The organism is Aliiglaciecola aliphaticivorans, assembly GCF_054782055.1.
On sequence record NZ_BAAGTF010000045.1, the window covers coordinates 1 to 95,027 of the forward strand.

Here is a 95,027-nt window from a genome sequence, read left to right on the forward strand (position 1 = left end):
AAACTCTTGAATATTCAATAATGTCATCTTAGGTGCCTGTTTTGGTGTTTTTTTATTTTTTGGTAGAAACAAAATAACGCAATTACAGGCACTTATCTTCTTTATTTGTGGGGATCCCTCAGGCTTCAGCCCGTGGAAAAGGCGCACTGGCATAAATTCCAGCCTACATTCTTAATGGTGTAGCTCGGGCTTTAGCCCGTGTAAAAGGCGCACTGGCATAAATTCCAGCCTACATTCTTAACGGTGTAGTTCGGGCTTTAGTCCGTGGAATGGTTTATGACTTGATTAATTATCTCAAGGGGCATAGTGGCGGGTAGCGGCTTTCAAAGCGCAGTATAGAAAAGTTATGCTCAGGGGCTCTCAGATAATAAATCTTGCCTCGTGCCAACACCATTTACAAAGCTAAATCGCAATGTAACTACTGATAATGACTATCTTTGGTGTATAGCTCGAGAGTCTTAAGGATATATAATCGTTAGGCCGTCTGGTATCTCTGTATCAGGTGGAAGATATGTTATGGCACTCTCTGTTTTTAATAGGTATTCTAGCGCCTTTTGAGGTGTTTCTAATTCCATAGGCGGCTTACTTCTACCTGTAAACTTCATTTGCGCCCAATAAGCCTGAATACGAGATTCAGTAAGCCCTACAATTTTTGTATTAAATTCAATTCTCAATTGATTGCCTGAAGGTAAGTTGACGGCTTTAAACTTATTGCTTAGGGATCCTCCCATAAATATGTGTCTAATTTGTTGTTTACTTAAAGTTAATTCTTTGTCTTGGGTATTAATAACAATGATAAAATCAGGATCTTGGTCTTCAGCATGGGCTTTTACACCCAATAGACAAGAAAGTATTAAAAGTAGCAATGCTACATAGATGATGTGTGGTGTTGGTATAGGTCTCATTTAAAACACCCACTCTAAACCAACAAGGTACAAATTAGACTTACCGTCGAAGGTCGTATTTTCATCCGTGTCGAAAAAAGAATTAGAACCGTTATCTTCTTCGATGGTTGTAAATTCTGCCTTCAGAGCGAGGTTTGATAGTACGTCCCACCTTGCTCCAAGAGTCCAACTTTGCATATCTGTTGCTGCTGAGGTAAGAAAAATATTGTTGTACGCTTCCGCCAATTGGTCTAAGCCAGGATCGTATCCAATAGGTATCTCCTGTAATGGTGATTTAACCTCCCCTTTACTATCAGCAAAGGTTAAATGAAAGGTAAAATGTGCGTAATTAAACCCACCAGTAACGTAATAACTTTGAATTTTCGGTATGAAATCTAGGTCGGTTTCAATATTGACCCATTCAGATCTAATAAAATAATCTAAATTGTCGTAAACAATTCCAATTTGCTGAACTTTAGCTACTCCTTTAGTGTCAAGAGAGTCAGCACTTTGAACAAAGTTGAGGTTATAAAGTGTTTGTTGAAACTCAGTTACTTCACTAATATTTAACCCTAAATTCCCCTGATAATGTGCGATCCTAAATTCAAAGTTATTTTTGTTTAGCTTGCCGATTAGTCCTCGCAAATTACGGGCAGTAAAACCTGTTTGATTGTTATTGAATTCAACGTCACCATCTTCTTGACCTATGTAGGCTTCAATACTTAATTCAACATTACCGGTATTAAATTTGTAAATTAAATCTGCTCCCTCAAAGGTGCGGAACAAAAAGTTATCGTAAACTTGGTAAGGAAGATTTATCCAAGGATAAGCAAAGCCAACGTCAGTGTAATCGCTCATTGAGAAAAAGGGAGCGCGTAATTTACCGAATTTGATTTGTAGGTTATCTGTTGCTTGGTAGGTTAAATAAAGCCATTCGATGCCTGAGTCTTTATCCTTATCGGCTCTTGCTATAAGTTGCGTTGTAGCGGACCACTTATCACTAAATTGATATTCAGCTTGTAAAGCGATTAAACTGGATGGCTCGAAACTGATACTATCATCATAACCTTTGAAATCAGTATTCTCTTCATCTAAGTATCCGGCAATAACCCTAGCATAGCCAGAAAAATTAAGTTCATTCGCCATGAGTGGTAAATGACTAATTGAAAGAAATAATATAAAAAATTTTAAAATAATAGGTCGCATCAACAAGTTCTATCCCTAGTCATTTCCGTTTTTGTATGGTTAACGTATTGATTCAATAGTAAGTCTAAACTATCTAAAACAAAGAGCTCTTTCAATTTTCCTTCAAATCATTCTTCAATTATCTACTATTATCTTAAAAAATATGTAAATTTGTTTCATTTAAATGATCAAGTTCAAAGGTGTAAATCATTCCGTTTAATCGGAGGAGTTGGGTGATTTAATTTTTATTAACTATTCAATTCAAACCTATAAAACGAGTAATCATTTAATATTCAATAACGCAAATTTCCTGAAACAATCTTTGTGCGTTTTCAAAGGCATCAGGAAGTTTGGCTAATGGCATTGGTTTTGCGAAATAATACCCCTGCATTTCATCACTGCCATTCAAAATTAAGTAATTCGCTTGATCAGCGGTTTCTACCCCCTCACTACAAATTTGTAACCCGAGCCTATGACCCAAATCTAAAATGGTTTGTAAGACTACGGTGTCTTTGCCCGAGCTATCGTGCTGCATTACAAACATTCGATCAATTTTCAGCGTGTCTATTTCAATTTTTGTCAGGTAACTAAGGGAAGAATACCCTGTACCAAAATCATCTAAGGCGATGGAACCACCCATTTTTCTGATATTGCTGAAGAACTGATTAGCACTATCAAAATTTTCAAGGTAACTCGATTCTGTCATTTCAAATTGAATATTTTGAATATTCACATTATATATAGATAGATTCTTTTTAATAAAATGGATGAAATTGCGGTCTTGTAAATCGTGGCTTGATATATTCAAAGATACAACCAAATCATGGTCAACCAGGCTCTGTAACACACTCATATCCTGAAACACTTTTTCCACTAGCCAGCGGGTAATCGCTTTCACTTTACCGCCTTGTTCTGCGATAGGTATAAATTCGGCAGGTGATATGTTGCCCAACTCATCATTTTTCCAGCGCAACAGTGCCTCTAAACCCTTTATTGAACCTTGGGAGGAGATTTTCAGTTGGTAATGAATGTCAAATTCGTCTTTCGCAATGGCATTTGTAATAAGATTGGCTATTTGTACTTTTCTGCGGTTTTCCTCTAACATTCTTTTGTGGAAAACAGTGTAAGAGCCTTTGCCTTTTTCCTTTGATGCGTACATAGCAATATCAGCGTTACTGATAAATGTATTAATATCAAACTCTGCGTCAGTGGCTTTAGCGATACCAATACTCACACCCGTTTGAATATCCCAACTGTTAATCTCGATGGGGGTTAACATTCCCTCGATTATACGATTGGCAATATTTACAGCTATCAGCGAATTATTTAGATGTGGGATCATAATCAAAAACTCATCGCCACCTAAACGCGCTAAAATATCACCCGGTCGAAGAAAGCTTTTGACTTTAGTCGCTACCGCTTTAAGTAATAAATCGCCAGTTTCGTGACCTAAGGTGTCGTTAACTCCCTTAAAACCATCAACGTCGAAAAACATGATCGCTAAATCTTCATTTTCTCTCTGACTTCTGGCTAATTCTAGTTTTAATATTTCCATAAAAAAACATACGGTTAGGTAAGCCAGTTAAGGTGTCATAATTAGCCAAATGTTGCATAGAGTTTTGTTGCTCAATCAACTTCTCTGTGTTTTGTTGATTGGTTTTTATCTCTGCATTTATGGTTCCTAAGAGCTTGTTAATGTTGCGACCCAATTCTGATACTTCGTCATTACCTGTCACTTTATACTTCAAGTTATAATCAGTGGTTTTTTCCACTTTTTTCGTAAACTTAGTAAGGTTTAGTAGCGGCTTAAATAATTGCTGATACCTTAAAAAGGATATGATCATTGCCAAAGCGACCACTAATATAACGAACGGAATGGCACTATAAAAAAGGCTTTTTTTGCTTTCCCTTAAGGGCCGCTGATAATCTTGAACGATTAATAAAAAACCTACCGGTAGTTTTTCCTCGCCAATGGTTTTTATTACCGTTAAGCCTTCATCGGTAATGGTAACCTCTCGGGGTAAATTCTGTGGAGAGACGGAAGTTAATTCAGGTGTAAAGTTTTTTAAATTAAGGTAGTCGGGGTGCACATAATATTGAATGATATTCCAATTAGCATCAAATACATTCACAAACTTGATATGTTCGTAACGATCAAGTCCAAGCAATTCAGTGGTTAATGAAAAAAACACTTCGCCTTCATCGTCATCTTCGGTGAATATTGACAGAATATTGTCTGCCATAACCGACTACATGGCGTCTAAGTTTTGTTCTACGGATTTTCGATAAAGATTTTCGTGTTCATTTATGGCTAAAAAGAAAACTGAAACTGAGCTAATTAAAATTGAAATGACAATGATAATAACAAACTTGAATCTGATACTATAGAACATCTAGCGGGCTCCCTGCCTTTTCAAATTTAAAATAAGCGAATAGGATAGTCACTTTGGTTTATAGCTAAGTTCAGACTAGATAACATAATGCCATGCACTAAAAGTATCACTAATTCAAACTTCGAATTAATACAAATTTTGTTAAGTTAGGTGGAAAAGTAATTGTATTTTAGAACAAATTTTTACTAGATGCTACACGCTTTCATTACGCTTAGTTATATTAATCTTGAGAAAAATGCTTGATGGAGCGATTAGCATCAACATCTCTATGTGGGGGACCTGGTTTTTGACCCACTTTTTTTAGGGTTATTTTTATACTCTGTCTAATTTGGCTTGTCGATTCTGGTCAAAGTAGAGCAGAGCGTAAGATAAACTTCATTATCAAGATGATTGCTTTTGCCGAGATTTATCATCTTGAAAGTTAACTTACCAAACATTAAAGGTGTTTTGGATTTCAATATAAACGATTTTAAAGAGGATTTAATGGCTTCACCTAAATTTCATAATGCGGCTCGTAAATACCACAGATGGCTAGGCTTTTTTTTAGCAGGCATAATGGCAATTTATGCCGTAAGTGGCACCTTGCTGATATTCCGTAAAACAGATTTTTTAAAGTATCCGCAAGTAGAGCAGCGCCAGTTAGATAAAGGTTTGAGTGGCAAAGCTTTAGCTAAGCATATTGGTATTAAAGGATTTAGTGTAGAACGCGAAGCCGATGGTTTGGTGATTTTCAATCAGGGGCAATATAACAAGCAAACGGGACAAGCCACTATTCATAAAATGGATTATCCAGCCCCCCTAGCTAAACTGGTTAAATTGCATAAGGCGACAACAGGTAGCCCACTGTTTTTCCTGAATATTAGCTTTGGTGTGGGATTGTTGTTCTTTGTTATTTCGGCATTTTTAATGTTTATGCCGAAATTGCCTATGTTTAAAAGCGGCGTTAAAATTGCTGCTGCAGGAGCATTGTTTGCAATTTTAGTCGTTATATTTGGATCTTAGTCAATCCCTTCCTAGCGGGGTATTTAGTTTTTCCTTAAAATAATTATTCGAGCAAAAAGTGCATCACTATGGTCAATTAGGTCTAAGTGATGCATTTCATTATTTTCGATGGAAATATTTATCGGGCTAAAACTCTTCTGTGAATCTGCATCTAAGGATTTAAAAAAAGCTTCTTTTGCACACCAAATGCGATAAAAGTAGCTTTGCTTTTCCATTTCCTTGAGTCTTTGCAAATGAAGATATTCAGTCTTAGTCATAAATAACTTAGCCATTTGTAACAGGTTTTTTCTCGCTTTATATTGTTCCAGATCGATCCCTATTGGAAAGTGCGAAACTGCAAAATTAATGACGTTATTACTGTGGGATAAACTGTAATTTAATGATACTGGTAAATTAGTAACTACCGGAAGTGTGTTTGCGCTATCGACTATTGACCAATAATCAAGCGGGACATCAAAAACTTGGCTAAACGCGCTTCGAATAAGTGCTCTGCTATAGAGGTATTCTCGTTGTTTTTTTGTATGGCTAAGGTTATTTAGCCTTATGTATTCCGATGGAGATAAATATTGTAGAACGGTTGATTCGATATCTTGTTGCTGATTTTCAACTCTGGTTTCCCAAAGTTGAAAATCGACATCTTTTTTGAAATTAATTTGCAAGTTCTACCACTTCACCCATCAAGGCTACACCTGCAACAAATGCACCCGCATGGCATTCATATTCTGTTTCACTAACCACTGTATTCTTTTTATAATAGCTGGCTATATTGATCACGGCGTTACCACCTTCCTTTTTGGCTCGCTCTTGCAAGGTTAATAGCGCTGACAACAACACCCATTGGCAAGCTTCATCATCGCTTTTATTAAACGCATTGGTTTTTTTATTTGTCGGGTAACTGCCTAAGCTTTTTTTCACTTCACCATGTGCCTGCTCGCCAAAATAAAGAGCAATATTAGGATCTAACCTCTGTTTAAAATCAGCTGATTCCATCGCTTCTTGAATTGAATACATATGTTTGGTGTCTCGCGCCATCGTATTTGACGCCATTAGTATCAAAGATAAACCTACTACAATGTTAAAAATTTTCATGTTGTCCTAATCTCCATTTGGGTTATTTTCGGATGTTTAATTACACAGTCACAGTGAAATCCCTGACTTACCGCGAAAGGTTAATTAGAAAGGAATTCACCGTCAACTGTTTCACTCCAATAAACTTTCTGCACTTCGTTGCAATAATGAGTCAGTGAAGTAAAATGCTGGCGAAAAATGACTAATTTACTTGCGATAACTGCACACGGAGATTTATTTGGCGGGTTTTACGTTAGAAGCATGGACAGCGCTAGCTCCATCTCTGGAAACTAAAGAGGATTGGACTAAGTGGTTATCTGAAAATACTGATATTGCGGAACATCAATTGAAGGTTAACTTGAAACATGTACCTATGATGTTGCGACGACGCTTCAACACCTTGGGTAAATGTGCCATGGGTGCCATTCACCAGTTGGGGCTTGAAGATCCTAATATTCCTTGTGTTTTTGCCTCGCAACATGGTGACACTAAACTCACACTCTCATTGTTAGAGGGGATTGGTAAACATGATGATATGTCACCAACGGGGTTTAGTTTAGCGGTACACAATGCCGTCAGCGGCTTGTTTTCAATTATTCATCATAACAATCGTGAAATAACCGCGATAGCAGCTATGCAAGGTTTGATTGCCAGTGCTTTGTTTGAAGCTATCGGCCAATTGCAAATATCCGAAAAAGTCCTTTGTATTGTTTACGACATGCCTTTGCCTTCGTTGTATCAACCATTCAGTCAAAGCTCGGAATTTCCCTATGCTTTAGCATTGGTGTTGAGTCGAGACAACGAAAATTCATTATCATTTACCTATCAAAAAGAGGGGGAGGCTGGTCAACATTTGTATTCGAATCCGAAAAGTGAATTACAAGGATTTATGGCATTTTTACTTGACCAATCCGATGGTTATCAATGTCGAATGAATGGCTCCACATGGGCACTACAAAAGACCGTTAATCATGCTGGCTAAATTAAATTTTGCGTGGCGTTGGTTTGCCACTGCTTTTAGTTTTTTTGTGTTCGGCGTTGGGGGGATTATCATCCCGGTTATTGTGGTGCCTGTCTTATTTTTATTACCTGGTACTCGATTAAAAAGAGAAGCGAGAGGTCAGAAATTTATTCATATAGCCTTCTCATCCTTTATTAAGTTAATGAGATTCTTAGGGGTATTAACTTATGAAATTCACGGAGCGAAAGAACTCAGACAGGCTAAGTTAGTACTTGCTAATCATCCAACTTTATTGGATGTCGTGTTTTTAATTGCACTTATCCCCAACGCTAACTGTGTGGTAAAAGGTGCATTATTGCGTAATCCGTTTATGCGCGGGGCCATTCGAGCTGCGGGGTATACCATTAATAATGGTGAAGCAAATGATGTTCTCATTGATGCAAAAGAAGTGTTTAATAAACAACAAATTATGATTGTATTTCCAGAAGGGACTCGAAGTGTTCCGGGGAAGTCCCTTCAATTAAAGCGCGGAGCAGCTAATATTGCTATCAGAACCAATGTTGATATAACACCGGTCATAATTAGTTGTGAGCCTATATCACTTACTAAGCAAGATAAGTGGTATCATATCCCGTCAAGTCCCATGCATTTTAATATATCGGCAAATCCAATAATTAAAGTGAGTGACTTTCAGTTATCAAATAGCACAAAAAATGCGAGGTTGCTGACTGATTATTTAACTAAATATTTTAATGCTGAGGTTGGAGTTAATGACAGCGTTGCAAACTGAATTAAAAGAAATGATTATAGAATGTCTTGATCTTGAAGATGTAGAAGCAGAAGAAATTGATAATGACGATCCATTATTTGTTGATGGTCTCGGACTGGATTCTATTGATGCATTAGAAATAGGATTGGCGCTACAAAAACGCTATGGAATTAAACTTGATTCGAATTCGGAAGAAACCCGAGCTCACTTCGCCAATGTGAATGCCTTGGCTGACTTAGTAAAAAATCACAGAACAATATAAAGTAAGTCGATATTATGAAAAAACAGGAAGATACTTTTCAAAAAGTTGTTGCGCTTTTTGAGGAACTATTTGAATTGGAACCAGCTAAGGTCACCCCAGAATCAAATTTGTACGAAGACCTTGATATAGATAGTATTGATGCCGTCGATTTGGTCGTAGAGCTACGCAAAATGACAGGTATCAAAATAAAACCAGAGGATTTTAAATCTGTTAGAACCGTAAATGATATTGTTGAACAGGTAAATAAATTAACGGCCGAATAACTGATGAAAAAACTTTTAACCTTAGTGGTTATTATATTGAGTATCAGTTATCCATTTGTTGTTTATTTCGGGTTACAGAAAATTGAAGGGAAATGGTTGATTCCTTTTGTGTTTTCAATACTAGCTCTGCGTTGGTGTGCATCTGGAGAGTCCTCAGAACGTAACGTCATTCTAATCACGTTATTAGTAATGGGATGTGTCATCATGTTTGCAGGCCAACAACTTGGCCTGAAGTTTTATCCGGTTATGATGAATTTGAGTTTTTTTGTATTGTTTGCTGGCAGTCTTTTTACCGCCACTCCTATCGTCGAAAAGTTCGCACGTTTAAAAGAACCTGAATTACCCAATAAAGCTGTCGTTTATACTCGCAAGGTCACAGTCGCTTGGAGCATATTTTTTGTCTTTAATGGCTCAATAGCGTGTTTTACTGCGCTATTTTCAACGGATGAAGTTTGGATGTTATACAACGGGCTAGTCGCATATGTGCTAATGGGGATCTTGGGTATTTCTGAATGGCTTATTAGGCAACACGTTATTAAGGCCTAGTATGTCAAAAAAGTTTTCTTTATCAAATTGGACAGAATCACGTCCTTATCAAAACGTTGCAATCCGTTGTGGAAACGAATTAACCTGCGAAGATTTTAAAGCTAACGTTTATCGTTGGCATCAGACGTTGTCACAATATGTGGGGCAACGTTGGGTTGTATATCACAGCGATCCTTTCGAATTCTTATCCATTGTTTATGCACTTTGGTATCTCAAAAGAGTTGCTTGTGTTCCTGGCGATAACCGTCCAGCCACAATCTCTCGATTACTAAATGACGCAGATGGCGGCGTTGGTGAAATGGAGAATAGCATTACTCTGCTGCCCGCAGGCCAGAATGCAGAAACCCTTAACTTTCATTTTACCGGCATTGATAAAGAACAAGTGGCAGTAGAATTGTATACTTCGGGTTCCAGTGGTGAGCCCAAGGCAATAGCGAAAACCATCGGCCAACTCGAGAGCGAATTACAAAGCCTAGAACAGCAGTTTCCTGCTGTTCCCGGAGCTAGGATATTGTCTACCGTTAGCCATCAACATTTATACGGGTTGACCTTTCGGTTATTGCGTCCTTTTAGCTCAGGCCAACCATTTTTAACTGAATTATGTGAGTACACCGAAGATATATTCAATAACGCTCAACACTTAACTCAATATGTGCTTGTTGCCAGTCCCTCTCATATTTCCCGGGTAAACGAACTCTTAGCTTGGTCATCAATGAAGGCAGAATGTTTAAACATTTTTTCAGCCGCTGCGCCGTTGAAAAAAGCCGATGCATTGCGTATGAGTAAATTGCTAAATGCACCTTTGGTGGAAATTTATGGTAGTTCCGAGACTGGGGTGATTGCGTGGCGAAAGCAAACCGAGTCAAAAGGAGAAGCTCGTTGGCAGTGCGTACCTGATGTTTCTTTTGAAATTGAACAACAGGACTTGGTTAAGGTTTGCTCTGACTTCGTGGATAAGTCTTCTCCCTATCTCAACGATCAGCTAAAAATTCACCCTGATGGTAGTTTTGAATTAAAAGGCAGATCAGATCTCATTGTCAAAATCGAGGGAAAACGAGTTTCTTTGAATGCCATTGAAAGTGTATTGAGCCAACATGAATGGGTTTCAGAAGCGAAAGCTTTTTCCATTGCTCGCAAACGAACTGAAGTTGCAGTTGTATTAATACTCAGTGAAACCGGGCAAATACAATTAATGCACTGTGGCCGCCCCAAGGTCATTAAAACATTACGCACTTTATTGCTGCAAAGTTTTGAAACAATCGTAGTGCCCAGACGTTGGCGATTTGTTGATACAATGCCTTATAATTCGCAAGGTAAGATCACTTTGGCTTCCTTGCAAGCTTTAATGGAGCAGCCTGCCTTGCTTAAATGGCCAATTATTAAATCTATTGATAAAGACACAGCAGAAGTAAAGATTGCTTGTGTTATGCCTAAAGAACTCGTTTATTTTGACGGCCATTTTGAACAAGCCCCTATTTTACCGGGTGTTGTGCAGGTGCACTGGGCGCAAAAATATGCTGCAGAGTATTTTGTTATTTCAGGTCGTTTTAGTCATTTAGAGGTGATTAAGTTTTCGGGTGTTATTCAGCCTGAAGATAAGATAGATCTGGTGTTAGTGTTTAATTCCCAAAAGCAGAAAGTCAGTTTCTCTTATCGCTCAGATAAGGGGCTTCACTCAAGTGGACGAATTTGTTTTGCGTAACGCTGAATTTAAACCTGCTATTTTAATCCCAGTGTACAACCATGAAGTGGCTGTTGTCGGTACCTTGAGTGACGTGCTGAGGTTTGGTTATCCTGTGTTACTCGTTGATGATGGTAGTCATGAAGCTTGTGCTACAGTGCTTCGGCAATTAGCTGAACAATATAGTCAACAAGTGACATTATTATCGTTACCGCAAAATGGTGGAAAGGGGCATGCTGTGAAGTCTGGCCTGCGTCATTTAGCTAAAATGGGGTTTAGTCACGGCTTGCAGGTCGATGCTGATGGCCAGCATAATTTAGCCGATATTCCTGAGTTTATGGAGACCGGTGAACATCATCCTAAAGCTCTCATTGCTGGTTATCCTCAGTACGATGAAACAATTTCTAAAGGTCGGTACTATGGCCGCTATCTAACCCATGTATGGGTGTGGATTAACACACTTTCTTTTACAATCAAAGATAGTATGTGCGGATTCAGGTTATATCCAGTCAATCAATTTAATCAGCTGTTGGAAAAAAATCCTTGCGGTAATCGCATGGACTTTGACACTGAAATTATCGTCCGCTGGTTATGGCAAAATGGACAGATAATTAACTTACAAACCAAAGTCAACTATCCAACTGACGGCGTTTCTCACTTTAATTTAGTCCACGATAATGTGTTAATAAGCTGGATGCATACACGACTATTCTTTGGAATGCTTGTGCGTTTGCCTAAGCTATTATGGCAGAAATTTTAAATGCAAAAGAATATTACCCATTGGACCCAGGTTCAGGAAAACGGCACCGTATTAGGGATTAAGATTTTACTCTTTATCTATCGTTTATTTGGTAGAACAGTGTTTAGCGTAATACTTTTGCCAGTTATGGCGTATTACTATTTAACCAATAAAACAGCGAGGCACTCGTCGCAACAATACCTTAGTTACTTGAAACCATTTTTACCCCCTGATCAATTCTCACAGTTAAATAGTTTTAAGCATTTCATCTCGTTTGGGAACATGTTGTTAGACAAATTATTAGTTTGGATGGGACGAATAACCCCTGACGCAATTGTATTCGAGACTCCTTCAGTGGTTGATAGCATCAAAGCATCAGGTCAGGGGGCCTTAATAGTGGTGTCCCATTTAGGCAATATTGAAGTCTGTAATGCCCTGCGGCAAAAACTCGATGAAGTGAAATTAACCATTCTTGTGAATACCGAACACGCCGAAAAGATTAATTCACTTATGCAGCAATTAGACAGTAATTCCCATGCGGAATTGCTGCAAGTCAATGACTTATCACCAGCCACCGCCATGATGTTAGCTGAGCGAGTGGCACGGGGAGAGCTGATTGTCATTGCCGGTGATCGCACACCAGAGCATGCTGGACGAATATCTAAGGTGGACTTTTTAGGTAAACCTGCTCATTTACCCCAAGGAGCATTCATTTTAGCGAGTTTGTTAAAATGTCCTGTCTATCTGTTATTTTGTTTAAAGCAGCGAAAAAACTATCATATTTATGTGGAAAAATTTTCGGAGCAACTAAAGTTTGCTCGTAAAGAACGTCAACAACAATTAGATTTAGTGGTTCAAAATTATGCAAATAGATTACAACATTACTGCATAAAAGCGCCTTTGCAGTGGTTTAACTTTTTTCCTTTCTGGCTATCGGATAATAAAACACCTAAATAATAACTGCTAAGCAATAGTGCAGGTTTAACCGGCACGAGTGATTTAACAAGGAACACCCAAATGATAGAAGCCCAGGTCGAAATTAGCATACCTTTTCATGATATCGATGTGATGCGCATAGCTTGGCATGGGCACTATGTTAAGTATCTTGAAATTGCGCGCTGTGCGTTGTTTGATAAAATGGCTTACAACTTTCCTGAAATGGAGCAGTCGGGTTACGCTTGGCCTGTCATCGACCTGCACATTCGTTATGCATCGGCTCTGAGTTTTCAACAACAAATTATCGTTAAAGCAAAAATAGTGGAATGGGAAAATAGGTTAAAAATAAACTATCAAATTGTTGATAAGGAATCGGGTAAACGCCTTACTAAAGCATCTACGGTGCAAGTGGCAGTGGAAATTGAAAGCAAAGAAATGATGTTTGAGTCACCCCCAATATTATTTGAAAAATTGGGACTCTCAAAATGAAAAACACCCTATTAGTGTGCTTCTTTATTAGTAGCTTTACTTTTTGGCCGAACAACGTACTGGCTCAATTTGATATTAACGCCCTCAATGCTATTTCAAGTTCCCCTGAATTTTTGCAAGGACAGTTTGTACAGCAAAAGTATCTGAACGACTTTGATGTGAGCCTCGAATCGACAGGTGAATTTGACTACCTTCAGGGGCAAGTTGTTCACTGGCATACACTCTCTCCGATTCAAAACTTAGTGACAATGACACCATCTAGCATTGTAAGTCACCAAGATGACGTGGAAGTGATGAGCTTGCAAGCGGAATCTAATCCTGTTGTTACCTTGTTAAGTGAAGTGTTCTTTTCAGTCTTGACTTCAGAATGGCAAAAGTTAGAAAACTACTTTGAGTTAAGCGGTGAAATTGACCAGCAAACTTGGTCGGTGTCGTTAACGCCAAAAGACACAGCCCTTGCGCAAGCCATTAGTCATGTTGAATTGAAAGGTGATATCTATTTACGTTATTTAAAGTTCTATGAAAGTAACGGCGATTACACTGAAATTCAATTCGACCAATTGAGACAACATAAGTGAAATTTAATTGGCAAAAGGCGGCAGCCTTAATTTGGACTGTGGTGATTGTTAGCCTAATGGTTTGGACGTTCAGTCGTCCACTGGCATTCGATTCAAGTATTATGTCACTGTTGCCAAAATCAGAACAACAACCCCTTGCTCAGCAAGCAATTGAGCAAACGTCAGCCAGATTTTCCAAACGTCTATTATTGTTACTTAGCGGTGAAGATGAAACTAAGATCATCCAATCTGTGTCTGCTTTAGCCCAAAATTTAACGGCTTTATCACCGGTGTCTGAGGTGCGCTGGCAAGTTGAGAATAACCAGCTGGCAGATTTACGGAACGAACTTTTTTCTTATCGTTTTGTATTACTCGATTCTGCTAGTCATGCAGACTTACAGGCTGCGAATTATGAGAAATTTGAGCGGCGTACGTTGGCGAACCTTTTTAGCCCTGTTAATGCCAGCAAGGTCGAGCTAATTGAAGATCCTTTTGGCTTTTACGGACAGCTTAGTCAACAGCAAACCATTGATATCAACATTCAAATTAGTCATTCTTTTCTTAAGGTTAAAAACACAGTTCTGCCAACTTACTTACTCTTAGTCACGTTTAACCAAGAACCTTATTCGTTGCCCATACAAGAAACGGTGATGGGGTTTATATCAGAACAACGTCAGGCATTAGCAGAGAATAATATTTCATTGACCAGCTCAGGAATGATTTTACACGCTGCGGCTGGAGCAGATCAGGCAAGGACGGAAATCTCAAGTATCGGTATAGGCTCGCTGATTGGCATTATTCTCATACTGCTAATTGTATTTCGTCGTTTCAAACCGATTTTGCTGATGTTACTTCCTGTATCTATTGGCTGCTTAAGTGCTATTGCAATCACCCTATTGGTTTTTGAACATGTGCATTTAATCACTCTTGCCTTCGGTGCGGGGTTGGTGGGAGTATCTATCGATTACGCTTTGCATTTTGTCTGTGAAAGGCAATACTTTGATTCACATAAAGTGCTCGCTAAAATTTTACCAGGGTTGCTTCTTGGTCTATTGTCCAGTGTTTTAGCTTATGCAGTGCAAGCATTTGCACCTTTTCCAGGGTTGCAGCAAATGGCTGTGTTCTCCGTCGTTGGCTTAATTACTTCCTGGCTGACCGTGGTCTTGCTGTTCCCTGTTTTAACCATGCAAGATGCCAAAATGAGTTTACCCCTTGCAGACAAATTGTTCCTGCTACGTAATAAAATTCCTCGCTTTAGTACTCATCCAGTGAGTTTGGTGTTGTTATTGGCAATAACAGTGGTTGCCCTTGTCATTGTATTCAAAGGTGCTGCACAAGATGATATACGGCTTCTTCAGACTTCACCTGCATCATTACTTAAGCAAGAAAAGGCCATCCAGGCCATGCTTGGCACAAATAGCAGCACACAGTTTATACTTGTAAAAGGGCAAACTGTTGAGGCTTGTTTACTCAAAGAACAGCAGCTATTTACGCAATTAAGTGCGTTACGCCAAGACAAAGTTATACCGAGTTTTCAAGGTTTATCGACCCATCTACCGGCAAAATCCACGCAACTTCAAAACTATGAGTTAGTGGCAAATCTTTATGGTGAAAAACTACCTGAACTGTTTAAAAAGCTAAAGTTTGATGAGAGTAAGTTAGTCGCCGCTTACCAGGCTTTTCGTCAAGCTGATGGCCAAGTACTCACCCTTGAACGTTGGTTGGAAATGGAAAACAGTGCGCCATGGCAAGATTTATTAGTCAATGATGAGTTTAACAACAGTGCAACCATTATTCGCTTTTCTGGCTATCTTAACCAGCAAGCTAAATCAAACATAGAGCAACTGATTGGGGCAGACGAAGACCTTATATTAATTGACCAAGTCAGTAATATTTCAGATGTGATGCAACAGTACAGAGTACAAGTTACCCAGTTGGTTTTATTGGCTTATGTGATTGTTTTGTTCATTCTAGTATGGCGATACCGCTGGCAGGTATGGCGAGTAGTCTTACCTCCTTTTTTAGGATCGATTTTGGCCTTGGCAAGCATCACCTTAATTGAAGGTGGGATGAACATGTTTCATTTGTTAGCCCTTATTTTAGTGTTAGGCATTGGTTTGGATATGGGCATTTTTATGGCAGAGTCGGGGGAGAGTAAACATACTTGGTTAGCTGTCTCCTTGTCTAGCTTTACAAGCTTGTTAGCATTTGGTTTGCTGGCTTGGAGCAACACCCCAGTGTTACATCACTTTGGCTTGACTGTGCTCATCGGTTTAACCCTTGTTTGGTTAATCACGCCTGCTATGCGCGTGCAAAAACACAATATTTAGATTTTAAGATGATAAAAGTTCACTCAATATTAATTAAAACAATGGAGATATTCGGTAGTGCAAAATAAAATGGATACATTCGATATTGTAGTTATAGGTGCAGGACCTGCTGGAGCGGTTTCGTCAGCGCTACTGAATCAAAAAGGGTATCGAGTTTTAGTATTAGAAAGACAGCACTTTCCGCGCTTTTCCATTGGCGAAAGTTTGTTGCCGCAATGTATGACATACTTGGAACAGGCGGGCATGTTGGAGGCAGTGGAGAACGCCAATTTCCAGCATAAAAATGGTGCAGCCTTTTGTCGTGGGGACCAATATGAATATTTTGATTTCCGCGAAAAGTTCTCAGACGGTTGGGGGACGACCTTTCAAGTACAACGAGAATCATTTGATAAAATACTCGCCGATGAATCTGCCAAACAAGGGGTAACCTTTCGTTACGGGCACACACTCACTGCGTGTAACACCAAAGGCCAATTGAGTATACTTAGTGTTGAAACTGATAGCGGGGAAAACTATCAAGTTCAAGGGCGCTTTGTGTTGGATGCCAGTGGCTTCGGCCGTGTATTGCCTAAGCTATTGAATTTGGAAAAACCATCAACCTTAGGCACACGAAAGTCTATCTTTACCCACATCAAAGATAATATTGATGCCCCTGAGTTTGATCGTAATAAGATTCTTATTACCGTTCATCCGCAATACAGCGATGTTTGGTTTTGGTTAATCCCTTTTAGTAACGGCAGAGCTTCTGTTGGCGTGGTGATCCCGCCAGCACTTTTAGAGACGATGACGAGAAGCCCTGGAGAATGTTTACAACAGTTAATTTCAGAAGCGGGTAAATTAGCCGAGTTTCTCAAAAATGCCGAGTTTGATACCGAATTTCGCACTTTGGGCAGTTATTCTTGTGACGTCACTAGCTTATATGGTGAAAATTATGCATTGCTGGGTAATGCAGGAGAGTTCTTAGACCCTATTTTTTCATCAGGCGTTACTATAGCGTTGACCTCTGCCAGTTTGGCTGCAGAGGCTGTTGATAGGCAACTGCGTGGTTTGCAACCCGACTGGGAAGAGGAATACGCGCAAAAATTAAAGGTGGGAGTGAAAACCTTTAAGGAATTCGTTGAAGGATGGTATGACGAGCGTTTTCAAGATGTGGTTTTCTCAAATCAGAAAAGCGGCAATATCACACGCATGATCAGTTCTATTTTGGCTGGTTACGCCTGGGACACTAAAAACCCTTATGTGCATAATCCAAGCCGACTAACGACTTTGGCACAAATATGTCAAAACGACTGATTTTTGTTCTCTGTCTGAGCCTCATGTTGGGGGCATGCAGCCTGTTCAATAGTAGCGCGAAGCGGGCATTTCCTTTGCTGTTGTTACCGCCAGTAGATGGACCTGAATCGGCGGTTTATAAACAACGTTTAGCACTGAAATCTAAAACTAATAATAGCAAGTTGCTAGTGGTATTGAAGATTGAAAAATCGGAAATTAAATTACGCGGACTGTTGCCAACTGGTCAGTCTTTGTACGCGATGCAATATGATGGCGAGAAGTTAAGTCAGCAAAGTCTTGGTGACAACAAACTGCCTGCTCAAGAGGTGCTGAGCATGTTACAATTTGCCCTTTGGCCCGAACAGGCTTTACATAAATTCTACCAGCCCGATAAAGGATGGTTATTAGAAATTAAGCCCGAATATCGTACGTTGTCACTTGATGGAATGATTAAATTAAGAGTGGATTATTTGGCTAATCATCAGTTGATATTAGAAAACTATGCCCATCAATACACTGTGGAAATTGAAACCTTGGAGTACAAAAGGTTGTGATACAGGATAAATGTTACCTCAATGCTTTAGGAATATTATGTGCCGCTGGAAATAATGGTGACGAGGTAAAGCGTAATCTGCAGACAGGTAATGTCAATTTAACAAAGTCGGATCGTTATCATCGAGGTCCGGCGCTTCCTCTTGGTTTGATTGAAGGGAAACTACCTGAAATCCCATTAACACATAAAAAATGGCACAGTCGCAATAACCAATGTGCCTACGCAGCACTTCAGCAAATAAGAACACAAGTTGATCATGCTATCAGGCAATTTGGTGAACATCGTGTTGCCGTTATTATTGGTACAAGTACATCGGGGATTGCTGAAAGTGAGCAAGCAATTGAACAGTGGGTGACAACGGATACCCTTCCTGAATCTTATGATTATGGTTTGCAAGAAATGGGCGCTCCAGCACAATTTATTGCTGAAATAATAGGTGCTCGAGGACCTGTATACGGAATATCAACGGCCTGTTCTTCAGGAGCTAAGGCCTTAGCCACTGCTCGTAGGCTTTTATCTGCTGGGTTATGCGATGCGGTTATTGCAGGTGGTGTTGATACTATGTGTCAACTCACTGTTCAAGGATTCAGTTCTTTACAAGCAGTGAGTGAGGACATTTGCAATCCTTTCAGTGTCAATCGAAAAGGGATTAATATTGGTGAAGGAGCGGGGCTATTTCTAGTTAGCCGGCAGAAAATTGGCGTCGAATTGCTCGGTGCAGGTGAAAGTAGTGATGCTCATCATATTTCAGCCCCAGACCCGGCAGGCAAGGGGGCAATCCAATGTATGCAAAAAGCCCTTGAAGATGCTCAATTAGACCCAACTCAGGTTGACTATATTAATCTTCATGGCACTGCAACCGAGCTTAATGACCAGATGGAATCGGTAGCTGTTAATGCTATCTTTTCTACTAATGTGTTGTGCAGTTCTACCAAGCCATTTACCGGGCACACTCTCGGTGCCGCTGGTGCGGTTGAAGCGGGAATTTGTTGGTTGATGCTAGCAGATGAAAGTACACAACCCTTTATGCCAGCCCACTTATGGGACAAGCAAGCCGATCCAGAGTTGCCCCAGTTATATTTCGCTGACCGAAATTGCCAACAACCTACATCCATAAATTATGTGTTGAGTAATTCATTTGCCTTTGGCGGCAATAATATTTCCTTGATATTAGGGCGGGCTTGATATGGAAACTTATAATATTTCTGAGTTTGTGCCTCACTCGGGTAGAATGAGCTTGTTAGATGAAGTGCTTGAATTTGGTGATGGCTGGTTAAAAGCACGGTTACAAATTAAACCTGAATCCATGTTTGTTGAAAAACAAGGGGTTTCAGCAGTCGTCGGTATTGAGTATTTAGCGCAAGGTATAGCCGCTTATGCAGGCAGTAAGGAACGGCAATCTGGATTAAAACCTAAGTTAGGATTTTTATTAGGCTGTCGAAAATACCAATCCAGTGTTGACTATTTTCCTGTTGGTAGTGTGTTGACCATTGAAGTGCAATTGGAAATGGAAGCAGACAACGGCTTAAACGTATTTAATGCAGTATTGCGCGGCAATGGTTTTGAGGCATCGGCAAAGCTGAATGTGTTCCAGCCTGACGATGCCGAAGCATTTTTAAAAGGAGAGTCACAATGACGGATACGGTACTAGTAACGGGATCTAGTCGGGGTATTGGTAAAGCCATTGCTTTAAGGCTTGCTAAACAAGGTTTTGATATTGTGGTCCATTGCCGCGATAACGTAAAACTTGCTGAAGAAGTGGTTGAGCAAATAATTGACATGGGTCGTAGTGCTAGAATTATTTGTTTTGACATCGCAGATCGGCAGCAAGCTAAGCAAGTGTTGGAACAGGATGTTGAAGAATATGGGGCATACTACGGTGTTGTATGTAACGCCTCTATCGCCAGAGATAATGCCTTTCCTGCAATGCCAGCCGAAGAGTGGGACTTAGTTGTCCACACTAATCTAGATGGATTCTACAATGTCTTATACCCTGTAGTTATGCCTATGATTCGACGCCGTAAATCTGGCAGAATCGTTACGCTGTCGTCTGTTTCAGGAGAAATGGGAAATCGTGGTCAAGTTAATTACAGTGCATCGAAAGCTGGAATTATTGGTGCTACCAAGGCCTTAGCGGTAGAATTAGCAAAACGTAAAATAACCGTAAATTGTGTAGCTCCCGGTGTCATCGATACTGAAATGACCGAAGGTTTACATATGGATGAAGCAATGAAAATGATCCCAATGCAGCGCATGGGGAAAGTGGAAGAAGTGGCGGCCGCAGTCGGGTTTTTGATGTCTGAAGATGCAGGTTATGTCACTCGACAGGTAATCTCTGTCAATGGTGGAATGTATTAATGAATCGAGTTGTCGTAACAGGAATTGCAGGTTTTTCGCCGATTGGAAACGACTGGGAAACCATCTTTGGTCGGTTAAAGTCGGGTGAAACCGGGATTGTGCAAATGCCCGAATGGGATATTTATGAAGGGTTGAATACCCGACTGGGTGCTAAGGTCGATTTTAGCGTACCTGCCCATTATTCTAGAAAAGATTTACGTAGTATGGGGCGAGTCGCGCAACTTGCGGTGGTCAGTTCTGAAAATGCCTTAATTGATGCAGACTTGCTTAATGCGGATGTATTAACCAGTGGCCAAACGGGCGTTTCTTACGGTTCATCTGCTGGGGACACAGGAGCTATTGCCGATTTTGGAAACATGTTGCTGCACAATAACTGTGATGGTTTGAATGCCAATACCTACATCAAAATGATGTCCCACACCTCACCGGTAAATATCGGTATATATTTTGGGTTGAAAGGCCGAGTTTATACTACTTCTAGTGCCTGTACTTCAGCTAGTATGGGGATCGGGCAAGGTTATGAAGCAATTAAATTTGGTCAACAAAAAGTGATGTTGGCGGGTGGTTGTGAACATTTGTGTGCAACCGAAGCTGCGGTATTTGATACGCTTTATGCAACGAGCACAAAGAATGATACTCCACAGCAAACCCCCAGACCTTTTGATAAAGATCGAGATGGTTTGGTGATCGGAGAAGGCGCATGCACCTTGGTGCTAGAAGAATATGAGCATGCTATGCAGCGCGGTGCAAATATCTATGCCGAACTGGTGGGTTTTGGTACTAATTCAGATGGCCAGCATATTACTCAACCTTCAGCGAAAACCATGGAGCAAGTCATTCGCTTATCCCTTGAAGACGCGGGGCTTTCTCCACAGCAAATTGGTTATATAAGCGCTCACGGTACCGCGACAGATCGTGGTGATATTGCTGAAACTCAAGCCACATCAGCTGTATTTGGCAAACATACTCCCATCAGTTCACTGAAAAGCTATACCGGACATACCTTAGGTGCGTGCGGAGGATTGGAGGCTTGGGTCGCGATTGAAATGATGCGTAACAACTGGTTTCATCCTACAGCTAACCTTGAACATGTTGATGATAGTTGTGGTGAGTTAGATTATATTGTGCAGCAAGGAAGAGAGTTCGAAACCGATTACATTATGAGTAACAATTTTGCCTTTGGTGGAATTAATACTTCTCTTATTTTTAAGCGTTGGAACGCTTAATTAAATTAAGGTAAAGGCACTGCTGACTTACTATGTGTTAGTAACAGTAATTAGGAATTATGGGACTTAAATCATTCTTATCTATTTTTATTGGCTTAATCGTTGCGGCGGTGGCCTTGGTTTGGTTTAGTCAAGAAAACTATGACGATGTTTTTCATGCCGAGTACGTGGGAAGCGAAGTGTGTGGTGATTGCCATATTATTAATTATGACGCATGGTTGAAATCGCCCCATCACAATATTACGCATGCGCCCAGTGAAAGTACGGTGGTGGGAAATTTCAATAATGGTACGTTTTACTTAAATACCGACCCCAATAAAACCAGTCCAGCGGTGAAATCTTTCCGTCAAGGTGATGAATTCTATTTAGCTCTTAAGGATATTGATTCAGAAAACTACAAGCCGTTTAAAATCGATAAAGTGATCGGTTATCAGTATCGACAAACCTATCTGACTCAAGAGGATGGTGGGGTATTAAGGCGTTTACCTGTGCAATGGTCTGTGGCCAGAGGTGAGTTTTTTGCTTATTGGAACGAGCAGGAACAAAGCCCAGAAACAGTCCATGACTTATGGGAGCAAATGAAACCACTGAATTCAGCTTGGAATTTATATTGCGCCCGTTGTCATACCACCAACTTACAACAAATAAGTAAAGACAGGGCTCATACCGTTGCTAATGTTAAGTGGACCGAGGATGGGGTTGGATGTGAGGTCTGTCATGGACCTGGCAGTGAGCATGTTGATTATATGCAAGATAAACCGATTAACCGTATGATGTCTTTGGTTAATCTAAAATTATTCAATGAACCTGTTCCCTACATCATGAACGCCGCGGATCATTCGCAAGGCGTTGCATTGAGTGTTTGTGCTCGTTGTCACGGGGCTGACATTTTACGTAAACGCATGGATGCATACCGTACTTATTCTCCAGGTTATGATCATGCTGGTAATTTAAATGATTTATCCGAATACTTTACCGAAGCTGAGACAGTTCCTGGTCGTACTTTTCCAACACTACAAGTTTGGCCTGATGGTCGTCCCAAAGGGTTAGGAACATTGTTTCGTTCCTTTGCCGACTCTGCACATTACGAACAAACTGATATGCGATGCTATGACTGCCATGATCCCCATGACAATAAACAGCCTGCTAAATTTGGAATTTTAGAAGCTTCCGAAGTCAGTAATCAGTTCTGTTTAGACTGCCACCAACCCATACAACAAAATTTGGCAACTCACACCAGGCATGCGCCAAATACTAAAGGTTCTTTTTGTTATGATTGCCACATGCCCAAAAACTTGCTGAATCAGGTGTCTGGAATAGATTACTTCGTGCGCAGTCATAATGTTGGCACTATTCCCAATCCGCTATTATCAGCCAAAATGGGGTTAGCCAACTCTCCGAATGCATGTAACGAATGTCATACTCAACAAACTGCTGAATGGGCAGTGGAAAAAATGCGCGCATGGGGAATGGATGGGCATTTAGTCGATACTGATTTGCATTTAAATCGAAATGCTCATTCTGATATCACCCACTAACCCCGTTATTTGCATCTATGAATGGCCAAAAGAATGTCCTTGAGAAGAGTTCCATTCGCTCGCGGTGATTAACCTAGAAACATTCAATCTTGTGTTTTAGCGTTATTGCTTGCTGGATTTTTGCTGTCGTTGATACATAAATACCCAACCGCCAAAGAGTCCCGCCAGAGATTGCGCAACTATCCCCAATTGGGTTCTTGCTCCAGCGATTAAGGTTATGTCCATAACAGGTTGCATGGCGGATAAAATCGCAAACATAGCCACTGCACCACTTAGCGGGTATAACCATGGGAGTGGTTTAGTAAAGAGACGATTTATCCAATAAACACTTAAAAATGCCAGTAACAAACCTACAAAAATGATGACTCCATATGAGGGAAACAGACCAAGAATATCTTTACCTGAAGCAGACAACCTGGTTTGCCAGTTGATCATCACATCCAGTTTGATTAACTCGTGAAGAACAAATTGTGTGTGAAAAAGGCTCGCTAAAATAAAGCAACTGAGGGTCGCAGCAAGAAAATCCAATCCAAGTTTAATACTTTGTTTCATAGGTTAACCTTATTGTCGTCACGTTACCTAGTGTGGACCTTGAGATGAAATGTAACAACTTTCATCCCCACAATAAAAAATAAATAGGATCTGCTAAGTTCGCATTTTTTGTTTTTGTGAGTATATTTATAATTGATTTTAAGAAAAACACAGAATTTATTGCTGTGGTTTTAATCTAAGGAATGGTTTGTGAGCATTCGATTTTTCACCTTACTAGTCGTGTATTTGTTATGGGGTACCCCCCCCGTGAATGCTAAAAGCCAGGTAAATTTAGATGCATTTTTGGTTGAAGAGGTTGTGTCTGAGTTGAACTTCCCCTGGTCTGTTGCCTTTATTTCAGATAATCAATTCCTAGTCACAGAACGCTCTGGAAATTTGCGGCAAGTAGTGAATTTTACTTTGAGTAAACCCATAGAAGGGCTTCCCCAAGATATTTACGTGAAAAGCCAAGGCGGACTCTTGGATGTTGTGCTCCATCCGAACTATCAATCCAATGGTTGGATTTATCTTTCCTATTCGGCGGGTAATGATGAACGTAATACTCTCAAAGTTATTCGGGCTAAATTGCGAAACAATCAATTAGTCGATCGCCAAGTTATTTTCACTGTAAAACCTTTTCGAAATACACCGGTTCATTATGGCGGGAGATTGACTTTTTTAGGGGATAATTCCTTGTTAATTAGCTCGGGGGACGGTTTTGACTTTCGCGAAAATGCCCAGCGTGTGAATAATCAGATGGGCAAAATACTACGGGTTTTGGATAACGGCGATATCCCTAAAGATAACCCTTACATTGGTGAAACAGAAAAAAATCTCGCCCAATCTGTGTATTCCATAGGTCATCGTAATCCTCAGGGGCTAGTTTACGATCCTATCCGTAATCTTGTCTTTTCAAACGAACATGGTCCCGCTGGTGGGGATGAAATAAATATTATTCGAAAAGGTGATAACTATGGCTGGCCAGTGATTACGAATGGCAAAGATTATTCTGGGGCAATTATTAGCCCCTTTAAAAAATATCCAGGGATGCGCCAACCATTGGTTGATTGGACGCCTTCTATCGCGCCATCCAGTATCACCGTTTATGATGGCATGATGTTTCCGCAAATGCGCGGAGATCTGTTAGTCACAAGTTTGAAATCGAAAGAACTGATTTGGGTTCAAATGCAACAAAATAAAGTGGTGGGTCAGCAGTCTTTGTTCTCTGAGTTAGGTTATCGATTGCGTGATGTTAAAGTACATCCTGATGGTTCTTTGTATTTACTGGTTGATGCCGAAAAAGGTAAGATACTAAGGGTGACAGCGAATCATTAAGAGGTATTTTGCAAAGAATTTGAAATAATTAAATATGATTGATATATATTGATTTCATGTATGCTGGCTATAAATAAATAATCGTTGTGAATAATTCAATTTTTCGACGTTTACATTTATACTATCGCCACATTTCTCTGTATTCATAATTTAAAAGGACCAAAAAGTGTTAGAAGCTTATCGTAAACACGTAGAAGAGCGTGCCGCTGAGGGTATCCCCGCTAAACCATTAAATGCAGAACAAGTTGCTGGTTTGGTTGAATTACTAAAAAATCCTCCTGCTGGCGAAGAAGAGTTCTTGTTAGAGTTGTTATCTGAGCGAGTTCCTCCTGGTGTTGATGAAGCCGCTTATGTAAAAGCGGGTTTTCTAGCTGCTATCGTAAATGATGAAGCTACGTCTCCGTTGATATCAAAAGATGCAGCCATTCAATTACTGGGTAATATGCACGGTGGTTATAATATCGTAACCTTAGTGGCTGCTTTAGATAATGAAGATTTAGCTGAACTGGCCGCTGAAGAGTTGAAACATACTTTGTTGATGTTTGATGCTTTCCATGATGTTGAAGAAAAAGCAAAAGCAGGTAACAAGTATGCGAAAGAGGTTTTGCAATCTTGGGCTGATGCAGAATGGTTCACATCTCGTCCAGATCTACCTGAAAAAATTACTTATTCCGTATTTAAAGTTACCGGTGAAACTAACACTGATGACTTGTCACCTGCGCCTGATGCATGGTCGCGTCCTGATATTCCTTTGCATGCCCGCGCTGCTTATAAAATGACCCGTGATGGTCTAACGCCAGAAGTACACGGTGAAATTGGTCCACTTAAACAAATTGAAGAAGTGAAAGCGAAAGGTCACCCTGTTGCTTTTGTTGGTGATGTAGTCGGTACCGGTTCTTCACGTAAATCTGCAACTAACTCAGTACTTTGGTTCTTCGGTGAAGACTTGCCTGGTGTTCCGAATAAACGTGGCGGTGGTGTTTGTATTGGCGGTAAAGTTGCGCCAATTTTCTTCAACACAATGGAAGATGCAGGTGCCTTAGTATTTGAAGCCGATGTTGACAAAATGAACATGGGCGATGTGATTGATATCTACCCACTAGAAGGCCGTATTACAAATTCAGAAACCGGTGAAGAACTTGCCAAGTACGAATATAAGTCTGAGGTATTGTTAGACGAAGTTCGCGCTGGTGGCCGTATTAACTTGATCATCGGTCGTGGCTTAACTGAAAAAGCACGTGAATCCCTAGGTTTAGGTGCCACAGATTTATTCCGTAAGCCAGATCAACCAACTGATACGGGTAAAGGTTATACTCTTGCACAAAAAATGGTCGGTAAAGCATGTGGTGTTGATGGTATTCGTCCAGGCACGTATTGTGAACCTAAAATGACCACTGTTGGCTCGCAAGATACTACTGGCCCAATGACGCGCGATGAACTTAAAGATTTAGCTTGTTTAGGTTTCTCTGCAGATTTAACTATGCAGTCTTTCTGTCACACCGCGGCTTATCCTAAGCCGGTTGATATCGACACTCAGCATACCTTACCTGATTTCATTATGAATCGTGGTGGTGTATCGCTTCGTCCAGGTGACGGTATTATTCACTCTTGGTTAAACCGGATGTTATTACCAGATACTGTCGGTACTGGTGGTGATTCACATACTCGTTTCCCAATGGGGATTTCTTTCCCAGCAGGTTCTGGTTTGGTTGCCTTTGCTGCTGCAACTGGAGTCATGCCTCTTGATATGCCTGAGTCTGTATTGGTGCGTTTTAAAGGTAAAATGAAGCCAGGTATTACCTTACGTGACCTTGTTCATGCGATCCCTCTTTACGCTATCAAGCAAGGTCTATTGACCGTTGCGAAGAAAGGTAAAGTGAATGCGTTCTCTGGTCGTATTCTTGAAATTGAAGGCCTTGACGGACTGACAGTTGAACAAGCATTTGAATTGTCTGATGCCTCTGCAGAACGCTCTGCTGCAGGTTGTACTATTAAATTGTCAGAAGAGTCAATTGCTGAGTACCTAACGTCTAACATCACCATGCTACGCTGGATGATCAACGAAGGTTACGGCGATCCTCGTACCCTTGAGCGTCGTGCACGTAAGATGGAAGAATGGTTAGCGAATCCTGAGCTTATGGTAGCTGACAAAGACGCTGAATATGTTGAAACCATTGAAATCGATCTTGATGAAATCAATGAACCAATCTTATGTTGTCCAAACGATCCAGATGATGCTAAAACATTATCTGACGTTGCTGGCGAAAAAATTGATGAAGTGTTCATCGGTTCATGTATGACTAACATCGGTCACTTCCGTGCTGCTGGTAAACTACTTGAGCAATACAACAAAACCTTGCCAACACGTTTGTGGATTTCTCCACCAACGAAGATGGACAAAGCGGTATTGATGGATGAAGGTTATTACAACATCTATGGTCGAGTAGGTGTACGTACAGAAATGCCTGGTTGTTCATTATGTATGGGTAACCAAGCACGTGTGTTGGCTAATTCAACTGTACTATCCACCTCTACACGTAACTTCCCTAACCGTTTAGGTGATGGTGCTGATGTTTACTTGTGTTCTGCTGAACTTGCTGCTGTAGGGGCTATCGTTGGCCGTATTCCTACTACTGCTGAGTACATGGAATATGCGAATAAGATTGAGTCTATGTCGGGTGACGTGTTCCGCTACTTAAACTTCGACCGTATCGAAGAGTTTAAGAAAGCTGAAGATGCAGCCAAAGACAAGATCATTCCAGCACTTAATATTGCATAACTTGCGTTGCATGATTAATAGTGCATAGGTATTTATTACCTGAATAAACATTTTAAAACCGAACGTAATCTTTGATTCGTTCGGTTTTTTTATGCATTCTAGTTGGCCCAAAGAGGGTTGTTTTTGGACGGCGATAAAGGTATCTCAGTTGTTTTCCTTACACAATTCACAGATGGCTCTTTGTCTATTGCATACTCCCTATGGGTGGGAACTATTTAATCAACATGGGTTCCTACATTATTGATCTTGGTAAAAAATTGGGAAAAACAATGAAGATGATTTTATTGCTGCTAGCGGCATTCAGCTTAGGCGCTTGTAGCGCAAGTTCAACTAAAGAATTTTTAGGCCACGCAGCTGCAAATGCTGCCGATACTCAGGTAGGATATAACCAACAACAGTGTTTTACAGTGAAAAGCCAGTGTGTTCAGGGACATTATGAGACCTGGGAGACAAGTGATGGCGTTGAAGGATGTTCATGCAAAAAACTATAACTAAACATGTATATGCGGCGGCCTTGTTTCTTGGCTTGTCGCTACTATCATTTGCTAGTCATGCTGTTGAGTTTGACGAAGCAAAAGTGCAGATCCGTGAAATTGCGTTGGCGGTGGAATATGCTCACTCGTTTGAACAGCGCGCCACAGGATTAATGCACAGAAAGTCTTTGTGTGATAATTGTGGCATGCTATTCAAATATTCAAGACCTCGTATTGCGGGTATGTGGATGAAAAACACCTTTATCCCACTCGATGTTGCCTTTATTGATGACCAAGGAAAGATTACCGACATACGAGGGATGCAACCCCATGACTTAACGTCAATTAATTCATCCACTGAGGTGCTTTATGCGCTGGAAATGAATTTAGGTTGGTTTGCAAAACACAATATTAACGTAGGAGACATTGTAGAAGTCGCCATTCCTAAATAGCGTTAGTGTTGTTAGGTGTAATCAAGGTTTTATTCAATATTTTCATTGCGGAGGAATTCGATGAAATACAGGGGCAGTTGTCATTGTAAAGCGGTCCAGTTTGAAGTGGAGTCTGACGACCATGTTGAAGTCGAGGATTGCAATTGTTCAGTGTGTAGCAAATTTGGATTTTTGCACTTAATTGTCCCCAAACAGCACTTTAGATTAATTTGTGGTGAACAATTTTTAACTGAATATAGATTCAATACCGGCGTCGCTAAACATACCTTCTGTAAAGTCTGTGGTGCTAAACCATTTTATATCCCTCGTTCTAATCCTGATGGAGTCGACGTGAATGTGCGTTGTTTAGATAGCAAACCTGCAAACATCACCATTGTCCCTTTCGATGGTCAAAATTGGGAAGACAACGCCGCCAAACTCGCCCACAAAAGTAAGTTGAACTAGTTGTTCTGTATAAGCTCGTTTCCTGACTGACTTCCATTTGCAGACATTGAGATATTTATAAGTTGATTTTTGAATTATTATTTGAAATTAATAAATAACTATTCAGTTAAAAAATGCATATTCAATACAAAACTAATCGAAGGAAATTGCAATTTATTGCTTTTAAATATGTGTATATCTGGTAATTTACAGCGATTATTTTCAAAGAGGATCAAGCGTGACAATTCCTGACCTTAATATCGCCAAGTTTGGTGGCACAAGTGTGGCAAATTATGCCGCAATGCAAAACTGCGCAAAGATTATCGCAGCTAATCCATCTACCCGGGTGGTGGTAGTGAGTGCGTCTGCGGGGGTAACGAACCATTTAGTTAGTCTCGCTAATACGGCGTTAACTCACGCACAAATAGCCAATACTATAGAGCACATCAAAACCATTGAAAATGCAATTGTCGCTGAGCTTGCACAGCCCCAGCAAGTCACGGAGAAATTGAACTCGTTATTTGATGCAATGGAAAAAGTAGCTTATCACGAAGAACTGTTACATCGGGATGATTTGAAAGACAAATTACTGTCTTTTGGTGAACGTATGTCATCTTTATTGATTACAGAAGTGTTAAAAGAGCAGGGCGTACAAGCAGAGAATTTTGATGCCCGTAATGTGCTGCGTACAAATTCTGTGTTTGGTGAGGCGGTTCCGCAAATTGAGCAAATTAAATCCTTAGCAAGCCAAGTGATGAAGTCGGAATTATCACAAAAAGTGTATGTCACTCAGGGTTTTATTGGTGCCGACGAGCAAGGCAGAACAACCACATTAGGCCGCGGCGGAAGTGATTTTAGTGCTGCGCTTCTGGCTGAAGCTTTGGATGCGGTTAGTTGCGAAATTTGGACGGATGTGGTCGGCGTATTCACCACAGATCCTCGAATCACTGATGCTGCTCGACCGTTACCAGAATTGAGCTTCGATGAAGCGGCCGAAATGGCTAACTTTGGGGCAAAAGTACTGCATCCCGCGACGATGGAGCCAGCCTTACGTAAAAACATTAAAGTGTTTGTTGGTTCAAGTAAAGAGCCGGAAAAAGGTGGAACCTGGATTGTCAGAGACTGTGATAATGAACCTCCTTATCGGGCTATTACACGTCGTAAACAACAAGTAATGGTGACGGTAAAAACCCCAAAAATGATGCATGCTCAAGGTTTCTTGCAGCAAGTATTTACGATCATCGCTAAGCACAGTTTAAGTGTTGATTTGGTCACCACATCTGAAATCGCAGTGTCATTTACATTGGATAATCCGACTAATTCAGTTGCCGAAAAGCTGAATCGCGAAACCCTTGATGAGTTGCGAGATTTCTGTGAAGTGGTGGTTGAGAGCGATTATGATCTAGTCACCGTAGTGGGTAACAATATGCATAGTGCTGCCGGTGTTTCAGCCAAAATATTTTCATCGGTGAGGGATTATAACTTGCGCATGATTTGTTATGGCGCCAACCCCCACAATATGTCATTTTTAGTCCATCAAGATGACAGTACTGAGATTGTCAAAGAACTGCACCGTTCGCTGTTCGAATAAGCTCAATCTGTTTATCAATTTCCATAAAAAACGCTGCTTCTTAAAGCAGCGTTTTGGTTTCAATGAAGACGGTCTTTTCAGTATTCTTCCTAGTGTTATTTACACTCTAAATTGTTGAATAGATGCTTGCAATTCTTCTGCTAAGCGCGCGACTTCTTCACTTGATTCAGCCGTTTGTTGAGCCCCCGTTGACGTTTCCTCTGCAATGCCCACAATATTCTCTAATTTCTCACTGATCTCTTGTGACACGACATTTTGCTCTCTGGCTGATTGCTCTATCTGACTGCTCACATCATGGGCTCTATGCACTGCTTCTGTAATTAAGTCTAGTGCTTGAGTGGCTTTTTCTGTTTCATCAACACACACTGTGGCTTGTTCTTTGCCCTGGTTCATCACCATCACAGCTTTTTCCGCGCCAGCTTGTAGCACTTCTATCATGTCATTTATTTCTTGCGTTGATTTTTGCGTTCTGCTGGCCAGAGTTCGCACTTCATCTGCTACCACGGCAAACCCTCTACCATGTTCTCCGGCGCGAGCCGCTTCTATGGCAGCGTTTAGTGCTAAAAGGTTAGTTTGGTCAGCTACTCCGCGGATAACGTCCAAAATCCCGCCGATACTCGCGCTATCTTGGTGAAGTTTATTAATGACGTTTGCAGCGTCATCTACATCAATCGCCAGCTTTTCAATGGTCATCTTATTGTTTAAAGAAATACCTTTGACTTTTTCCGCTTCTTTATCAGCGTGACGAATTTGGTTCAAGGTATCTTCCGCGCTTTGGGTAACCATTTGAGACGTACTGTGCATTTCAGTAGTTGCCGTTGCCACTTGAGCAACTTGAGATTTCTGGTTCTGAATGGAATGAGTGGTTTGGGCGGTTACAGTCGAGGTTTGCTCAGATGCAGCGGCAAGTTGAGAGGCGCGTGTACTTATTCCACTTATTAAGGTTTTGAGGCTATCGATTAGGTTATTTACACTAGTTGCCAACTCCCCAAACTCATCATCGGAGCTATCGTCTAATTTGCGGGTTAAATCACCTGAAGAGACAACATGTAATACGTCATTGACCTTCCCTAAGGGCACGGTAATGGCTCTTACGCTAGCCCATGCTATCCAGGCTGCTAATACCGCTGAGACAATAGTTAAGACTATGATGATGGTTGTTGCTAAGGATACACGATTGGCCACTTGCTCTTTCATGGCGTTGGTTTTTTCGTCAGCAACTTTCAATAGCGCATTTAATTCTGCAATGGCTTCTTGAATATTTTGTTCAGAAGCATTCAACGCTTCTGCAGATTTTATTTGATTGTTTAAGCGCGTAATTTGCGTGTTTAACAAGCCATCAGAAGCGGTTACCGAACTAATGACAGAATTCACTAAATTAGTGATTTCTTGCATAGTGCCACTGTCATCACGGTTGCCCACCAATGATTGCATTTCTCCTAACTGTTTAGATATTTGTGCAACAACTAACTCTACTTCGTTACCAATAGTGTCGGCGCGAACCAAGTTTTCAGTCTTAATGTAGTCTGCACTGACAGTTAAGAGCGACAGTAATGAGGTTTCTAAGTTACTTCCTATTTCTGCAGCTTTACTCAATTGGTCATCATTTTGAACACTTTCTAAATCGGCAAAATCAAGCAATAAGGTGGATGAGTCATCTGAATTATCTTCAACTGTTTCAACTATTTCCTCTAACCGGGCTCCTTCGTCTAAATAGGCCTTACGGTTTTCAAACATGTTAGTTACGTTGCTATTGTATTGCTGATAAATACCATCAACATTTTGCACCGCTTGACTAAACCTAGGGTCCTTACTAACTTTACTTTTAACCATAGAGACTTCATTTTTGAAGTTAGATTCACTAACCAGCAAGTTCTCCAATTGACTATTTAAGGCATCAGAATCTGTTTCATAAAATCCCGCTACAGTAAGCCTACCCATATTCAAAAAAGAAATTTTAAGTTGATTACTGGCATTTAAGGTGGGAATGGCTAATGTATTTACTTCGTCAGTTGCCGAATCAATGGAATTAAAGTTTATTAGCGAAGAAATACCGATTACCAGAAGTAGAACAGAAATAACGGCAAACCCGCCTATTACCCTTAATGCGACTGATATTTTCATTTAGATATTCCTCTGGTTTCGTGATCTTATTATTATTGTGTTCGCACAGATCATACTTTTAACAATTGCGATTTTAGTGTGCCAAACTTTGATATAAAAGTCATAAACTACTTAACTATGCAAATCAGTTTATCACTGGTTTTGACTAAACATAATGACTTTATCAGTTGATACGTACATAAAACGATGACTAAGTATATTTCTCAAATCCGTTTTAATAAGCGCTGTTAACTATTTTTAAATTATCAAAAATAGTTAAATTCTAAGCATCTTGTAATAACTTACTGAATTGATTAGTAAATTAAACTCTATTTCAATTTATCGACATAATGTTCTGTTTCTTTAGAAAGGAATTATGAGGGGGATTAAGTGAATGGATTCGTCTCATTTTGAACGCTAAATTTCTGTTCGTTTTCAATGCAATATAAGGTCATGGTGTTGCCCCAAACATAACCTGTATCTAGGGCAATATATTGATTAGATTGGGTTTGCCCCATTAAGGTTGCCCAGTGACCGAAAATAATACGTTGATTCTTATTGATATTCTCATTTGGGACTTCAAACCAAGGTTTCAAAGAGCTGTTCTGTTTAGTCGGTGAACATTTTGTCTCAAATTCCAAAATAGCCGATTTTTTTAGGTATCGCATACGGGTAAAGGCATTGATGATAAACCGTAATCGCTGTGTATGCTTTAATTGTTCATCCCAACGATCTGGCTTAGCGCCATACATGGATGCTAACAAACTTAAGTAATCTGGGCCTGCGAGAATAGTGCTAACTTCATCGCTTAACTCTATTGCTTGTTTAAATGACCATTGGGGATATAAGCCAGCATGGCTCAATAAGGTATCTTTGTTGATGCGTAAAGCCAAAGGCTTTTTTCTCAGCCAGTTAGCCAATTCTTCAGCGTGTTCTGATTGTAATAGTGGACCTAAAAAATCGCTGCGTTTCGCCTTTTTCAATTGCCCTAATATGGCAAGAAAATGTAAGTCGTGGTTGCCCAAAACCGTTTCAAAAGCTCCACCAAGGGATTTTAAGAATAGCAGGGTGTTAAGTGAATCAGGCCCTCTGGCGACAAGATCACCTACGGCCCATAATTTATCATGGTTTGGGTCAAACTGTATTTTATCCAATAATTGCCGTAAACCCGAATAGCAACCTTGAATATCACCCACGACATAATTAGACATATAATTTGTATAAAGTTTGAATGATGATTAATTAAGAACGTTGCTATCAGCTAGCCTAAATACTTTTATGGGTACTTTGAGCAGCTCATCATTTTCAGCACATTTGAATTCATAGTGGCCTTGCATAGTCCCTACGGGAGTGTCTAAAATGGCACCGCTGGTATATTGGTAAGATTCTCCGGGTTTTATTAACGGCTGCTCACCCACCACGCCTTTACCAGCAACTTCTGATTTGTCACCATTTCCATCCGTAATGAGCCAGTAGCGGTTGCGCAGCGTCACTTCATCTTTACTATTGTTAGTGATGGTTATTTTATATGCAAAGGCATATTTTTCCTCGGTTTCTGGAAATCTATCTTCAAGATATTGAGTTTGCACATCGATGCTAATATCGTTAGCGTCCATTATTCTAAAGTTCCTTGTTGAGAGAGGAAGTTGGCTACAGTTGCAAAATCAGCAAGACTTAGGTTTTCTGCTCTTAGTTCCGGATTAATTCCCAGGTCTTCAAGTTGTTTTTCTTCTATCAATTTTTTCAAACTATTGCGAATGGTTTTTCTGCGCTGATTAAACGCTTGAGCGCAGACTTGATTCAACATTTTTTGTTCAATTACTTGTACTGGCTTTTCGCTATGCGGTAATAATCTTACCACCGCTGAATCAACCTTTGGTGGCGGGTTAAACGCTCCTGGCGGTACATGCAAAACAGGTATCACTTGGCAGTGATATTGTGCCATGACAGATAACCTACCGTAGTTCTTTTCACCCGCTTTAGCGGCTAATCTATTCACTACTTCTTTTTGCAGCATAAAGTGCATGTCTTTAATTTTATTTGCAAAAGAGAATAGGTGGAACATCAAAGGCGTGGAAATATTGTAGGGTAAATTGCCAAAAACCCGCAGAGGATTTTGCTCATCACCTAATTCAGAGAAATCAAATTTTAAAGCATCTGCTTCTATCACATTCAATTTTTTCGAAATGAATGGGTGAGATCTCAGTCTATCCGCCAAATCTCGGTCTAATTCGACAACGTTAAGTTTACTTATATGCTCACACACAGGTTCGGTTAAAGCGGCTAAACCCGGACCTATCTCAACTAAGTTTTCTCCATCGACGGGATGAATCGCAGAGACTATTTGATCAATTATATAGGCATCGTGAAGGAAGTTTTGACCAAAACGTTTACGCGGAGTATGGCCTAAATGTTGTTTACTCATATACGTTTTACTGCCAATTTTAGGGCGTCATTGATGGCACATTCGAAGCTTCCTGGATTGGCTTCGCCTTTTCCAGCCAAATCTAATGCCGTTCCATGGTCAACTGATGTACGAATAAAGGGTAGGCCTAAGGTGGTATTAACCGACTTACCAAAGCCTTTGTATTTTAACACTGGCAATCCTTGGTCATGGAACATGGTAAGAATAACGTCAGCTTGCTGCATATACTTTTCTTGAAACATAGTGTCTGCTGGTAAAGGACCCGTTATCTTCAGCCCTTGCTCACGTAACTCATCTAATGCAGGTATAATTATATCGATTTCTTCGCGCCCTAAATGTCCATCTTCACCTGCATGGGGGTTTAAACCACATACAAAAATATGCGGCGTGGGTATGCCAAATTTAAGCTTCATATCGGTATGCACAATGTGCAACACTTTATGTAACCTTTCACGGGTTATCGCCTTTGCCACATAAGCTAACGGGATATGAGTAGTGGCTAATACAACTCGCAAGCCTTCTGTGGATAACATCATAACCACGTCTTGGGTGTTTGATTGGCTGGCAAAATACTCGGTATGCCCACTGAAGGAAATACCAGCCTCGTTAATAATGCCTTTATTCACCGGACCTGTGACAACCGCGTCAAACTCTTGATTCATGTTTTTGGCGCAGGCCTGGCGTAAGGTCTCCACAACATATAAGCCGTTTTTAGCATCGAGTTGACCAGCAACGACTTTTACTTTTGTCGGAATATCAATGATGTATAGTTGCCCTGGCCCTTGCACCTGGGCAACACCATTTTCATAATCAAGCAACGTCAAAGGCAGATCAAGCATTGCTGCTCGTTCAGTTAACATGTTCCGGTCAGCAAATACGACTAATTGAGCGTCCCACTTTTTTTGTGCTAGCTGAATAATAAGGTCAGGACCAACTCCCGCGGGTTCTCCTGGCGTGATGGCTATTTTAAAGGGCAATTATTTAACTTCCTAATTCAGATGAGGTCTCTAACACTTCGATATAAGCAGCATCGCGCATCTCTCTCAACCAAGCATCGGTTTCTTCAGTAAATTTACGATTAAAAATAAGCTGATAAGCTTTGTCTTCTTTGCGCTTGTCGGTGGCATCATCAACTCGCTTATCGATCAGCTGCACTAAGTGCCAGCCATGTGAAGAGCGAAACGGTTGACCAATTTCATCCTTTTCTAATTTACTTAAGGCATCTTTAAACGCGGGTACATAGATATTAGGGTCATTCCAGCCTAATTCGCCCCCTTTAATTGCCGAACCCGGGTCGGCAGAGTGCTCTTTCGCAAGGTCTTCAAAAGTCGCTTCACCGTCAATAATTTGTTTACGGAATTCTTCTAGTTTTTCCTTGGCTTTTTCATCACTTAATATTACCGAAGGTTTAATCAGTATATGTCTGGCATTTACTTCTTGTACTTTTACAACTTCGATACCACGTAAATCTTTCACTTTTAAAATATGAAATCCAGCTCCACTTCGAATCGGCCCAACAATTTCATCTTTGCCTTTATCTTGCACGGCTTCTGCAAAAAGAGTGGGCATGGAGTTGATATTCATCCAACCTAAATCACCGCCCTCTAGCGCCTTAGAACCCGACGATGAAGCGATTGCAATTCGTGTGAAATCAGAACCACTGTTGAGTAATTCTAATACTTTATCTGCGGTTGATTTCGCTTTGGCAATATCTTCATCTGTAGGCTGGGGAGGAAAGCCAATTAATATATGTCCCAAGTTGTATTCCGCTTGCTCCGCACCTTGCTCATCAATTAACTTCACTAAGTTCTCAATTTCTTGCGGTGTGATATAAACTCTTCTACGTACGTTTGCACGTCGCACTTCTTGGGTGATCAACTCTTTACGAATGTCTTCACGGTAGACTTCAAAAGGAATCCCATCTTTGGCAATGGCGGCTCTGAATTGATCCATTGATAAATTATTATTCGCTGCAATCCCCGCGATGGTTTGATCGAGCTGAGGATCGCTTATTTGTATCCCCATTTTTTCAGCCATTTGGGTTTGCAAATTATCTGTGACTAATTTTTCAATGGCTTGGGTGCGCAGGGCGCGATCTGAAGGTAGAGTTTGATTGTTGGTTTCTGCATTGCGCTTCACCTGTCCAACCAAAGCATCTATTTCACTTTCTAATATGACTCCTTGATCAACAATAACGGCTACTTTATCTAGCGAAACCTGTTGTGCCACACTTTGAAAGCTAAGAAGTGTGGTTAAAGCTATAACGACGACTAATAATTTCATGTTTATTACTTTTACTCAAAACGTTGTGAAAATGTCCGCAATTTGGACATTATATCTGTTATTAATTTATCAGGTAAGATTGGCGATAACCAAAAAGACCATCTTCGAGCATATCTCGGCGACTCGAGCTAGCTTCGCCACCGGTAAATTTAAAGCTAAATTTCAAATTAACACTGGTCTCAAATTCCTGTGTATCTTGTATTCCACTGTCATCAAACCGGTTGCTTAAGTAACGCTGACCAACAATGCTGACTGCCCAACAACATGACTCGTACTGAATACCGGTATAGGTTTCAATGGTACGTTGGGTGTTCAAATCTTTATACCATCTACCTACCCAGTGCCAATTTTTAGCCAATGGCCAACTTGCCGTCACACCCATTTGATCGATTTTTTCGCCGGATAAATTACGCACAAATCTGTGATTCAACTGAAATATTTTATCTTCACTTAATTGATATTCCAATGAAATACTGCTGCGCTCTACTTTATCAGTTTTAGTGGCAATCTGTATTTCTGAATGGGCAAACCATTTACTGCCTATTTTCCAATCTAATTCAGAAGCTAGGGCAGATTGATCTTCATCTTTACTGGCTGCGACTACACGGTTCTCTTTGAGATAGAAAATTTGACCTAAACTAAGGGCAAATTGTTCCCGACTATTTTCATCTAATATTCTTGTTGTTAACCCCACGGTCACCTGATTGTTATCACTAATTCGGTCTAGGCCAGTAAATTCCTGTCCACGAAATAACCCATTAAAGTCATTTAAAAGGCGAGTTGTATCATAAAGCCCTATATCATTCTGGTCTTCATAACTGGTATATAAGTATTGAATTTTAGGTTCTAAGGTTTGTCTTAATTCGTTATCGAACCACTCAATATCCTTTTCGAAATGTAAAGCGCCATAAACCCGACCTTGGGTCAAAGAGCGATTAGTGCGCTTTGCCAGCTCAGTTCCTTCAATGTTATCTTGACGATAATAGGTATTCAATAAAGTGGCTTCTGCTAAAAACTCCCCCCAATGGGCCTGCAAAGGCAAGGCGACGCTTGGAGCTAAATGTAATCGCGTTGCTTTGGGTAAGTCTGACTGCTTATTTTCAAAATAAGCAAGTTCTGAGTTAATTCGAAATTCTAATCCAGCAAACATATCCGTTTGATAATTCAGTTTTAGCTCAGGTAGCGCGCGATAATTGGTTGGATGATCACCAATAATTTCAAAATCTCTCACGTGAAGGGAGAAATCTAACTTATCGCTGTAATAATTCAGAGCCATTGTTTGGTATAAGTGGGTGTCTGCTCGATTATAAAAATCTGAGCCAAAGTCCACAATATAGTTATCGTCACTCAACGCATTGTAATCAATGTTTAAGTGCCAATTGTTTCCGATGCTGGTGGAATTCAACAGTCGATAAAAGTATCTGGCATCACTATCACCGGTACTTTTATCATCATCCAAATATTCGATATTGACTTGTCCAGTACTTTGCTCAGTTAGATAGCGAAATTCGGTTTTTAACATTACCCCAAGGTCAGTCATGACCCGAGGTGAAAAGGTAGCGTCGTAATTTTCCGCAATATTCCAGTAGAACGGTTGTTCGTAATCTAATCCCGTTGTGCTAGAAGTGGTGATCTCTGGAAATAATAATCCGGTTTGTCGTTGGTCCGACACCGGAAAAACAAAATAGGGTAGATAAAAAACAGGAATGTCTTTCAAGTAAAAGACAGTGTTAATCGCTTCTCCCCACAAGGCATCTTCTTCAATTTTGATGCTGCTAGCATTTATTTTCCAATCTTCATCACCTTCCGGGCAGGTTGTGTAGCTGACATCAGTTAACTCAATTCCCACTTGTTCATCAATATCGATTACCCCGGCGGCACCTCTGCCTCCGAATTGGCGTAAGTGATATTCGGTGTTATTCATGGACAATTGACCAGAGGTTGTGTTTAACCGAACATCGCTGCTTTGCACGACCATTAAATTGTCGTTATAACTCACATCCCCAGAGGCCTTTAATTCTGTATTATCTTTGTCTATGGTTGCATTGTCGGCCAGAATACGGGCTTTTTCGTTATCAATGACGATATCGCCCTCGAATGTTGCATACCGGTTTTGTTTAATTTCAGCGCGGTTGGCTTTGACTCTAATTTGATCGGCTAAAATAGATTGGTCAGCAATAAACTCTTGTGTATTAACTTTACAAGAAGATATTGGCTGTACTTGAGCTGCAACACTCCCAACGGTGCATGTTAGGAGGATAGAAGTGATATGGTTAATTTGCATACAGGGTCTAAGTTAAATTGCCATGTAGAGGTCGATAATCGACATTAAAAGTGTAAATTTTAAGTACTTGAACACGATTTACTAATAAACTTCCCAAAAAATACACCACAATGGATTTCCTTTGATCTATTATGCTTTCGCATTGGCTATATTTATACCACAAATATGAGGTAAAACGTGACACAAATAGTGCAAATTAAGCAGGCATTGTTAGAATGGATAAATTCTTCCACCGCGTTTAAATGCCAGAACATAGAAATGATTTTTGGTGATGCAAGTTTTCGTCGCTATTTTCGATTTTGGGATGAAGTCAGTCATACCTCAATTATTGCGGTAGATGCTCCACCAGAATTCGAAGATAGCTCAAAATTTGTCAATCTTGCCAATGCCTATTTCCAACATCAAGTTATAGTGCCCAAAGTGCTAGCGCATGATCCCAAACGCGGTTTCTATTGCTTACAAGACTTTGGCGATATGCAATTCAGCCAAGGATTAAATTTGGATTCGATGCATCCACTATATACTCAAGCACTTAATCAAATTCCTGCAATTCAATCCTGTACGGTGACCAACGGCCAACCTTTACCTTTGTACGATGACGAGTTGCTAGGAAAAGAAAAGTACATTTTTACCCACTGGTTAATTGAGGTGCATTTAAACATCAAGCTAACAAAAAACCAACAGGATACAGTGGATAAATGCTATGAATTTTTGCATCAAACATTTAAATCTCAACCGCAAGTAGGGGTGCATAGAGATTTCCATAGTCGTAACTTGATGTTATTGGACAATGGCGATATTGGCGTGATTGACTTTCAAGATGCGGTGATTGGCCCTATTACTTATGATGCGGTATCGTTATTAAGAGATTGCTATCAAAAATGGCCCAGGGAATTAGTCGATTCTTTACTACGTGAGTTTCACCAGCGTTTTTATGGGCAATATCAATGGCAAGATTTCTCCCGTTGGTTTGATCTTACAGGCTTACAACGACACCTTAAAGCGAGTGGAATTTTTTGTCGACTTTTCCACCGCGATGGCAAAAATGACTATTTAACGCATATTCCACGAACCTTAGAATATATTCTCGAGGTGGGGAGCCAGTATGCAGAGTTAACGGATCTGGTTGCACTAATAGAAAACACAATTAAACCTAAATTATTGGAGTTATCTAAGTGAAAGTCGCGATGATTTTGGCTGCGGGCAGAGGTGAGCGAATGCGGCCGCTTACGGATACGACTCCTAAACCTTTGTTAAAGGTTAGAGGGAAAGCGTTAATCGAACTTCACTTGGAAAAGTTAGCCGCTGCTGGCTTTGAGCATGTGGTCATCAACCATGCCTGGTTGGGTGAGCAAATTGAACGCTATCTAGGCAGTGGCGAGCGTTACAATCTGCGTATTCATTACTCAGCAGAAACTGACGCACTGGAAACTGCCGGTGGAATAATCAACGCATTGCCAATCATTAAAGCCTGTTTGCGTGAACAGCGTTACTTTGCAGTGATAAATGGGGATGTTTACTCTGATTTTGAGTTTAGTTGTCTACCCGATGGGTTAAATGGCAGCAAAGGCCATTTGGTTTTAGTCGATAACCCCCCACATAACGTAAAGGGCGACTTTAGTTTAAATGAAAACACCGTTGTGCGTCAGTCACCAAAACAATTCACTTTTAGCGGAATAGCTGTTTATGATGTGAATTTATTCGCTAACCTTGAAGGGCGTAAATCATCATTGGCCCCGCTTCTTTTTGACTTAGCAGATAAAGGCCAACTTTCAGGTCAGCATCATTCTGGTATTTGGTTTGATATAGGTACACCACAACGTTTAGCACAAATTAATAATATGGAAGGGTAATAATGCCGATTTGGGGAAGAGTGTTAGGAACTGTCTTTGGGTTTATGTTCCGAGGCCCGATAGGAGCACTAATTGGATATATCATAGGCCACTTTTTTGATAAGGGATACAGTCGCGATTTCAATCAGATGGGAGGCTTCAGTCGGTTTTTTACCAGTCAAGATGAACTGAAATCCCAAGCGATATTTTTTCATGCGTTATTTTCCCTTATGGGGCACATCGCTAAAGCTGACGGCCAAGTGACGGATTCTGAAATTCGCATGGCCACGGCCCTGATGGATCAAATGAATCTACAAGGGGATACTCGCAAGGAAGCGCAACAAGCTTTTCGTGAAGGCAAAGCAAATGACTTTCCAGTGGAAGAGGTGTTGCGCGAGTTTAAAGCGTCTTGTCATGGTCGCCGAGATGTCTTACAAGTCTTCTTAGAGATTCTCATTCAAGCGGCCTTTGTGGATGGCAAATTAGATAAAAAAGAACAGCGTGTATTGGAAAGTGCAGCCCGTCATTTAGGTTTTAAAGAACATGAGTTTCTGTATTTACTTTCCATGTATGAAGCGGAAATACGTTTCCGTACGGGGCAAGCAGGCGGTAGCCGTGGTCGCACTCATTCTCAGCAACCTCATTATTCCCAACAACAATCGTTAGCGGATGCTTATAAAATATTAGGGGTGAATGAAAACGACGACGGACGGACGATCAAAAAGGCGTATCGCAAACTGATGACCGAATATCACCCTGATAAACTGGTGTCTAAAGGCCTACCGAAACAAGCCATTGAAATAGCGAAAAATAAGGCCCAGGATATACAATCGGCTTATGATTTGATTAAACAAGTCAAAGGGTTCAAATGATATGAAACAACCTTGGGTGTTTTTGTTGCAAGTTATATCTTCCATCTTACTCATTGGTGGAGGACTGGCAGGATGTGCAACAACGACTACTCAACCCACACAGGTTATGACTCCCAAGATCGTACTTGATTTCGATACCGCAAATATGAGTGAAGACAAAAAATACTGGTTAGAGCAAATAAATCAGTTTTTTATGGCGGACGTTAATACGGTTATTACACCATATAATACCCAATTGGAACGTTTAAATTCTTGGCCAGAAGAGGATTTTTGTAGCCCCCAACATCAGCACGCTATCAATGAGCTTTTGGCCCTAAATAATACCAGCTTAATGGCGTATCGAATGGCACTGCATTGTGCTGATGAGGCGTTAAACGAAGAGCAAGCTCTGCAGATTAGGCATAAGATTGATCTTATCTCCGCTTTATTGTTGCAATCAGGAAGTGGCAAAACGCCTCAAGAAGCAATCACGATTCGGGAGCTCTACGAAGCTCAAATCATCTTTAATTGGATGGGTATCAGTGTGTTTGATATGGAAATGATTCGTTTGGCGAATCAGGTTGTATTCAAAGTGCACGCAATGGATAGGATAACCTCAAAATATTCAGTCTATTATGTGGAAAACACTGAATTTTTTGCCCGTCAACAGAATCTACTTATCCCACAAAATGGAAAAAGTAAAAAGCTCGCTAAAATACAAATGGAGAATCGTTTCCAAACAGGAAGTATCGCGGCGTTTCTTTGGCAATTTAATACCTGGCTGAAGAATGACCATCCTGAGTTAGTGATTCAATCGTTGGAAAACGCTGAAAATTTAGGTGCTGTTGCTTCAGTTGCCTTGGCTAACGCGTATTTGCATGAGCAAAATTACAATGAATTCGAATTTAGAATGGACGATTTGCTAACCTTTTCAGAAAACGGCTTTTTGAATGCCAGTGCAGCACTTGGACAATATATGTTATCCATCCAAGATCCTTTCGAAATGGAAGAGGCTGCTCATCTATATCAATATAATGTTAAGACCCTAGGGGCTGAAGAAGCAACCAATGCATGGTTAGATGGGTTTTTAAATCAACCCAACCATACCCAAGCGTTTGATTATTTATTAGCTAATTTACCTGAAGAATACTATTCGTATTGGCGTAATGCTATCAATGGCTACAACACAACATTTGGACTGATCACGCCTTTAGTTAATCAAAAGCTGACCTATTTGCTGCAACGTTTAGGGGAGAAATATCCACGGGCAAAATTAGACTACGCCCACATTTTGTTGAACGGAAACTGGAACAATCAACAAGACAGTGAAACTGGTTTGGCAATTATTGAGCAGTTGGCTGAACAAGGTTATGCAAAAGCCCAATTGGACTATGGGATCTTGTACACGTTTTCGCATTTTGGTCTCAGCAAAGATCGAGAAAAAGCAGTCTATTGGTATCAGCAAGCGGCGCAACAAGGGGAGCCTAACGCCCTGTATAACCTTGGTCTTGCTTATCGGTTTGGTCGAGGCGTTGGCCAAGATTTATCTCAAGCCATTGATTATTTTGAAAAATCCCTCGACGCCGGGTTTCAGTTGGCGGGCTGCAGATTAGGCGACCTATACGCTGATGAGATAGAAAAGCGTAATTACGATTTGGCGGCATCATTTTATCAAGAGGTTATCGATGATCCCCAAAGCAACGCTCAAGAAATTGCCAGTTGTGCATATGGTTTAGCCTTCATTGAAATTGATCATCACAAAAATATTGCTCAGGGTGTGCAACGCTTTAAGCAGGCGGCTAGGTTGGGGGATAAAGATGCCTTGTTTGAGTTGGGTATCATATACCGAGAGGGTGAACTCGTTGAAAAAAACCTCCAGCAGTCCATTGCATATTACGTGCAAGCGGTCAATCGTGGCAGCTTTCGAGCCGCGGCGAATTTAGGCTATTTGTATGAGCACGGAGAAGGTGTAGACGTTGATTTAGAAAGAGCGGTTAATTTTTACCAATTCTCTGCGCGAGGAGGAAATTCAACGGGGCAAAACAACTATGCAACTTCTTTACGTTATGGCAAGGGAGTAGAAAAGGACCTCGATGAGGCAATCAATTGGTACCAAAAAGCGGCAAGCCAACGAAATGGTTTTGCGGCGGAAAATCTGGCTGATATTTATTATCTAGGAGAGCATGGCGAATCCGACTATCAACTCGCCTGTGATTACTATGAAAAAGCGGTTGAGTTCGGTTTAAGTAGTGCTCTATATGATCTTGGCTATTGCTATTTTTATGGTGAAGGTCGGGAGCAAAACATTGATAAGGGATTGCAATATTTAGAACAAAGTGCGGCAAACAACAATCAAAGTGCATTGGTTGAATTAGGTTATATATACGCAAGTGGTGAGGAGGTCGAGGTTAATCCGCAAAAGTCGGAGTCTTATTATATTATTGCCTATGGAATGCAAAATTCTGCTGCAGCGTTTGGGCTAGCGCAATTGCATGAACAGGAAAATGGACTTAAAAAAGATTTGGTGTTGTCTACAGTGTTTTATGAACAAAGCGCCAAATGGGGATCGGTAGAGGGGATGTTAGCCACAGCCAAAGCCTATATTAATGGAGTAGGCACAAAATCTGATCCTCAAAAGGCTAAGCGTTGGCTCAAAAAGGCTGTGGAAAAAGGCTCTGAAGAAGCCAAATTACTGCTTAAAAATTTACGTTAAATGGTGTTAAGGAACAGTAAGTGACAGTACAAGATCATCATTTGACACTTATTGAGACCTTTATCGACTCCATTTGGATTGAAAAAGGGTTAAGTGAGCACACGTTAAGTGCTTATCGCTCAGATCTGTTGAAGTTTTGTATTTTTGCTGAAAAGCAGGAGGCTAACTTTAACCTTCAGCAATTTAATAAATCTGACATTGATCAATACTTAGCCTATCAATACGACTTGAATATGTCAGAACGCAGTATCGCGCGTTTTTTAAGTAGCTTACGGATGTTCAATATTTATTTGTTGCAATCCAAGTTACGAGAAGATGATCCCATTGCCCAAATGCGTAACCCCAAACTCCCCCAATCCCTGCCTAAAACCTTGAGTGAAGAGCAGGTTGATGATTTGCTCAATGCGCCAAATATAGATAACCCCATTGAGTTTAGAGATAAGGCCATGTTGGAAGTTCTTTACGCCACGGGGTTACGAGTATCGGAATTGGTTTCCTTGCGAATGGAACAAATGGGCTTACAGCAAGGCGTAATTAGAGTAACAGGGAAAGGTAACAAAGAAAGATTAGTGCCCCTAGGTGAAGAAGCCATTGAATGGTTATTGAGGTTCATTAAACTAGCTCGGGGTAACTTATTGAAAGGGGAGTCTGATATTGTCTTTCCGAGTAATCGTGGCCTAATGATGACCAGGCAAACGTTTTGGCACAGGATTAAACATTACGCCCTGGTAGCAGGTATTCAAACTCATCTTTCGCCCCATACATTACGCCATGCGTTTGCGACTCATCTACTGAATCATGGTGCAGATTTGAGGGTTGTACAAATGTTACTAGGACACAGCGATTTATCGACCACACAAATATACACTCACGTGGCGACGCAAAGGTTACAAATGCTGGTGGAAGAGCATCATCCAAGAGGATAGATCAGTAAACTGTATTCATTGCTTTCCAAATACAGGATATGCGTTAAAAAGGTGAAAATATATGCCAAGGTGTACTTTGCTTGCATTGGATTATAGCCGCTTTCGTTATAAACTACGGGTTAATCTTGAACACTCAAAATTAACTGTTTAGATGCAATTTTTTATGCATATCGTAGGTCTATATCTTACAACGCAGTGAATAATGGTTAATTAATAGGAAGGTAAATGAAAAACTGGATAAAACCACCGCTAATTTTGGTGACGTTGAGTATTGCAGCAGCATCGACTTATGCAATGATGCAAGACAAACAGAATTCGTCGGATAGCCAAGATAGCGCTAACGTAATAGTTGAACAACCAGCCGAAATGATGCCTAAAGTTGACTCACAAGTTAATGCTGCCTCGGCCAGTACTGACTATGCTCAAACGAAACAAAAACTAGAAAACGTGTTAGGCCTTAAAGTATTAGCCATAGGTGACTCACCGATTCCTAATCTAGCTCAAGTTTCTACTAATCAAGGGCTATTTTACACCGGTGAAAATGGCAAATATTTAGTAAGTGGCCGCATATTTAATGTGGATGCTGGTATGCGTAATGAGACTGACATTAAATTATCCGAATTGCGTTTAGAAGGGGTTTCAGATTTTTCCGACGAAGATGTTATTGAGTTTAAAGCAAAGGATGAAAAGTACGTAATTAATGTTTTCACTGACATTACTTGTGGATATTGTCGTAAGTTACATCGAGAAATTGATGATTATAACGACAAAGGTATTACCGTTCGTTATTTAGCGTATCCTCGCGGTGGTCTTAATACTCAAACATATTACGATATGGTTGCAGTGTGGTGTGCTGATGATAAACAAAGTGCCCTTACAGCGGCAAAAACCGGTGCCGATGTAAATGGTTCCACCTGCAGCAATAAAGTTGCTGATGAATATGCATTTGGTACGCGTGTAGGCGTAAATGGGACACCAAACATCATTTTACCTGATGGTTCTTTGGTGGGTGGTTACATGCCAGCTGATGCCTTACTCCAAAAATTATCACAAATCTAATTTAATCTTGGGGCTCAAAGCATTCGCTGTTTTGAGCCTTGTTTCTGTGTTACTTCTGCCATATCAAACAACGGTAACTTATGCCTGCCAAAATCGTCCGTCGCCAACCTGTCTCTGATTCTCATCTAAACCACATTTCCCAACCTATTATTCGACAAATTTTTGCAAGTCGAGGAATAGAAGATGCAAGTCAGTTGGATAAAGGTGCAAGGGCTTTACTCCATTATCAAAATCTTTCAGGTATCAATGCCGCTGTTGAAGTACTTAGTGACGCTTTGGAGCAACAGCTTAAAATTATCATCGTGGGAGATTTTGATGCCGATGGTGCCACAAGCACAGCATTAACCATGCTGTGTTTGGCTAGAATGGGAGCCCGTGATCACGCTTACCTCGTTCCTAATCGATTTGATTTTGGCTACGGTTTGAGCCCTGAAATAGTCGAGGTTGCCCATCAGCAAGGTGCGCAATTGATTATCACAGTTGATAACGGTATCGCTTGTTTTGGCGGTGTAGATAGAGCGAAAGAGCTGGGCATTAAAGTGCTGGTTACCGATCATCATTTAGCTGCTGACCGTCTTCCCCAGGCTGATGCAATCGTCAATCCCAATCAACCTGGCTGTGAATTTTTATCTAAAAATTTAGCCGGAGTGGGGGTCGCATTTTATTTAATGTTAGCCCTAAGAAATCATTTAAAACAACGTCAATGGTTTGCGGAAAAAGCTATTCCTGAACCTAATTTAGCGGAGTTTTTGGATATTGTTGCATTGGGGACAGTGGCGGACGTGGTGCCTTTGGATAGTAATAATAGAGTGTTAGTTTACCAAGGCTTACAACGTATTCGCAGTGGTAAGTGCCGCCCAGGTATCACAGCTTTAGTGGAAGTGGCAGGGAAGAACGCAGCGACTATGGTATCTAGTGATCTGGGATTCGTACTCGGGCCGCGCTTGAATGCAGCAGGCAGATTAGATGACATGTCTTTGGGAATCGAATGCTTATTGGCTGCAGATCAGGCTAAAGCCAGGCAAATGGCCGTTGAGCTCGATTCACTAAATCGAGAACGCAGAGAAATTCAACAATCTATGCAAGACCAAGCGTTAGCCAGTTTAGAAAGCTTGGAAATTGATGGCGACCAATGGAAAAATGGGATCGTTGTATATCAAGCAGATTTTCACCAAGGCGTTATTGGCATTGTTGCGGGTAAAATCAAAGAAAAATACAATCGTCCTACCATTGCATTTGCACATCAAGACGATGACACCTTAAAAGGCTCAGCCAGATCAATCACTGGTCTACATATTCGCGACTTGCTAGAAGAAATCAACAGTCGCTATCCTGATATGATTGTTAAGTTTGGTGGTCATGCTATGGCCGCTGGCTTAACAATAGCCGCTAACAAGTTTGCCGCATTTAAACAGGTTTTCGAGCAAGTTAGTCACGAATTATTAAAAGATCGCGATTTAAGCGGGCAGGTTCTCAGTGATGGGGAACTTTCACAGCAAGAATTCTCCCTTGAGTTTGCGCAGCAGTTAAAAGATTGCGGACCTTGGGGGCAAGGATTTCCTGAGCCTATTTTTGATGGCGTTTTTACACCTGTCGATCAAAAATTATTAGCTGGCAAACATCTCAAGCTTATGCTGAAAAGTGAGTCAGGGGTATTAGTGGATGCCATAGCATTTAATATTGACCCAGATCTTTGGCCCAATCATAGCTGTAAGCAAGTTCAACTTGCTTACAAGTTGGATATAAACGAGTTTCGAGGGCGAGTGAATTTGCAATTAATGATAGAAGCGTTAGAGCCTATTCTTTAAAAAAATTCTGTTGCTTTTGCGCCAACATGGCTTCAATGTCTTCAATATCAGGTAGTGACGTACTTGTATTATTGGTTTCTGAGTTTTGTGTTGCAATCACTTTTTCTTCATTTGACCATTCGCCCAGATCAATAAGTTGGCAACGTTTACAACAAAATGGTCGGAATAAACTTGATTCATTCCATTCTACTTTTTTTGAGCAAGTGGGACAGCTTACTACCATAGTAAATTTAAACTCCTAACAACTGGCAATTTTAAACGGGATAGACTCATGCACTTGACTACTGCCATTTTCATTGGCGGTAAATAACATAAATCGAATTGCATAACGGTATTTGTTGCCACTTAACATGGGGTAATAACCTTCATCGGTGATACTTTGGATGCGAATTAATTCACTTTTATCATCTGCAATGCCTTGATAAAAACCCTTTTCAGCCGTGATGTCGGTAAATCTGCCACGTTCACGTAAAAACGCTAAGGTGATATCGATAGCTTCATTAATTAAGTTGAATTCTTTTAACCAGTTATCAATATCGGTGCGGATCAATTCTAACGGTTGCTTTATCCAGTAATGTAAATTGGGTAAATCAAAACTACAGGTACCGCCGGGTATTGAAAAACGCTGTCTAATTGAACTTAAAAACTTATCTTCTTTCAGTGAAGCGCCCACTTTCTTAGAGTGTTTAAGTTGATCTCTAAGGTGAAGTATTTTTTGTAATGCTGCCTGGAGTGCTTCAGAGTCAATTTTTGGATGCTGTGACCAAAACACTAAGTTTTTTTCATGAACTTCAATGTCTTTTAAAATGTCACTGCGTAAATCCAGTCGCTCTAAGAGGTCGAGTAACGTAAAAAGAGCCTCAAAAAAACTCATAAACTGCCAGTCTTCTTGGGCTTGTGCGCTTTGCTTGAGCTGAATAAACAACTGTTCAAGACGGAGATAAGTCCTGACTTTTTCGTTTAATGGAAACTCATAAACAGCTAATGACATTGATTATCCTAAAGAATTTATACGCAGACGGAAGATTTATTGTTCTTAAAAAGCAAATCAAAATAGTTAGAACTGACTATTGAATGATTATTCTTATTGGGAACTACACCGCAAAACGCGTCAGATTTCAACCCCAAGATAATAAAGTTGTAAATCAAATGACTCTAGAAAATACAGGAATAAGGGTTCTCAATCTGAAATGCAGCGTTAAGCACTATAACTTAACATATTTTCGAAAGGGTTAAGTAGTTTGTCTAGCAATATAGATGTTTGCTGTAAATTTAACTTAAACCACAACAGCTTGATTGTTTGCCAGTACTAAATATTGTTGGTGTAATTGCTCAACTTGTTTTTTTAAGTCAATTATCAGTCCGTTATTATCGATCACGTCGTCAGCATGGCTTAAGCGTACTTCGCGGGATACTTGATTAGCCATTATGTTTTTAATTTGTTGGCTGGATTGTTGATCTCTGTTCGACGCTCGTTGCAATTGAACATCTTCGCACACATCAACTACCAAAACCCGATTGACCATTGCCATCATATTATTTTCGACTAATAAGGGGACAGCAAGAATGCAGTAGGGCGATTTTGCTTGCTTTAATTGGCGTTGCATATTCTTGCGGATCATTGGATGCAGCAGATTGTCTAGCCAGACTTTCAACTTAGGATCAGAAAATACCACCTCTCTTACATACTGCCTATTTAAATTACCATCTGCTAACAACGATTTTTCACCTAACTTTTTGGCAATAACGTGCAGTGCTGGACTGCCTGGCTCTACCACTTCACGAGCGATAACATCAGCATCAATGACGTCAATACCCATATCAGAAAATATATCGGAAACGGCTGTTTTGCCGCTACCTATACCGCCAGTTAACCCAATTACGTAATCACTCATGCTAATGCCCAACTCCAATACCAGTTAGCGATACTTTCACCATAAATTAACGTTAACCAACCAGCAATTGCTAGGTAAGGCCCGAAAGGGATATGGCTACCTTTATCTTTTCCCTTAATCAATAAATAACTAATTCCGATTATTGCGCCCACAATGGATGAGAGCAGAATAATGATGGGAAGATACTGCCAACCTACCCATGCACCTAGAGCTGCTAGTAATTTAAAATCACCATAGCCCATACCTTCTTTGCCAGTCAGTAATTTAAATAACCAATAAACACTCCATAAGCTTAGGTAACCCGCAGCAGCGCCAATGATCGCGTCCTTGGGCGTAACAAATACGTCCATGGTACTCAGTATCAGTCCCAACCATAAAATAGGCAGAGTGATTTGGTCGGGTAACAGCATTTTATCGATATCAATAAAGATTAAGGCCACTAAACACCACGTCAGCAAAACTGCAGCAGCGGCTTGCCAACCAAATCCAAAGTGCCAGGCGATAGCCACACTGGTTAAAGCGGTGAAAAGTTCTACGGCAGGGTAGCGAATTGAAATGGGGTTTTTACATTGGGAGCATTTTCCCCTCAAGAACAACCAGCTAATAACCGGAATATTTTCCCAGGCTCGTATTTTATGTTGGCATTTGGGGCAAGTAGAATCGGGTTTGACTAAATTGAATGTTTCTTGGCTAGTTTGCTCAGACGTTTCTGGGTGAAAGTACTGTTGATATTCTTGTTTCCAACTCCTTTCCATTATTACCGGTAAACGATAAATAACTACATTTAAAAAACTGCCTACTAATAAACTGATAATAAAAACGAAACTAATAAAAAATATGGGTGACTCGGCTAGTAGCTCAAACATCGCAGGCATATATAGGTTCTTATTAAAGTGAAAGTATTTTTTCTAAGCTTGCCAGAAAAGTGTTTAGGTAGAAACCTTTCTAGCAAGCATATTACGAATTATATAACGTGACGCTGACTTTTACTAAACCACGTTACCCATTTGGAAGATAGGTAAATACATCGCCACAATCAAACCACCTATCACCACACCTAACACGGCCATAATCATCGGTTCTAATAAACTGGTTAAACCATCAACCATATCATCTACTTCTGCTTCGTAAATGGTTGCAATTTTACTGAGCATATCATCCACAGCACCGGATTCTTCGCCTATGGCAATCATCTGTGTGACCATATCTGGAAACACCCCAGTGGCGCGCATTGCCGTATTCATTTGCATACCGCCAGCAACTTCCCGCTTAATAAATAAAATCGCATCGCGGAATACGGCATTCCCAGACGCGCCTGCCGCTGAATCTAATGCGCCAATCAAAGGCACACCCGCAGCAAAAGTAGTGGCAAGGGTGCGGGTAAATCGCGCAATGGAGGCTTTTTTCAAAATTTCGCCAATCACTGGAATTTTTAGGATTTTCTTATCAACACTGTCTCGTAAATTTCGTGACTTTTTATGGGCGCGAATAAAGAGCACAGCGGCAATGGCTACCCCCGCGGCGATAAAAATACCGAAGTCTTGCACAAACTGGGAAATTGCCAACACGAAAAGTGTAAACGCAGGTAATTCTGCGCCAAAACTACTAAAAATCTCTTCAAATTGCGGCACCACAAATACCAGTAGGATAGTCGTAACGATAAAAGCCACCACCACAACTGCAATTGGGTAGAACATGGCTTTTTTGATTTTTGATTTTAGGGCTTCGGCTTTTTCTTTATATGTTGCAATGCGGTCATAGATGGTTTCCAGAGCCCCGGATTGCTCCCCGGTTTCCACTAAGTCGCAATATAGATCTTCAAATTGCTCAGGGTGTTTGCGCAGGGCACTTGATAACGGATTACCTGCTTTGACTTCATCGGCAATCTCGGTAAGCATTCGGCGCATGCTTTGTTTTGCATGGCCTTGGGCTATCATGTCGATGGTTTGAATTAAGGTAACACCGGCACCGAGCATAGTGGCTATTTGCCGGGAAACCACACTGATATCCTGGGCAGAGACTTTGTCTTTTCTACCAAACAAGGGTTTGGCTAGCTTTTTAACCTTGGTGGCAGAGACACCTTGGCGGCGGAGCATATTCTTCGCTTCAGATAAAGAAAGTGCGCTAATTTCGCCTTTGCGATTGTGGCCTTTTTTATCTACGCCAATCCAAGTGTAAACTTCTGCAGTCTTTGCCATGATTCGAACCCAATTATCTTAATGTTGAGACGAAAAAGCCCAGATAACCTGGGCTTTACATTATTTTTGTTAGCTATGTTTTAGCAAAGAGTTGCATCACTACAAGTAGCTACCCATGTAACTTTGCCTGCAGCATACGAAGCGTCTAAGGTATAAGTCTTACCCGCTAAATCACTACCCGTTTTTCCTTCAGTTACAATATCGCCATTAGTTGTTGTTAAGCCTACATCTGCTGCGCTTACAGCTACGTCATCAGGGATACCATTTGAACCACCATCACAAGTGTCTAAACCGTTATTAACTTGTGCACATACTTCAACGGCTGATTTCGCTGCTGCTGTTGCATTAGTTACTTCAGTAAATTTTGCTTTTTGTGTGTAACCTTGGTACGCAGGTAATGCGATGGCTGCAAGAATACCGATAATCGCTACAACGATCATCAATTCAATTAGTGTAAAACCTTTGTTGTTAGTCATTTGAGTCATTTTCATGGTATTTATCTCCTGCACCAATTAGTGCGATTTAAGTTACTGTAAAATAGTTAGTTAAGTTGTTTGTTGCCACAACAACGTTTGCGTTTGATGGCGTCCTCGTTGAATTCATAATCAGTATAGAACGAGATCCGTTACTGACAAGTATGTAGAAACATACTCAAGTCTCGTTCATCAAACAAAAATACAGCGCTTAAATATTTAACTAATTGATTCTAAGGGATAAATCAATAGACTTGACATCCTTGGTTAATGCCCCTGATGACACAAAATCTATACCTATACCCCGTAAGTTTTGCAATTTTTCTTGGGTTATATTGCCTGAAACTTCCAATTTAACGGTTTTTTGATTGATCAAAACTGCTTGACTTAGCATTTCGTGATCAAAATTATCTAACATTACAATATCAGCTCTTGCATCTATGGCTTGTTTAAGCTCATCAAGGCTTTCCACCTCAACTTCTACTTTCGCTTGTGGCTTGTTTTGCCGCGCTTGTTGCACTGCATTAGCAATAGAACCGCAAGCAAGTATATGGTTTTCCTTTATTAAGAACGCATCAAATAAACCGATGCGGTGATTTTGGGCTCCTCCACATTTCACTGCATATTTTTGGGCCAGGCGCATACCGGGAATGGTTTTACGTGTGTCTAGTAAGGTGATACCGCTGCCAGAAAGTAAATCAACATAGGCTTTAGTTGTGGTTGCAGTACCTGATAAAGTTTGCAAAAAGTTCAGTGCCGTGCGCTCAGCGGTTAATATGGAGCGGGCAGAGCCGGACAGCTCGCAGAAGATTTGATTGGCGGTACATTCATCGCCATCGGCCACTAACCAATTCACGGTGATGTCAGGGTTGACTTGGTTAAACGTCTCTGTTGCCCATTGAATTCCACAAATAATGCAGTCTTCTCGGGTTAAAATAGATGCCTTGACCATAACATCGTTGCTAATTAACGCAGCAGTAATATCTCCATCTATGGGGCCTAAGCCATTTAAGTCTTCGTTAAGCGCTTGCTCAACATCTTTGGTTATCAAATTTTGATTCATATAAAAGTCACACAAGTAAAGTAGTGGCAGATTAGCCTAGGGGGTAATCTATTCAGTATTGTTAATGTCGCAGTATCAACCAATCACCGCGTTGAGTAAATTCCAACTGTTTGAGTACACTCATACCTAACAGTATTTCATCACTTAACATGCCGGGGTTGATACTGGCACGAACGTTGTTTATTCGAATTGAGCCTAAATCCAGTTGTTGTATATTTGTTTGTGCTACTGTCACGTTGCCATTGGCCGTTGAAACTGTATATCTTGCACCGGCTACCAACCCTAATTCATTTGCCAGGTGAGCAGGCACAGAAACATTGGTTGCTCCGGTATCCAATAAAAACGTCACAGGTTGATCATTAATCAGACCACTAGCGACATAGTGTCCCATTCTATTACGCTTAAGCTTGACTTCAACCGCACCATTGTTGAGTTGACTTTCAGGATTCTGATTGGGATTGATTTGTTTTTCTAATCGATCACCGAAAAACAGCGATAGCAGCAACAGGCCAACTATCCAAAAGGCGAAAAACATCCATTTTCCTATTTTAGTGGAGTTTTCCGCTGGTGATTGATTTTGTTCCATTCTATACCCTGCTATGCTGCTTCTTTATCGCTTTTAAACTAACGGCTTGTTTTATATATGGTCTCAGACACCAGATTGCAAATACACGCGGGTTGGCTTGACTCGGTTAAACGCTCAGAATGTGAACATTTTGATTGTAGACCAGATCCCAATGATATCAGTCTATTGGTAATCCACAATATATCATTGCCGCCAGGGGAGTTCGGTGGCCCGCATATTTTAGATTTTTTTGCGGGTAAGCTTCAGCCGCATATACATCCTATGTTCGAACAAATTTACGAAATGCGCGTGTCTGCTCACCTGTTAATTCGCAGAGATGGTCAAATCGTCCAATTTGTAGGCTTTGAAAACCGTGCCTGGCACGCAGGTGTCTCTTCCTTTCAAGGTCGTACCAGATGCAATGATTTTTCCATTGGCATTGAGTTAGAAGGAACAGATAATACCGCATATAGTGCACAGCAATATGCGGCGTTAGTTCGAGCAACACACGCCATCGTTGCTCAATATCCTTTAATTAATTTGTCTAGGATAGTTGGGCACAATGATATTGCTCCGGGGCGAAAAACGGATCCTGGTGTGAGCTTTGACTGGGGCAGGTATCGACAACAGATTGGTTTTTTTTATAATTCTTAACCCTGTTTCTCTTGATTTTTAATGCAATCCACAGTTTTTTTAAATGAAGATAATTAACAAAAGGAAGTTCCATGACATTAATAAGCTTAATTGTGGTTTTAATGGCAGAGCGTATAGCCACCCAAACTAAATATTGGCGAGAGAGTTTTTACAATGGAATATACCAAAATTTCTTAACCCGCAAAGGTATCTTTTCTGAAGATATGACCAGTATTACTTTTTTAGCGGCTGTGTTAATCCCTGCTTTTTTCATTCTGGTGCTGCTAAATAGCCTGGATAACTCGTTAATTAGATTAATTCTCGATACCGCTATTTTAATGGTATGTATCGGTTGCCCAAAGTTGCGGGAAATTTATAAATGTTATCTGCAAGCGGCAAATAGAGGTGATTTTCAAGCTTGTTCACTGTATGCGGATCAATTAGGACACAGCGGTGACAGCCCAAGGTCATTTGGTCAAGCCTTAGTTTGGTTGAATTACCAGCATTATGCAGCTGTCATTATTTGGTTTGCCATTCTGGGCCCTGCTGGTGCCGTGATGTATGTAATAGCAAGAAGCTCAACAGAAGCTTATAAAAATGAATATCAGCAAGACCTCACTATCGCTGAACAATTAATGGCGGTACTTGATTGGCTGCCTGTCAGAATAACCACCTTAGGATTACTTTTAATGGGGCATTTTTCCAAAGCGCTTCCCATATGGTTAACCTATTTATTTGACCTTAGTATTTCAGCTAAAGAAATGTTATGCAGTGTTGCTGATGCTGCAGAGGAAGTCGAATGTGATAAATCAGACTATACTGAAGAACCTTGTACTCTGGTTCGATTAGCAAAACGAAATGTAATGTTTTTAGTGGTGTTAATTTCGGTGTTGTCCCTTTCGGGTTGGCTGAGGTAAATTAACTGCACTTTGCGCCAATTTGCGGATTGTGGTCTGACCATTCATGAAAAGCCTTTAAAAATAGGTTGTTTAACAACTTTCGAGTTTTTTTAACAGAATGTTTGAAAAAGTTTTTCAGGTAAAAGGTTTACGTAATTAAATAACTAGTCTAACCTATTAGGTAAAATGGTCTTACCAATTTTAGTGTGTGGGTGTAGCAGAAGCGTTTTTTGCTAATTAACACTATGGCGAGCCCTAACACTTTTTGAGGAAGCACGCGCAAACATGCAACGCATACAGTCACGAAAACTTTCTGATGTGATTACTGAAGAGTTGGAATCAATGATCATTGACGGCCGTTTATTAGCCGGGCAAAAGTTACCATCTGAGCGTGAACTTGCCGAGAAGTTTGCTGTTTCTAGGCCGTCCTTGCGTGAAGCGATTCAAAATTTAGAAGCCCGCGGTTTATTGTTGCGTAAACAAGGCGGCGGTACTTTTGTCAAGCGCAACTTAACTGCATCGGTTACAGATCCACTAATGGATCTCATTGCCAAACGACCAGAAACTCAATTTGATTTATTAGAATTTCGTCATGCTTTAGAAGGCATGGCGGCTTATTATGCTGCCTTGCGAGGGCAACCAGAAGATTATATCAAACTCGAAAATGCACTAGCCTCGATTTCAGAGCTTTCTAAAAAGTCAGACAAAACGGATTTGTCCAAAGCCTTGGTGGAGTTTTATCTTGCCATGGCCATGGCTTCACATAATTTAGTGTTAGTGCATGTTATGCGTAGTTTGAAATCAATGTTGCAGGAAAATATCAAAGCGAACTTTGAAATGTTGGCAATTCGAGATGATGTTACTGACATAATTCATAAGCAACGTGAAAAAATATTAGCTGGCATAGTTTCTCGTAATCCAGAAACAGCAAGACAAGCAAGTAATGAACATTTGGCGTTCATTGAAGATATTTTGTTAGAGATCAATCGACAAGATACCCGAGTGCAACGGGCACTTAGAAGAATTGAAATACAGGAATAACCTTTTTGGCAAAGTTAATTTTGCTAATTTATGTAATTTACTTACTGAACTGAAAGAAAAGAATATGAAAATAAACTATTCTTTGTTTTCTCGGTCAGTAAATTTATCTTTAAACTAACTAAAGGAAAGCACCATGGCTGATATGATGCATCCGGATGTGGATCCACAAGAAACCCAGGAATGGATAGAAGCCCTAGACGCAGTACTTGAAGAAGAGGGTGTAGAACGCGCCCACTACTTATTAGAAAGCTTGATAGAAAAGGCTCGCCGTAACGGTGCGTACTTACCCTATACAGCGACAACTGCCTATATAAACACCATTCCCGCAGGTCAAGAACCGACTATGCCCGGGGATCAAACGATTGAAGCTAAAATTCGTCAAGCAATCCGTTGGAATGCAATGATGATGGTTTTGCGCGGCTCTAAGAAAGATTTAGAGTTAGGTGGCCATATATCAAGTTTTGCATCCTCAGCTATGCTTTATGATGTGGGCTTTAACCACTTTTTCCGCGCACCTAACGACAAGGATGGCGGCGATTATTTATTTGTTCAGGGGCATGTTTCTCCCGGCATATATTCGCGAGCTTACATCGAAGGTCGTTTATCGGAAGAGCAGTTAGATGGATTCCGTCAGGAAGTGGATGGCAAGGGGATTTCTTCATACCCGCATCCTAAATTGATGCCAGATTTTTGGCAGTTTCCAACGGTATCTATGGGCTTAGGTCCAATGCAGGCTATCTACCTAGCCCGTTTCTTAAAATACCTTACCAATCGTGGACTAAAAGATTGTTCAGAACAGCGCGTATGGTGTTTCATGGGTGATGGTGAAGTGGATGAGCCAGAAAGTTTAGGTGCTATTGGTCTAGCTTCCCGTGAAGGTTTAGACAACTTAACATTCGTTATTAACTGTAATTTGCAACGTCTAGATGGACCTGTTCGTGGTAATGGAAAGATTATCCAAGAATTAGAAGGGACATTCCGCGGTGCGGGTTGGGAAGTCATCAAAGTGATTTGGGGTCGCTATTGGGATCCGCTTTTAGCGCGTGACACTTCTGGAAAGTTACTTGATGTAATGAATGAAACGGTAGATGGTGAATACCAAAACTACAAAGCTAAAGGAGGCGCTTACACCCGTGAGAACTTCTTTGGAAAATACCCAGAACTGAAAGAAATGGTTTCAAATATGTCAGATGACGATATCTGGCGTTTGAATCGTGGTGGGCACGATCCGGTTAAAGTTTATGCTGCTTATAAACGCGCTTCAGAAACCCAAGGTCGTCCGCAGGTAATTCTTGCCAAGACCGTTAAAGGTTATGGTTTAGGTTCTGCTGGTGAAGGTAAGAATATCGCCCATAACGTTAAGAAGATGGATATCGATGCGGTTCGCCAATATCGTGATCGCTTCAATATTCCGGTTGCTGATGAGGATCTTGAAAACTTACCTTATTACAAGTTTTCTGAAGATAGCCCAGAGTTAACTTATCTTAGACGACGCAGAGAAAAACTGTTTGGATATATGCCAACCCGTTTAGCTGACAGCACAGAAGATTTACCTGCGATACCGTTAAAGTCTTTCGAAGCTATCACTAAAGGCTCTGGAGAGCGTGAGATCTCCACAACCATGGCCTTTGTTCGCGTCTTGACTGTTATGCTCAAAGATAAACAGATTGGTAGTCGTATCGTACCTATTATTCCTGATGAAGCCCGTACTTTTGGTATGGAAGGTTTGTTCCGCCAAGTGGGTATTTATTCTAGTCAGGGACAAAAATATGTTCCTCAAGATGCTGACCAGGTGGCCTACTATCGTGAAGATAAAAAAGGTCAGGTGTTACAAGAAGGGATTAACGAACTCGGTGCTATGGCGTCGTGGTTAGCAGCAGGGACGTCATACTCGACCAATAATTTACCTATGATCCCAGTCTACATTTATTACTCTATGTTTGGTTTCCAACGTGTGGGTGATATGGCGTGGGCAGCCGGTGATAGTCAGGCAAGAGGATTCTTGGTAGGTGGAACCGCTGGCCGGACGACACTCAATGGTGAGGGCTTACAGCATCAAGATGGACATAGCCACGTGCAAGCGGCTCTGATTCCAAACTGTGTGACTTACGATCCGACTTATGGTTACGAAGTGGCCGTTGTGGTACAAGACGGTTTACGTCGAATGGGTGAAAATCATGAGAATGTTTTCTACTACTTAACGGTAATGAACGAAAACTATGCCCAGCCAGAAATGCCTAAAGGGGCAGAAGAAGGCATCATTAAAGGGATATATTCTCTAGAAAAAGTAGGCACAGCGAAGAGTAAGAAGAAAGTTAAATTACTTGGTTCTGGTACTATTTTGTTGCAAGTGCGTGAAGCTGCGCAATTGTTGAAAGATAAGTTTTCTGTAGCTTCTGAAGTATATAGTGTGCCTTCATTTAATGAATTGGCCCGTGATGGTTTAGATTGTGAACATTACAATATGCTTAATCCAGACAAAAAAGCTAAAGTACCTTATATCACCAGCGTACTTGAAGAAGGATTCGAAGGTCCTACTATTGCCGCTACTGATTACGTTAAAAACTACGCAGATCAAGTTCGTGCATTTGTTCCAGGTCAATATAAAGTGCTAGGTACAGACGGGTTTGGACGTTCTGATAGTCGTCCTAACTTGCGTCACCATTTCGAAGTTGATGCTAAGTTTATCGCCTTAGCTGCGCTAACGGAGTTAAGCAAAGCCGGTGATATCGATAAGAAAGTTGTACTAGAGGCTATCAAAGAGTTTGGTATTGATGGCGACAAACTTAATCCGCTTTACGCGTAATTGGGAGGACTCAAAATGTCAGATTTAAAAGATGTATTGGTCCCCGATGTGGGCGGTGAAGAAGTAGAAGTTATCGAAATTTGTGTCTCGGTTGGCGAAGAGGTTGAAGCTGAATCTTCCCTAATAACGGTAGAAAGTGATAAGTCCAGTATGGATATTCCTGCGCCGTTTGCAGGCTCAGTTGCCGATATTTTGGTAAAGGTTGGCGATAAAGTCAGTCAAGATACTTTGATAATGAAACTTGCTGCTGAAGGTGCTTCGTCAGAAGCACCAGCGTCTGATGCAACGCCAGAAAAAGCACCAGAATCAACGCCTCAAACGTCCCAAGCTGCAGCGAGTTCAAGCAGTGAAGTGATTGAAGTTAAAGTGCCTGATATTGGCGGTGATACCGATGTGGACGTTATTGAAGTACTGGTTGCTGAAGGCGATGAAATTGAAGCTGAAACCGGTTTAATTACGTTGGAAACTGATAAGGCCACAATGGACGTACCATCACCTGCAGCGGGTGTGGTTAAGTCCTTAAAAATTAAAGTGGGCGACAAAGTTTCTGAAGGAACCTTAGTACTTGAGTTAGCAACGCAAGGTGCATCAGACTCAAGCGCTGAAGCCGCGCCTGCAGCGTCAGAACCTGCATCCGCGCCAGCTCAAGAAGCAACTGTTTCAGAAGAGCCTGCAACAGAAGAGGCAGATTCCGGTGAAGAAACGACGTCTGTGATTGATGTTAACGTCCCAGATATTGGTGGCGACACTGATGTCGATGTGATTGAAGTACTAGTTGCAGCTGGTGATGAGATTGAAGCTGAAGCCGGACTGGTTACGTTGGAAACAGATAAGGCTACGATGGACGTGCCGTCACCCAAAAGTGGTACGGTAAAAAGTGTTGAACTCAAGGTCGGTGATAAAGTGTCTGAAGGTAGTTTGGTTATTACCCTTGAAGTCACTGAAAAATCAGCGCCTAAGGCTGCGGCCCCTGCTCCTGCACAAAAAGCTGCGGCACCTGCTGCCCCAGCTCAAGCAGCGCCTGCAAGTGCTCGCAAACCTCCAGTTCCTCATCATCCTTCTGCGGCGGATAAAAAGTCCAGTGGTAAAGTGCATGCTTCACCCTCGGTACGACGCCTAGCAAGAGAGTTTGGTGTCGATTTAACTCAGGTAACTGGTAGCGGTCCTAAGAAACGTATTTTAAAAGAAGATGTTCAATCTTTTGTTAAATATGAATTATCACGTCCTAAGATGACGCCAGGTTCATCGGTAGGAAGCGGTTCAGGTGGTTTGCAAGTACTCGCTCCACCTAAAGTGGATTTTGCTAAGTTTGGTGAAGTGGAAGAAGTTCCTCTTACGCGAATTCAGAAAATTTCTGGACCGAATCTGCATCGCAATTGGGTAACGATTCCACATGTTACTCAGTTTGAAGAAGCGGATATTACTGAGTTAGAAAAATTCCGTAAAGAACAAAATGTCATCGCCGAAAAACGTAAACTCGGGGTTAAAATAACACCGCTAGTGTTTATGATGAAAGCGGTAGCTGATGCGTTAAAGGCCTATCCAGTATTTAATACATCATTATCTGAGTCTGGTGAATCTTTGATCCAGAAAAAGTACTACCATATTGGTATTGCGGTTGAGACGCCAGGAGGACTTGTTGTTCCTGTTGTGCGTGATGTAGATAAAAAAGGTATTGTCGAAATATCTCGTGAGCTTACTGAAATTAGTATTAAAGCCAGAGAAGGCAAACTGAAAGGCCCAGACATGCAGGGTAGTTGTTTTACTATCTCTAGCTTAGGTGGCATTGGCGGTACGGCATTTACGCCTATCGTAAATGCTCCTGATGTGGCTATTTTGGGTGTCTCAAAGAGTGAGATGAAACCTAAATGGAATGGTAAAGATTTTGAACCAAGACTTATGTTACCACTATCATTGTCATACGATCACCGTGTGATCGATGGTGCTGTGGCTGCACGCTTTGCGGTGCACCTAAGCAATGTGTTAGCAGATCTTCGTCAAATTCTACTTTAGCTAGCAATATAGGTGCGCTTATATATAAATAATGTAAAAGCGCACTTTTTTGATATTTTTCGTGATTAGTCGTGCTTTCCTTTGCTAACATACTGTTGCGAAGGTAGTATTTTACAGGTCTGTCAGAATAGAATTCGAAATTTGAGGTCATAATGAGCGAAATTAAAACTCAACTGGTTGTGCTAGGTGCAGGACCTGGTGGTTATTCCGCAGCTTTTAGAGCTGCCGATTTAGGTATTGAAACAGTCATCATTGACTCCCGTGAAACCTTAGGCGGAGTATGTCTTAATGTAGGCTGTATCCCTTCTAAAGCGTTACTTCACGTTGCCAAAGTTATTGATGATGCAAAAGAAATGGCATCCCATGGTGTAGTCTTTGGTGAGCCGAAAATTGATTTAGATAAAGTACGCAGCTGGAAAGACAGTGTAGTAGGGCAACTTACTAAAGGTTTATCAGGTATGTCGAAAATGCGCAAAGTTAAATTTGTGCAAGGTTACGGTAAGTTCACCGGTTCTAATACCCTTGAAGTAGAAGGTAAAGACGGTAAAACCACCATCACTTTTGATAACGCGATTATTGCTGCGGGTTCTGAGCCAGTTTCTCTTCCTTTCATTCCAAATGATGATGATCGTGTAATCGACTCTACCGGTGCATTGGAAATGAAAGACATTCCAGAAAAAATGCTCGTTTTGGGCGGCGGTATTATTGGTTTGGAAATGGGGACCGTTTATCGTTCTCTAGGTTCGCAAATTGATGTGGTTGAATTTTTAGACCAGTTGATCCCAGCTGCGGATAAAGACGTTATCAAAATCTATCAAAAATACGTTAAAAACAAATTTAACGTGATGTTAGAAACCAAAGTGACTGCAGTTGAAGCTAAAAAAGACGGCTTGTATGTTACCTTTGAAGGTAAACAAGCACCAGCGGAACCAGTCAAATACGACAAAGTTCTTGTTGCCGTTGGACGTCGTCCAAACGGTAGTTTAGTTGCTGCCGATAAAGCGGGTGTAAAAGTAGATGAACGCGGTTTCATTAACGTTGATAAGCAAATGCGCACTAACGTTAGCCACATTTATGCAATTGGTGACCTTGTTGGTCAACCTATGCTTGCTCACAAAGCGGTACATGAAGGTCATGTTGCTGCAGAAGTGATTGCTGGTAAGAAGCATTACTTTGACCCTAAATGTATTCCTTCGGTTGCTTACACTGACCCAGAAGTCGCTTGGGTAGGATTAACTGAAAAAGAAGCGAAAGAGCAAGGCGTAAGTTACGAAACGGCTACTTTCCCTTGGGCTGCTTCTGGTAGAGCTATCGCTTCAGGTCGTACTGAAGGTATGACTAAGATGATATTCGAAAAAGATTCTAATCGTGTTATCGGTGGTGCAATTATCGGTATCAACGCAGGTGAAATGTTAGGTGAGATTGGTCTAGCCATTGAAATGGGCGCTGATGCTGAAGATGTTGCTTTGACAATTCATGCTCACCCAACGTTGAATGAGTCAATCGGTTTAGCCTCTGAAATCTTCGAAGGAAGTATTACTGACTTGCCGAATCCTAAAGCAAAGAAAAAGTAATGCTTTAACGGATATTAAGAATGCCAGTCTGTGTTAAGCATACTGGCATTTTTTTATGTCTGATGTATTTTAGAAGGAGCGGTTTATCTTAGGAATAGGTCTGTAAATTAGACCCTCAATAAGCTAGATTCATTTTTAAAATCAAACCTATTTAAAAGGAAATACGATGTCTCAGGAAATCAAAGGTAGCTGTCTATGTGGAACAGTAACCTGTGAGGTTCACGGCCCATTTAAACGCTTTTATCAGTGTCACTGTGATCGCTGTCAAAAGAAAACAGGCTCAGCTTTCGCCTCACTCATTTTTACCGATCCTGATAATGTTCAATGGCACAGCGGTAAAGACAACATAAAACGTTTTGATTTGCCAAATGCAGTGCGCTTTAGCAATGTGTTTTGTACCGAATGTGGGTCTCAGGTGCCTTATTTAACCCGTGATGGCAGTCTGTTGTGCATACCCGCAGGATTTTTAGATGGGGTTCCTGATATCACTCCCCAAGCCAATATATTTTGGGAAGAGAAATTTGCTTGGTACGACGAAGGACAAGCAGCACCTAAATTCGCACAATATCCAGAGTAGCCATAGGCTCATTTAATCTCAGATCATTTCGATTCTAATCGGTATTTCACCTACTACTGCATAAAGGTGTAAACTATAGGAAATGATCTGAATTTATCTAAATAAGCCAATATTGTGGATCAACTCGAGTTTTTTGACATTCCTAGCCCCTGTATTGGTGTTTGCCAATCGGGAAAAAGTGGCTATTGTTCAGGATGTTTTCGAAGTAGAGACGAAAGGCTTTATTGGAATCAAGCTACTCCTTACGCAAAACGTGTCATTGTCAAAGCTTGCCAAAGGCGTAAAGCCATCGCGAAACGTAAAAAACAAGCCAATCTTAACACCACAACACCGCAACAAGGGGATCTTTTTGATTAACCATCCTTGGGGGGCGACTCAGGCTGCATTTGACTAATCCGCTAACTTCACAATACTGTCAATAATTTGCTCCCACGCTTCCTCTGGCAAGGTGTGTCCCATTCCTTTGATAATCAACAGTTCGCAGTTATTTATCGCTGCAGCGGTTGCGATTCCACACTCTACAGGGACTAACGGATCATTATCACCATGAATGACAAGGCTAGGTAAGCTAATTTTGTGCAAAGCTTGAGTGCGATCGGGTGAGGCTAGTATTGCGCAGGTTTGTCGCCATACTCCGTCTGGATTGAACGAGCGCTCTCTGGCGTGTTGTAATAGTGCTGCAATTTTAGCTTGGTCAAACTGGTAATGTTTACCGTGGAGCATTTTCCACAGTCTTACTGAATACCTCAGATAGGCTTTGGGCTCTTTAGGAGGCGGTTGCAGAATGCTGAACATGACCGACTTTTTCGGTTTTGGCAGCCTGCGGTTGCCCGTAGTCGACATAATCGAGGTAAGACTGGCAACTCGATTTGGATAGTCAATTGCAATACATTGGGCAATCATCCCGCCCATGGATACCCCAACTAAATGGCAACGCTCAACCTTTAGATGATCTAATAATGCTACCGCGTCGCCAGCCATAGTATGCAAATTATAAGGGACGTGAAGTTTCTTACCGAACAACTGATTCGCCGCCACTGAAAAAAGAGTCGGCTTTTTTTGATTTTGCAAAATGGTACTTCTACCAATATCGCGATTGTCGAAGCGAATTACCCAATACCCTTGGTCCACTAGTTTTTGACAAAAACGCGGATCCCAATGGATCATTTGAGTGGCTAGCCCCATAATCAACAACAAGGGTCTATCGTTAGGGTTGCCAAAGGTTTGGTAACACAAGGTAATTCCATTTACGTCTGCGAATCGTTCTTCGCTGCTAATTACTTCCCTCAAATTTATGCCCTATCAGGATTTGGAAACAGTACTTTATGAAAAACGTTTTGTCTAAAAGGCTGCCAGTGCCCTTCTTTTTGCGCTAAGCGGTTTGCGACTATCCATAGCACACGGGAATTATGACCTAACCCCATGTGGCTACCTTTGACTTCAATATTTTCTGAAAGCGCGTGCAGATGTTCGTTGGCGTTCATACAAGATTGCCAATGAGCCACTCCATCACTGCGGGAGAAAATAGCAGTACTGGGAACCTCCGGTGGAGGAATAATTCGTTTAGCTGCATCAGGTTCTCGCTGGCTTAGATCACCATTAATTAATTCAAACATTTTAGCTGCAACCGGCGCAGAGCCTTGGGGACCATTAAATGGACTACCCAGTGAAATCACTTGGCGTACACAGTCGGGTATCGCTCGCGCAATTTCCCTCGCGAGAATGCCGCCTAAACTCCAGCCTACAAGGCTAACTTTTGCATCATATTTGACATGTAATTCTATGACTTTATTCAACAATTGGTCACTGACGATATGTCGTCCACCAACAATATGGGTCCCCAGGTTTCTGCCTAACCCCCAACCATGGGGTTTATAACCTTTCATTTTAAGGAAAGTGCGTAAAGGTTTGGTGGAAATATCTGAGGCTAAAAAACCGGGTAATACCATCACTGGATGTTTATCACCGCGGGGGGCCTGTAACAACAGTGGCATCATCAAACTGGTTGTTCCGAATTCGAATAGCGCACGTCCTTCGGTGAGCATATGTCGTTTTTTAGGACGGTTGTTAGCTATTGTGGCTAATTCGTTGTTCATATAAATTCCCTACTTCTTTGGTATTTAGCGCGCCCATTACTTTTCATTTAATAAAGCGTTAAACGCAGCCATTTTCGCTTGCTTTTTATGCACGGCAGCTTCCAATTCATTTGCGGAATCTAATATGCATTTGGTTAAAACATCGATGTCAGGCATCAAGTTCGCGGAACTAGTTGGACTGATAGTAATAGTTCCATCGTAACTTAACACCGGCATAATTAACCCCATACCATCAAATATAGGGGCTGTGCCCATATTGGTAATGAGTTTATGTCCACCCAAATAAAGTGGAACATTTGGCCCAGGAACATTTGTAATGACCAAATTAAAAAACGGTTTGTGCCATTTAGCTAAAGCTGCTCGAGTATAAAACCGCGACGCCACGCCCGCTAAACCAAAAGGAATTAAGTCGGCGTAACCCATTAAACTTTTTGCGTCTATGGCATCTTGGTACAACTTGCCAACCAAGGTGTTTATATGGATTTTTTCCAATCGTTTAATTGGGTCTTCTAGGTTAGTTGCCAATTGTATATACATGGCAGAGACCTGGTTTCCCATGGCGTTCTTTTCTTGTTTCGAGCGTGTTGAAACCGGTACCATGGCTACCAATGGTTGTTCAGGTAACGCATCTTTGGCCAACAAATATTTTCGTAAAGCCCCTCCACAAATAGTCAAAATGACATCATTTAGGGTCGCCCCATCGACTGCTTTCCGTATGGCTTTTACCCGGTCAATTTCAAGTAAAGCTGAATTCCACTTTCGCTCTTGCTCAACAATGCCATTAAAAGGCGTTTTGGGCGCTCGAAAGGGAAGGGTTGGCGCTTCTATACCGTGCACACGGGACAGATAGCTGGCCTTCAGTGTTGCTTTCCCCGTATTCCACAACAAACCTGGTAACTTTCCAGGAATACTGACTAAATTATACGCACTGCGGGCAACAAGGTTCATTGGACCGGGAATTTTTTCTTGCGGTTTTGGCTTTATCGCGGGAATCGGCCTTGGTTTGGGGGTGATATCCCACATCATAGCCATAAGGTCAGCGCCGGATTTACCGTCAAACCCACAATGATGCACTTTAGTAATCAGGGCAACTGATCCTTTTGGTACTTGAGATACCTTGTCTAAACCTTCAACAAAAACAAACTCCCACAGTGGCCTGCTTCTATCCAGACAGGTTGAAAAATGTTGGGAGGCCGCATATCGAAGTTCTTTCCATGAGCCTGGCGCAGGCAGTTTTGTGCGCTTTATGTGTAAACTCAAATCAAACTCAGGGTCTTCCACCCAGTATGGTCTATTGAGGCTTAAGGGAACGGTGACTAATTTCTCGGTGAGCTTAGATACAAGGTGAACGCGCTTTTCAATAAACTCGTAAAACTCTTCGAATTTCATCGAGCCTTCTATTATGCAAACCCCACCTATATGCATAGGCACTTTTTCAGTTTCTAAAAATAAAAAAGCAGCATCTAACCCTGAGAGTTCTTCCATTCTGAGTCCCGCGTTAACAAAATGTTATGAAATATACCGTACGCCTTACAGCATAAATATCAACCTTTTTGTCAATTCAGATGCGGAGGCTGGCAGTTTTGCTAAATTAACTATACCTTTGATTATGGAGAATAAAAAAAAACAAAATTTCAACTCACAGTGGCTATAATGGTGTCTATCAGCAATCACAGATCACTCAGAAGTATTTATGCAAGCAATTGACTACGCCAAAAATGCAAGCGCTTCATTCGCGTTGCCGGAGATATGCCTTCGTATTCGTGAAATGTTAGACGATCATCAATCCGACGTTGACGATATTGGTAACCTTATTAGTTTAGACCCTTCACTTGCATCCAAGCTTCTCAAATTGGCCAATAGTCCCCTGTTTCGATTTCGATCACAGGTCGATAATATTGGTAAAGCGGTAAGTATTTTAGGGGGGGAAGCACTGTATAATTTAGTGATGGCTGAAACAGCAAAAGACGCCTTCGATTCACTAAGCAGTGAAAATATGGATCTTAAGCGTTTCTGGAGACAGAGTTTATACACCGGATTGCTGGCAAAGCATATGGCGAAATTAGCTAGAATTAGGGGCTCTGAACGTTTCTTTTTATTAGGTTTATTACATAATTTAGCGGAATTGGTTGTGACAAAACAAAGCCCTGAGTTGGCTGCTAAATGTATTCCAACAGACCATCAAATTCTGCCATTTGAATTGCAAAAAGATATTCTTGGTTTTACTTATCCCCAATGCAGCTCAACGATTTTACAACTCTGGCAATTGCCTACCCAAATATCAATGACCATTATGCATATTGCCGATCAAGATTATGCCATGGGAAACAAAGAAGTGGCGATTATGCATGTGGCCTCAATCGTCGGCTATTTGCTGGCAACCCAGTTTCCTGGTAAACCTGAGGAGGTTGTGAATTCAGCTATTTTTGCAAGTGTTGATTTAGACCCTGAGATTCTTGTAGACGCGATTACCTTTAGCAATCAAGAAATAAATCAGATGATGTCTATATTCAGTCCAAATTGAATTGGACTCTTCAATTAGTGTCTTTAAATGCAGACACGCAAACTTTTCCAATAAATTAGTGGTATCGAGGAACTATTTGATTGATTTTTAGTCTATTTTGGTGCTGCATATTGTTACATTATTATATACAATGTCGCAAAAATAGAACTAAATTTAATTTACGCTGGTTTATATGAAGCTAATTTGCGCCACTTTATTCCTTTTCATAAGCTTTTCTAGCAGTGCACGTACAGATGTAATACGGGCGCTTTTCCTTGCTGATGCCCCATTTCACGGTGATGCAACTGCTGAGCATCAAGATTCTTTTGAAATGAATGGTGAGCTTGGGGTTATTTATGCCAGTGGGAATACGACGGGTACAACTGTTACCGGTAAGTTAAATGCTAAACAGGATCTACTGAAGTGGCATCATAGGTATGTAGCCAAAGTGCTGTACAAACAAAATGAGCAAGTCATTGATTCCAATAGTCAACTGGTGACTAGTGCTCAAAATGTGTTTGTTTCAATGCAATCCGATTATAAACTCAGAAACCCCAGTAACCGTCTTTTTATCTATGGTGAATATGAAGACGATCGTTTTAATTCCTATCAATACCAAGCTGCCTTGGCTGTAGGCTACACCGAACAGTTATGGTCAGATGAAGAGAGTGAATTTACCTACAGTGTCGGCCCCGGTTATGCAAAATCCATTGCTAAAGAAAATACTGATGTGTTGGATCAAACTGGTGTTATAATCCGCGCGGCAATGGAGTACGAGAAAAAATTTAATGATAAGGCTACGTTTAGGCAATATTTGAGCACTGAAACCGACGAAGAGTTTTCTCGGTCTTTTTCAGAAACGTCTTTAGCGGCAAAGATAAACGGATCTTTGGCTATGAAGTTGTCGTTTAATATGACCCATAACCGTTCACCTCAAGAGTTGGATGAGCCATTAGATACTCAAACTTCAGTCACATTGGTATATCAGTTTTTTTAAATTGATTGACTAAAAAATAATCATAAATCAGCAACTTGGTACACTTTGTGTTTACTACATTGGTGGTTTGAAATGTTTCAAACAATATTCAGTAAAACAATAATAATATCAGCTGTTTTAATTCTAATTAAAATCAGGAAAGTCGAATGAAAAAATCAGTTTTATGTTCAGTTATATTTTGCGCAATGTCAGCAAATGTTAGCGCAGAAGAAACTAAACCTTTTACCATGGATGGCGAGTTTGGCTTAATCGTCACCTCTGGTAATACTGAAACTACTTCTGTTAAAGGTAAATTATCTGCTCACCAAGAGTTGGAAAAGTGGAGCAACGACTTCATTATTGAAGGGTTATACAAAAAAGACCAAGTAACCGTTGATGACGAAACTGTTGAGCAAACTACCGCTCAAAGTTGGTTCGCATCTGGTCAGGCTAACTATAAACTAGAAAACCCAGATCATCGCTTATTTGGATTCGCTTCATACGAAGATAACCGTTTTAGTAGTTATGATTATCAATCTACAATCGCAGCGGGTTGGAACCAAAAGTTGTGGGCGGATGAAACTTCGTCATTTGAATACAGTATCGGTCCTGGTTATTCATATAATAAAACTGCAGACACTTATGATGACGCTGGAATTCTTGTGCCAGGTGAAACGGAGAAAGGGCTAATTGTCCGTGGTGCGTTAGATTACCAATGGAAAATCTCTGATACAGCAACCTTTAAACAATTGCTATCAACAGAAATCGGTGAAGACAACACAAAATCTAAATCTGTGACTTCATTGTCGGCTGCGATCAATGGTTCTCTATCTATGAAATTTAGTGTGACCTTGGATCATAACTCTGGTGCAGCAGATGACACTGATAAACTGGATACGCAAACTGCGGTTACTCTGGTTTATACATTCTTCTAAACCATACTTAGTTGTCCAAAGCCGGCTCATTACGCCGGCTTTTTCATGTTTAACTAAAACTTGCTACCAACGAAACTGCGCGACCAATAATGTCTGTTGTTGGTTGGCATCTACCGGCAGATCTAACTGTGCTCTATTTTGTGCTGAGTTTTTATTGAAGTGTTGTTCTAAGCCCAATTGCCAGTTGTCATTAAGGTCATAACGCCAGGCCAACGTGAGTCCATAGCCATCACTATTATTCATGTCTGTGGGAAAAATATCATCTTCGGATACGATAAATCGGTCGTAACGCACGCTTATCCGGTGTTGCGATACCTGATGGCTGAGCATCAGATACCAGGCATCAAAATCCACATAAACATATTTTAACCCCATCACCGTGCTGCCACTCATCAATTGGCTTATTAAACGCGTATTGTTATTTAATTTGTGCTGAAAAGATAAAGAATGGAATTTAGTGCGCCAACCATAAAGTCGTTGGCTATTTACCGCTAATGGATCTGCCTGATTGTCATAGTAATAATAACGAAGGCTTGTTTGATTGAAATAACGGAAGTGTAAGCCGGTATAAAACCCCCAACGTTGATCAAGTTCATGAAAAGGTTCTACGTAGTCAGGATGCCATATAAAGTCTGTATCAATCACAGTGGGGTAGGCGGCAAAATTCACTCTGTCGTTGTTGAGAGACTGTCGGTCATGCATAGCAAACCCACGCCAACTTATAATGGTACCTAGGGGATCATTGCCCTTAAAAGTTGCTGCAACTACTTCCCATGACCAAGGACTTCTTCTGGCTCTGCCCGGGCTATAAATTGAAAACTCCATGCCAAGTGTGCGCATTTCTTCCCCCACCCAACTATTAATCGCTGATTGGGTGTAGGTGTAGGGGGATAGCCAACCATCATCGACATTTTCCAGGGAAAGTCGTGGATAAAAGAATCCCCCTCTGGCTTTGAATTTGATCTTATTTGGACTTAACGGTTTGTATTGCATAGACAACTGCGAAAATCCCAGTTGCTGCTCGCCGTCGGGATAATAATGCGCCACTGCGTTTAAGCTCACACTTGATGTTACGTCGATGTTTGTATGCAGCAGAGCTTGCTGTATTCCTGCTACATTATCATCTTGACGAAGGATCCCTGTTCCGTGATTCTGATAAGATTGCCAATCGTCGGTATTAGCTACGTACACTTGCACAATGCCGCCAACCTGATTTGCTGCGGCAGGGGGCATGACGTTCACAGCCAACAGCAAAGCAAGTACAAATGAGATAATTACGATTCTATTTTTAAAACTATGGTTAACTATCAAGAGTAAAGTTCCAAGTTGCTAGAAGCACTAATAATCGGTTAATTTATCTGCTGCTTGCTCATAAAAGCTGAGATCTTGTAGAAGCTTTTGTTTTAACCTAAAACTCACATTGGTTGGCGCGTTAATGCTTACTTCTTGGGTCAAGCCTTCTAAGTCGTCTTGAATTCTCGGATGCCAAACTTTAACCCGGTAATTGCCTGACGGAACGTCAATGGTCACTTTGCCATTTTGGTCTGTTTTAGCAAAATAAGGCGTGTCTACTACCCAAATATAAGCAAGCATCCAGTCATGTACATTACAGCCTAGTTCTACTTCCCCTTGATTTTCAAATAATAACGGCTCAGCGTCTGAACCTTTATACAGCTTCAACTCAAACTGTTTAGCAGGAGAAAAGGAATAGACATGATGTTTGATGGAGTCAGAGTTTGGAAATACGACCTTATTACCCTTTTGCACCGCTAAGATATGTGGCATAAATTGGCGATCAACTTGATCCATAACAGCCACTTGCTTTTTACTTTCAGCAATTTCAACTTCACCATCGGGTTCTAAGTAAACCACCGTTTGAAAAACAGGTGTATCCTGATTGCTGATAACATCAAAGGTAACCGGAATTGCTTGGGCGTTGATACAAACAAATGCTGAACCTAACCAAAATATCTTTTTAATAAACTTCATTCTCAATTTCCAAAAGCACTAAAAGCATATGCAGTAGAACGACTTTTTAACGAATTAATTTCCTAATAATATACCCTTAAATGACGCTAGTTACATTTTAATTAACAGCTGGATCTCTCAATAGAGGTATAACACCGCGAAATACATTTCGCGCTAGTTTATTAGTAAATTTAATGAAATATGGATCAATGGGGAATGAGTTTCGTAAGAGGGGGGTGTAAAGTTGCGTTTGGGCCAAGAGACTGCAATTACTCTTGACCCAAACTCGCCCTCATAGTGGTATGAGGCAGCGTTATTTCCTTAGTGTAAAATACGGGTTTTAATGGTGCCGTCAATTTGCGTCAGTTGTTCGAATGCTTCTTTTGCATCATCCGTTTCAACATCAATCACCACATAACCAATATTTTCGTTAGTTTGCAGATATTGTGCAGCAATATTGATGTTATGAGCTGCAAACGCTTGGTTAATTTGTGTTAACACCCCAGGCGCATTAACGTGAATATGCAACAAACGAGAGCGATCTATATGCTCTGGTAAGGATACCTCAGGGAAGTTAACCGCTGAAAGTGTCGAGCCATTATCACTGTATTTAACCAACTTGCCCGCAACCTCAAAGCCAATATTTTGTTGTGCTTCTTGGGTGCTTCCGCCAACATGAGGAGTGAGAATTACATTGTCAAACTGTCTTAACGGCGAAATAAATTCTTCGTCATTTGATTTAGGTTCGACCGGGAATACGTCAATCGCAGCCCCATTTAGCTTGCCAGATTCCATAGCTTGAGTAAGTGCATCAATGTCAATTACGGTTCCTCTGGCGGCATTCATTAGAATAGCGCCATCTTTCATCATCGCTAACTCTTTTTTACCTATCATATTCTGAGTTTGCGCTGTTTCTGGTACATGCAAGGAAACCACATCTGATGTACTGAGTAGCTCTTCAAGGGTTTTAACTTGAGTTGAATTACCTAACACTAGTTTATCTTCAATATCAAAGAATTGGACGCGCATACCTAAATGCTCAGCCAAGATACTGAGTTGTGTACCAATGTGACCGTAACCAATAATCCCTAACGTTTTTCCGCGCGCTTCGTAGGAGCCTACGGCACTTTTCTCCCATACACCACGGTGGGCTTTAGCATTCTTACTTGGCACACCACGAAGTAATAAAATTATTTGACCAAGAGCCAATTCTGCAACCGAACGTGTATTGGAGAAGGGGGCATTGAATACCGGTATTCCACGTTTTTGCGTCGCTTTAAGGTCTACTTGGTTAGTGCCAATACAAAAACAGCCAACTGCGACCAGTTTTTTCGCTGCATCTATAACATTAGCGGTTAATTGTGTACGCGAACGAATACCAATAAAGTGAACATCAGCGATCTTTTCAATCAACTTTTCTTCCGATAAAGACGTCTTGATATATTCAATATTGGTATAGCCATTGGCTTCAAGGGTTTCCACTGAACTTTGGTGTAGACCCTCTAGCAACAATATCTTAATTTTTTCTTTGGGCAGTGATACTTTGCTCATTAATGTTCCCGTACATAATTAGTGAAAGACATCAGATTTGAGAGACATCTGGACGTCTATTTGAAAGTGGAAAAATACCAGAACTTTTTCAAATAAGAAAGAGCCTGTTATATTAATTTCATCTAATCAATCTCAATTACCTCGCTGTCTGTGGCAACTAAAACTGTATCTGCTGCGCGCATGGCAAACAGACCATTGGTGACCACACCAGCAATTTGATTAATTTGTTTTTCCAATTCTACTGGGTTAAGAATTTTGAGGTTGTGTACATCGAGAATGACATTACCGTTATCGGTAATTACACCTTGACGGTATTCCGGATCGCCACCTAGTTTGACTAATTCTCGAGCTACATAGGAACGCGCCATGGGAATGACTTCAACGGGTAGAGGGAAGCCTCCTAAAACCGGTACTTGTTTACTATCGTCAATGATACAAACGAATTTGTTGGCCACAGCAGCGACAATTTTTTCTCTGGTTAGTGCGGCACCACCACCTTTGATCATATGTTTATGTTTGGTGATTTCATCAGCCCCATCAACATAAATATCAAATTTATCTACTGAATTAAGGTCGAATACTTCGATGCCCATGGCTTTTAATTTTGCCGTTGAATCATCTGAACTGGACACCGCGCCTTTAATTTTATTCTTCACGCTCTCCAGCGCACTGATAAAATAGTGAACAGTTGAACCTGTGCCCACACCAATAATACTGTCGTCAGTTACAAATTTGACCGCAGCTTCGCCGGCGGCTCGTTTTTTTTCATCTTGCGTCATGGGTGATCCTTTCAATGGACAATGTTAAACACATTCTTTAAATTCGCGCAGAGTATAACGCACTTAGTTCCCGCGCGGCTAGCAACACTGTTGCAAAGGAAAGCTTGAGTTAGGTGATAATTAGATGGAAATAACTCGACTGGGGGTGACTATTTTATGCACTGGAATATCCCAACTTTCAGTGGTGAGGTTAGGTGCTTGCTGACAATCGTGAGCGTAACCGTAGAGTTGTGGTTTTAATGGGGAGCAGAGAATCTGCGCCAAGGTTCTATCATAAAACCCGCCACCCATGCCTAATCTATTGCCAGACTCATCAAAAGCGACTAAGGGCAAAAATATGCAATGGAGTTGAGGCAATGTCTCTGTCTTTGACAGTGACAAAACAGGCTCTGGAATGTTAAACCGATTGGTTTGCATTTGGGTATTGGCGTGGTATTCCACAAAAACTAAAAAATTTTCACGCTGAGGATCTAAAACCGGTAAATAGGTTTTTTTGCCCTGCTGCCAGCACCAATTAATGATATCCCGACAAGATAACTCACCGTCTTGACTAAGGTAAAGGGCAATATGCTCGGCGTCTTCTAGTAATTTGTTGTTAAGCACCGTTTGCAAAGCCTGACGACTGGCTTGGGTTTGTTGTTGTGGGGTTAAGTTACGACGCGCTTGTCGATACTTTTTGCGCAACTGAGTTTTACTTTCTAACAATGTGGCAACACCTTTGAGCAACACAGGTTAACCAAGATCATTCACCATAAATGTAGCTTTGATTTTAAACATTATCGAAGATGGTAATACTGATCACCATCTTCGACAACTTTATGGTTACACCATTGAGATTAAAACCTACAGATTAGTAGGAGTAAGTGTCAACGTATAGTTTGCGAAGCCGCTCATGGTCAACTTTGGTTGCAGCATCAATTTGCTGTGCTTCCAACCATAGTGGACTTGCCGTACTGCCTTCTGGCGCGACCGTGGTTTGTCCTCGGTTTAATGGATCCGTTGAAACTCTTGCATGGCCACGAGTAAACTCAAACAAACTAGGGTCGACTAAATAAGCAAGGGGCATTGCATCGTGGAAGAAACAAACACGGTCGTCTCTATCTTGGGAGTAAAAATCCACATAAAACTGCGAAGATTTTTTAACAAACCCCCCGAATTTCGGATTTTTTGCTTCAAGTTCATCGAGAAAATCTAAGGTGAAAGGAACGTCATTGGTAACGTCTAAACCGAACATTTTCAGATCCCAGGACGCAGCAAATACAATTTCTGCTGCATGGGCGTCATTCCATATATTCGCTTCAGCTACAGGTGTCACGTTCCCTTTCACGAAGGCAGCACCACCCATAATGACCACGCCTTTTACTAAATCAGGTAATTCCGGTTCCAAGCGCAATGCTAAGGCTAGGTTTCCTAAGGGGCCAATGGCAACCAAGGTAATTTCACCAGGGTGTTTGCGGGCCATGTCTACAATGTATTGAGCTGAACTACGGGGGTCGAGTTCGCGTTTTGAAGGCGGGAAATCGATGTTACCAAAACCATCTTCACCATGCACAAAATGCGCGTATCCTGACTCAGGCCCCACCCAAGGCATACCAACGCCTTTAGTGACGGGAATATCTTGACCCGCCAGTTCACACAAGGTGAGGGCGTTTTGAGCCGACATAGTAACAGGAACGTTACCGAAAACCGTGGTCAAACCTAATACTTCGATATCAGGAGATTGGAAGGCAAAAAATATTGCCATTGCGTCATCAATACCTGGATCGGTATCGAGAATTATTTTATGAGCCATATAATCGTTCTCTTTAATGATAAATTGTGGTTAAGCTTGATGTTGACTGAGGAAAAGATCGACCTCTTCAATACTTGGAATAGATTGGGCAGCGCCATTACGAGTAACTGCTATAGCTGACGCAGCACATGCCCGAACTAAAGCTTCTTTGGGCTTGTTACGGCGGCTGTAAGCTGCTAAAAAATAACCAATAAAGGTATCGCCAGCCGCTGTAGTATCGACTGTTTCAACCGAAAATGCCGGAACATCAATGGTTTCTTCAGCTAATACGAAACGCACACCTTGCTTGCCTAAGGTGATTAGTACTTCCGCATGAGACCAGTGATTGCGAAAGTACGCTTCTATTTGGTCAATGTCGTTTATGCCTGCTATTTCAGCCGCTTCCACTTCATTAACAATTAACAGATCAATACAATCACTAGGTAATTGTTTTACTGACTCTGTCATTGGCGCTGGGTTAAAAGCAACCTTTAAGCCTAACTTTTTTGCTTCTTGAAATACGACGTCTATAGAACTGGTTTCATTTTGAGTGAGTACCCAAGCTGATTCATCGGCATCATCTAATGCTCTGAGTACGTCTTTATTGTCTATTTCTAAATTTGCGCCGCCAAACAGCACAATGGCGTTTTCACCGGAAGAGGCCACTTGAATGATGGCATGACCTGTAGGGGAGTCTGTACATTGAACATATTTACAATCAACCCCAGCTTTAATCATTGCTTGTTTAAAGTGGGCGTCATGTTCGTTAATTTTACCCACATGTTGAACATCGGAACCCGCTTTAGCTAAAGCGATTGACTGGTTAGCTCCTTTGCCTCCCAATAATTGTTGATAATCTGTGGAGGACAAAGTTTCACCGGGTTGAACAAAATGCTCGACCTGATAAACATGATCAATATTGATTGACCCAAAATTAATAACAGCCATATAAATTCCAATTTAACACGAAGAAATAACTAAGAAGTGAGTTTGTACCACAAGTTTGCGCTAAAAAGAACAGTTTAACTTGACCATTTGGTCAACTTTTTCATAGAACGTCATGTTTTTTAATCTTTCGCATAGTTTGATGTCATTTATAACTCAAATCGATTAACGGACTATCGACCAAAAATACCTGCTATTTTATCGAAAAAACCTTGTGGTTTTTCGTAGGGTTGTTGATTCACCTGAAACACGCGAACTGAAACCGTTGCACCATGCCCCCAGGGCCACCAAGATAACATTATCTCTTGTTGACCATTGTCATCTTTACTGAATAGCTCTTGTTTTTTCTCTAGAATACCGAAAAAGCCCGCGCGATGCTTGAGGTATGGGTCTGCTTTTTTTAGTTGTTTTTTGTTCCAAGTGTGGGGGAAGTGTTTTTTCGCAATGGCGTAAACCTGTTGGGCATGATCCACTGAAAACTCAGCCAGAAGACAACCAAAATGGTCATCCCACTTCCATTCAATTTGGGGGGATAAATCATCAAAAAATTCCGGGCAAGCATCATAAATTGCCTGTTGTTCAGTTGAGGGCAGTTTCATTTAATTGATATCTTTTTAAATTGGTGTTCACTATTCAGTGATGATTTACACTGGGATGCCTGCATCACTCAGTGCTGCTAACCCTATTGAACAGGTTAACTCCGTTGTGCTCATATGCCGCATATGTATGTTTGAATAATGCGTAAAGTACATATGCACTTTACGGCTATTTAGTGTGCCTTTTTTCATTCATGCAGCAATAACATATTAACCTGCAATTTATGAACCGAAAAGATTTATTTCCATTATAATCAAATGGTTGGAGATTTACGGAGAGGATTGAAAAGGCGATGTGTCAAATAAGTTGACACATCGCCCTATAAAATTGGATTCTCCCAAAATGCCGCTGTTCGGTGTGGGCCCGTGAACCGAAAGTTCAGGGCGGAAACATCATCACTACCGTAGGCTTCTTGATACTAGCCAAGCTTGCACAATAGTAGTGGAATCAATTTCCAGGTTAATTAGCATCGGCCAGGGACAAAACTGAACTGGCAAACATCCCAGGAGATATCGAATTTTACCATAGCGGCGCGAAAATAAAATCGAAAACTGGTAATTCCTTTCTAGTTGCTTATAAACTGGACTAAATCACGCTATTTTAATATTGCCAGCAGAGCCGAAAAGAACAATGCGTTACTTATGGGGCATCCGCTCTAGGCAGGCACCTTTGGTAGTGATACGATCTGGAATCCCTATCTTGTACCTCTTGTTTATTGAAATGGGTATGAATGAAAATAAAGGAAACCGAATTGAATCCAACGCATTTAAAATATGAAGAGTTGTCTACCTTATTAGAGCAACACAATATTCTCACTGATGCATCTGAAGTACATGGCATTTTTTGCGGTATGTTGGCCGGCGGTATGGCATTAGAAAGTCAGGACTGGTCAGCTGCACTAAATGATTCAATCAATCAAGGTGACAGTTTACCCAATGAGGTTCAAGTGCAATTAACCGCACTTTATAATGATACCTGCCAGCAATTATTGGAAACCGATTTTACCTTAACCTTGTGTATGCCCGATGACTCAGCCCCGATCAACGAAAGAGGCAAAGCGTTAATTAATTGGATTCAAGGTTTTATGTTGGGATTTGGTTTTCATCAGGCTGATTTAACGGCGTGTTCTGCCGATGTAAAAGAAGCGTTGGAAGATTTCTATGAAATTTCTCGTATGGATGAAACTATGCCAGAAGACGAGGAAGCAGAAAAAGCGTTGTTCGAAGTTATTGAGTATGTGCGAGTGTCTTGCATGTTATGTTTCAATGAATTAGGCCACTCGGCCGACCAAGCACAAACTGAACCTAAGACGGTACATTAATGTCATCAGAACTCATCAAAGAATGCACTAAACGTCGACAAATTTTACGTGACAAAATGCGGCCAAACAGCATTGCCGTGATACCTGCCGCTAATTTGCTAACCCGCAGCAATGATACGGAGTTTCCTTTTCGCCAAGATAGCGATTTTCATTATTTATCCGCGTTCCCTGAGCCAGACGGGTATTTAGTCATAAGCAATAGCCCGTTAATGGGGGATGTGTTCAGCGCATTGTTTTGTTTACCTAAAGATGAATTAGCAGAAATTTGGCAGGGTAGGCGGATTGGTGTAGAAGCCGCACCTGAAGATTATGCCGTGGATATTGCCCACCCCATAGATGATATCGATGTGGGATTAGTAAGTTATATCAATGGCCATGAAAATTTGTATTTTGCCCGCGGTCATCATGGTCCTAGCGATGTGTTAATAGATGACGTGCTGAGCAAACTGCGAAATGCGCCCAAACAATCGAAAATTGCACCTAGTTGCGAATTCGATATCCGCACTTTGCTACATGAAATGCGTTTGTTCAAATCTGATTTCGAACTTTCGATTATGGCTCAAGCCGCTAATATTTCTGCTGATGCCCATGTTGCCGCAATGAAATTCAGCGAAGTGGGGAAAAATGAGTTTCACTTAGAAGCGACCATTCATCACCATTTTGCGATGCAAGGAGCGAAATCTCCCGCCTATTCTACCATTGTGGGGAGTGGCGAAAATGCTTGTATACTGCATTACACCGAAAACAATTGTGAACTTCAAGACAATACCTTAGTGCTCATCGACGCCGGTGCTGAACTGCAGGGCTATGCCGCCGATATTACCCGCACATTTCCCGTAAACGGACGCTTCACCGAGCCGCAAAAAGCCTTATATCAACTGGTATTAGATGCGCAATTAGCCTCTTTTGCTTTGTTTAAACCTGGCAGTACCTTTAAGGCCGCTTCTGATAAAGCGATTGAAGTGCTGACGGCCGGATTAATTGAGTTGGGGTTATTGAGTGGTGAACTAGAAGACAATATTGAGCAACAACATTATCGTCAGTTTTTCATGCATGGTCTTGGACACTGGCTAGGGCTAGATGTGCATGACGTGGGCAATTATAAAGTTGCTGGTGCAGATCGGGAGTTTGAACCCGGTATGGTGTTAACTGTTGAGCCTGGTCTGTATGTTTCTGCAACCGCTGAGGTTGATCCTAAATGGAAAGGCATTGGTATTCGTATTGAAGACAATATTGTGATCACTGAAGGTGGCTATAGAGTGTTAACCGACAGAGTTCCCAAAACCATTGCAGATATAGAAAGTTTGATGGCGAATTAACAATAATGAACAAAGGTGAAGAATCATTTGATTTGGTGATCGCAGGTGGTGGAGCCGTCGGGCTCACCTTGGCTTTAGGAATTGTGCAACAAAGCCAGCTTAAAGTTGCCGTTATAGAAGCCAATGAAGGTCCTGATGTGGAACAGCAAAGTGATGGTGATTTTTCCTATTTGGATTTACGTAGCGTGGCACTCTCCGCCCAATCTACTCAACTGTTAAGCTCATTGGGTGTAACCGGGTTGTCGGAATTTGGCTGTCCCATTTCCCACATCCATGTGTCAGACAAAGGGCATTTAGGCAGAGCTAGTTTACATGCGCAAGATTACCAGTTGGATGCCTTAGGGCAGGTCATCGAATTGCCCGTATTAATTGAATTATTACAAAGCGAGATACGTAGACACCCACAACAAGTCACCTTCTTTTATGGTCAATCCATTGAGCACCTACACAAGTCTGCGGAATATGTGGAAGTCGAGTTAAGTGATAAACAACGATTGAGAGCCGCGTTATTGGCAATTGCGGAAGGTGGAAGCTCCCCAACCCGCGAAAAATCGGGTATTGACGTTCAGCTTAAAGATTATGGACAATCTGCAATAGTGGCCAATGTGGCGCTATATAACGACCATAACAACACCGCTTTCGAGCGTTTCACTGCAGATGGTCCACTGGCGTTATTGCCGTTAAAGCCCCCAACGCAACAGCCTGATTCTTTTCGTAGTTCGTTAGTCTGGACGCTATCTTCAGCGCAATGTGAAGCGATATTGGCGTTAAGTGATGAAGATTTCATTGCGCGCTTGCAGGATGAGTTTGGTTATCGATTAGGCAAATTGAAAGCGGTGGGGAGTCGCAGTGCCTTCCCGCTAGTACAAAGCAAAGCTCAACAACATATTCATCATCGCACGGCATTATTGGGAAACGCTTGCCAAACCTTGCATCCCATTGCAGGCCAGGGGTTAAATTTGGGGCTAAGAGATGTGCATGAACTGATGCAAGTGGTACTGTCTACCTCGTCCTCCGATAAAACCTCGGATATAGGTAGCTATCAAGGGTTACAACGCTATCAACAAAATCGAAAAAATGATCAAAGTCGTTTAATTGGCGCAACAGACTTATTGGTTCATACTTTTTCTAATCTGTATCCACCGCTGGTTTTAGGACGTAATTTGGCCCTTGGTATGATAGACAGTCAGCCAAGGTTAAAACACATTTTAGCTCACCATGCCATGGGCTTTCACGGCATTTCAGGAAATTTCAATGCAAAATTATGATGTGGCTATTGTTGGTGCGGGTATCATAGGTTTAACCGCCGCATTGTCGTTGCAAAACACTGATTTAAATGTAGTAATTATCGATTCTGAGCCAGCAGCACAGCCCCTGAGTGATGAGCCGGAATTACGCGTAAGTGCCATTAATCTGGCGAGTCAGAACATCTTTAGCAATTTAGGTGCTTGGGACAATATCCAAAACCAGCGGCTGCAGCCTTATCAGCATATGCATGTTTGGGAGCAAGACAGTTTTGCTAAAATTGACTTCTCGGCATCTGATATTCAGCAAACACGTTTAGGAAGTATTATTGAAAATCAGGCTATTCGTTTAGGTTTGCTGCAACAACTAAAAAACGCGCCAAACGTAGACATCGCCGACAATGCCAAAATAGCCAATATCTCCATTGGTCAGTCAGAAAGTTTCATTAGCCTGGAAAATGGTAATCACCTAAGTAGCAAGCTCGTGGTAGGTGCGGATGGCGCAAATTCGTTAGTGCGTAAGGTGGCAAACTTACCCCTAACGTTTTGGGATTATGATCAAATAGCGATAGTCGCCACCATTGAAACTGAACTACCTCACAACAATGTTGCGCGCCAAGTCTTTACCCCAGATGGGCCTCTTGCCTTGTTACCTTTATTTGAGAAAAACCTGTGCTCAATTGTTTGGTCTCAACGGGTAGAAAAAGCAGAGTCTTTGCTAAAAATGGATGAAAAATCCTTTAATAGTGCTTTGAGTGCTTGCAGTGACATGCGTTTAGGGCAAGGGAAACTTGTCAGTAAACGAGCCAGTTATCCGCTAAAAATGCGTTATTGTCGGAAATGGGTAAGTGATCGTATGGTGTTAATTGGCGATGCAGCTCATACCATCCACCCACTAGCTGGGCAGGGGGCGAATTTAGGCATTGCCGACGCTGCGGCTTTGGCCGAAGTGATTATTGAATTACATCAACAACACAAAGATATAGGCTTAACTGAAAACTTGCGCGGGTTTGAGCGCTGGCGGAAATCTGAGGCATTACAAATGATAGCCGTAATGGAAAGTTTTAAACGGCTTTTTAATGGCGCTAATCCCTTGAAAAAGTTGATTCGAGATATCGGTTTAACGGCGACAAATAACTTGTCGCCGTTAAAAAATGACTTGATTAAACACGCTGTTGGTATCGACGGAAATTTACCTAAGCTGGCAAAACTTAATGCCAGCTTAAACTCAGATGTTGAGTGATTTCACATTACCTCTTAACGATTTTTGTGATTAATTTTGTAACCATAGCTTGTATGCATCTGAGGCTAAAAAACCGGCAAACGCAGGTTCGCTTCCCAAACTCTCAGGGGTAAATTCGTAATACAATCGCTCACTAATGAGATCTAAGGTATCGGCAACGCCCTGATAATTTTGTTGTTCATTATAGATTGTTAATAATGTCCAATAAGGAGGTTCGAAACTCGGCTCGGCATTGACTCCCAGGTAAGCGTATTTAAGCGCTTCGCTCAAATTACCAACGTTATAATATAAATTTGCGGTGAGCTCACCAAGGGCACCATCCATACCGAAACGTTTTATCACGTTCTCCATGGCGCGAATTGTTTTGATGTTATTCTCAGTCATCACATAATAATCTAGCAGCATGAATTGGGTAGACGGTAAATGGCCATAGTATTTGTCTAACATGCTAAGCTGGGCTAAATATTCTTCATCATTGATATTTTGTGCAAGGCCAATACCTGTATCGATGATTACCCGTTGTTTTTTCATCTCTTCAGGCATACTGAGCAGCAATTTATAGGCTTCTACAAATTGACCCGACTGGCGTAAACTACCAATGCGTTGGAATTGGCTCATCACTTCCTCATTGACTTTTTCTTTTCCAAACATCTTGCCAAAAAAAGAATCATCAGTAGATATCATTAAGGCGGTGGCTTGGGTTAAGGAATCACTGAACTCAGTTCCTTTACTGGCGATATGGAAATCAAATACTTTGTTATCGTCATTGATAAACAAAATAAGGTATTCGTGCCCACCCGTTGCGTAGTCGATTCGGATAAGGGGGCGTTGTGCGCCTTGCTCTTCAAGCATGCGTACAAATTTAGAGTTGGATTCCTCAATAAAAAACTGCATAAATAAATTATTAATTAAGGTTTTTCGTGTGTTTTCTCCCGAAAATCCTCGCACAAAATCATTGACTTCTCTTGGTTTAGAAAACAGGGTTTTGCCCACAATTTGACCTAGGTGTTTCACGTCGGTCATCTCACCCAAGCTGTCAATGTCTTGATCATTAAGGGCGCCAGCAAAGGCTACTCCAATTTGAGTTGAAGCTTCTACAAAAGCTGAGTCAGAGCTGTTCCCCCCCATTTGTTGGGCGTTACTTAACCCCGAAAATACACTCAATAAAATAATGAAAAATGTATTTCGGATAAAAAAATTATTGGTTTTTGTGTGCGGATTAGTGTTCATAGAATAAGTCCATTTTACGGCTTTGATTTTTAGTTTTTAGAATAACAAGATTAAGTTTGCCGATAAAAAGCCTGTTTGTATATATTAAAGTCGATTTAGCATTGCTTCACAGCGTTTAAATTACAACCCTTGTAGCATGGTCTTTAGGCCATGAGGTTTCAGGTCATAGGGTCTAGGTCATGGTGTTTTGCGCGGGGCTAAAGCCACCGCCTACAGGAGAGCCAACCCTTGTAGCATGGTCTTTAGGCCATGGGGGCTCAGGCCATGGTTTTTTGCGCGGGGCTAAAGCCACCGCCTACAGGAGAACCAACCCCTGTAGCATGGTCTTTAGCCATGGGGGCTCAGACCATGTTTTTTTGCGCGGGGCTAAAGCCACCGCCTACAGGAGGACCAATCCTTGTAGCATGGTCTTTAGGCCATAGGGTTTTCAGGCCATGTTTTTTTGTGCGGGGCCGGTTACGACTTCAAACGTGCCATGATGAAATCGGCTAGGGCGCGACTAATTTGTGGGTGTTGGGTGTCGAGGTTGAATAGACATATTTTGATTTTTCCCAACTGTGGCAACGATTTATGGCTAATTTCTTGTAAGGTGCTGGGTAAACTCGAACGCGCTAAGGCCGTAATGCCTAAACCTTGCTGTATCGCTGCTATTAACCCGTAAAGATCGGCATTGGTGTAGGTGATCCGCCAGCTGGTGGTTTGTTGTTTAAGCTTCTCAATCACTCGGGAGCGATAAACACAGCCATCTGGTGCCAAAACCAGCGCCACTTTATTTGCAGTTATGGCTTTATTTGCATCTCCCACCCAAATCAACTCGTCTTCTAAAACCACTTCCCCTTCAGTTTGCTGATCCGGATGCACTAGGGCTAAGACTAAGTCGAAATCACGGTGATTTTTATCATTGAGTAAACTCCGGCTTAGCTCTGAGGTGACTTCTAGAGCTACGTCTGGATATTGTTTACTGAATTCTCCGATGATACTGGGTAGCAACGTTGTGGCAAACTCGCTAGGAATGCCAAGTCGTAAACGGCCTCGCAAGGACGATTGTTCAAATTGCCTAAAAATGTCGTCGTTAATGCCTAACATGGCTCTTGCTTGTTGTAACAGTGCCTGTCCATCTTGGTTAACTAACTGGCGTTGACCTATTTTGTCAAACAGGCGGCGTCCAAGCTGTTCTTCTAATTTCTTTATTTGCAAACTAATGGCCGGCTGAGAACGGCCTAGCATGTCGCCGGCTTTGGCAAAGCCTCCCAGCTCCACTACAGTCACAAAGGTACGCAAATTGTCTAAGGAAAGTTGTCGCATAGGTCATTCTTAGGTTAAAAGTTCATTTAGATTACTAATTTAAGTAATTTAATACATTTAAAAAGTTAATGTAAGCATTTGAATTATCAATTTGTCCCAGAGCCGAGTGATTTCTATACTGCTATTCCAAAGTGACTAAATTAGGTAAACGTAAATGACCAATAAAACTGTGCTGCACCCAAAGCATATTGAAGCTGGCGCCAAAATGGTGGATTTCCATGGCTGGGAAATGCCAATTAATTACGGATCACAAATAGAAGAACATCATGCGGTTAGAAACGATGCTGGCATGTTTGACGTTTCTCATATGACGATTGTGGACGTGAAAGGTAGCGAAGCAAAAGGTTATTTACGCAAACTTTTGGCTAATGATGTCGCTAAATTAACTGAAAAAGGCAAAGCACTTTACAGTGGAATGCTTAATGAAGATGGTGGCGTGGTTGATGATTTAATTGTTTATCACTTCGATGAAACCAACTACCGTTTAGTGGTGAACTCTGCGACTCGTGAAAAAGATATGGACTGGTTAAACAGCGTGGCAAGCGGTTTTGACGTCACTATTACTGAAATTCCTGACTATGCCATGATTGCTGTGCAAGGTCCTAACGCGAAAAATAAAGCCGCTACCTTATTTTCTGACGCGCAAAAAGAAGCCGTTGCGGGTATGAAGCCTTTCTTCGGTGTGCAAGCAGAAGACTTATTTATCGCTACAACCGGTTATACCGGTGAAGCTGGTTATGAAATTATGGTGCCTAACGATATGGCAGGTGATTTCTGGCAACGTTTAATTGAAGCTGGCGTTGCACCATGTGGTTTAGGTGCTCGCGATACGTTGCGCTTAGAAGCAGGCATGAATTTGTATGGCCAAGACATGGATGAAACTATCTCTCCGTTAGCCGCAAATATGGCTTGGACAGTAACTTGGGAGCCCGCTGATCGTGATTTTATGGGCCGTAAGGCTCTGGAAGCGCAAAAAGCCGAAGGAACCCAAAAGTTAGTGGGCTTAGTGATGACCGATAAAGGTGTTTTACGCACCGGTCAAAAAGTCAAAGTGTCAGAAGGTGAAGGCGTGATTACCTCTGGAACATTTTCCCCTACACTAGGTCACAGTATCGCAATGGCTAGAATTCCAGCCACTAAAGATGCAACTGCAGAAGTAGAAATGCGTAAAAAATGGGTAACAGTTAGTATTGTTAAACCTAGCTTTGTTAGGAACGGAAAAAGCGTTCTTTAACAAGTGATAAAGCTACACCTAAAGTGAAATTTCGATTAAGTAATATTATAAAAACCAATATTTAGGAACGATTATGAGCAACATTCCATCAGAATTACGTTATGCATCAACTCACGAATGGGTTAGACCTGAAGGTGATGGCACATTCACCGTCGGGATTACTGAACATGCCCAAGAACTTTTGGGTGATATGGTATTTGTTGAATTGCCAGAAGTTGGCGACGCGGTAGCCGCGGGCGATGATGTAGCTGTGGCTGAATCAGTTAAAGCTGCCTCAGACGTATATGCACCAATTACTGGCACAATCGTCGCGATTAATGAAGATTTGGAAAATACACCTGAGATGGTAAACAGCGACGCGTTTGGCGATGGTTGGTTATTCCGAATTGAAGCTGAAGATCCTGCTGAGGTGGAATCTTTATTAGATGCTGAAGGTTACGAAAACAGTATCGACGAAGACTAATATTGGTAATCAAGTAAATGCTCCCACCTGTCTGTTTAAAATTTCAGGTGGCGAGTATTTGATATTGATATCAAAACATTTCTTGAATTCATATGCATATAGATAGCTTTTGCATTTCTATTTCCGGTATCTCATTGTTCAAAATAAAGGCAATCATTCATGGCTAAAACCCCGTTTTCACTCTCTCAGCTAGAACAAACTGAAGATTTTGTTAGGCGCCATATTGGCCCAAGCGAAAGCGAAATGGCAGAAATGCTCGAATTTGTTGGCGCTGAATCATTAGACGACTTAATGAAGCAGACTGTACCCGCGGGGATCCGTTTGCCAGAGTCTTTAAAAATCGGCGACAGCATAACCGAAGTTCAAGCGTTACAAGAACTTAAGGAAATTGCCGGTAAGAATCAGATTAATCGCAGTTTTATTGGTATGGGATATAGCGACACCATTACACCAAATGTGATTTTACGAAATGTTTTGGAAAATCCAGGTTGGTATACGGCCTACACACCTTACCAGCCAGAAATTGCCCAAGGCCGATTAGAAGCGCTATTAAATTATCAACAAGTGACAATTGATTTAACTGGGCTCGAACTGGCCTCTGCTTCGTTACTGGATGAAGCAACCGCTGCAGCTGAAGCCATGGGGCTAGCTAAGCGTGTGTCTAAAAACCGTAAAGCTAATAGCTTTTTTGTTGCCGACGATGTGCATCCGCAAACATTAGATGTCATAAAAACTCGTGCGGAAATGTTTGGTTTTGATGTAATAGTTGGCAAAGAATCAGAAGCGGCTTGTCACGATATATTTGGTGCCTTGTTGCAATATCCTGGTACCACAGGTGAAGTGAAAGATCTTACCGATATCATAAGTGCATTACATGAAAATAAAGCCATAGTTTCTGTTGCTGCCGATATTATGAGCCTTGTGTTGTTAAAATCTCCTGGAGAAATGGGAGCCGATGTAGTTTTAGGTTCCGCGCAACGTTTTGGGGTTCCTATGGGTTACGGTGGTCCACATGCCGCCTTTTTCGCCACCCGAGATGCCTATAAACGCTCGTTACCTGGTCGAATAATTGGTGTGTCTAAAGACACGCGTGGCCGTCCCGCACTGCGCATGGCACTGCAAACCCGTGAACAACATATTCGCCGTGAAAAAGCTAACTCCAACATTTGTACCGCTCAGGTATTACTAGCAAATATGGCATCTTTTTATGCGGTTTATCATGGTCCTCAAGGCCTAAAAACTATCGCCACTCGAATTAATCGTTTTGCAGACTTATTGGCTGCAGCTCTAACACGCTATGGCTATAGTCTGAAGCACAACACCTGGTTCGATACCATTACTGTGTTGGTGGATGACAAAGATGCATTGGTTGCTCGTGCTGCAGAAGCTGGCATGAATTTACGTGCCGATTTGGCGGATAACTTAGTGGGTATTTCCGTTGATGAAACCACTACCCGTCACGACTTGAAAGCCCTTATCGACTTATTCTGCGGTGAAACCCACGGTTTCGATATTGAAATGATGGATGCAGAAATTACCACTCAAGGTTCGAAATCGCTACCCTCAGATTTATTGCGCACCGATGAAATTCTAAGTAACCCAGTGTTTAATTCATATCACTCTGAAACAGAAATGCTGCGCTATATTAAATCTTTAGAAGACAAAGATTTAGCTTTGAATCATTCAATGATTAGCCTAGGTTCTTGTACCATGAAACTCAATGCCACGGCAGAGATGATCCCCGTCACTTGGCCAGAATTTGGCAAACTGCACCCGTTTGCGCCAATTGAGCAGGCACAAGGGTATAAACATATGATTGACGAGCTAAGTGATTGGCTGATCAACATCACCGGTTACGATGCCATGTCGATGCAACCTAACTCAGGTGCCCAAGGCGAGTATGCAGGCTTAATTGCAATTAAAAACTACCATGAAAGCCGCGGGGAAGGGCACAGAAACGTATGTTTAATTCCAAGTTCCGCCCATGGTACTAACCCTGCATCAGCACAAATGGTGAGTTTGAAAGTGGTTGTGGTTAACTGTGATAAGAACGGTAACGTTGATTTAGCAGATTTACGTAAAAAAGCCGAAGAAGTGGCTGAAAATCTGTCTTGTGCGATGATTACGTACCCGTCTACTCACGGTGTTTACGAAGAAACCATCAAAGAGATGTGTGACATAGTGCACCAATTTGGCGGACAAGTTTACATGGATGGCGCTAACATGAACGCACAGGTTGGGGTGACCTCACCTGGTTTGATCGGTGGCGATGTATCTCACCTGAACTTGCACAAAACATTCTGTATTCCACACGGAGGCGGTGGCCCGGGTATGGGACCAATCGGCGTAAAAGCCCACCTAGCCCCTTTCTTACCGAATCACCAAGTTGTTGATACGGGCAATACCACCGCAGGTAACGGCGCTGTTTCAGCTGCGCCTTGGGGAAGTGCCTCAATTCTGCCAATTAGCTATATGTACATCAAAATGATGGGCAGTGAAGGTCTTAAAAAGGCCACCGAAGTCGCCATGTTGAATGCCAACTACGTAGCACAGAAACTCGAGGGCCATTACCCCGTGCTTTACAAAGGTCGAAACAACCGTGTAGCCCACGAATGTATTATCGACTTACGTCCAGTGAAGGAAACCTCAGGTGTAACGGAAATGGATGTGGCAAAACGACTAAATGACTATGGTTTCCACGCGCCTACCATGAGCTTCCCAGTAGCCGGAACGCTGATGATAGAACCAACCGAATCAGAAGCAAAAGCAGAACTAGACCGCTTCATTGAAGCAATGATCTGCATACGTGCTGAAATGGCTAAAGTGGAAAGTGGTGAATGGGACGCAATCGACAACCCATTACACAACGCACCACACACAATCGACGACATCTGCGACAGCGACTGGAACCGCAGCTACGACAGGCAAACCGCCGCCTATCCAGTGCCGTCAGTGGCTAGAAACAAATTCTGGCCAAGTGTTAACCGCATCGATGATGTATATGGAGATCGTAACCTTATTTGTTCTTGTCCGAGCATTGAGACTTATATGGAAGATTGATTGTTGTTTTGATAAAGCGAGCTTAGGCTCGCTTTTTTTATGGCTGAGCCACAAAGCATGGGCTTTGCAGACAAATATTATTCACTTCGTTCACCGCAATCCATTGCGGGGTTTCAAACCGCATCCCTGCGGTCCGACTTACTTTTCTTCAACAGCCAAGAAAAGTAAGCAAAAGAGGCCGCGCTCCGGCCAATTTTCTATTCAAATTAAAAATAGACTCCTATGCCAGAGCGGCGAAAGGTAACATCCATGTAAAGCAATTCGCCTTGTCCAGACGTCCATGTCTGGACATCTGGCAAGTCTATTTGGAATTTGGAAAATTGGAGTCGAGGGTAAATCAAAAGCATGGTTGTGGCATTGTGAAAGGTAAAGTAGAATTGGTAACTTCCCTTTAGCGTTTGGACATTTTTGTCTAGTCGGGCGGTAAGCCAGACTCAAATTTATTGGGAAGTTTTTCGGTTGCGCTAATAAAATTACGCAACCTTTCAACTCGTCCCTCGTTTCAAGGTTGCGTAATTTTATTAGCGCTTCCTTTAGTATGGGGTAAGAAATGGCCTGATTCTTATTGGGCCATTTTTATTTGACTTTTATAGGGGCATAATGAAGGTAAAATTATATAAGGAGTTAACTGATAAGTTATCGATATCAAGATCGTCACTTACTCGGTTCTCTGATAGTGCTCCTAAAAAATATAAAGTTTATACCATCCCAAAAAGAAGCTCTGGACAAAGGGTAATTGCTCATCCCTCAAAAAAGCTAAAAAACATTCAAAGAGAATTGGTAAATATTTTATCCTCAACATTCCGTTCACATGACAGTGCGTTTGCATATAAAAAAGGGTTGAGTATAAAGGATAACGCTCAAAAGCACATAAACTCAAAGTATTTATTGAAAATGGATTTTAGTAATTTTTTCAATAGTATTACGCCCTCCGTGTTATTTCTAATATGTGAAAAAAATCATATACACTGGTCTCGGGCAGAACAGCGCTTATTAACTAATATTTTATTTTGGAATAAAACGAAATCGGATGGTGGAAAATTGGTACTAAGTGTTGGAGCACCTAGTTCTCCATTAATTTCTAATTTTGTTTTGTTCGATTTCGATTGCGAGATTAATAAATTTTGCAGCAGCTATAATATCAACTATTCCAGATATGCAGATGACATTACATTTTCTACTAATCAAAAAGGCCTATTGTTCGGAGTTCCCAATGTTGTAAAAAATATACTGCGTGATATTTATAAAGACTCAATAACAATTAATGACTTGAAAACAGTATATTCATCGAAGAAACATAATCGTCATGTTACCGGAGTGACAATTTCGTCAGAGAATAAATTATCTATAGGAAGAGCAAGAAAGCGGATGATTTCCTCACTTATACATCAATATAGGATTGGTACAATAGGACAAGATGATGCTTTATATCTTCAGGGACTTTTAGCCTTTTCAATCAGTATTGAGCCTGAATTCATCGAAAGAATGAAATTAAAGTATAGTGAAAATGTCGTAAATAGTGTTCTAAATATGAGAGCTGAAAATGACTAGGATTGAAACTAAATTTTCGAGTATTAAAAAGTTAGAAAGAAACGCTAAAAATGGAGTGTTCGATTCTAATTATCAATTGTATGAATACTATTCAAATGGAACTTACGTTGCAAAGGATGTAGACAAAGCTGAAGATTATTTACAGGCAGCTTATGAAATATTCAAAAATCAAAAGTTAGAAATAGATTTTGTTGGGCTTCAGAATTTTCGTGCTTTCGATAGTTTTAATTTGAAAATTCCCGATAGAAGCTTAACAGTTATCGTAGGTAGCAACGGAGGAGGAAAAAGTACTTTACTTGATGCTATATACTATAACCTCACTTGGTTACACAACCGAATGACTAAGAATGGTGGAAGTGGAGAATCAATTGCAGATTTAGATTTAACTTTAGGCTCTAAGGCTGGTTTTTCCTCAATTATTACAAAGTTTAAGTTAAACAAAAATGTCTCAGCTGATTTTGAACTCGTGCACGTGAAAGATGGGGTTGATACAAGTAAGAAAAGCCATATAAAAGAAGTAACTAAGATTGGGAATATGTATAAAAAAGCTAAGTTGATTGATGAAAAAGTCAACTTACCTTTATTAGCTTACTTTAATGTTGAAAGGGCTTTAGATATCAACAATAAAGATTTCTCATCTTTTGATGAAACTGCCTCACTAAGAGAAAGCGATCAATTTGAAGGACTTTCAGATTCGTTAAAAGGCAAAGTAGACTTCAAAAATTTCTTTAGATGGTACAAACGACTAGACGATATAGAGAAACACCAAAAGGTTAAAAAGGATACTGATTTTTTGAAAGAGATTGCTAATATAGAGAACTCAGGTTTATCAGATGAAGATATTCTAAAGTTAGTAAAGTTAAGAGCTAAGCGTTCAGAGACAAAAAGCAGTAAATATATTCAAGAAACTAAAGCTATTCTAGATAATGTTATACCATTATTCATGCCGGGCTATAGCGGTTTAGAAATTCAAGTTCAACCTTACCTATCACTTACTGTTGAAAAAAATCAGCAGAAATTAAATGTTTTGCAATTATCGCAGGGCGAAAAAACACTGCTAGCTTTGGTATTAGATATAGCTCGCAGGCTAATTATATTAAACCCTTCTCTTCCTAATCCCTTAGATGGTAATGGTATTATTCTTATTGATGAGATTGATCTCCATCTTCATCCAGAATGGCAAAGAAATGTAATTAAAGGCTTAACAAAAGCATTTAAAAATTGCCAGTTTATTGTCACAACCCACTCTCCTCAGATAGTTAGTGAAGTCAAATATGGACAAGTCGTAGTGATGAAAAGGAATGAAAATAACAATATAGAGTATTTTCAACCATCTCAATCATATGGATTAAGTAGTAACGACATACTTAATGAAATAATGGCTGATAGCTCTATAAATAAACAGCTTACGAGAAATGATAAAGTTGAAGAAGAGCTGAATCAAATACATAGTCTGATTGCAGAAGGTTTGTATGTTAAAGCTCAAAGTTTAATTGATGAGTTAGAGAGACAAATCAATGGTGAAATACCTGAGCTTGTAAGCGCTAAAGTGGATATAGATTTGGCTAATTGGGAAGAATAGGGCTATGTATGATATTAACAAGGGAGGTGAACCCGCTTCTTTGACAATATATCGACAGCTTCCAGATGCCGTATACGATGGTCCAAATTTTACTAATGTTAAGGATGATATTCGCAACCATTTGTTGCTAGAGCAAGGGCACACATGCGCCTACTGCATGAACAGAATCAATTTTATAAATATGAAAGTTGAACATTGGGCTTGTCAGCAGAGAAACTCTAATTTACAGCTTTCATACCAAAACCTTTTAGGCTGTTGTAATGGGAATGAAGGTACTAGCCCTAACAACCAAACTTGTGACACAAAAAAAGGCAATTTAGATTTGTCTTATTCTCCTGCTGATAGACAACACTCGGTTTCTAACATTGTTAGGTATTCTAGTGATGGAAGGATTTCGTCATCTGATGTTGATTTTAATATAGAGCTTAATTCAGTTTTAAACCTTAATTACTATCGATTAAGGGCAAATAGGAAAAGCGTTTTACAGGCTGTACAAACGCAGTTAAATAACAAAGCTGGATCAAGAACGAAGGTTGAAATTAGAAAGTTGATTCAGGTTTATGAGCAAAAAAACGCGAATAATCAATTCAAGCCTTACTACGGAGCTGTTATGTCACCGGCAATGTAAAACTGACCCACTAACGGTAATTTAAAATTGACCCACCTGAGGCACAATTGCCACTGATTCTGAAAATGAAGAGGCGGCGTGGATGCAATGTTAGATCAGGAGTCATTAG

Annotated in this window: 89 protein-coding genes and 1 other RNA gene; 54 read left to right on the top strand and 36 right to left on the bottom strand. The window is 41.0% G+C overall.

The window, feature by feature from the left end; genetic code table 11:
- Positions 1-458: 458 nt before the first annotated feature.
- The 4 genes from ACYVIL_RS18060 to ACYVIL_RS18075 all read right to left on the bottom strand — a co-directional run bounded on the left by ACYVIL_RS18060 (position 459) and on the right by ACYVIL_RS18075 (position 4,312).
- A complete protein-coding gene (locus tag ACYVIL_RS18060; RefSeq protein WP_460313940.1) occupies positions 459-905 on the bottom strand; it encodes a hypothetical protein in 447 nt (148 codons plus the stop codon).
- Positions 906-2,030: a hypothetical protein gene (locus ACYVIL_RS18065; protein ID WP_460313942.1), complete on the bottom strand. Its 1,125-nt coding sequence runs from the start codon at positions 2,028-2,030 to the stop codon at positions 906-908. It abuts the gene before it with no gap.
- Between the two features lie 325 nt (positions 2,031-2,355).
- Positions 2,356-3,624 carry a putative bifunctional diguanylate cyclase/phosphodiesterase gene (locus ACYVIL_RS18070; RefSeq protein ID WP_460313944.1) on the bottom strand — a complete coding sequence of 423 codons (1,269 nt, stop codon included), beginning with the start codon at positions 3,622-3,624 and terminating at the stop codon, positions 2,356-2,358.
- Positions 3,578-4,312 (bottom strand): HAMP domain-containing protein, encoded by a 735-nt coding sequence (locus ACYVIL_RS18075; RefSeq protein ID WP_460313946.1) that lies wholly within the window; start codon positions 4,310-4,312, stop codon positions 3,578-3,580. The genes ACYVIL_RS18070 and ACYVIL_RS18075 overlap by 47 nt, the downstream gene beginning before the upstream one ends.
- 633 nt (positions 4,313-4,945) lie before the next feature.
- Here ACYVIL_RS18075 and ACYVIL_RS18080 point away from each other — a divergent pair.
- Positions 4,946-5,464: a hypothetical protein gene (locus ACYVIL_RS18080; protein ID WP_460313948.1), complete on the top strand. Its 519-nt coding sequence runs from the start codon at positions 4,946-4,948 to the stop codon at positions 5,462-5,464.
- Between the two features lie 23 nt (positions 5,465-5,487).
- Here ACYVIL_RS18080 and ACYVIL_RS18085 read toward each other — a convergent pair whose 3' ends face one another.
- Both ACYVIL_RS18085 and ACYVIL_RS18090 read right to left on the bottom strand, forming a co-directional pair.
- The gene (locus ACYVIL_RS18085) at positions 5,488-6,123 is read right to left on the bottom strand and encodes a 4'-phosphopantetheinyl transferase family protein (RefSeq protein WP_460313950.1); all 636 of its coding nucleotides are present in this window, start codon (positions 6,121-6,123) and stop codon (positions 5,488-5,490) included.
- Positions 6,113-6,553, bottom strand: a complete 441-nt coding sequence (locus tag ACYVIL_RS18090; RefSeq protein WP_303475823.1) for an excinuclease ATPase subunit — start codon at positions 6,551-6,553, stop codon at positions 6,113-6,115. Before ACYVIL_RS18090 ends, ACYVIL_RS18085 begins: the two co-directional genes overlap by 11 nt.
- Positions 6,554-6,770: 217 nt before the next feature.
- Between ACYVIL_RS18090 and ACYVIL_RS18095 the strand changes: the two genes are divergently transcribed.
- From ACYVIL_RS18095 to ACYVIL_RS18180, 18 genes are all read left to right on the top strand, one after another.
- Positions 6,771-7,514, top strand: coding sequence for a beta-ketoacyl synthase chain length factor (locus ACYVIL_RS18095; RefSeq protein ID WP_460313953.1), 744 nt, complete (start codon positions 6,771-6,773; stop codon positions 7,512-7,514).
- The gene (locus ACYVIL_RS18100) at positions 7,504-8,283 is read left to right on the top strand and encodes a lysophospholipid acyltransferase family protein (protein ID WP_460313955.1); all 780 of its coding nucleotides are present in this window, start codon (positions 7,504-7,506) and stop codon (positions 8,281-8,283) included. The genes ACYVIL_RS18095 and ACYVIL_RS18100 overlap by 11 nt, the downstream gene beginning before the upstream one ends.
- Positions 8,264-8,524 (top strand): phosphopantetheine-binding protein, encoded by a 261-nt coding sequence (locus ACYVIL_RS18105; RefSeq protein ID WP_303475814.1) that lies wholly within the window; start codon positions 8,264-8,266, stop codon positions 8,522-8,524. The genes ACYVIL_RS18100 and ACYVIL_RS18105 overlap by 20 nt, the downstream gene beginning before the upstream one ends.
- A 14-nt stretch (positions 8,525-8,538) precedes the next feature.
- Positions 8,539-8,787, top strand: a complete 249-nt coding sequence (locus ACYVIL_RS18110) for an acyl carrier protein (RefSeq protein WP_303475811.1) — start codon at positions 8,539-8,541, stop codon at positions 8,785-8,787.
- Between the two features lie 3 nt (positions 8,788-8,790).
- Positions 8,791-9,333 carry a COG4648 family protein gene (locus tag ACYVIL_RS18115; protein WP_460313957.1) on the top strand — a complete coding sequence of 181 codons (543 nt, stop codon included), beginning with the start codon at positions 8,791-8,793 and terminating at the stop codon, positions 9,331-9,333.
- Between the two features lies 1 nt (position 9,334).
- Entirely contained in the window at positions 9,335-11,035 is a 1,701-nt protein-coding gene (locus ACYVIL_RS18120; protein ID WP_460313959.1) for an AMP-binding protein, read from the top strand.
- Positions 11,013-11,774: a glycosyltransferase family 2 protein gene (locus tag ACYVIL_RS18125; RefSeq protein WP_303475802.1), complete on the top strand. Its 762-nt coding sequence runs from the start codon at positions 11,013-11,015 to the stop codon at positions 11,772-11,774. Before ACYVIL_RS18120 ends, ACYVIL_RS18125 begins: the two co-directional genes overlap by 23 nt.
- On the top strand, positions 11,775-12,710 hold the full coding sequence (locus tag ACYVIL_RS18130; protein ID WP_460313961.1) for an LpxL/LpxP family acyltransferase: 936 nt from the start codon (positions 11,775-11,777) through the stop codon (positions 12,708-12,710).
- Between the two features lie 60 nt (positions 12,711-12,770).
- Positions 12,771-13,178: an acyl-CoA thioesterase gene (locus ACYVIL_RS18135; protein ID WP_368411652.1), complete on the top strand. Its 408-nt coding sequence runs from the start codon at positions 12,771-12,773 to the stop codon at positions 13,176-13,178.
- Positions 13,175-13,756 carry an outer membrane lipoprotein carrier protein LolA gene (locus ACYVIL_RS18140; protein ID WP_460313963.1) on the top strand — a complete coding sequence of 194 codons (582 nt, stop codon included), beginning with the start codon at positions 13,175-13,177 and terminating at the stop codon, positions 13,754-13,756. Before ACYVIL_RS18135 ends, ACYVIL_RS18140 begins: the two co-directional genes overlap by 4 nt.
- A complete protein-coding gene (locus ACYVIL_RS18145) occupies positions 13,753-16,065 on the top strand; it encodes an MMPL family transporter (RefSeq protein ID WP_460313965.1) in 2,313 nt (770 codons plus the stop codon). Before ACYVIL_RS18140 ends, ACYVIL_RS18145 begins: the two co-directional genes overlap by 4 nt.
- 69 nt (positions 16,066-16,134) lie before the next feature.
- A complete protein-coding gene (locus tag ACYVIL_RS18150; protein WP_460314058.1) occupies positions 16,135-17,358 on the top strand; it encodes an NAD(P)/FAD-dependent oxidoreductase in 1,224 nt (407 codons plus the stop codon).
- Complete coding sequence (locus ACYVIL_RS18155) at positions 17,343-17,891, top strand: DUF3261 domain-containing protein (RefSeq protein ID WP_460313967.1); 549 nt, start codon at positions 17,343-17,345, stop codon at positions 17,889-17,891. The genes ACYVIL_RS18150 and ACYVIL_RS18155 overlap by 16 nt, the downstream gene beginning before the upstream one ends.
- Complete coding sequence (locus ACYVIL_RS18160; RefSeq protein WP_460313969.1) at positions 17,888-19,075, top strand: beta-ketoacyl-[acyl-carrier-protein] synthase family protein; 1,188 nt, start codon at positions 17,888-17,890, stop codon at positions 19,073-19,075. Before ACYVIL_RS18155 ends, ACYVIL_RS18160 begins: the two co-directional genes overlap by 4 nt.
- A gap of 1 nt (position 19,076) precedes the next feature.
- Entirely contained in the window at positions 19,077-19,526 is a 450-nt protein-coding gene (locus ACYVIL_RS18165; protein ID WP_460313971.1) for an ApeP family dehydratase, read from the top strand.
- A complete protein-coding gene (gene fabG / locus ACYVIL_RS18170; RefSeq protein WP_303475784.1) occupies positions 19,523-20,248 on the top strand; it encodes a 3-oxoacyl-ACP reductase FabG in 726 nt (241 codons plus the stop codon). Before ACYVIL_RS18165 ends, fabG begins: the two co-directional genes overlap by 4 nt.
- Complete coding sequence (locus ACYVIL_RS18175; RefSeq protein ID WP_303475781.1) at positions 20,248-21,474, top strand: beta-ketoacyl-ACP synthase; 1,227 nt, start codon at positions 20,248-20,250, stop codon at positions 21,472-21,474. Before fabG ends, ACYVIL_RS18175 begins: the two co-directional genes overlap by 1 nt.
- Before the next feature lie 59 nt (positions 21,475-21,533).
- Positions 21,534-23,012 (top strand): multiheme c-type cytochrome, encoded by a 1,479-nt coding sequence (locus tag ACYVIL_RS18180; protein ID WP_460313973.1) that lies wholly within the window; start codon positions 21,534-21,536, stop codon positions 23,010-23,012.
- A 102-nt stretch (positions 23,013-23,114) separates the two neighbouring features.
- On the opposite strand, the gene ACYVIL_RS18185 is transcribed toward ACYVIL_RS18180, so the two are convergent.
- Complete coding sequence (locus tag ACYVIL_RS18185; protein WP_460313975.1) at positions 23,115-23,564, bottom strand: hypothetical protein; 450 nt, start codon at positions 23,562-23,564, stop codon at positions 23,115-23,117.
- A gap of 189 nt (positions 23,565-23,753) precedes the next feature.
- Between ACYVIL_RS18185 and ACYVIL_RS18190 the strand changes: the two genes are divergently transcribed.
- The 6 genes from ACYVIL_RS18190 to lysC all read left to right on the top strand — a co-directional run bounded on the left by ACYVIL_RS18190 (position 23,754) and on the right by lysC (position 30,596).
- Positions 23,754-24,878 carry a PQQ-dependent sugar dehydrogenase gene (locus tag ACYVIL_RS18190; protein ID WP_460313977.1) on the top strand — a complete coding sequence of 375 codons (1,125 nt, stop codon included), beginning with the start codon at positions 23,754-23,756 and terminating at the stop codon, positions 24,876-24,878.
- 166 nt (positions 24,879-25,044) lie between these two features.
- A complete protein-coding gene (acnB, locus tag ACYVIL_RS18195) occupies positions 25,045-27,657 on the top strand; it encodes a bifunctional aconitate hydratase 2/2-methylisocitrate dehydratase (RefSeq protein ID WP_303475771.1) in 2,613 nt (870 codons plus the stop codon).
- 269 nt (positions 27,658-27,926) lie between these two features.
- The gene (locus ACYVIL_RS18200; protein WP_303475768.1) at positions 27,927-28,148 is read left to right on the top strand and encodes a hypothetical protein; all 222 of its coding nucleotides are present in this window, start codon (positions 27,927-27,929) and stop codon (positions 28,146-28,148) included.
- Positions 28,133-28,582 (top strand): DUF192 domain-containing protein, encoded by a 450-nt coding sequence (locus ACYVIL_RS18205; protein WP_460313980.1) that lies wholly within the window; start codon positions 28,133-28,135, stop codon positions 28,580-28,582. Before ACYVIL_RS18200 ends, ACYVIL_RS18205 begins: the two co-directional genes overlap by 16 nt.
- Before the next feature lie 60 nt (positions 28,583-28,642).
- Positions 28,643-29,026 (top strand): GFA family protein, encoded by a 384-nt coding sequence (locus ACYVIL_RS18210; RefSeq protein ID WP_303475762.1) that lies wholly within the window; start codon positions 28,643-28,645, stop codon positions 29,024-29,026.
- 217 nt (positions 29,027-29,243) lie between these two features.
- Entirely contained in the window at positions 29,244-30,596 is a 1,353-nt protein-coding gene (lysC, locus tag ACYVIL_RS18215; protein ID WP_303475759.1) for a lysine-sensitive aspartokinase 3, read from the top strand.
- Between the two features lie 99 nt (positions 30,597-30,695).
- Here lysC and ACYVIL_RS18220 read toward each other — a convergent pair whose 3' ends face one another.
- The 7 genes from ACYVIL_RS18220 to ACYVIL_RS18250 all read right to left on the bottom strand — a co-directional run bounded on the left by ACYVIL_RS18220 (position 30,696) and on the right by ACYVIL_RS18250 (position 39,691).
- Positions 30,696-32,720: a methyl-accepting chemotaxis protein gene (locus ACYVIL_RS18220; protein WP_460313983.1), complete on the bottom strand. Its 2,025-nt coding sequence runs from the start codon at positions 32,718-32,720 to the stop codon at positions 30,696-30,698.
- Between the two features lie 365 nt (positions 32,721-33,085).
- Positions 33,086-33,910 (bottom strand): symmetrical bis(5'-nucleosyl)-tetraphosphatase, encoded by an 825-nt coding sequence (locus ACYVIL_RS18225; protein WP_460313985.1) that lies wholly within the window; start codon positions 33,908-33,910, stop codon positions 33,086-33,088.
- 27 nt (positions 33,911-33,937) lie between these two features.
- Positions 33,938-34,315: a Co2+/Mg2+ efflux protein ApaG gene (gene apaG / locus ACYVIL_RS18230; protein WP_303475750.1), complete on the bottom strand. Its 378-nt coding sequence runs from the start codon at positions 34,313-34,315 to the stop codon at positions 33,938-33,940.
- Positions 34,315-35,124 (bottom strand): 16S rRNA (adenine(1518)-N(6)/adenine(1519)-N(6))-dimethyltransferase RsmA, encoded by an 810-nt coding sequence (gene rsmA, locus ACYVIL_RS18235; protein WP_460313987.1) that lies wholly within the window; start codon positions 35,122-35,124, stop codon positions 34,315-34,317. The genes apaG and rsmA overlap by 1 nt, the downstream gene beginning before the upstream one ends.
- On the bottom strand, positions 35,121-36,101 hold the full coding sequence (pdxA, locus tag ACYVIL_RS18240) for a 4-hydroxythreonine-4-phosphate dehydrogenase PdxA (protein WP_303475744.1): 981 nt from the start codon (positions 36,099-36,101) through the stop codon (positions 35,121-35,123). The genes rsmA and pdxA overlap by 4 nt, the downstream gene beginning before the upstream one ends.
- A gap of 4 nt (positions 36,102-36,105) precedes the next feature.
- Entirely contained in the window at positions 36,106-37,407 is a 1,302-nt protein-coding gene (gene surA, locus ACYVIL_RS18245; protein WP_303475741.1) for a peptidylprolyl isomerase SurA, read from the bottom strand.
- Between the two features lie 61 nt (positions 37,408-37,468).
- The gene (locus ACYVIL_RS18250; RefSeq protein ID WP_303475739.1) at positions 37,469-39,691 is read right to left on the bottom strand and encodes an LPS-assembly protein LptD; all 2,223 of its coding nucleotides are present in this window, start codon (positions 39,689-39,691) and stop codon (positions 37,469-37,471) included.
- Between the two features lie 177 nt (positions 39,692-39,868).
- Between ACYVIL_RS18250 and ACYVIL_RS18255 the strand changes: the two genes are divergently transcribed.
- The 7 genes from ACYVIL_RS18255 to recJ all read left to right on the top strand — a co-directional run bounded on the left by ACYVIL_RS18255 (position 39,869) and on the right by recJ (position 48,880).
- Positions 39,869-40,870, top strand: a complete 1,002-nt coding sequence (locus ACYVIL_RS18255; protein ID WP_460313990.1) for an aminoglycoside phosphotransferase family protein — start codon at positions 39,869-39,871, stop codon at positions 40,868-40,870.
- Positions 40,867-41,544 carry an N-acetylmuramate alpha-1-phosphate uridylyltransferase MurU gene (gene murU, locus ACYVIL_RS18260; RefSeq protein ID WP_460313992.1) on the top strand — a complete coding sequence of 226 codons (678 nt, stop codon included), beginning with the start codon at positions 40,867-40,869 and terminating at the stop codon, positions 41,542-41,544. Before ACYVIL_RS18255 ends, murU begins: the two co-directional genes overlap by 4 nt.
- A gap of 2 nt (positions 41,545-41,546) precedes the next feature.
- Positions 41,547-42,395, top strand: coding sequence for a co-chaperone DjlA (gene djlA, locus ACYVIL_RS18265; RefSeq protein ID WP_460313994.1), 849 nt, complete (start codon positions 41,547-41,549; stop codon positions 42,393-42,395).
- A 1-nt stretch (position 42,396) separates the two neighbouring features.
- Positions 42,397-45,087 (top strand): SEL1-like repeat protein, encoded by a 2,691-nt coding sequence (locus ACYVIL_RS18270; protein ID WP_460313996.1) that lies wholly within the window; start codon positions 42,397-42,399, stop codon positions 45,085-45,087.
- 20 nt (positions 45,088-45,107) lie between these two features.
- On the top strand, positions 45,108-46,013 hold the full coding sequence (gene xerD, locus ACYVIL_RS18275) for a site-specific tyrosine recombinase XerD (protein WP_460313998.1): 906 nt from the start codon (positions 45,108-45,110) through the stop codon (positions 46,011-46,013).
- A 225-nt stretch (positions 46,014-46,238) separates the two neighbouring features.
- The gene (locus ACYVIL_RS18280) at positions 46,239-47,072 is read left to right on the top strand and encodes a thioredoxin fold domain-containing protein (RefSeq protein ID WP_303475729.1); all 834 of its coding nucleotides are present in this window, start codon (positions 46,239-46,241) and stop codon (positions 47,070-47,072) included.
- A gap of 80 nt (positions 47,073-47,152) precedes the next feature.
- On the top strand, positions 47,153-48,880 hold the full coding sequence (gene recJ, locus ACYVIL_RS18285; RefSeq protein WP_460314000.1) for a single-stranded-DNA-specific exonuclease RecJ: 1,728 nt from the start codon (positions 47,153-47,155) through the stop codon (positions 48,878-48,880).
- Here the strand turns inward: recJ and yacG are convergent.
- The 8 genes from yacG to ACYVIL_RS18325 all read right to left on the bottom strand — a co-directional run bounded on the left by yacG (position 48,870) and on the right by ACYVIL_RS18325 (position 55,095).
- Positions 48,870-49,103 carry a DNA gyrase inhibitor YacG gene (gene yacG / locus ACYVIL_RS18290; protein ID WP_460314002.1) on the bottom strand — a complete coding sequence of 78 codons (234 nt, stop codon included), beginning with the start codon at positions 49,101-49,103 and terminating at the stop codon, positions 48,870-48,872. The genes recJ and yacG overlap by 11 nt on opposite strands.
- Before the next feature lie 15 nt (positions 49,104-49,118).
- A complete protein-coding gene (gene zapD, locus ACYVIL_RS18295; RefSeq protein WP_303475723.1) occupies positions 49,119-49,871 on the bottom strand; it encodes a cell division protein ZapD in 753 nt (250 codons plus the stop codon).
- A 286-nt stretch (positions 49,872-50,157) separates the two neighbouring features.
- Positions 50,158-50,775: a dephospho-CoA kinase gene (gene coaE / locus ACYVIL_RS18300; RefSeq protein WP_303475721.1), complete on the bottom strand. Its 618-nt coding sequence runs from the start codon at positions 50,773-50,775 to the stop codon at positions 50,158-50,160.
- Positions 50,772-51,650 carry a prepilin peptidase gene (locus ACYVIL_RS18305; protein WP_460314005.1) on the bottom strand — a complete coding sequence of 293 codons (879 nt, stop codon included), beginning with the start codon at positions 51,648-51,650 and terminating at the stop codon, positions 50,772-50,774. The genes coaE and ACYVIL_RS18305 overlap by 4 nt, the downstream gene beginning before the upstream one ends.
- A 114-nt stretch (positions 51,651-51,764) precedes the next feature.
- Positions 51,765-52,973, bottom strand: a complete 1,209-nt coding sequence (locus ACYVIL_RS18310; RefSeq protein ID WP_460314007.1) for a type II secretion system F family protein — start codon at positions 52,971-52,973, stop codon at positions 51,765-51,767.
- 80 nt (positions 52,974-53,053) lie between these two features.
- A complete protein-coding gene (locus ACYVIL_RS18315) occupies positions 53,054-53,464 on the bottom strand; it encodes a pilin (protein ID WP_460314009.1) in 411 nt (136 codons plus the stop codon).
- A gap of 205 nt (positions 53,465-53,669) precedes the next feature.
- A complete protein-coding gene (nadC, locus tag ACYVIL_RS18320; RefSeq protein WP_460314011.1) occupies positions 53,670-54,509 on the bottom strand; it encodes a carboxylating nicotinate-nucleotide diphosphorylase in 840 nt (279 codons plus the stop codon).
- A gap of 61 nt (positions 54,510-54,570) precedes the next feature.
- Positions 54,571-55,095 carry a retropepsin-like aspartic protease family protein gene (locus tag ACYVIL_RS18325; protein WP_460314013.1) on the bottom strand — a complete coding sequence of 175 codons (525 nt, stop codon included), beginning with the start codon at positions 55,093-55,095 and terminating at the stop codon, positions 54,571-54,573.
- Between the two features lie 57 nt (positions 55,096-55,152).
- Here ACYVIL_RS18325 and ampD point away from each other — a divergent pair, with 57 nt between their 5' ends.
- The 8 genes from ampD (at position 55,153) to ACYVIL_RS18365 (ending at position 64,974) form a co-directional block, all read left to right on the top strand.
- Positions 55,153-55,728, top strand: a complete 576-nt coding sequence (gene ampD / locus ACYVIL_RS18330) for a 1,6-anhydro-N-acetylmuramyl-L-alanine amidase AmpD (RefSeq protein ID WP_460314015.1) — start codon at positions 55,153-55,155, stop codon at positions 55,726-55,728.
- 71 nt (positions 55,729-55,799) lie between these two features.
- The gene (ampE, locus tag ACYVIL_RS18335) at positions 55,800-56,624 is read left to right on the top strand and encodes a beta-lactamase regulator AmpE (protein ID WP_460314017.1); all 825 of its coding nucleotides are present in this window, start codon (positions 55,800-55,802) and stop codon (positions 56,622-56,624) included.
- A gap of 267 nt (positions 56,625-56,891) precedes the next feature.
- The gene (gene pdhR / locus ACYVIL_RS18340; protein WP_303475708.1) at positions 56,892-57,647 is read left to right on the top strand and encodes a pyruvate dehydrogenase complex transcriptional repressor PdhR; all 756 of its coding nucleotides are present in this window, start codon (positions 56,892-56,894) and stop codon (positions 57,645-57,647) included.
- 133 nt (positions 57,648-57,780) lie between these two features.
- Entirely contained in the window at positions 57,781-60,453 is a 2,673-nt protein-coding gene (gene aceE, locus ACYVIL_RS18345; protein WP_303475707.1) for a pyruvate dehydrogenase (acetyl-transferring), homodimeric type, read from the top strand.
- A gap of 15 nt (positions 60,454-60,468) precedes the next feature.
- Positions 60,469-62,466 (top strand): dihydrolipoyllysine-residue acetyltransferase, encoded by a 1,998-nt coding sequence (gene aceF, locus ACYVIL_RS18350; protein WP_303475706.1) that lies wholly within the window; start codon positions 60,469-60,471, stop codon positions 62,464-62,466.
- A 152-nt stretch (positions 62,467-62,618) separates the two neighbouring features.
- On the top strand, positions 62,619-64,040 hold the full coding sequence (gene lpdA, locus ACYVIL_RS18355) for a dihydrolipoyl dehydrogenase (RefSeq protein ID WP_303475705.1): 1,422 nt from the start codon (positions 62,619-62,621) through the stop codon (positions 64,038-64,040).
- A 166-nt stretch (positions 64,041-64,206) separates the two neighbouring features.
- A complete protein-coding gene (locus ACYVIL_RS18360) occupies positions 64,207-64,617 on the top strand; it encodes a GFA family protein (RefSeq protein WP_303475704.1) in 411 nt (136 codons plus the stop codon).
- Positions 64,618-64,731: 114 nt separating this feature from the next.
- The gene (locus tag ACYVIL_RS18365) at positions 64,732-64,974 is read left to right on the top strand and encodes a DUF1289 domain-containing protein (RefSeq protein WP_303475702.1); all 243 of its coding nucleotides are present in this window, start codon (positions 64,732-64,734) and stop codon (positions 64,972-64,974) included.
- A 33-nt stretch (positions 64,975-65,007) separates the two neighbouring features.
- On the opposite strand, the gene ACYVIL_RS18370 is transcribed toward ACYVIL_RS18365, so the two are convergent.
- From ACYVIL_RS18370 to ACYVIL_RS18380, 3 genes are read right to left on the bottom strand one after another with little or no spacing between them, the layout of a single operon-like run.
- Positions 65,008-65,907, bottom strand: a complete 900-nt coding sequence (locus ACYVIL_RS18370) for an alpha/beta fold hydrolase (protein WP_460314021.1) — start codon at positions 65,905-65,907, stop codon at positions 65,008-65,010.
- 2 nt (positions 65,908-65,909) lie between these two features.
- Positions 65,910-66,713, bottom strand: coding sequence for a hypothetical protein (locus ACYVIL_RS18375; RefSeq protein WP_303475698.1), 804 nt, complete (start codon positions 66,711-66,713; stop codon positions 65,910-65,912).
- A gap of 36 nt (positions 66,714-66,749) precedes the next feature.
- Positions 66,750-68,198 (bottom strand): WS/DGAT/MGAT family O-acyltransferase, encoded by a 1,449-nt coding sequence (locus ACYVIL_RS18380; RefSeq protein ID WP_460314023.1) that lies wholly within the window; start codon positions 68,196-68,198, stop codon positions 66,750-66,752.
- A gap of 208 nt (positions 68,199-68,406) precedes the next feature.
- Here ACYVIL_RS18380 and ACYVIL_RS18385 point away from each other — a divergent pair, with 208 nt between their 5' ends.
- From ACYVIL_RS18385 to ACYVIL_RS18395, 3 genes are all read left to right on the top strand, one after another.
- Positions 68,407-69,237: an HDOD domain-containing protein gene (locus ACYVIL_RS18385; RefSeq protein ID WP_460314025.1), complete on the top strand. Its 831-nt coding sequence runs from the start codon at positions 68,407-68,409 to the stop codon at positions 69,235-69,237.
- Between the two features lie 172 nt (positions 69,238-69,409).
- Positions 69,410-70,213 (top strand): DUF481 domain-containing protein, encoded by an 804-nt coding sequence (locus ACYVIL_RS18390; RefSeq protein WP_460314027.1) that lies wholly within the window; start codon positions 69,410-69,412, stop codon positions 70,211-70,213.
- 146 nt (positions 70,214-70,359) lie between these two features.
- Positions 70,360-71,127: a DUF481 domain-containing protein gene (locus ACYVIL_RS18395; protein ID WP_303475688.1), complete on the top strand. Its 768-nt coding sequence runs from the start codon at positions 70,360-70,362 to the stop codon at positions 71,125-71,127.
- A gap of 63 nt (positions 71,128-71,190) precedes the next feature.
- Here the strand turns inward: ACYVIL_RS18395 and ACYVIL_RS18400 are convergent, their stop codons facing one another.
- From ACYVIL_RS18400 to ssrS, 9 genes are all read right to left on the bottom strand, one after another.
- The gene (locus tag ACYVIL_RS18400; RefSeq protein WP_460314060.1) at positions 71,191-72,360 is read right to left on the bottom strand and encodes a hypothetical protein; all 1,170 of its coding nucleotides are present in this window, start codon (positions 72,358-72,360) and stop codon (positions 71,191-71,193) included.
- A 105-nt stretch (positions 72,361-72,465) separates the two neighbouring features.
- Positions 72,466-73,116, bottom strand: coding sequence for a methylamine utilization protein (locus ACYVIL_RS18405; RefSeq protein ID WP_460314029.1), 651 nt, complete (start codon positions 73,114-73,116; stop codon positions 72,466-72,468).
- 300 nt (positions 73,117-73,416) lie between these two features.
- On the bottom strand, positions 73,417-74,646 hold the full coding sequence (serA, locus tag ACYVIL_RS18410) for a phosphoglycerate dehydrogenase (protein ID WP_303475683.1): 1,230 nt from the start codon (positions 74,644-74,646) through the stop codon (positions 73,417-73,419).
- A gap of 122 nt (positions 74,647-74,768) precedes the next feature.
- Positions 74,769-75,425, bottom strand: coding sequence for a ribose-5-phosphate isomerase RpiA (gene rpiA / locus ACYVIL_RS18415; RefSeq protein ID WP_460314032.1), 657 nt, complete (start codon positions 75,423-75,425; stop codon positions 74,769-74,771).
- A 120-nt stretch (positions 75,426-75,545) separates the two neighbouring features.
- Positions 75,546-76,130 (bottom strand): 5-formyltetrahydrofolate cyclo-ligase, encoded by a 585-nt coding sequence (locus ACYVIL_RS18420; RefSeq protein ID WP_460314034.1) that lies wholly within the window; start codon positions 76,128-76,130, stop codon positions 75,546-75,548.
- 145 nt (positions 76,131-76,275) lie between these two features.
- Positions 76,276-77,217: a nucleoside hydrolase gene (locus ACYVIL_RS18425; RefSeq protein WP_303475675.1), complete on the bottom strand. Its 942-nt coding sequence runs from the start codon at positions 77,215-77,217 to the stop codon at positions 76,276-76,278.
- A 30-nt stretch (positions 77,218-77,247) separates the two neighbouring features.
- The gene (locus tag ACYVIL_RS18430; protein WP_303475673.1) at positions 77,248-78,144 is read right to left on the bottom strand and encodes a ribokinase; all 897 of its coding nucleotides are present in this window, start codon (positions 78,142-78,144) and stop codon (positions 77,248-77,250) included.
- A 170-nt stretch (positions 78,145-78,314) separates the two neighbouring features.
- Positions 78,315-78,740: a hypothetical protein gene (locus ACYVIL_RS18435; protein WP_303475671.1), complete on the bottom strand. Its 426-nt coding sequence runs from the start codon at positions 78,738-78,740 to the stop codon at positions 78,315-78,317.
- A 328-nt stretch (positions 78,741-79,068) separates the two neighbouring features.
- Positions 79,069-79,250, bottom strand: a non-coding RNA gene (gene ssrS / locus ACYVIL_RS18440) — 6S RNA.
- Between the two features lie 239 nt (positions 79,251-79,489).
- Between ssrS and ACYVIL_RS18445 the strand changes: the two genes are divergently transcribed.
- Genes ACYVIL_RS18445 through ACYVIL_RS18460 form a run of 4 tightly spaced genes read left to right on the top strand, consistent with a single transcriptional unit; the run spans position 79,490 to position 83,865 of the window.
- Positions 79,490-80,059, top strand: coding sequence for a UPF0149 family protein (locus tag ACYVIL_RS18445; protein ID WP_460314037.1), 570 nt, complete (start codon positions 79,490-79,492; stop codon positions 80,057-80,059).
- Positions 80,059-81,378, top strand: a complete 1,320-nt coding sequence (gene pepP / locus ACYVIL_RS18450) for a Xaa-Pro aminopeptidase (protein ID WP_303475667.1) — start codon at positions 80,059-80,061, stop codon at positions 81,376-81,378. The genes ACYVIL_RS18445 and pepP overlap by 1 nt, the downstream gene beginning before the upstream one ends.
- Positions 81,379-81,383: 5 nt before the next feature.
- On the top strand, positions 81,384-82,646 hold the full coding sequence (ubiH, locus tag ACYVIL_RS18455) for a 2-octaprenyl-6-methoxyphenyl hydroxylase (protein WP_460314039.1): 1,263 nt from the start codon (positions 81,384-81,386) through the stop codon (positions 82,644-82,646).
- Positions 82,633-83,865 carry an FAD-dependent monooxygenase gene (locus tag ACYVIL_RS18460; protein WP_460314041.1) on the top strand — a complete coding sequence of 411 codons (1,233 nt, stop codon included), beginning with the start codon at positions 82,633-82,635 and terminating at the stop codon, positions 83,863-83,865. Before ubiH ends, ACYVIL_RS18460 begins: the two co-directional genes overlap by 14 nt.
- 30 nt (positions 83,866-83,895) lie before the next feature.
- On the opposite strand, the gene ACYVIL_RS18465 is transcribed toward ACYVIL_RS18460, so the two are convergent.
- Together ACYVIL_RS18465 and ACYVIL_RS18470 are read right to left on the bottom strand one after the other, a co-directional pair.
- Positions 83,896-85,095, bottom strand: a complete 1,200-nt coding sequence (locus ACYVIL_RS18465; protein WP_460314043.1) for a tetratricopeptide repeat protein — start codon at positions 85,093-85,095, stop codon at positions 83,896-83,898.
- Positions 85,096-85,551: 456 nt separating this feature from the next.
- Positions 85,552-86,400: a LysR family transcriptional regulator gene (locus ACYVIL_RS18470; protein ID WP_460314045.1), complete on the bottom strand. Its 849-nt coding sequence runs from the start codon at positions 86,398-86,400 to the stop codon at positions 85,552-85,554.
- Between the two features lie 154 nt (positions 86,401-86,554).
- Between ACYVIL_RS18470 and gcvT the strand changes: the two genes are divergently transcribed.
- From gcvT to ACYVIL_RS18505, 7 genes are all read left to right on the top strand, one after another.
- Positions 86,555-87,634: a glycine cleavage system aminomethyltransferase GcvT gene (gene gcvT, locus ACYVIL_RS18475; RefSeq protein WP_303475656.1), complete on the top strand. Its 1,080-nt coding sequence runs from the start codon at positions 86,555-86,557 to the stop codon at positions 87,632-87,634.
- 73 nt (positions 87,635-87,707) lie between these two features.
- Positions 87,708-88,097: a glycine cleavage system protein GcvH gene (gene gcvH / locus ACYVIL_RS18480; protein ID WP_303475655.1), complete on the top strand. Its 390-nt coding sequence runs from the start codon at positions 87,708-87,710 to the stop codon at positions 88,095-88,097.
- A gap of 159 nt (positions 88,098-88,256) precedes the next feature.
- Positions 88,257-91,157, top strand: coding sequence for an aminomethyl-transferring glycine dehydrogenase (gene gcvP, locus ACYVIL_RS18485; RefSeq protein WP_460314048.1), 2,901 nt, complete (start codon positions 88,257-88,259; stop codon positions 91,155-91,157).
- Positions 91,158-91,196: 39 nt separating this feature from the next.
- A complete protein-coding gene (locus ACYVIL_RS18490) occupies positions 91,197-91,325 on the top strand; it encodes a hypothetical protein (RefSeq protein ID WP_460314050.1) in 129 nt (42 codons plus the stop codon).
- Positions 91,326-91,757: 432 nt separating this feature from the next.
- Entirely contained in the window at positions 91,758-92,708 is a 951-nt protein-coding gene (locus tag ACYVIL_RS18495; RefSeq protein ID WP_460314052.1) for a retron St85 family RNA-directed DNA polymerase, read from the top strand.
- Positions 92,701-94,290, top strand: coding sequence for an AAA family ATPase (locus ACYVIL_RS18500; RefSeq protein WP_460314054.1), 1,590 nt, complete (start codon positions 92,701-92,703; stop codon positions 94,288-94,290). Before ACYVIL_RS18495 ends, ACYVIL_RS18500 begins: the two co-directional genes overlap by 8 nt.
- A 4-nt stretch (positions 94,291-94,294) precedes the next feature.
- Entirely contained in the window at positions 94,295-94,918 is a 624-nt protein-coding gene (locus ACYVIL_RS18505) for a retron system putative HNH endonuclease (protein ID WP_460314056.1), read from the top strand.
- Positions 94,919-95,027 lie beyond the last annotated feature (109 nt).

Bases quoted from the DNA above. Each gene is read 5' to 3' on its own strand.
- recJ (WP_460314000.1), top strand. From the start codon at position 47,153: ATGCCTGCCAAAATCGTCCGTCGCCAACCTGTCTCTGATTCTCATCTA.
- gcvT (WP_303475656.1), top strand. From the start codon at position 86,555: ATGACCAATAAAACTGTGCTGCACCCAAAGCATATTGAAGCTGGCGCC.
- ACYVIL_RS18220 (WP_460313983.1), bottom strand. From the start codon at position 32,720: ATGAAAATATCAGTCGCATTAAGGGTAATAGGCGGGTTTGCCGTTATT.
- ACYVIL_RS18280 (WP_303475729.1), top strand. From the start codon at position 46,239: ATGAAAAACTGGATAAAACCACCGCTAATTTTGGTGACGTTGAGTATT.
- ACYVIL_RS18205 (WP_460313980.1), top strand. From the start codon at position 28,133: ATGCAAAAAACTATAACTAAACATGTATATGCGGCGGCCTTGTTTCTT.
- yacG (WP_460314002.1), bottom strand. From the start codon at position 49,103: ATGGTAGTAAGCTGTCCCACTTGCTCAAAAAAAGTAGAATGGAATGAA.
- ACYVIL_RS18305 (WP_460314005.1), bottom strand. From the start codon at position 51,650: ATGCCTGCGATGTTTGAGCTACTAGCCGAGTCACCCATATTTTTTATT.
- ACYVIL_RS18075 (WP_460313946.1), bottom strand. From the start codon at position 4,312: ATGGCAGACAATATTCTGTCAATATTCACCGAAGATGACGATGAAGGC.
- ubiH (WP_460314039.1), top strand. From the start codon at position 81,384: ATGAACAAAGGTGAAGAATCATTTGATTTGGTGATCGCAGGTGGTGGA.
- lpdA (WP_303475705.1), top strand. From the start codon at position 62,619: ATGAGCGAAATTAAAACTCAACTGGTTGTGCTAGGTGCAGGACCTGGT.
- ACYVIL_RS18250 (WP_303475739.1), bottom strand. From the start codon at position 39,691: ATGCAAATTAACCATATCACTTCTATCCTCCTAACATGCACCGTTGGG.
- ACYVIL_RS18060 (WP_460313940.1), bottom strand. From the start codon at position 905: ATGAGACCTATACCAACACCACACATCATCTATGTAGCATTGCTACTT.
- apaG (WP_303475750.1), bottom strand. From the start codon at position 34,315: ATGGACGCTAACGATATTAGCATCGATGTGCAAACTCAATATCTTGAA.
- djlA (WP_460313994.1), top strand. From the start codon at position 41,547: ATGCCGATTTGGGGAAGAGTGTTAGGAACTGTCTTTGGGTTTATGTTC.
- ACYVIL_RS18470 (WP_460314045.1), bottom strand. From the start codon at position 86,400: ATGCGACAACTTTCCTTAGACAATTTGCGTACCTTTGTGACTGTAGTG.
- ACYVIL_RS18380 (WP_460314023.1), bottom strand. From the start codon at position 68,198: ATGGAAGAACTCTCAGGGTTAGATGCTGCTTTTTTATTTTTAGAAACT.
- ACYVIL_RS18315 (WP_460314009.1), bottom strand. From the start codon at position 53,464: ATGAAAATGACTCAAATGACTAACAACAAAGGTTTTACACTAATTGAA.
- ACYVIL_RS18310 (WP_460314007.1), bottom strand. From the start codon at position 52,973: ATGGCAAAGACTGCAGAAGTTTACACTTGGATTGGCGTAGATAAAAAA.
- ACYVIL_RS18405 (WP_460314029.1), bottom strand. From the start codon at position 73,116: ATGAAGTTTATTAAAAAGATATTTTGGTTAGGTTCAGCATTTGTTTGT.
- ACYVIL_RS18495 (WP_460314052.1), top strand. From the start codon at position 91,758: ATGAAGGTAAAATTATATAAGGAGTTAACTGATAAGTTATCGATATCA.
- surA (WP_303475741.1), bottom strand. From the start codon at position 37,407: ATGAAATTATTAGTCGTCGTTATAGCTTTAACCACACTTCTTAGCTTT.
- ACYVIL_RS18100 (WP_460313955.1), top strand. From the start codon at position 7,504: ATGCTGGCTAAATTAAATTTTGCGTGGCGTTGGTTTGCCACTGCTTTT.
- ACYVIL_RS18140 (WP_460313963.1), top strand. From the start codon at position 13,175: ATGAAAAACACCCTATTAGTGTGCTTCTTTATTAGTAGCTTTACTTTT.
- ACYVIL_RS18165 (WP_460313971.1), top strand. From the start codon at position 19,077: ATGGAAACTTATAATATTTCTGAGTTTGTGCCTCACTCGGGTAGAATG.
- ACYVIL_RS18115 (WP_460313957.1), top strand. From the start codon at position 8,791: ATGAAAAAACTTTTAACCTTAGTGGTTATTATATTGAGTATCAGTTAT.
- ACYVIL_RS18270 (WP_460313996.1), top strand. From the start codon at position 42,397: ATGAAACAACCTTGGGTGTTTTTGTTGCAAGTTATATCTTCCATCTTA.
- ACYVIL_RS18500 (WP_460314054.1), top strand. From the start codon at position 92,701: ATGACTAGGATTGAAACTAAATTTTCGAGTATTAAAAAGTTAGAAAGA.
- aceE (WP_303475707.1), top strand. From the start codon at position 57,781: ATGGCTGATATGATGCATCCGGATGTGGATCCACAAGAAACCCAGGAA.
- ACYVIL_RS18065 (WP_460313942.1), bottom strand. From the start codon at position 2,030: ATGGCGAATGAACTTAATTTTTCTGGCTATGCTAGGGTTATTGCCGGA.
- ACYVIL_RS18425 (WP_303475675.1), bottom strand. From the start codon at position 77,217: ATGGCTCATAAAATAATTCTCGATACCGATCCAGGTATTGATGACGCA.
- ACYVIL_RS18385 (WP_460314025.1), top strand. From the start codon at position 68,407: ATGCAAGCAATTGACTACGCCAAAAATGCAAGCGCTTCATTCGCGTTG.
- ACYVIL_RS18110 (WP_303475811.1), top strand. From the start codon at position 8,539: ATGAAAAAACAGGAAGATACTTTTCAAAAAGTTGTTGCGCTTTTTGAG.
- ACYVIL_RS18210 (WP_303475762.1), top strand. From the start codon at position 28,643: ATGAAATACAGGGGCAGTTGTCATTGTAAAGCGGTCCAGTTTGAAGTG.
- ACYVIL_RS18460 (WP_460314041.1), top strand. From the start codon at position 82,633: ATGCAAAATTATGATGTGGCTATTGTTGGTGCGGGTATCATAGGTTTA.
- ACYVIL_RS18080 (WP_460313948.1), top strand. From the start codon at position 4,946: ATGGCTTCACCTAAATTTCATAATGCGGCTCGTAAATACCACAGATGG.
- ACYVIL_RS18135 (WP_368411652.1), top strand. From the start codon at position 12,771: ATGATAGAAGCCCAGGTCGAAATTAGCATACCTTTTCATGATATCGAT.
- pdhR (WP_303475708.1), top strand. From the start codon at position 56,892: ATGCAACGCATACAGTCACGAAAACTTTCTGATGTGATTACTGAAGAG.
- ACYVIL_RS18175 (WP_303475781.1), top strand. From the start codon at position 20,248: ATGAATCGAGTTGTCGTAACAGGAATTGCAGGTTTTTCGCCGATTGGA.
- serA (WP_303475683.1), bottom strand. From the start codon at position 74,646: ATGAGCAAAGTATCACTGCCCAAAGAAAAAATTAAGATATTGTTGCTA.
- ACYVIL_RS18505 (WP_460314056.1), top strand. From the start codon at position 94,295: ATGTATGATATTAACAAGGGAGGTGAACCCGCTTCTTTGACAATATAT.
- pepP (WP_303475667.1), top strand. From the start codon at position 80,059: ATGTCATCAGAACTCATCAAAGAATGCACTAAACGTCGACAAATTTTA.
- ACYVIL_RS18225 (WP_460313985.1), bottom strand. From the start codon at position 33,910: ATGTCTAATTATGTCGTGGGTGATATTCAAGGTTGCTATTCGGGTTTA.
- ACYVIL_RS18180 (WP_460313973.1), top strand. From the start codon at position 21,534: ATGGGACTTAAATCATTCTTATCTATTTTTATTGGCTTAATCGTTGCG.
- ACYVIL_RS18375 (WP_303475698.1), bottom strand. From the start codon at position 66,713: ATGAACAACGAATTAGCCACAATAGCTAACAACCGTCCTAAAAAACGA.
- ACYVIL_RS18155 (WP_460313967.1), top strand. From the start codon at position 17,343: ATGTCAAAACGACTGATTTTTGTTCTCTGTCTGAGCCTCATGTTGGGG.
- ACYVIL_RS18105 (WP_303475814.1), top strand. From the start codon at position 8,264: ATGACAGCGTTGCAAACTGAATTAAAAGAAATGATTATAGAATGTCTT.
- ACYVIL_RS18070 (WP_460313944.1), bottom strand. From the start codon at position 3,624: ATGGAAATATTAAAACTAGAATTAGCCAGAAGTCAGAGAGAAAATGAA.
- ACYVIL_RS18325 (WP_460314013.1), bottom strand. From the start codon at position 55,095: ATGGAACAAAATCAATCACCAGCGGAAAACTCCACTAAAATAGGAAAA.
- ampE (WP_460314017.1), top strand. From the start codon at position 55,800: ATGACATTAATAAGCTTAATTGTGGTTTTAATGGCAGAGCGTATAGCC.
- gcvH (WP_303475655.1), top strand. From the start codon at position 87,708: ATGAGCAACATTCCATCAGAATTACGTTATGCATCAACTCACGAATGG.
- rpiA (WP_460314032.1), bottom strand. From the start codon at position 75,425: ATGACGCAAGATGAAAAAAAACGAGCCGCCGGCGAAGCTGCGGTCAAA.
- ACYVIL_RS18390 (WP_460314027.1), top strand. From the start codon at position 69,410: ATGAAGCTAATTTGCGCCACTTTATTCCTTTTCATAAGCTTTTCTAGC.
- ACYVIL_RS18400 (WP_460314060.1), bottom strand. From the start codon at position 72,360: ATGCCCCCTGCCGCAGCAAATCAGGTTGGCGGCATTGTGCAAGTGTAC.
- ACYVIL_RS18130 (WP_460313961.1), top strand. From the start codon at position 11,775: ATGCAAAAGAATATTACCCATTGGACCCAGGTTCAGGAAAACGGCACC.
- ACYVIL_RS18150 (WP_460314058.1), top strand. From the start codon at position 16,135: ATGGATACATTCGATATTGTAGTTATAGGTGCAGGACCTGCTGGAGCG.
- ACYVIL_RS18120 (WP_460313959.1), top strand. From the start codon at position 9,335: ATGTCAAAAAAGTTTTCTTTATCAAATTGGACAGAATCACGTCCTTAT.
- ACYVIL_RS18465 (WP_460314043.1), bottom strand. From the start codon at position 85,095: ATGAACACTAATCCGCACACAAAAACCAATAATTTTTTTATCCGAAAT.
- coaE (WP_303475721.1), bottom strand. From the start codon at position 50,775: ATGAGTGATTACGTAATTGGGTTAACTGGCGGTATAGGTAGCGGCAAA.
- ACYVIL_RS18430 (WP_303475673.1), bottom strand. From the start codon at position 78,144: ATGGCTGTTATTAATTTTGGGTCAATCAATATTGATCATGTTTATCAG.
- aceF (WP_303475706.1), top strand. From the start codon at position 60,469: ATGTCAGATTTAAAAGATGTATTGGTCCCCGATGTGGGCGGTGAAGAA.
- ACYVIL_RS18395 (WP_303475688.1), top strand. From the start codon at position 70,360: ATGAAAAAATCAGTTTTATGTTCAGTTATATTTTGCGCAATGTCAGCA.
- fabG (WP_303475784.1), top strand. From the start codon at position 19,523: ATGACGGATACGGTACTAGTAACGGGATCTAGTCGGGGTATTGGTAAA.
- zapD (WP_303475723.1), bottom strand. From the start codon at position 49,871: ATGTCATTAGCTGTTTATGAGTTTCCATTAAACGAAAAAGTCAGGACT.
- ACYVIL_RS18090 (WP_303475823.1), bottom strand. From the start codon at position 6,553: ATGAAAATTTTTAACATTGTAGTAGGTTTATCTTTGATACTAATGGCG.
- ACYVIL_RS18435 (WP_303475671.1), bottom strand. From the start codon at position 78,740: ATGAAACTGCCCTCAACTGAACAACAGGCAATTTATGATGCTTGCCCG.
- ampD (WP_460314015.1), top strand. From the start codon at position 55,153: ATGGTCTCAGACACCAGATTGCAAATACACGCGGGTTGGCTTGACTCG.
- ACYVIL_RS18200 (WP_303475768.1), top strand. From the start codon at position 27,927: ATGAAGATGATTTTATTGCTGCTAGCGGCATTCAGCTTAGGCGCTTGT.
- ACYVIL_RS18185 (WP_460313975.1), bottom strand. From the start codon at position 23,564: ATGAAACAAAGTATTAAACTTGGATTGGATTTTCTTGCTGCGACCCTC.
- nadC (WP_460314011.1), bottom strand. From the start codon at position 54,509: ATGAATCAAAATTTGATAACCAAAGATGTTGAGCAAGCGCTTAACGAA.
- ACYVIL_RS18360 (WP_303475704.1), top strand. From the start codon at position 64,207: ATGTCTCAGGAAATCAAAGGTAGCTGTCTATGTGGAACAGTAACCTGT.
- gcvP (WP_460314048.1), top strand. From the start codon at position 88,257: ATGGCTAAAACCCCGTTTTCACTCTCTCAGCTAGAACAAACTGAAGAT.
- rsmA (WP_460313987.1), bottom strand. From the start codon at position 35,124: ATGAGTAAACAACATTTAGGCCATACTCCGCGTAAACGTTTTGGTCAA.
- ACYVIL_RS18490 (WP_460314050.1), top strand. From the start codon at position 91,197: ATGGCTGAGCCACAAAGCATGGGCTTTGCAGACAAATATTATTCACTT.